Origin of the sequence: Panacibacter microcysteis, from assembly GCF_015831355.1 — a bacterium.
Taxonomy (GTDB): domain Bacteria; phylum Bacteroidota; class Bacteroidia; order Chitinophagales; family Chitinophagaceae; genus Panacibacter; species Panacibacter microcysteis.
The window spans coordinates 1672477-1772295 of sequence record NZ_JADWYR010000002.1 but is presented as its reverse complement, the minus strand read 5'-3'; the positions used below and the strand labels follow the sequence as shown (position 1 = coordinate 1772295).

Below are 99819 nucleotides of genomic sequence, written 5' to 3'. Positions count from 1 at the left end.
TGCAGGTACTTCTGTAAGAATATAATCTACCTGGTAGTACAAGACCATATCTTCATTGGCAATGTTTTCCATTGTTATCCTGCATTTTTTTCTGAAAGGCATTGGCCAGTAGCAGTTGAATGCGCTGCCCGGATTTACTGTAACGGCTAAGGAATTGAGGTGTGCATATTTGCCCCAGCCCATGCCGAAGAAATCACCAACCGGCACTTCAACAGATGGGGTGGTTTCATCATCCCAGTAAAAACGCAGAATAGAGTAGCGCCAGTTGCCGGTGGGCGTCATCCATATGTGCTGAACAGAACCAGGACCTTCTATTTCTGCAACGGTATAGGTGGTTTTTGATTTGATGACCACGCTTGGGCTTACCTTCCAGCCCTGGCCAAGGTCTCTTGAAGGCCCGCTACCGGTACCCGTGGTGGCCATACCACCTTTGCCTTTTTCGCCCTTAAAATTTTCCGGGCTTATACTTCTTGTTTTGGCATCAGATAACTGGTAAATGTTACTCATGTTTGAATTGATGCCGTTGAACTTTTGTTGAGACAAAGCAGGCAATACAATGCAAATGGCAAATACAATGGTTAGAAACTTTTGCATAAAGCGTATTTAGAATGGTGTAATAATGATCAACGGCAGGGCGGTGGATTTTTGTGCAATTGCTGATCCGGCAATCCCCGGTTTTTATCGACTGCTGATAGTATTGGTAAGTGTACCAATGTTGTCTATCGTTATGTTTACCACATCATGTTCCTGTAGTGTGAAACTGTTATCCGGCACAACACAGGTGCCTGTCATCAAAAAAGCCCCGTATTCAAAATCCATGGCTTTGTATAGCCAGGCGACCAGTTCTGTTAAAGAGCGTTTCATATTTTGCAGGGTGGTGCTGTCATCAAACATCTTCTTATCGCCCCTGTAAATGTTCATATGAATGACTGTGGTTAAAGCAACAGGTGCTGCAGGAATATACAGGCATGGCCCGATTGCTGCACTGCCTTCATACATTTTAGCCTGTGGCAGGTAGAGCGGGTTCTCACCCTCTATGCTGCGGCTGCTCATATCATTGCCAATTGTGTAAGCCTGTATATTTCCACTACTGTTGATGTACAGGGTAAGTTCAGGTTCAGGTACATCCCAGGTGGAGTCTGTACGAATGTTCACTGATTGGTTATGGCCCCTTACACGGTGTGGCAGTGATTTAAAGAACAGTTCAGGTCTTAATGCTTCATACACACGCTGGTAACAATCTGCGGCGCCGGAGTCTTCCGATTCTTCCATGCGTGCATCCCTGCTGCGGAGGTAGGTAACACCCGCGGCCCACACTTCCTGTGAACCGATGGGTGGCAACAGGTGATGTGTCAATGCCTCCTGCACATCTGAGTCACTCATCAACGCACTGCTGCCGGATGCATTTTTTAAATGATCGTGCAGGTTGTCTCTGTTGATGATCTCATCCCAGTCCTGTGCCAGTAAATAATAACGATTGTTGAATGAAACAATATTGCCGCGAGTGGTTTTGAAAAGATGCATGGTTATTTCTTTATATCGTCAAGGTTTACGCCAAGTAGTTGCCGGGCCATTGTTTTAAGGCTGTTGTAGTCACCCGTAAAGTGGCAGGTTACCTGCCTGTAGGTACCTGTTTCATTTTGTTTCAATGCCAGGGCAGGAGATGAAGATTCAATCTCAAAAAAAGGCCCCATCTGAGTGCCGTCCTGCAATGGGCCATCGTTGTATGAGTTGATAACGTCTCCTTTGTAAGGCTCTTTTTGTATTTCCCATTTGCTGTTTACATAAGGAGCATCGGGATGTACCTCTGGTATTACTACTGTCAATACATTTTTCTCAAAATCAAAACCGGCAGCTATTGGTTTGGCTATGGCAGGAGAGAGGCCGATTTTACTGCGGAATTTACCATCGCAGGTGAAATACAACACGCTGTCTTTTACCTGTAAGCGGTCTGCCGGGATTTCGCCAAAATAGTTGTCTGTTATAAACGTGCGTGCATTTGCCACGGGTTTGAATGGTATGATGACAACTGTTTTTGGAGAAGGTGTAAACATGCCCAGCAACCATATAGAGAGTAATCCTTTTTCTTTGGTCCAGTCTTCTTTGCCTGTATTGGTAAGTTTATTGATGGTTTCGTAACCAACAAGCTTTACGTTAGCGGGTATGTTTGTACTAATTGCGGTGGCAACATTGTCTTTTGACAGTAGGTTGATCGTTCTTTCGAGTGAGATGTCGAAGACAGTTCCGCTGTAATTGGTTAGCTGTGCTTTTCTTGTAAATGTTGCGGAGTTTTTTGAATACTGGTCGAGAGAGAAAGTGAAAGTATCTATCAGGAAAGGTACCTGCCAGTGATTGATGTTAAAGGAGTCGCCGCCTTTAAAATATAGCGAAAATTGTCCTCCTTCGGGGCCAAGCCATAAACGTTCTTCGCCACCAAAAGGATTGAATTGTTTTTTCTTTTCTGCACCCCCGATAAGGTTGTAATTCAGCCAGCCAAAACTGGTGCCATCGTTACCTTCTGCAGTACTGGTAATAACCCTGCCCTGGTAATCTGCTGAAAGTAAAACCCTGGCTGTACTGTCATCACTTACCAGCTCGAATGCACCTTCGTTGTGTTTCTTGAGAAAACTTTTATCATAACTGTAGCTGTGGGTTGCAGCAGTGGTGTCTGTTGTTGTATTTTTTTTACCGGGTTCATTGTTGCAGGAAAACATCAACACAAGTGAGGAGGAAGCAATGCAATACTTTATTACGCTATTCATAAGCTTTATCGTTCTAAATAATGTTCAGCTAATATTGAATGTAATCAAATATACGTTCAGACGCATTTAAACAGTGCTGGTTAAGCAAGATTGTGTATGAATTGTTTTCCACTTGCAGGCAGCCACAATAAAGTATTGCAGTAACGGGGTTGTGCACGTGCCGCACAGGGCTATGCAGTACAAGAGTGCGACGCAAGTAAAGCTGAATAGTAGTACTTTCGCCGGGCTACTAAAAACACTTTGCAATGTCTCAGAACAACATCAAAAAAAGCCCGGTTGACAAGCTTGGATACAACTTTATTAAGCCCGAATATTTGCCTGAAGGTGTGAATGAATATTACCTGCGTGACTTGCAGAACAGAAGCGGTATTGATTACCGTAATTTGAGTGCTTATGAAATAGAGGCACTGGTTAAAAACCGCAATGCAAGTGACGACTGGACGAAGATTTTGGTAAGTGATGATTTTGACCCGGAGCTGGTGAAGAACTGTAAATTTTTTGGTCTTGTACGCATAGGAAAGCTGGAACCGGTATACCTGGAATTTAGTGATATGAAATACACGGTAGGATTGTATAATTCTACCATCATCAGTTGCGATCTTGGTGACAATGTGGTGGTTGACAATGTGAATTATCTTTCTCACTATGTTATAGGTAATGAAGTGATCATTGTGAACGTTAATGAGGCTGCCACTACCGACCATGCAAAATTTGGTAATGGTATTTTGAAACAGGGCGAGCCTGAATCTATGCGTATATGGATGGAGATATGCAACGAAAACGGTGGAAGGAGTGTGATTCCTTTTAACGGCATGCTGCCTGCTGATGCGTGGCTGTGGAGCAAATACAGAAACGACAAAACGTTACTGGAGAAATTTAAAATATTCACCGAACAGCAGTTTAAAACAGAGCGTGGATACTACGGTAAAATTGGTGACCGCACTGTTATTAAAAATTGCGCCATCATCAAAGATGTCTGGATAGGCAGTGATGCCTATATAAAAGGCGCGAATAAGCTGAAAAATCTTACAATCAATTCCGGCCCCGAGGGTGCCTCGCAAATAGGTGAGGGTTGCGAACTGGTAAATGGTATTATTGGTTTTGGGTGCCGCGTCTTTTATGGCGTAAAGGCAGTGCGTTTTGTAATGGCCAGTAATTCTCAATTGAAATATGGTGCAAGACTGATCAACTCTTATCTTGGCAACAATGCTACAATTTCCTGCTGCGAGGTGCTTAATTCGCTCATCTTCCCGGCACACGAGCAGCACCACAATAACTCGTTTCTTTGCGCCGCACTGGTGATGGGGCAAAGTAATATTCCTGCCGGGGCTACCATAGGTTCTAACCATAACTCAAGGGCTGCAGACGGTGAGATTGTTGCAGGCCGTGGCTTTTGGCCGGGCTTGTGTGTAAGCCTGAAACACAATTCAAAGTTTGCGAGTTTTACCATTCTTGCAAAAGCTGACTACTCGTACGAACTCAATATCCCTGTACCATTTTCACTGGTAAGTATTGATACATCCAAAGACCGGCTGGTAATAATGCCGGCATACTGGTTTTTGTACAACATGTATGCATTGGCCAGGAACGCATGGAAGTATGGCGACCGCGATAAGCGCATACAACCCATACAAAAACTGGAGTACGACTACCTGGCACCTGATACGATCAATGAAATGTTTACAGCGTTGGGTCTTTTCGAACTGTACACAGGACGGGCTTATTACCAGCAACAGGAACAGCAGGATAGCTCAGATGAAGCGTGTGCAAAAAAAGGTAAGTTGCTGTTGCAGGCAAATGACCCGGTTATAGATACGCTTGAGATTGTTGCCGTTGATTTTGAAAACAACAGGCGCAAGACAGTTATTATAAAGGTACAACAGGCATACAATATTTTTATACAGATGATCCGTTACTATGGCGCATATCATCTGGCCGGTTTTGTGCAGGAGCATAAGATTGCTTCAGTTGATGGATTGAAGAAAACCTTGCCTAAAAACCCGCAACGCACAGAGTGGATGAATGCAGGCGGGCAACTGATGTTGCAAAAGGATATTGCTGCGTTACGCAACAATGTAAACAGCGGGAAGATTACTTCGTGGGATGAGGTGCACGAGTATTATACAACGCTGGCCGATGCATACAATACCAATAAAACCATACATGCTGTTGCTGCATTATTGGAAATTAACAACCTTAAGATTTCCAGGCTGAATGCGGCAATGCTTGCTGAAATTTTTGCTGATGTTATAAAGACCAGGGAATGGATGAATGAGAAAATTTTTGAATCCAGGGCAAAGGACTACAGTAACCCCTTCCGGTCGATGGTGTATGATTCAGCCGAAGAGATGAATGAAGTTCTTGGTACGCTGGAAGACAACAGCTTCATCAGGCAGCAGCGCGAGGAACTGGCATTGTTCAGGAAGACTGTTAAAAAAGTTGGTGCCAGGTTAAAACAATAATTGCAGATCCGGCGAGTGTTGCTTTAACCATTTGTAGTGCGTTGTGTCATGCAATGTGCTGCATTGCCTGCTCCAGGTCTTCTGCCAGGTCTTGTACATTTTCAATTCCAACAGACAATCGCAGCAAACTATCCTGTATACCGATTGCCAGCCGCTCGTCTTTTGAAAGATAACGGTGAGAAGTAAAAACAGGCGAGCAGATGAGGCTTTCCACCCCGCCTAAACTCAGTGCAGGCCTTATGATGCGTAAATTTTGCTGCAGTCTTTTTATGCCGTCGAGATCTGTTTTGGGCTCAAAAGATACCATACCACCAAAGCCGCTCATTTGCCTTGCTGCAATGCTATGTTGCGGGTGAGATGTAAGGCCGGGATAATAAACCCGTGCCACAGACAAATGTTTACTTAGCCACTCAGCTATGTACAACGCGTTGCTGTTTTGCCTGTTGATGCGTAACGCTAACGTCTTGATGCTACGCTCTGCAAGAGCGCATTCCTGCGGTGTAAGGGAACCACCATACATTTTGGCTGTATTATGAATAATCTCTTTATGCGCTGCGCTATTTGACACCAGTGCGCCATAAGGAAGGTCGTTGTGGCCACCCAGGTATTTGGTGCCGCTGTGTACAGCAATATCAATACCATGCAGCAGCGGTTGCTGGTTTACCGGCGATGCGAAAGTGTTGTCAATTATTGTAATAATATTGTTTGCTTTTGCTATAGCCGCCACTTCGGCCAGGTCTACTATATTCAGTAACGGGTTTGATGGTGTTTCGATATAAATCACCTTCGTATCGGGTCTTAGCAGGTCTGTAAAACTTTGGGCATTATTGGCCGCAAAGCTGCAATGGATGCCTCTTTTGGGCAACTCTTCATTGGCAAATTTCAGTGTGCCGCCATACAGGTCTTTTGAAAAAATAATGTGTTCGTTGCATTGAATAAAAGACAGGATAGCAGTACTGATTGCTGCCATGCCAGAACTGAATACCATACCCCAGTTACCCTGTTCAAGATTACAGATAATCTGCCCGAGGCGCTGTTGGTTATACGTAGAATAAAAGCCGGGATATTGCAGCGGCTGATCAATATAATCGTAGGCTACTGCGGTATAAACAGGTGTGGTAACTGCGCCACCTGGCTGCTTATCATCAACAGGGTGTACACAGGCTGTATCAAAGTTTTGCATGCGTAAAGGTAGCGGTATCAGTATAATTTTTTGTTGGTCAGCAGCAGTTCTTTGTGGCATCGCCTGTTGTGTCACTCACTTGTACGTCCGGGGCTTTGTGCAGCTACAGCGATGCGTTGTGCAGTACCTGCACAAATTGCAGGTCTTCGCACTGCCCAATAAAGCTTCACCAGTACAAGAGTGCGACGCAACGATGCTTCATGCATATTCTTTAGCCGGGCCCCAAAAAATTGCCACTTATCTAAAACAGTTTATATACAGTGATTGAAAATGTATCTTCAAACTACCATAAAAAAGACGAACGTTATGCGTACACTGTTATTAATTGTTGCAATTTGTTTGATTGCCGCGTGCAGCCGGCAACCTGCCAAACAATCGACCACAAATATTAATGCGCTTGCACAGCAATATGTGCGTCTTGGTCTTACCATCAGTTTGTACGATGCAGATTTTGTAGACGCTTATTATGGCCCCGGTTCTTTAAAGCCTGCCGCAAAGCCTGCTGCTGTGTTCCCCAAAGACAGTTTGTTGAATGCAGTGCATGAACTTACCGCAGCATTACAGGCCTTACACGATACCAGCGATACGGTAGCCCAACGTGCAGCATGGATAGCAGCGCAGCTGAAAGCCTTTGAAAGACGTATAAAAATTTATGCAGGTGATACTGCCGGCTTTGATGAAGAAGCTAAGGATCTTTATGGTGTTACGGCACCTGTATACGACTCATTGCATTACCGTGAAATAATCGCAAAGCTTGACCATTTACTGCCCGGCAGTGGCAGCATCAACGATCGTTTTCAAGAGCTTGCAAACAGGTTTATTATTCCCAAAGACAAGCTGGATACGGTTTTTAAAACAGCCATTGCTGCATGCCGCGAAAGAACCTTACAGCACTACGATCTACCCAAAGAAGAAAGTTTTATACTGGAGTATGTAACCAATAAACCATGGAGCGGCTATAACTGGTATAAAGGCAATTATAAAAGTGTGATACAGATAAACACAGACCTGCAGATATTCATAGACCGTGCAATAGATGTGGGCAGCCATGAAAGTTACCCGGGCCATCACGTGTACAATATGCTGCTGGAGAAAAACCTTTACCGCGAAAAAGGCTGGGTGGAAATCTCGCTGTATCCGCTGTTTAGCCCGCAATCATTAATAGCAGAAGGAAGTGCCAATTATGGTATTGATGTAGCTTTTCCCGGCCAGGAGAAAGTAGCGTTTGCCCGGCAAACGTTATTACCGCTTGCAGGTTTGGATACAACAGGCATCTCACGTTATTTTGCCGCATTGGAACTAAAAGGTGCATTAAACTATGCACGTAATGAAGTTGGCAGGGGTTTATTGGGCAACACCATGAGCGAGGCGCAGGCAATGCAATGGCTAAAAGATTATTGTTTGATGAATGACGAAACCGCACGCAAGTCTGTAGATTTTATTCGCCGCAACAGGAGTTATGTAATCAATTACAATTACGGTAAAGACCTGGTGGCGCAATACATTTCTGCGAAAGGCGGCGATGTTTCGCCAGATAAAAAATGGCAGGTATTTGGAGCACTGCTAAGCAATGAAATACTTACAACTGAGCTGTTGCAGTAGGCTATTGAAGCGGGTTGCCATTGTCATCCCGGAACGGAACAGGTACAGGCGCCTGTCCGTCTTTCAGCTTTTGCTCGGCAAATAGTTTGCTAACGTGCACCCACTTGCCGTTGCTCCATTTAAAACCTTCGTAATCACCATCAGGTATAAAATCATATTTATATTGCGTATTGCCCGTTTCACTTACCAGGTGGTCGAATACAATGGCATCCAGCGCAGCATCGTAGTTTAGTCTTGCTTTACCGTCTTTCTTAAATTCAAGACAAAATCTTGCAACAGGATTATCAGGTTTATTGGGTTCATTTTTATATACAAAAAAATCGCCACCAAATACCGGCTGGCCATTGTTGTCGAAGTGCAACACTTCAATCCACTTGCGGGTACTGGAAAAATCATTGTCATCCAGGCCAAGCAGCGTATAGTATCGTTTGCCATTGAATTCTTTCATCAGCACCTGGTAATAAATAGCGCCGATCCAGTTGCGGTTTGTCCGTACAGAATCTGTTGGTATTACAGCATAATCGCTCCCGTCAAAAAGCGGGAAGAGTTTGAGTGAACCATCTTTCGTCTGCATCTGCAATGCACCATACTGGCGAAAATAACTTTCATCTTTTTGTATTTCCCATGTGTAAATGCGGAAGGAGCTATCCGGCGCGTACAATTTTGAAACCGTCTTTATTGAATCGAACGGGTATGAGAACGAATTGGGCACTTTTAACGCCTGTACAAACTTTTTAATAAACACACTGTCAGCATAAAAGCGTGCAGAAGCATCCTGTGCTGTTACCATTTGTTTGGAATAGTAATTCAGCGTGTCTTCCATACCTGCCAGAACTTTCCTGTTATCCTGTGCCCGTGCATTAAAAGCGCAGGAAAAAAATAGTAGCAAAAGAAAAGTCTGATATGCTGTTTTTGCCGTCATGTTATTATCTACGTGGTTGTGCTTTATTTATTGTTGTGCCTGCTAACCTTAGGATATCGTTAAGGAACCCAATCGTTTAGAAAATTCAAATAAGCTTTCAAGTCTTTCATCGATCATTGCATGAGGAAATGGCGTCTGCGGATCAGTAGAGGGAATAAAGATCGTTTTAGCGCCAATATTCCTGCCAAATTCCATATCGCTCAGTTTATTACCAACCATTACGCTCCTGGCAAAATCGATCTGCGGAAAATCTGCTTTTGCCTGCAAAGCCATACCCGTTAATGGTTTGCGGTTAGGGCCATCATCGTGCAATTCCGGTGCAAAGTATACTTTGTCAATCCTGCCGCCAAGCGTTGACAAGCCTTCGCGCATATATGCATGTATGTCTTCGAGATCTTCAGTCGTCATTAAACCTTTGCCTATACCACGCTGGTTGGTTACAATAACAATAAGCCCAAATATATCTGAGAAAGTTTTGATGGCAGCTTCAGCACCGGGCATAAAAACAAATTCATGCCTGTTAAAAATATAACTTCCAACCTTGTCTTCATTTATCACACCATCCCTGTCTAAAAATAGCGTCCAGCTTTTATCAATGGTTTTGTAATCGATCATTTGTTAAATACTTTTTTGGGAAGCCGGCTGCATTGCTGCTATTATGCTTTTGTTGTGTCACTCACTTGTACTGCCGGCTATGCGTCAGCACGGGTTACAAACGGCATCTTACAATTCAGCCTGCGCCCTGTTGTAATCTTCCGGTATGCCAATATCTATAAAATATTCATCCTGTACTACACCAAATATTTTCTCTGTTGTATAAAAAACTTCGAGGTAGTCTTTTTCAAAAGAAAACTTCAGCGGCAGGTAAGCAGCTAAAAATGCTTTGGTATCCAGGGCATACAAACCTCCGTTTACCAGGCCGGCTGTATATGGTTGTTTCTCTTTGAATGATTTTACAGACAGATCATCATTCACTTCAACCACTCCATACCGGTCAATATCCTGCATGGGCTTAAGGCTTAGTGTGCAACTGGCATTATTCCCGAAGTGAGCCCCGGTAACCGCTTCTATGTTTACTTTAAAAAGTGTATCGCCATTTGCCAGCATCACATGTTCCGTAACTGTTTTCAGGCATGCGTAGCGGGTAGCGCCTCCGGTGCCCAGCGGTTCCTGCTCTACGGAAAACGCAACGTCCAGCCCCGCATAATTACTTTCAATAAACCGGCTGATGATGTCGTGCCTGTAACCCAAAGACAAAACAAACCTGTTTATGCCTTGCTGCAGTAAATGATCAATGACATAAGTGATAAAAGGTTTGCCATTTACTGGTGCCATGCATTTGGGTAATTCAGGAACAACACTTCTCAGGCGCGTGCCTAAACCACCTGCAAGAATAATGGCTTCAGTAATTTTCATCACGCTTTTTTTACCCGAAGAGTTTTGTTTCAACCAGTTCGCAGATAATGTGGCCAATCATAATATGGCTTTCCTGTATACGCGGTGTGTCTTTAGATGGCACGTTGAAAAGGTAATCACTTAGCTCCTTCATTTTTCCGCCGCTTTCACCGGTAAAACCAATGGTAATCATGTTCTTTGCTTTGGCGGCTTCAAACGCCTTTACAATATTGCCCGAATTGCCGGATGTACTAAGCCCCACCAGCACATCTCCCGCATTACCGGTACCTTCCACAATACGGGAATAGATCACATCGTAACTGTAATCATTTGCTACCGCAGTAAGATAAGATGTGTTGCAGTGGAGTGCTTCAGATGGTAATGCCGCACGGTCTTTATAAAACCTGCCCGAAAATTCAGCGGCCAGGTGTTGTGCATCTGCTGCGCTGCCGCCATTACCGCAAAACAATACTTTCTTACCATTCCTGAAAGCTGCTGTTACAGTATTTACTGCATCGCAAATATGTTGCAGCATGGCATCATCTGCCAGTATTTTTTGTTTTGTTTCAATCGATGCGCTGATGATCTCTTTTATACGTTTGCTCATAACTGTTTTATAAAAAAATATAAGATCCCGTTGTAAACCTTCAGTACACGGCACCACAGACTGCGCTACAAAGTGGTCCACGTACTCAGGCCTTCTTTCGTAAACCTGTAAGGCTTTACTTCGCCGCCAAATTTATTCAATGTTTCAATAACCTTGTACCTGCTGTTGCCGGGGCAGTAAAATATCATAAACCCGCCGCCACCTGCGCCACTTATTTTCCCCCCTGTTGCACCCGCTTTTTTTACTGCTTCATACAGTGCTTCTATGGCATCGTTCGAAATGTTTTTTGCCATGTTTCTTTTTTGCTGAAACCCGTAATCAAGAATCTCTCCAATTTCATGCAGCCTTCCTTTGAGCAATGCTTCTTTCATCATCTTCGCCTGTTCCTTCAACTGGTGCATGGCCCCGATAGACTTTTCATTTTTTTGCTGAACGTTCTTCTGCTGTTCCTTTATAATTGTAGCAGACTCGCGGCTCGTAGAGGTAAAGTACAATACCAGGTTATTTTCCAACTCTCTTAAATAATCCTGCTTTATTCGAAGTGGATTTACGATCACTTTATCGTTGTGATAAAATTCCATAAAGTTTACACCGCCAAACGTGGCTGCATACTGGTCCTGTTTACCACCTGCCAGTTGCAGGTCGTTACGTTCAATATCGTAGGCATAGTGTGCTATATCGTATTCACCCAATGGCAGCTTCAGCATTTCTGTAAAAGCCCCGGTTACTGCTACCGCCAGCGTTGATGATGTACCAAGGCCACTGCCAACCGGCGCATCAACAAATGTGCTTAAGCGAAAACTGGTAATAGGCAGGCCATAATCTTTTTGTATGCGGTTGTAAACGCCTTTCAGCAGGTCCAGCTTACCATCAACAGGCAATTGATTGTTCCATTCAAAGCGTTGCTCCTGTTTTTGATCGAGTGCCTGTATAATAATACCGTTGCCTTCTATGGGTTCAATATTTGCATGCGCGTAATGCGAGATGGTTGCATTCAGAATAGCGCCACCAAATTCATCGCTGTATGGGCTTACGTCTGTGCCGCCACCGGCAAGGCCGATTCTTAATGGTGCTCTGCTTCTGTAAATCATATAAAAAAGCTTTAAGTTATAAGCAAATGCTTACACTAATCGTTTTTATGTTACCTGCTCTTGTACGTTGTGGCATCGTCTGTTGTGTCACTCACTTATGCGTTCGGTTTTTATGGCGACTGCAGCGTTGCATTTTATCGAAATACATGTGTGTCACGGTTTGTATGCTATTGATTTATCAGCCTTCCTGCGTATGCATTTATGCAGCTAATCTCCGCCACATCCGCCACAACTGCTGCATGAACTGCCGCATGAGGAACCACAGGAAGAACCGCCGGTTGAATCTCCGCCGTTATATTTATTCTTTTCCAGGCTATTGATCAATACAAGTGTAGGAGCGGCCAATACAACATTGCCGGACAAAAAGTACAGCCACTGCCAGTTTGCATTCGTATCTATATTAGGCAATACAGTTGCCTTGTATAAATCGGGTATTGTTGTAGAGAATAGTTTATTGACTAAGCGGTGAAGGTAAAGCACTATAACAGCAATGAATACTGTAATAATCAAAATAATCAATGTAACAGGTTTGTCTCTTAATACACCTGTTACAAGCCTTGTAAACACAAGCATTAGTAAAAACAGAAGGCCCGTAAAGTTTGCAAGAAACAAGTGTGTAAATTTTTCTGACCGTATTACATACTTCCGGAATGCATCCATGCAAGAGGCAACGGTATAAAAAACAGGTTTTAATAATAGCCTTTTTAAAAGTGCAGGATAGGTTATAACACCGGCATCATTTACTTCGTTTGCAATTTGCAATTGTTCCAATGTATCTGCAGTACCAAACCCCGACATCTCAATACTTGCGTTTTCATTAACGCGCAGTGCGTTGTTGTTGATCAGCTCATTTACAGATGTATGAATAACGTTTGTAAGCTGCCTTGATTTTAAATAGATCAGCTCGGAAGGCTGAAGATCGAAAATGAAATTATTTCTATCGAAATATTGTACTATTTTTTTGAATTGCCTTTTATTAAATGCTTCCAAGCCTAGCAAGGTAAGTGTGGTTAACACAAGAAAACCAATCAAAAAATAAGGATTATCTATTTGTACATACAGTGGTTTTAGCAGGAAATAAAATGGTGTGGCAAGTGCTATAAAAGATAAAATACCTATAACAAGTATTGTCCTGATCTTCACACGGCCTTTTGCAAGATGCAAACCGTCATATATAGTTAACGCACTCCAAATTTCTTTTGGCTGGTCTCCAAAGCTGGCATTGTAGAGCTTTGTTGTTCTTTCCGCCGCAAGTTTAAATTTCTCAAATTCGGCTTTATTTTTTGTAGATGGAATGTGCTGTACGTTCTTGCCAAGAATAGCGCAAAACGCCTGGTATGATTGTGTAAAAATGAGGTGTTGGTGCCAGACTGTATCTACGATCTCTGATGGAGAAACCATTGCATCTGCCGTTGCGGCCAGGTACATGAATTTTTTATACTCGGTTATCGCTTTTTGGGTAAAATTTTTGTTCCAGTTGTTTTCGTTAGCAAGACGAACGGAGAATCCATACTCAGCTTGCGGAAAGTCTAAGTCGAATGCTAATATATTGTTCCAACGTTCTGTATTCATTGGTGGTTTTAGATGCTGATTTTGCCCGTTTACCTTCGCGTTTGCTCCGTAATGTTATTGCCGTACAAGAGTGCGACGCAACAGCCGCCTCATAGTAGTAATACAGCAGGGCCCATCATTTTTTCTATTCTGTTAACCTGTTTAATCTGTTGTCAGGTTTTTAATTGTATCTACCAATACAGACCAGCTATACTTCTTTTTTTCTGAACGAAGGTGCGGCAAAAAATGGTCTTCGCCTAATTCGTAGAGTTTAAGAATATGTGAAGCGATATCAGCAGGGTTGGGCTCTGCAATAAGACCTGCTTTTCCATCTGGCACAAGATCGGGCAGCCCGCCAACATTGGTTACCAGCATTGGTTTTTCGAAATGATAGGCAAGGGGTGTAACACCGCTTTGGGTTGCATTGCGGTAGGGTTGTATAACAAAATCTGCTGCGCTCAGGTAATATTTAACTTCACTGTCTGCAATAAAATCTGTACGAAGAATAAGTTGGCCTGCAAGATCATTCTGCTGAATAATATCATCGTATGTTTTTCGGTCTTCATAAAACTCTCCTGCTACCAGGAGCCTGATCTGTTTTGCCCTGGGATCGTTTTTTAGAATAGCCATTGCCTGCAGCAACATATCAAGGCCCTTATAACGGCGTATAAAGCCGAAAAACAGGATAATATTATCTGACTCATTGATATGGAGGTGTTGTCTTGCTGCGCTTTTGCTTACCTGGTTGCCAAAATTATCATACAGCGGATGTGGTACTAGCACCGCTTTTTTTTGTGTAAACAGGCGCAGGTCTTTCATTACTTTTTCGCTCATGGTAATAAATGCATCAACCGGTTTTATGAAGTAAGCGGTAAATTGTTTATCACCGGGTCTGCTTTCGTGCGGAATTACATTGTCTGCGATAGCGATGATCTTTGTATGCTTGTTTCTTTTTATCCTCCTGAGGATTGTTCCTAAAGATGGCCCCATGAACGGCAGCCAATACCGCACGATAACAATATCTGGCTGTAACGCTTTGATCTCGTTGCCTACACTTATCCAGTTTAGCGGGTTAACGGAATTGATACGAACTTTTATGTTCAAATCTGCCGGTGCAGGTTCTGACGAGTATTGCGATGTACCGGGAAAAAGAAAGCCGGGGTATTGTAATGAAAAGGTATAGATGGTAACACGATCACCTGCTTCCTGGTGGGCCCGGGCAAGACGCTCATTAAATGAAGACAGACCACCGCCACGTAAAGGATGCGCCGGCCCTATGATTATAACGTTTTGCATGCGCCTGATTCAATGATTAGCTGATACCCAGCTTGTCTTCGATAAGATAAGTATTCCGGTCTGCTGCATTCCTGGTTACCAGTTCTGCAATAAAGCCTGCAAGAAACAGTTGCATACCGATAATCATAACTGCGAGGGCGATAAAAAAGCCTGGTTTATTTGTGAGCGGGAAGTTGCTGTCGACAAGCTTTGAGATAATGAGGTACAGGCTGATGCCCAAACCAATTAAAAAGCAAAGTGTGCCATATAACCCAAAAAAGTGCATTGGTTTTTTACCAAACCTGCCGGTGAACGTAATGGTCATCAGGTCGAGAAAACCATTGACAAACCTGTTCCAGCCAAATTTTGTTACACCATATTTACGGGCCCTGTGTTCAACAACTTTTTCTCCTATTTTACGAAAGCCCGCATTCTTTGCCAGCACGGGAATGTAACGGTGCATTTCGCCATATACCTCCACGCTTTTAATAACTTTATTTTTATATGCTTTGAGGCCGCAATTAAGATCGTGCAGTTTAAGCCCGGACATTTTGCGTGCGGCAGCATTGTAAAACTTTGACGGAAGGTTTTTGGTAAGTGTGTTATCGTAGCGTTTCTTTTTCCAGCCACTAACCAGGTCGTAGCCATCTTCTACGATCATACGGCGTAGTTCAGGCACTTCATCAGGAGAGTCCTGCATATCTGCGTCCATCGTAATAACCACATCACCTTTTGCCGCATCAAAGCCTTCGTTCAATGCTGCTGCTTTGCCGTAATTACGCTGAAATTTTATGCCTTTGAAATGGGGGTTACGGTGAGCAATTTGCTGGATGATGTTCCAACTGTTATCGGTGCTTCCGTCATCTACAAATATTACCTCGTAAGTGAGATTGTTGTCTGTAACAACCCGTTCAATCCATTCTGATAATTCAGGCAAAGATTCTTCTTCGTTCAATAAAGGTATTACTATGGATATATCCATTCTCTCAGTTTATATTTGAGGTTGTGCAAAGGGATCCTTTGGCTGTTTCTTTGCTGCTGCTGCACCAATCAGCGAGCCTAAAGCTCCCAATAAAGCAAAGATGAAAATGATACCGCCAACAGCGAATGGTATAAAGAATTTTCTTCCGATTTCTATTCCCTGGTCAATCTGGTCTTCGCTCATTTTACCGTCTGACAACATTTCCTGCCTGGCTGCATCCATTGCTTTATCTATCATGTCAGGGAAAAGAAATTTTGTCGCTATTAATGTGTATACGGCAATTGCTGCGGCAACAAAAGCCGTGGTTTTAAACCCGTGAGCAAAAACATTACCAAACGTTACATTGCCATCCATCTGGTTTGCATACACAATGCAGGCCCAGATAATTCCACCAACAAGAATCAGGTATTGAACATAAGAAAGACCTTTGTTTGTAAACTGGTCAGTAAAATACAATGCCAGTCCATAAACAATAAGCACAAGTGTAATAATCAACCCTTTTTGTACAGGTGTAGAAACTTTCTTTTCCATATAGCGCGATTTTTGGTTAAGATTTTTGCAGGAACTTCCGGGATCAAGTTAATTTACTAACAGCTTACCCTTGTTAAATATGCCAATTACTCCACCCTTCAGTGTTTTACCAACAAATGGCGTATTAACAGATTTACTTTTGATACCGTTTTTTTCCAACACAGTTGAAATACCCGTATTAAAAATGGTGATCTCTGCACTGCTTCCTTCTTTTACGGCTGATTCGGGTAAGTTGAATATCTTCCTGGCATTAGTAGCAAAAAGCGAAGCAACATTACGAACATCCAGTTCAGGAACTGCAGACAAAACCGCCGCAAAGGCTGTTTGCAGACCAATCATGCCATTTTTTGCGTATTCAAATTCACAGGTCTTGCTATCCCAGTCGTGCGGCAAATGGTGAGAGGCAATGCAATCTACCAGTCCATTCTTTACCGCCACTCTTAAAGCAAGCATATCTGTCTTTGATCGTAGCGGAGGATTTGTTTTAAGGTTCGTATCATAATCTGTAAGATCCTCATCGCAAAAGAAAAGATGATACGGCGTTACAGAGCAGGTTACGGCGAGACCGGCATCTTTTGCACGTTGAATATATTCCAGCGATTTGGCAGTAGACACACCCGTAAAATGCAGCCTGGAATCTGCATACCGCGCCAGTTTTATATCCCTTGCAATCATCAGTTCCTCCGCCATTGCCGGTATGCCGGGCAGGCCAAGTTGTGTGGATACGATCCCTTCATGCATCAATCCAAACTGGCCGATACTTTTATCAACGGGCACCTGCACGATGACGCCGTTGAATGCTTTCACATACTGCAGCGCTTTAACCATTAAACCCGCAGATTGTACCGGGTTAACCCCATCACTGAAAGCGAGTGCGCCGCTGGCGAACATGTCATACATTTCTGCCAGTTCTTTGCCTTCAATGTTTTTGGTTACTGCACCCATCGGGTGTATATGTATAGGTGTATGAATGGCTTTTTGAACGATGTATTCAACCTGCGCCTTATTGTGTACCACCGGGCTTGTATTGGGTAAGGTAAAAACTCTTGTATACCCACCTGCTGCTGCTGCAGCAGCACCGGTCTCTATGGTTTCCCTGAATTCATAACCAGGATCGCAGAAATGGGCAAACACATCTACCCAGCCTGTGGAAACAGCGGCATTATCCCATTGAAAAACTTCATCTGCATCAGTTATATCGTCGTCTATGCGGGCAATGTTACCGTCAACAATTAAAATATCTTTTACTAAACCGTTATAGCTGGAATGATCGTCTGCGATTAGAACCTGCTTCAGTAAAATCTTCATGAGAAGGCGATAAAATTTGACGCAAGATAGGCGGATTTTTGTAAAAAGCCGTTACATTTGCCACCCATCTGAAAATGGGTCCGGCATGATGAATTGAGCAATCAATTTTATCAGCGGGAACGGGTGGTGGCGCAGCCCGGTAGCGTATCTGCATGGGGTGCAGGGGGTCGCTGGTTCGAATCCAGTCCACCCGACAAAAAGGTTATCTTAAACGATAGCCTTTTTTGTTGCCCCATTTTATCCTTTTGCTACCCAGGCAATCAATCTCAGCGGGCCACCACTGCCATTTTTTATTTTCATTGGCAGGGCTACAATATATGCGCCCCTTGCAGGCAACGCATCTATATTGGCCACATTCTCAAAGCCCGGTATGCCGGCACCCATTAATACCTGGTGTGTTTTAAAGTTTTTCGACTGTCCAACATCTATACTCGGCGTGTCTATGCCAACAGCTTTTATTTTATGATCAGCCAGCCATTGTGCCGCCGCACTGTCAATACCCGGGAAATGCAACTTTGGTATTGCTGCTGCACCGCGCTCTGCAGTGCCAAAATATTTTTCAGCATCAGGATAAAATTTACCATAACCCGTTTTAAAAAATACCATCATGCCAGCTTCAATTTTTCCATTCGTGTTTTCCCATTCACCAATATCATTTGTGGTTACAAGATAATCGCGGTTCTGCTGCGCTTTTGCTGAAACATCGATCACTACTGCTTCCCCGGTCAGTTGTTCCAGTGTAAGCTTATCTACACCAACGCCATTTTCGGCAAAGTGCGATGGTGCATCGAGATGGGTGCCGCCGTGTTCCGGTGCACTAAAAGCATACGTGGAATAGTAAAAGCCCGCAGGTGTTATGCCTGCTGCCGTTGTATCCAGTTTAAAACCTGTTGGGTTATTGGGCCAGTAAAGTGTCTGGTCAGACAAATCATAACCAAGGTCAATCCATTTGCCGGCAGCCAGTTGTTGTGCAAGGTTTGTTTGTTCCGGCTGTGTGGTGTTGCATGCAAGCAATACGCATGCAGCAGCGTTAACCATCACGTATTTCATGTGCAGTTATTTTATTACTGCTGAAGTTATTATTTTTTGGGGACAAGCTGCATTGCTGCTATGAAGCTGCTGTTGTGTCACTCACTTGTACGTACGGCTCATTACGCAGCATGGTGAAACCTGCAGAAATATCAGTAACATTAAACAGGCAGATCAAGTGAGCCCGTTTTATCTTCGCGTTTGCTCAGTTTACTTCCGGCAGTACAAGAGTGCGACGCAACAGGCGATGCCACTTTTGCCGCAGCCCGGCCCATAAAATTATTATTGTATCATTTTCTTGATCTCATTCAGCTTCATCAGCGCTTCTACAGGTGTCAGCCGGTTAATATCCAGGTTATCGAGTACAGTCCTGATGTCTGAGAACGTCTGGGAGTGTGCATCAAAAATAGAAAGCTGCAGTTTGGTGGTGCTTAGCCTTTTAATGTTGTCTTCTGTTTTTCTTACGGTACGGGTTTCGGTTGTTGCCGAATCATCCACATGCTTTTCTTCCAGTTGCGCAAGTATTTCATTGGCGCGTTCTATAAGTGCAGGCGGCATGCCGGCCATTTTAGCCACATGAATACCAAAGCTGTGCGTGCTGCCACCGGGTGCCAGTTTGCGAAGGAAGATAATTTTATTGCCCACCTCTTTATTCGTTACATGGTAGTTCTTTACGTTGGCCAGTTTGTTTTCCAGTTCATTCAGTTCGTGGTAGTGTGTGGCAAATAACGTTTTCGGTTTGCTGTTTGATGAATGTAAAAACTCCACGATGCTCCAGGCTATAGAGATACCGTCGTAAGTAGACGTGCCGCGGCCTATTTCATCGAGCAATACGAGGCTGCGTGCAGAAATGTTGTTGATAATACTGGCTGTTTCATTCATCTCCACCATAAATGTACTTTCACCGCCGCTAAGGTTATCGCTTGCCCCCACACGCGTAAAGATTTTATCGGTTACCGGTATATGCGCTGCTGCTGCAGCCACAAAGCTGCCCATATGCGCCATGAGTGTAGCGAGTGCTGTTTGCCGCAGTATGGCGCTTTTACCACTCATGTTTGGCCCGGTAAGGATAATAACCTGTTGCTCCTGTGGGTTCAGCACAATATCATTGGCAATATAATGTTCGCCCGCAGGCAGGTTTCGCTCAATTACCGGGTGCCGGCATTCCTTCAGCTCCAGCACGGCACCTTCGTGTAATACCGGTTTCTTGTAATTATAGTGCAGTGCATTTTCTGCAAAGCAGGTAAGACAATCGAGTGTTGCAAGAATATTGCCGTTAACCTGTATCGATGCAATATAATCCTGCAGGTCTGCCAGCAACTGGTCGTACAATGCGGCTTCAATGGCGGCAATTTTATCTTCTGCACCGGTTATCTTTTCCTCGTACTCTTTTAATTCAGGCGTTATGTAACGCTCAGCATTGGCAAGTGTTTGTTTACGTATCCAGTCTGCAGGTGCTTTTTGTTTATGGGAATTGGTTACTTCAAGATAGTAACCAAACACGTTGTTGAAGCCGATCTTCAACGTTGTTATGCCGGTACGCTCCGCTTCTTTTTGCTGTATATCCAGTAAATATGCTTTGCCGCCTGTTGCTATTTTGCGCAGGGTGTCAAGCTCTGCGTGTATGCCATCTTTAATCACGCTGCCTTTGTGCAATGCTACCGGCGGGTTATCGCATATTTCGTTGATGATCTTATTCGAAATATACGTGCACGGGTTCAATGCATCACCCAGCTTTTTGAGGTAATCGTTTGCGGCATGGCTGCACATGGCTTTCAGTTGCGCTGTTTGCTGCAGCCCTTTTGCAAGGTGCAGCACTTCCCGCGGGTTTATTTTCTTTACCGGTATTTTGCTCACCAGTCTTTCCACATCGCCGCACTGCTTAATCAGTTGCTGCATGGTTTTTCTGGTATCGGTTTCTTTGATGAGGAACTCAACAAGATCCAGCCGTTCATTGATCTTGTTGATGTCCAGCAAAGGCAGTACCATCCAGCGTTTCAATAAACGTGCGCCCATCGGGCTTACGGTATTGTCCAGTACTTTCAACAGGTTATTGCCCTGTTCTGCACCACTGCTCAGCAGCTCCAGGTTGCGTATGGTAAAACGATCCATCCACAAATGATCTTCACGTTCTATGCGTTGTATGGTGGTAATGTGCTGCAGGTTTGGGTGTTCTGTTTCTTTCAGGTAATGCAGCACCGCGCCTGCGGCCACTATGGCGCTGTTGAGTTTCTCTACACCAAAACCTTTTAATGAATGAGTCTGGAAATGTTTAAGCAAAAGCTCGGTCGCAAAAGCTTCATCGAATATCCAGCTTTCGAGTGTATAGGTATAAAACTTTACACCAAATGTTTCTTTAAAATATTTCTGGTTACTGCGCTGAAAAATAACTTCTGCAGGTTTTAGGCTTTGCAGTAATTTATCAATGTATTCAGTATCGCCCTCTGCTGCAAAGAATTCGCCGGTAGAAATGTCGAGCAGTGCAAGCCCGTGTTTATTGTCTGTAATGTGCAGGCCCGCAAGAAAGTTGTTGCTGTTGTGTTCAAGCAGTTTATCGTTGGTGGCCACACCGGGTGTTACCATTTCAGTTACACCACGTTTTACAATGCCTTTGGCCTGTTTCGGATCTTCAAGCTGGTCGCAGATGGCTACACGGTAACCTGCTTTTACAAGCTTGTGCAGGTATGTATCCAGTGCATGATGCGGAAAACCAGCCAGCTCGCTGGAAGATGCGGCGCCATTGTTTCTTTTGGTAAGCGTAATGCCCAAAACCTGCGATGCTTTGATGGCATCTTCCCCGAAGGTTTCATAAAAATCACCCACACGGAACAACAGAATAGCATCGGGGTATTTTTGTTTGATTGCCCGGTGCTGCTGCATTAAAGGTGTGTCTGTCGCTGCTTTTGCCATGGAGGGCAAATATAGAAATACGCTATCAACGGCTAAAGCATGCCACCGGAATGTGGATAAACAGCTTTTACAGGTGTATGTGTTACAAACAAATGCTTTAATGCGGGTGAATGTTGTACCTGGCTGCATTGCTACTATCATCGCCTGTTGTGTCACTCACTTGTACTGCAGGAAATGCTTCAGCATGGTGCAGCCGGCGTAAGTTTTTTTTACGACAACTTAAAATTGCTGCTGCGCTTAGTAGAATGACCTTAATAACGCGTCTTACACAATAGATCTTATTACCTGTTGCGGCTTGTATAACCGGAACGCTGCAGCTGCCACACCAACCGAACGATGAACCGGGCGTGGCAACAGGCGATGCCATGCAATACAAATGCTGATTAACAAAAAAACAAACATGGCATTGAACGGGTAAAAAATATTTAGTCATCATCTTATAACAATAACCAAAACGATTGCCGATGCAACATGACAACATGAGCCGTAAAAAATTCCTTGCACAAACAGGTATTTTATCTGCAGGATTCTTTTTTAACCCGCTTACAGGAAAAACGCAACCTGCCGGTAAAAAGATTAAAGTTGCTGTAATCGGCTGTGGCAGCGTATCTGGTGTATATCTGCCGCATTTAACAAAAGCGCAGTATGTGGAAGTGGTAAGCGTCTGCGATATTAAACCAGACCGTGCGGCCAACCGTGCAAAAGAATTTAATGTGCCAAACCAATACCCGCATATTGATCAGTTACTTGCCGGCGCCCCGTTTGACCTGCTGATCAACTTAACCAATATGCAGGAACATGAGCACCTCAACCGCGAGGCGCTGAATGCAGGCAAACATGTGTGGAGCGAAAAGCCCATGGCCAATTCTTATAAAGCAGGGAGGGCGCTGCTCGATCTTGCCAAAACAAAAGGCTTAAGGATGTGGGGTGCACCGGCAGTGGTAAATAGCCCGCAGTTTGCTTTTATGGCCAAAGCCATCAATGAAGGAAAACTTGGTACCCTTGCGGCTGCGCATGCCAACTATGGGCATACGGGTCCAACATGGAGCGCTTTTTTTTATGAGAAAGGTGGCGGTAGTTTGCCTGATCTTGGGGTGTACAACCTTGCCACGCTGAGCGGTTTGCTGGGGCCAGTAAAATCAGTAGTTGCCATGACGAGCATCGTTACCAAAACAAGAACGGTAGATGACAAAGGTACCATACCGGTGGAGGCAGAAGACAATGCCATGGTAATAATGGATCATGGAAATGGGGTGCTGTCGCATGTGCAATGCGGTTTCAATTATTTTGATCCTTATGGTCATGAGGGTAAAGGTCAAAGCCGGCCAACAATTACCATATGGGGCAGCAAAGGCAATATGGCACTGATTGGGTACGACTGGGCGCCTTTTGGCGTAGAGCTTGCCACAAGTGATGCGGAAGAACCGCAAAAATTTGTAACCGATCCCGGAACATATGTATGGCAGCAGGGCGCCTCTGTAATTTGCGAGGCACTTGCTACGGGCACGGAGCCGCGCATCAACGCTGAGCATGCATTACATGTGCTTGAAATTATACAGGCCGCGAGGCAATCGCAGGAAACAGGCAGGCGCATTAACCTGGAATCTACATTTCCCTGGCCCGTGGTGAAGTAGCATTTTATGCTTGCAATAGACAAAGCACCCGGCAACACCCGGGTGCTTTGTTCTTTATAACGGGTTTACTTCTGCAACAAGAAAAACACTTCCGCAAATGAGAATGAGGTCGTCTTTATGTGCATGTGTTAATGCTGCTTTTAAAGCCAGATTTACTTCCGTGTAAGTGCTACCCTGTAAGCCGGTTGCGGCGGCTTTTGCAGCAAGCTCGTCTTCGGCTAAAGCACGCGGTATTTGTGCTTTGGTAAAATAGTACTTTGCATAAGGAGGTAACAACGCCAGCACTTTTTCAATGGCTTTATCCTTCACCATGCCAATGATAATATGCAACTGGTTGTAAGTGGTAAGTTCAAGTTGTGCTGTGAGTTGTTGCATACCGTCTTCATTATGTGCCACGTCGAGTATTACAGTGGGTTGTTTGCTGATCATCTCCCAGCGGCCATGTAAACCGGTTAACTTTTTGGTTTGCTGCAAGCCCTCTTCAATATGCTGCGTTGTAATGGCCCAGCCCTGCGCCTGTAACTGGTGGATGGTTTCGAGTACTGTAAGAATATTTTTTGTTTGATAAATGCCGGTAAGATCTGTAGTGTAGGTATGACGGGCGTCATTGTGCTTATCAGCCACGGTTATCGAAAGCTGGTGGTGTTCATAATGCCAGCCTGTTACCATTCTTTTATCCTGTGCGAATACGAGCGGAGCTCTTTTTGCTGCGGCAATTGCTTCGAATACCGGTTTTGTTTCAGGCAGTATTTCGCCTATTACAACCGGCGTATTTTCTTTGATGATACCAGCTTTTTCATAAGCGATTTTTTCAAGGGTGTCACCCAGCAGGTTCATATGGTCCCACCCGATATTCGTAATGGCAGACACTTCCGGCATGATAATATTTGTACTGTCCAGTCGGCCGCCCAGGCCAACTTCTACAACAGCAATATCTGCCTGTTGCTGTGCAAAATATGCAAAAGCCATAGCCACGGTTATTTCGAAGAATGAAGGTTCGATTGCTTCGATCTGCGGCTTGATACGCTGCGCAAAGCTGGTCACAAACTGCTCTTCGCATAAATGCCCGTTTACTTTTATACGCTCCCTGAAATCTTTCAAATGCGGGGAGGTGTATAAACCGGTTTTATAGCCAGCCTTCTGCAAAACTGCCGCAAGCATATGACTGACAGAGCCTTTGCCATTGGTACCGGCGATGTGTATTGTTTTGAAGTTTTGCTGTGGATTATCCAGCGCATTGCATAAGGCAATTGTATTGGTAAGGTCTTTCTTGTAAGCGGCTGCACCAATGCGGCTAAACATGGGCAGGGTATTGTAGAGGTAATTAATTGTCTCTTTATAATTCATGCAGGAAAGGTAATGAAGAAAGCATTTTGCTTCGTCACAAACGTGTACCGTGGTAACCGCGCAAAAAAAAGCTGGTTACACCCTGATGTAACCAGCTTTTTTATATTCGCTGATGATTAACCTTTCGGGTTTTCGAATTTGATCTGTATGGTCCCGGTCTGTGTTTCGGTGCCTTTGGAAAATTTTATCTGTTTGGCCCTGCGTTGTGCGATAGCATTGATATCAGCAAACGGGCTGCCTTGTTTAATAGTGGCAGATAAAACATTGCCATTCTCATCTACTGTTACGTTTACGTAAACAATACCACCATATTTATAACTGTCTTCGAAACGTGTACCACCTATTGTTCTTCTGCCAGATAAGCCGCTGGTAATATTAACACCTCCATTGCCTCTTCCACCATTGCCCGTATAGCTGTCGGAGTTTGGATTGCCGTTGGGCTTACCCTGGTCGCCGGTGCCACCTGCAATACCCTGGTTTTTTGCGTTATTGTAAGAATCGGCATTATTACCCGTTCCGTTGCTGGTTTTACCGCCGGCATATACTGCTTTTGGTTTCACAACTTTTGGGGGTGTGTTAACCACCGGTTTGCTGGTGGTTGTTTTGGCCGTTGTGTTTTCTTCCTTCACGGGGTTTTTCTTTACTTCCGGTTTGGGAGAAGTGCGTACAGGCGGAGCATCCGGCTCATCATTATCGGCTACTTCCGGTTGTGTTTCCGCTTCTGCCTGTGTTGTTTGTGGTGCAGCTACTGTTGTTTGTTCTGCATCGCTCATTTCTCCCGGCACCTGCGGAGGTACATCACCAAGGCCGGTTTCTGAATTGCCCAGGTTTACTTCAATACCTTCATCAACAATGGGAACGGCAGGTTGTGGAATTGTCCAGCTAATAAGAAAGAGCAGGAAAATAGCTGCTGTTATAATAGTGGTATAACTAAGCGCTTTTATATTTTTTTGCCTTTCGAATTCGCTGTGTTGTTGCTGCATACTTGTCATTTCAAACATTTTTATGGTATCACCCGTACAAATTTAACTTTCAGTAATCACTTGTGCTGTTATAAAGATGCTAACACGTGTGTATTACACAAGTTATTATGCCGTAAGCAGGATTTTAACATGTATAGTACACCAAAAAGATTATTATCAATAGCGCCGAATAACGTGGCTGCTTATATTTTCTGTTGCAACGTCCATTTGTGACCAAATGGATCGAGTACATCTCCCTGGCGATAGCCATAATCGTAGTCCTGCATAGGATTCAGCAGTTTACCACCTGCGTCGAGGGCCTGCTGCATCATCATATCAGGATTGGCAGTAAACAAGCCCAGCGTGATAAAAGAGTGCGGCTGTTCGTTGAAGTGTGCGTCTTTACCCGTTATCTCATGCAGGTGGAACATTGCGTTGCCGATGGTCATTTCTGCTACATGGATGGTACCATCGCCGCCGCTCCAGCGCCGCAATTCCACAGCGTTAAAAGCTTTTTGATAATAAGCCAGCGCATCTGCCACAACCGGCATATACAGCACAGGGGCAAATGATGTTTCAGTATTGGCAGCAATCGTTTCCATCATTGAAATTTGTATTTAATTGTGGGCAAAATCAAGTGTGTAATCACCTTTGATGCGTTCAAGCGGGGGATTGTAGTAACCAAACTGCACTTTCGGAAATTCCTCTTTTATAAGATCCATCAGTTGTTTTACACCCAGCAGTTCGCCGGTTTCTGTAATGCCGAGCTTTCCCAAATACCAATCGGGATCTATGTTAAAGTTCCGCCACTGTATCATGGAAAGATCAGTTTCAATAATCAATTTACGCAGTGCTTCATATTCTTCTTCAGTATCCGTCATACCAGGGAAAACGAAATAGTTGATGCTTGCCCAGCCGCCATAACCGCGTACCACTTTAAGGCTTTCTACAATATCGCTGAACTGGTAATTGTTAGGGCGGTAATAAGGAGTGTAAATGCTTTCCCTTGCAGAATTGGTACTTACCCTTATACTGTTCAGGCCAGCCTCGCACAAAGCCCTTACAGCATTTGGCCGGGAGCCGTTCGTATTGATGTTGATGCTGCCGCGTTGTGTATGTTTTCTAATTTCAATGATGGCTTCCCTGATTGTTTCCCACATTAATAACGGTTCGCCTTCGCAACCCTGGCCAAAGCTTACAATAGGGTAGGGCGCTGATATAAGATGCGGCACAGTGAATTCTGCAATTTCTTCTGCTGTAGGTTTAAATGTTAGCCTGTCCTGCGTGGAGACTATTTCTTCTTCCTGTGGCTGAAAAGAGATGCAACCAATACAATTTGCATTACAGGCAGGTGATGATGGAACCGGGCACTCCCAGCGGTGCAATGAAAAGTTTCTTGCTGCAGGGCAATTATACGTCATGCAGCAATTTTCCATGAGGTGTTTTACCAGCCTGTTGTGCGGGTAGGCTTTCAAAAGATCTGCTGCACCAGCCTGAATCTTTTCATCATCGTACCCGCCACATTCCTGGCGGATATCCTGTTCTATTCGTATAGCCGGTACATAAAACTGGTCTTCGTACCAGCCTGCGGCTGTATAGCAAAACAGCGGCAGCGTGGGGGCGTTTGGTGCTGTTTCGTATGCGGCTATATAAAAACCGGTATGTGCAGGTGGTATAAATGCTGCTACTGCCCAGCCTTTATCGCACAAACGCATTTCGCCTGTTTGCGTATCTATGCCTATGCCTTTACGGCCGGGCAATTCGTACAGGTTGCCACCATCAGGCAGGAGTATCCATTCTTCTGCCGGTACAGGAAAAGCATCCCAGCCTTCGCGGCCAACGGCATACAGGGTCTGGTCTTCGAAAATATTTCCGTTGCCGTCTGAATACAAAAGATATGGTGAATGTTTGATCATAAAATGCTTATTGAAAGGTTGCAGCGCAAAAAGACTGTAATTACCGGAGTTGGTGGTTTTGTTGCTGCATAATGATATACAGTACAAGAGTGCGACGCAACTGCAGCTTAATGCTTATTCAACTGCCGGTTACCAAAACCTTATAACGTGTAATAACACTTATTGGTGGCTGCTGATCTGCAAACGGCAAAACTCGTTAAATTCTGCCTCATTGCCAATGTTTGAAGAAGTTGTATTTACAGGTGCCTGGAAAATTTTGTTGTTGCGGTAGTCGATGGTAAGCAGATCGTCTTTTATTACAACGTTTTGTAAACTCTTCCAGTCTATGATTTTTTCGGGTAATGAGGTAATGGTAAGCTGATTGCCGGCGGCAATTACGTGGAAGTGCTCTTTTACGGATAGCTGTAGTATGCAGATGGTAGTAACGAGCAGGGTGATCCACCAGGGAAACAGGAAAAACGAACCGGCAATGGCCCATATAAATGCTGACCGGTGAATGCGCAGGAAACGCATAAAGGCAAAGCGTGTTACAATTTTTTCATTCTGCGCAAATGCGATGCTGATGCACAACATCATGGGCCAGAACATATCCATCATATCGTTATTGTAATATGCAATGATGATGAAACCTGTACACAATATGGAAAGAAAAATGACGCGAAAAAGATCTACCGTCTGGTAACGGTCATTTTTTATAACGAGCCGGTATTCCTGCTGCATCAGTTCATGTTGCTTTTCATGAGGTAATTACACAGTTTCCAGAGTATGCGTGCACCCACATTGCTGTCCCAGCCGTTTTCGCCAATGCCTACTTCAACAAGGTCGAAACCAATGATGGTTCTGCCCGTTTCGATGATGCGGCGGATAAGATACATGGCCTCTTCGGTTTGCAGGCCGCCCAGGACAGGCGTGCCTGTAGATGGGCATAGCTTGGGATCGAGCCCGTCAATATCAAAACTTACGTGTACTTTTTGCGGAAGGTGGTTTACAATGGTATCTGCCAGGTGGTTCCAGTGCTGGCCGTCGTAGAGGCGCTGTTTGATCTGTTCATCAAAGTAAGTGATTACCCTGTAGTTGCTGTTGCAGATATATTCCCACTCTTCTTCGCACAGGTCTCTTACGCCAACCTGCACCAGGCTGTCTATCTCGGGCAATTCGTTTAACGCGTTGTACATGATAGAAGCATGCGAGTACTTAAAGCCTTCGTACGAAGTACGCAGGTCGCAGTGTGCATCAATCTGCAGAATGCCGAAATGGCCATGTTTTTCCGCCAGTGCTTTGTAAAAACCAAGTGGTGTGCTGTGGTCTCCGCCAACAATACCTACCAGTTTTTCCTGTGCCAGCAGGTCTTTGGTTTGTTCGTACACCCAGTTGTTCATCATTACGCTGCCTTCGTTGATCTCTTTCAGACTTTTGTACATGAATTTATTATCGGCCACCATGCAACCTTTCGAGATATAGTCGATGTACAGTTCAGCTTCTTTGCGCAGGTAGTCGCTTTTCATCAACAACTTTTTATCATGTTCGCGCATATAAAAACCTTTGCGCCAGCCCCCCGGCACATAAGCATCAAAGAGGTCAACCTGTTTGCTGGCTTTAAAAATGTGTTCAGCACTTCTTGCCGTACCGGCGCCATAACTCACCGTAACTTCCCACGGCACAGGTAGCAAGACCAATTTTGCTTCTTCTTCTGTAAAAGGTAGTCCGAAAATATTGTTGTTGGGATTTCCGGCTGCGTTCGGATCAAACTTTGTTAGATCTGCCATTGAGGATAATAGTTGGAAATAGCCGGCAAAGTTAGTGCGATATTTTATAAATCCATAGAGTTAACATTATTTAAAGATTCAGTAATAATTATGGGCCCGGCGGCAGGAGGTATATGCGGCTCCTGTTGCGTCGCACTCTTCGGCGGCAGGAACATTCATCGGCAATCCCCGGTTACCGTCTTCGTTTTTTATATTTATACCTACAAACCATTTTATGCAATACAGGCGCATGCCCATAGAAGTAGAGGCCCCCGAAGGTTTCGGTTATGAAAAGATCGATTGCAATCTTTCCGAGAGCTCTTTTGCCGATCAGCGGCTGGCAGATCTTGGTATAGACATCGGCAACCTGGTGTTGTTTTATGGCGATCATAAAGGCAAACCGGCATTGCGGGAACTAATTGCCGCAGAGGCCGGCCTGCATGCAGATGAAGTACTGATCACCGCAGGCGCGGCAGCCGCACTTTTTATTGTTGCCACCGCACTGCTGAATAAAGGAGATCATATGGTGGTGGCGAAAACAAACTATGCCACCAACATAGAAACACCGCGTGCCATAGGCGCTACAGTAGATTTTCTACCGTTGCATTTCGATGATGGATACGAGCTGGATGTGGACATGTTGGATAACCTGGTTACAGACCAAACGAAACTGGTAAGCCTTACTTACCCGCACAATCCCACCGGCGCCCACATCAGCATGGAAACATTGCAAAAGATCATCCGCATCACAGAGCGAAAGAAAACCTGGCTGTTGTTTGATGAAACGTACCGCGACATGAGTTTTGGTGAGCCTTTGCCGGTAGCAGCAGGTTTATCAGACCGGGTTATCAGTGTCAGCTCCATGTCAAAATCGTACGGCCTGCCCGGTATAAGAATTGGCTGGCTTAGCTGCACAAACAAGCAGTTGCTGGAAAACTTCCTGGCGGCCAAAGAACAGGTGTTCATCACCAATTCCGTGGTAGATGAAGAAATCGCATACCGGTACCTGTTACGAAAAGAAAGTCTTTTTCCACCGGTTAAAGAAAAGATCCTGGAAAATTTCCGGATCGTTCAACGGTTTATGCAACAGCAAAATGTGTTGGAGTGGGTGGAGCCAAAAGGTGGTTGTGTTTGTTTTCCGCGCATCAAAAGTGAAGTGGCGATAAAGACAAAAAAGTTTCACGAAATATTGCTGCATAAGTACCGTACATATGTTGGGCGTGGCCATTGGTTTGAAGAAGATGACCGCTACATGCGTATTGGTTATAGCTGGGATAAAACGGAGCGGCTACAAAAAGGACTAACCAATATTTTGATGGCCATTACGGAAAGTGTCTACGATGTTTAAGTTTACGCCGTTAATAACAAGCAATGATGGAACAGGTAACCATTCCCGCAGACAGGGAAATTTATGAAGGAGAGATCGCTACTTATTGGTTTGAAGATGGCATACTGGTGTCGTACTCCAAAAGCCTTTTAAGAACGGTAGAAAACATAGGCCGTAATGTGGCACTGGTAAAAAAGATCACCAATAGTACACCGGTACCGTTACTGATCTACCTCGCAAGCTCCCCAGTGCCGGACAAAGCAACAAGACAGTTTTCTGCACAACAGTTGCCTGTTATTTACAAAGCCATGGCCATGGTATCAAAACCAGGGCTGGCAAAATTTATCATGAATATTTTGTTCAGCCTGAAACAGCCACCCATACCTATGAAGACTTTCAGTAATGGGGCTGCCGCAAAAGAATGGCTGAAACAATTTGTATAAAAAAACGGTTGTTGCGCAGCAACAACCGTTTAACGTATAAATGATCTTAAAATCAATAATGCCATCTTACAAAGGCTTCCATGGCCGCATATTTTGTCAGGCCAAGCGATGCATACAGACCTGCCGTATTTGCATTGCGGTCTTCAGCGCGTTGCCAGAATTCCCTTGCGTCTGTACCCTGGAATGGCACAGAATCTTTTTGCGACTGGTGTATAAAAATACCAAAGCGTTTTTTCATCACCTGGTCAGGGCTCATGGGTATGGCCATTTCTATATCTGCAATATCCCATTCCTGCCATGCGCCTTTGTATAACCAAACCCAGCAGTCCTTCACCCAGTCGTCACCGGCAGCCTTTATACGACGCAGGCTTTCAAATACAATGTCGAGACATACCTTGTGGGTACCATGTGGGTCAGCAAGATCACCTGCACAATACACCTGGTGTGGCTTTATCTCGCGCAGCAGTTCCATGGTCTGCAGCACATCTTCTTCACCCATTGGTTTTTTCTCTATGGTACCGGTTTCGTAAAATGGCAGGTTTTGAAAATGCCACCTGCCTTCCGGCAAACCAACATATTTGCAGGTTGCTTTGGCTTCGCACCTTCTTATCAGGCCCTTAATGCTCCTGATTTCCGGCGTATCCATTTCATTTTTCTTTTTGCCCGCCAGGAATTTTGCGGCATCAGAAAGTATTTGCTCGCTTTTCTTTTTGTCCATGCCAAACATGTCTTCAAAGCCCACGGCAAAATCGAGAAAACGTGTTACAAACTCATCTGTAACAGCAATGTTACCGCTGGTCTGGTAGGCCACATGTACTTCGTGCCCCTGGTCGTGCAGGCGCATAAAAGTTCCACCCATGCTAATAATGTCGTCATCGGGGTGGGGAGAAAAGATGATGCAGCGTTTGGGGTATGGCTCACTTCTCTCGGGGTGCGTTGGCAGATCAAAATTTGGTTTGCCGCCCGGCCAGCCCGTAATGCTGTCTCTCAGCAGGTAAAATACCTGCAGGTTTATTTCGTAGGCGTCACCGTTTTCTACCAGCAGATCGCCAAGGCCGTTTTCGTTGTAGTCGTTGGCGGTTAAACTCAATACCGGTTTGTCCAGTTTAAGCGCCATGTTTACCACCGCACGTTTTATTGTTTTGGGTGTCCATTCTACCAATCCTGTGAGCCATGGAGATTTAAAGCGCGTAAGCTCGGCAGAAGTATTCTCATCCAGCACAAATGTGCAGTTGTTGTGTTGCTGCAATATGCTGGCCGGTACCTGCTCTGTTACATCGCCTTCTACCGATTTTGCAATAATAGCTGCTTTAAAACCCCATGCCATCAGTATGATCCTTTTAGATTTCATAATGGTGGAAATGCCCATGGTAATGGCAAGGCGTGGAACTTTTGCTATATTCTGAAACTCTCTTGCATTGGCTACACGTGTGCTGTTGTCAAGATTGATCAGGCGTGTTTTAGAGAAAAAGCTGGAGCCGGGTTCATTAAAACCAATATGACCGTTGTTGCCAATGCCAAGCACCTGCAGGTCTATTCCGCCGGCGTTGTCTATCAGTTGCTCATACTCCTGGCAGCGTGCTTTGATGGTTTCTTTCTGCCATTCCCCGTTTGGTATATGAATATTGGCAGGATCTATATCTATATGATTGAATAAATGCCGGTGCATAAAACTCCAGTAACTCTGGTAAGCATCTTTCTCCAGCGGGTAGTATTCATCAAGATTAAATGTGATCACGTTTTTAAAACTCAGCCCTTCTTCTTTATGCAGTCTTACCAGTTCTGCATACATGTTTATTGGTGTAGAACCTGTAGCAAGACCCAATACACATTTTTCTCCTTTAGCCTGTTTGTCTTTGATCAGTGTGGCAATTTCTTTAGCCACATACCTGGAGCCTTCTTTGGGGTTCGAAAAAATTTCACAGGGAATTTTCTCAAATGAATCAACCATGCTCATGTTGTTGTTGGTTTTATGTTGTTAAGTCGTCAAAATTATTGTTTGCTTTACAATTAATGCTGTGCAATCGTTTGTGATTTTTGGTAGCCGGCAATATATTTTCATGGCATCGCCTGTTGTGTCACTCACTTGTACGGCGGGAACAACTGGCAGCAACGAAGCTGCAATGCAACACCGCAAAGATTTTGTGCTTAGCTGCATGTATTGTTCATCACACATTGTTTTGTTTATTATGTAATGCTCTGCTCCGGTCTTCGCATTGCCCAATAGTATTGTTGCAGTTGAAGTGTGCGACGCAACAAAAGCCCAATGCTTCTACTGCTGCCGGGTATATAAAAGAACTGTTTTAAAACATTAACGGGTGATGACCTTTACAGTTATTCTCCGTTATTGATGCCTTTGGTATTGTACTTTACCTGCCAGAGATCGTAACGTTTATATTGTGTAAGCAGGCGCTGTTTAAAATCGGGCCAGTTCTTATTGTTTTTACTGCTCCAGCCTACTTCACTTAGCGCAGACATGCGTGGAAAAACCATGTACTCTACCTTGGAAGGATTGCTGATATACTCGGTCCACAGGTTTGCCTGTACGCCTTTTATAAAGGCCTGTTCCTGCGCTGAAAGCTGCGCCGGCAAAGGATCGTAGCTGTACACTGTTTCTACGGGCAGGTACCCACCAATAGTAAGACTGTCTTCTTTTTTAGACTGCGAGTAATCTACGTATACGTACGTGGTTGGCGTCATTATTACATCATGATGTTGCTTTGCTGCTTCTATACCGCCGGTTTCTCCGCGCCAGCTCATTACTGTGGCATTGGGTGCAAGACCACCTTCTAAAATTTCGTCCCATCCTATAATATTGCGGCCCTTGCTGTTGAGGTATTTTTCCATGGTGCTGATAAAATAACTCTGCAGGCCATGTTCATCTTTCAGGTTTTTTTCTTTGATCAGGTCCTGGCAAAACTGTGAGCGTTTCCAGTAATCTTTGGGGCACTCATCACCACCCACATGAATGTATTTTGATGGAAACAATTCCATGACTTCATCGAGCACACCCTTTAAAAATGTAAAAGTGTTTTCTGACGGCACAAACACATCAGGATATACGCCCCAGCTTTGCTGTACGTATTTGCCGGTAGTATCGCCACTCCATTGTACACCTTGTGCCACGGGTGTGTTTTCACCCGGAAAGCAGCTCAGCTCAGGATATGCGGCGATAGCAGCAGAAGCATGGCCGGGCATTTCAATTTCGGGAATGATGGTGATGTAGCGTTCGGCAGCATATTTCACAATGTCTTTTATTTGCTCCTGTGTATAGTAGCCACAATCTTTTTTATTGTCATTTGCCGTACCAGGATGGTGACCAATAATAGTACCGTTTCTGCAACTGCCTACTGCTGTAAGTTTTGGATATTTTTTTATTTCGATACGCCAGCCCTGGTCTTCTGTTAAATGCCAGTGCATGGTGTTCATTTTATGCAATGCAAGAAAATCAATATACTGTTTTACAAATGCGGCCGGCATAAAATGGCGGCCGCAGTCGAGCATCATACCACGGTATGCAAAACGCGGTGCGTCTGAAATTTCGCATTGTGCAACAGGCATGATTCCTTTCTTTTCTTTTTTTAAAGGCAGTAATTGTATCAGAGATTGTATGCCATAAAATATGCCTTCTTCATTGGCGCTTTCAATGTACACTTTGTTATTGTCTACCGATAAAGTATATGCACCTGTAATGCCGCTGGCTGATTTGTTGAGGTTCAACACGATCACATTTTGCCACTCAGGATCATCTTTTACTGCTTTTGCCTGTATTACAAAAGGAAGGCGTGTGTCGTAAAATTTGCCAAGATAATTGTTTAAAAAAGCAGCGCTGCGCTGCACATCTGTAGAGATCAGAACGATTTTGGTGGCAGGCGACAATGCAAATGTGCCTGCTTTTAATTCAGCTTTTTGTGGTGCAGGAATAATGTTAACAGACTGCTGTGTAAAACCACAAACGGACAAAAGAATACCAAAAGAAACGAAAAGTTTTTTCATGAGTGGATTATTTTAATACGGGTAAAACGATCCTGGATGCATACTGCGTATTGTGATAAATAGTGATATCACTTGTGATAAAATCTGCAGCTGTTGCTTTATAAATATTTATGAATTGCTGGGGGTTTCTGTCAACCAAAGGAAACCAGCTGCTTTGGATTTGTATCATTAAGCGGTGACCTTTTTTAAAAGTGTGTGCTATATCGGGCAATTCATATTTAACTTCTTCCACCTTACCCGGTGTAAAGGCTGCGGGTGTTTCGTAACTATTCCTGTAACGGCCACGAAATATTTCACCTCTAACCAGCATCTGGTAACCACCCATAGGGTAGGTCTTTGCAGGATCATTGTCTGCGTAAATGTCAACATTGTTGTATGAAAGATTGTCTGGAAAAACATCAATAATTTTTACTACAAAGTCTGCATCAGTGGTAGATATGCTTGTAAATAAATCTGCCAGTACCGGGCCTGTTACAGTGAGATCTTCTGAAAGGGTGTCTGTCTGGAATGTAAGTACATCAGGCCTTCTTGCCGCAAAACGCTGATCATCTGTCATATACTCTCTTGTCCTGTTAAAATGAACGTCTTCCGTATAAGGTACAGGGTGTGCGGGATCGCTTGTATATACCGTTGAACTTTTTGACGCAGTAGGTTTCGCCCAGCCAAGCTTGCCTGTTTGCTGCAGGTAGATAGTTTTATTTTCCGTTTTGGCAGGCGGCCATTGTTCGAAAGTTTTCCATTCATTGGCACCTGTGATAAAAATTGTTGCTTCAGCGATTGTCGAAACATCACCTTTACCTTTCAGGAAGTAATTGAAAAAAGGAATTTCAAGGTTTTGCTGGAAATACTCATTTGTCTTTGCATCGAAATGAACATTACCCAGGTGTGTACCATCGTTGCTTGCCCACTGACCATGGTACCACGGCCCTTCAACAATCTTGTTAAAAGCTTTACCGGGATTGTTTTTTTCGGCGGCTTTATACGCGTTCCATGCGCCCCAGCAATCTTCCGCATCAAATAAACCACCAACCCACAGCATGGCAGGTTGTAACTTTTTGGTTGCGTTCCGCGCATCCCTGGCTTTCCACCACGCATCATAATCGGGATGTGCATATAAGTCTTTCCAGAATGCTATGCTATCACCCATGTAGGCCGCAAGCCTGGGTAGAGAGCCTGCTTCAAGGTAAAATTTATAGTTATCATGGGTGTAATAATCAAATTCTTTCGGACCCTCCGTTGTTGGTTTTGGTCTTGGCTTGCCAAATGAAGAATAGAAAGCGAAACCATCCATTTGAAAAAATGCACCATTATGGTGAAAATCGTCACCGATGAACCAGTTGGTAACCGGCGCCTGCGGGCTTACTGCTTTTAGTGCCGGGTGGTTGCTTGCTGCAGCCATCGTAGAATAAAAGCCGGGATACGAGATACCAAAAACGCCTACGTTGCCATTGTTGCCGCCGGTGTTTTTTACCAACCAGTCGATTGCATCATATGTGTCGCTCGCTTCATCAGTTTCATTGCCTTTTTTGTTGGGATTGAATGGCCGTATGTTTACAAATTCGCCTTCGCTCATCCAGCGGCCGCGTACATCCTGCAATACAATTATGTAGTTTTCTTTGAAATAATTTTTTACATAGCTTTTCCAAAAAGGTCTCCATTTGTCTTCCCCGTAAGGAGCGCAGGAGTAAGGCGTTCTTGTCATTAACAGCGGGTGCTTTTCGCTGTTGTCTCTGGGTATGTAAAGGGTTGTAAAAAGCTTCACGCCATCTCTCATGGGAATATATAGCTCTTTTTTGGTGTAGTTGTTTACGATCCATGTTGAGTCAGCATCCTGGGCATTAGACCCGACAGACAATAATATGACTAACAAGCCAAACAGTATTTTCATAACAGAAGTTTATATAGCCATAAAATTATTGTCTTCGTGCAATTAATGCCGATTTTTTTGATCCTTTCAGCAGGCACAAAACCGCTGTTGCGGAAAACAATAACTGGTTGCAAACCTTTTCGAAACCGGGTTCACAGAAGGTGGATTTCCGGATTATCAATGATTTGACAGGTATGCAAAAGGTTCAGTTTTGATAACCCGTTTAAATCTAAACGTAAATAAGCTTCCGTTTTTTGATGCGGCAAGCTAAACTAATGGCAGCTTAGTTTCATACTGTTTATTGGTAAATAATTGCTCAATATTTACAGTATAATCAAAAAAAATCCCCCGCAAAGCGGGGGATTTTTTAATGGGCTTTTGTTATTTTCAAAACGTTCGTGGGAAGGTGCAGATCAACCGGCGTACTGCCTGTGTTGATGACGATGTCTCCTTTTTTAAGGAAGCCCCTTTCCTTCAGAATGTTGATCTGGTCAAAGATTATTTCATCCAGGCTATCTTCTTCATCGTAATAAAATGCCCTTACACCCCAGCTTAAACTTAACTGGTTTACAAGGCTGCGTGTTTTGGTAAAAACGTAGAGCGGAGATTTGGGCCTGTAGCTGCTTAGTATAAAACCTGTATAACCGCTTTGCGTCATACCTACCAACGCATCCGCATTTACGTCTCTTGCTATTTTGCACGCATTGTAGCAAATCGCATCACTCAGAAAGGAAGGTGATTTGGCCTGTGGCACCAGGTCTTCTTCGCGGTTGTAACGATATTCCGTCTTTTCAACTTCCATGATGATCTTGCGCATGGTTTCTACTACAAGCGGAGGATGTTTACCGGTGGCTGTTTCGCCGCTGAGCATTACTGCATCAGCACCTTCAAGCACTGCATTCGCAACATCGGTTATTTCACTACGGTTTGGTTTCACGCGGTCGATCATGCTTTCCATCATTTGAGTAGCAACGATTACCGGCTTTGCGCGGTGAATACACTTGCGTATAATGTCGCGTTGTGCCGCTGGTACTTTTTCCACCGGTAATTCAACACCAAGATCGCCACGGGCCACCATTATACCATCTGATTCTATAATGATGTTGCGAAGATCTTTTAGCGCAGAAGGCATTTCTATTTTAGACATCACCTTGCTGGAGCAATTGGCATCAGCCACTTTTTTCTTAAGGTTGATAATGTCTTCGGCTTTGCGTACAAACGATAATGCAATCCAGTCAACCTGCTGCGCAATAATGAATTCAAGATCCACGAGGTCTTTTTCTGTCATGGCCGGCAAAGAGATATCAGTATCAGGCAGGTTAACACCTTTCTTTGGAAGTAGTGTGCCACCGTAAGTAACTGCTACTTTTACATCACCTGCCTGGGTTATTTCAATAACAACCACTTCAAGTTTACCATCGTCGATCAATATTTTATCACCCACCTTTACATCGGCATGCAGATCAGGGTAGGAGACGTATATTTTTTCTTTAGTGCCAACCACTTTTTCTTTAGAAGTAAAAGTGAGGATATCACCTGTTTTAATTTCAAGGGAACCGCCTTCCAGGTCTCCTACGCGTAGCTTAGGGCCCTGCAGGTCTGCGAGGATGGCAATATTATAAGGTTCTTTTTGGTTAATCAGTTTGATATGCTCAATAATCCTGGCCTTGTCTTCATGTGTACCATGTGAAAAATTCAGGCGGAATACGTTTACCCCTGCTTTTACAAGCTCAAGCAGTTTATCATACGTATCACATGAAGGTCCCACCGTTGCAACGATCTTGGTTCGGTGAAATGCGTGCTGAATACCTGCTTCCTTATCCATCTCTTTGTGCAGGTACTTGGTAATGTTGTCTGACATACTTTAAAGCAATGTTTTATGTAAAGGAATAACCGGGACGATTAGCTGGCAAGTATTTTTACCATTTTCATCCAGTCGTCTCCCAATCTTTGTTTTTCTCTTATGGCAATTTCTATAGGCGTGTAATGCATGGCATTGTTCAGAATACCTACCATCACATTGTGCCTGCCTTCCAGCAGGCTTTCTACAGCATGGTAGCCCATACGGCTTGCTATCAAACGGTCCAGGCAGGTTGGTGATCCGCCTCTCTGAATGTGACCAAGAATGGTAACCCTTGTATCCAGATTGGGTAAATGTTGTTTCAGTATTTCCGCCACACCATTTGCACCGCCACTGCTATGACCTTCTGCCACCACCACTAGGTTCACCAGTTTTTTCCGTTTTTCTTTTTCCGAAAGAGAGGTGATTACTTCTTCAATGGTGGTCTCTTCTTCTGGAATAAGAATATTTTCTGCCCCGGTTGCAATGCCGCTATGCAGGGCTATATACCCTGCATGCCTGCCCATTACTTCCACGATGAACAGGCGGTCGTGTGCATCTGCAGTATCGCGTATTTTATCAATGCATTGTACCGCAGTGTTTACAGCGGTATCGAAACCGATGGTAAAATCGGTACCATACAGATCTTTATCTATAGTGCCGGGCAGTGCTACACAGGGTAATCCGAACTCCTGGCTAAGCTTGTAAGCGCCTGTAAAACTGCCGTTGCCCCCAATTACTACCAGGCCATCTATGCCGCGTTTAACAAGATTTGCATAAGCTTTTTTACGGCCTTCTTCGTTATAAAACTCTTTGCTCCTGGCTGTTTTAAGAATTGTTCCGCCCCTTTGAATAATATTGGCCACCGATCTTGAATCCATCTTCACAATTTCATCTTCGATCATACCATTATATCCGCGGTAAATTCCATACACTTCCAATCCGTAATAGAGGGCTGTTCTTACTGCTGCTCTTATGGCTGCATTCATTCCCGGAGAATCGCCTCCTGAGGTTAAAACCCCGATTTTAGTTACTGGTTTTGACATTGTATCAAAATAAAAATCATTCTGTTAAATAAATTCTACAGAGGCAGGCAATTCGTTAAATGAGTTTTACTCACCAACAGGGCACGAAAGTAAGGATTTGCTGATAAAATAAGAAAGGGAATAAAATTTCGGTTCATTTAAACGGAGCAGCAGTGTATAACGAATTAAAACTTTTTATGAAAACTTAATCCTGTTTCAGGTCTTTTATATCCAATAAAGACACATAATGTCTGATTCGGATATTTATTTGTTTCAAAAATATTTTGCATAACCGTTTATGATGCTAATTTTATGTCATACTTGAAATCCAAAGGTCCAATATCCGAAAGTTAATTTCCAATATCCAAAACCATCCTAAAAGTCAGTCATCGAATTTAAAGCTCCTTCACCGGAGCTTTATTCTTTTTAGCCTGTGCCGATACTGAACAGTAATAATTGTGTTGTGCAGCCTGGCCGCTGAGCGCTGCTGCATAGCGATATACCGCACAAGAGTGCGACGCAACAGGCGATGCTACAACGTGCATAAGCCGGGCAACTAACCAAAAATTTTATATAAAATAGCGGGTATAGCCAAAACAAGCGTGGTGGCAAAAATGCCTTTTGCTGTTTTGTCTTTCTTTGTATTGAGCGCGATAGTAAAGGCTGCTGCGTTGGCCAGCAAGGCGAAACTGATGGCAGCGGTAAGCAGCGTGGCTGTATGCAAGACAACATCCAGGAAATCTGCAAACCGGGCAGAGCGTGCCTTCCAGAGGTAAAAAAGGTAGATGCCGATAAACGGGGCCACAATGCCAATGACAATACCGGTGATAATACTATCTTTTTTCAAGCTATTTAGTAATTAAGGTTTTTTCTAATTTCTCTTTTAAAACGTAGTGTGTAAGATCGAACTGAACCGGTACAACGCTGATGTAATTGTTTTTCAGCGCCCATACATCTGTGTCTTTGCCCTTATCGAAATTGAGAAAATCGCCCGTTAGCCAGTAATATTTTTTACCGTGCGGATCATTTCTTTCATCAAATTCTTCCTGGTACTTTGCATATGCCTGGCGGCAGACCTTCAAGCCTTTCAGCAGGTTTTCGGGCACTGCAGGAATATTTACGTTTAGGCAAAGATGCTTATCGTATGTTTTTTTGAGCAGGTGCTCTACCAGCAGGCGGGCATATTTTTTTGCGCCTGTAAAATCGGCTTCAATACTATAATCGAGTAAGCTAAAACCCACGCTGGGAATGCTTTCTATAGATGCTTCGAGTGCAGCACTCATGGTGCCGGAATAAATAACATTAATACTATGGTTGGCGCCATGGTTTACACCACTTAAACACAAATCGGGTTTGCGGTGCAGTACTTTATCAACCGCCAGTTTAACGCAGTCTACAGGGGTGCCGGTACATTGGTATGCTTCCACACCATCAAACAACTGTACCGCGTGCATGCGCAGCGGGTGGCCAATCGTAATGGCGTGGCCCATGCCGCTCTGTGGTTTATCCGGTGCAACAACAACTATTCTTCCCAGCCCCTTTACACTTTCTACCAGTGCACGAATACCGGGTGAGGTAATGCCATCATCATTTGTAACCAATATAACAGGTTCTTCCTTTTGCTTTTTTGCTTTAGCCATATGTGTGCAAGGTAAAAATTATTGCAGCATCTGTACCAACTCGTTTTATGAAGGTGAAGATTTTGAGCCCGGCTATGGTAAGGTTACGGATCGTTCCTTGCGTCGCACTCTTGTGCTGCAGCAGCTATGGCATCAACGATCCAGCAGATCGGCCAGCCGCAATAGCTCTTTCTTCTTATACTCATGTTCAAAAGAGTCGAAACATTTGGAGAGCTCTTCCAGCAACAACTGCACGATACGCTTTTTACTCATTGGTTTAAAGTACGATGGTACAGGAGGAACAGCAATTCTTTTAAAGTACTGTTCTATTTCTTTGTGGGTAAAGTGGTGGCCGGTGGTGGCATCTACATAAAACAGGATTTTGCTTTGAGGGTTGTCATGAATATTCAGCGGGTCTGTATCGGTACCAAAATAAGCAAGCACAAACTGCCGCGGTATATTAATGGCTCTTACAGGAATATCAAGCAGGTCGGCAAGAATAATGTACAATATGCCGTTGGATATAGCATTGCCTTTTTTGCCCTGCAACACTTTGTGCAAAAAGAAATCATCTGCGTTTAGATAAGCTGTTTCAGTGCCTTTTAGTTTATAATAATTGTACAGGATATTGCTTACTACATGAGCCTGTTCAAGCGGTGTAAGAAAGCTGTTAAGCTCCAGCCATATATTCCGCCTGATGTTTTCTATTTCATGTATAACCGGTGCTGTTTGTAATTCAGGATATTGAAACTTGCCCACTATCAGTGCTCCAAACAGCAGATCATGGTATGCGCTGTCTCTCCATTCGGTAAGGTCATTGGTGAGGTCGGCAAATTGCAGTTTGTGTATCAGCATTTCAATACGGCCTTGTATGTCATTGCTTGGTGTATTTTCCCAAAGGTTTTCAAGGTTGGGGATAATGCCGGCGCCATAATGAACAATTCTTTCCGATACCGTAGAGAAGACTTCTTCATCGGGATCGTCTATCAGGGAAAAAAGTGCAGATATTTCTTTTGTTTCGTTCATAACAGATAACAACTCAAACTAAAGAATTTTTAGGCGCTTTTCAATAACATAGTTATTAAGCTATGTGAATTATGTAAACGCGTTTCTCTTTATTACCAGCCTGTTGTGTGCCGGAAAATAAAAATGCCCCGTTTTGTGCGGGGCATTTTACAAAATAGTATCGGGGCATTAAACAACCAGCATAGCATCTCCGTAACTAAAGAAGCGGTATTTGTCTTTGATGGCCTTTTTATAAGCTTCCATAGTAAGATCGTACCCTGCAAAAGCACAAACCATGATCAGCAAACTGGTTTTAGGCAAGTGCAGGTTTGTAACAAGGCTGTCTGCCACATTAAACTGGTAAGGCGGGTGAATAAAGATATTTGTCCAGCCCTCACTTGGTTTCAACAGCTTTTGTGCGGTAAAACTTGTTTCCATACCGCGCATGGTAGTTGTACCAATTGAGCAGATACGATGGCCAGTTTCCTTTGCTTTGTTTACAATGCGGCATGCTTCTTCGTCAATCTTGTAATATTCAGCATCCATTTTATGTTTGCTGAGATCTTCCACTTCTATCGGGCGGAAAGTACCCAGCCCTGTGTGCAAAGTAATTTCAGCAAAACGGATACCTTTTATTTCGCAACGTTTGATGAGCTCCTGGCTAAAATGTAAACCGGCGGTTGGCGCAGCCACGGCCCCTTCATGCTTCGCATAAACAGTCTGGTAGCGTTCACGGTCTTCATCATCCGGTTTGCGTTTGATGTATTTTGGTAAAGGCGTTTCTCCTAAAAATTCAAGCATTTTTTTAAAGCTCTCATCATCACCATCCCACAGAAAACGTATGGTACGGCCGCGGCTGGTAGTGTTGTCTATTACTTCTGCTACCAGTTCATCATTCTCCCCAAAATATAGTTTGTTACCAACGCGTATTTTACGGGCTGGATCAACGATCACATCCCACAGGCGGTTTGGTTTGTTCAGTTCTCTTAAAAGGAATACTTCAATACGTGCGCCGGTTTTTTCTTTTCTGCCATACATACGTGCAGGAAAAACCTTGGTATTATTTACAACAAAAACATCTTTATCATCAAAATAATCGAGAATGTCTTTAAAGTTTTTGTTTTCAATCTGGCCGGTTGCGCGGTGAATAACCATGAGGCGGCTATCTTCTCGGCGTTTGGTAGGATTTTGGGCGATAAGGTTTAGAGGAAGATCGAATCTAAACTGCGATAATTTCATGTGTCTACTGTTTTTTTAGATAGGCCACATTCAACTCGCCGCCGCCTTACGGGGCGGTTTGTGCAATGTAACTTAATGAGTCATAAAAAGTGGGCAAAAGTACAGTGAAATTTTGATTATATAATTTATTTTTCTCACTGATGTACGTTTGTTGTATAGTATGATAAGCGAAAGTTGTGCCCGGAAAATACAGGCAAATATTACCACACAGCAGCTCGCATTAATTTTGTGTATGGCATTACATGATTGTGTTGTTACACCCGGAAGAGCTGAATAATGTGTTGCAGTACAAGAGTGCGACGCAACAGGAGCTGACAAAAGTACGGTAGCCCGCTACACCCTTATTAACCCGGTATAACAGGATTGAAGAATGATAAAAGGCCGGAAAAATGTATGGTTTTCGGGTTTATGTTCTTTAATATTGTGTAGTTGACGTTCAACCAATTATTATGAGAAAAAGATTTGCCTTTGCGTTAATGGTATGGTGTGTGGCATTTTTATTAAACCCTTACTATGGTCTTTCACAAAAGAAACCGGCTGCATCTTCAAACACAGACAAACCGGTAAAGTTAAAAAAATACCCCAGTCTTTTATGGGAGATAACGGGCAATGGTCTAAAACAGCCGTCTTACCTTTTTGGCACTATGCACATAAGCAATAAAATGGTCTTTAACCTCAGTGATTCTTTTTACAAGGCCATTAAGAGTGTGGAAGTAGTGGCACTGGAACAAAACCCCGAGGTGTGGCAGGAAGTGTATTCAAGCCCGGGTTTTGATGACGGCTATGGTATGCAGGGCAATATGCTCAACCGTTTTGATCTTTCGAACGAACGGCTTACCGAGCAGACTTTCTCTATCTCTAACTATGAAGCCAGGATACAGGCCGGGCTTGTATCTGAGGCACGGCTGATCAATGGCATGCTTTACAGGAACAACGTGGGCCAGGAAGATTTTGAAGAAGAAACATACCTGGATATGTATATCTATCGCCTTGGCAGAAAGCTGAATAAAATTGTTACCGGCGTAGAGAATTACAAAGAGTCTGACAAGCTGGTAAAAGAGGCTTACAGGGATATGTATAAAGATAAAAAGGTGAGAAGGTCTTACAATTATGATGGCTACGACTATAAACGTAAGATGGAGGAAGCTTACAGGAAAGGCGATCTCGACCTTCTCGATTCGCTGAATGAAGTAACAACCATTTCGAAAGCCTTTAACGAAAAATTTTTGCTGAAGCGAAACGATATACAGGCTTACTCAATAGATACCATCTTAAAAAAACATTCTTTGTTTGTAGGGGTTGGTGCAGCACACCTGGCGGGCAACAGGGGCGTGATTGAAATATTGAGACAAAAAGGATACAGGCTTAGACCGGTGATGATTGGTCAGCGCGACAGCGATGAAAAAGATAATCTTGAAAAGATCAGGGTGCCGCTTGAATTTAAAAAACAATACGCGGAAGATAGTTTGTACAGTGTAACTATTCCCGGAGATAAGTTTTTTCGTTTTAATTCTTTTGCGCAGGCAAATATGGTGCAGTATGCTGATATGGCGAACGGCAGCTACTACATGGTCACCCGTATAAAGACAGAGGCCTCTCTGCTGGGGCAATCTGCTGCTGTTGTTTTGAAAAAGATTGACAGCCTTCTGTATGAAAATATACCGGGAAAGATTACTGCCAGGAAAGCAATCGTTCGCGATGGGTATAGCGGTTTCGATATCACCAATAAAACAAGGAAAGGTGATTACCAGCGTTACAACATTTTTGCGTTGCCCAACGAGGTGGTGATCTTTAAAGTGAGTGGTATTGCAGATTATATAACCGGGGGGAAAGAGGCAGACGTTTTCTTCTCTTCTGTACATTTCGAAACCCCGGGATCTTCCTTGCCCACCGTTTACAAGCCGCCATACGGGGGTTTCTCAGCACTATTCCCGTCCAGGCCGTTTTATATACCCGAACAACGAAACGACAGGGAGAGGAGTGAATGGCTAAGCAGTGATGCGAAAGGGAATGACTTTTTTATTTTTAAAACCAGCATCAATCAATTCGATTATATAGAGGAAGACACATTTGAACTGCGGTTAATGGAAGAAAGTTTTAAAAGCTCGGCAGTCGTAAGGGAATCGCCTGGCGGCAAAACTGCTTCATGGCGAAACTACCCGGTGTTGAATGGTAGCTATGCACATGTGGATGGATCGCGAATAAAAGTACGGTATATTTTACAGGGTGCTAATTATTACGTTGTTGGCGCCAGGTATAACAATGCTGAAGCAGCCGCAGACAGCTTTATCAACTCATTTACATTTACACCCGAATATTATGGGGATGTAAAAGAGTACAAAGATTCAGTGATCGGTTTTACAGTCAAGAGCCCGTTGTTTTATCCTACAAAAGACAGCAGTGATAACTTTTCGCTTGCCGACATTTACGCCACCACCGGCGCAGATAATGACGATGATATATCCGGATCTTTTATGGACGCGTTTAGAGACATGAATTTTCGTGTAATCGGTAATGATACAACGGGAGAGAAGATCAACCTGATTGCATTCCGGTTTCCGAAATATACATACCTGAAAGATTCTGCAGACTTCCTCAAAAACAAAATATTCATCTCCACAAATGATTCAGATTTCATCATTCGCCAGCATACATTGTTTACCTCACCTGCAGGCTGGCGTACGGAGGTCTACCGATTTTCAGATACAGGCAGCAGCAGGGTGCTTACAACCAAATCTTTTTACAAAGGCGGGGTAGTGTTTTACCTGTTAAACATGGCAGACACCATCACACCTTCAGGGGCATTTGTGCAAAACTTCTTTGAGACGTTTACACCGGCAGATACCTTTAAAACCGTCAATATATTTGAAAAGAAATCCGGCATATTCTTCCAGGATTATTTTGGCAAAGACAGTGTACTAAAGAAAAAAGCCGTAAGGGCTTTGTCACCTTCTCTGTTCGATGCTGCTGACCTTGACAATGTAAAAAAAGCCATAAGCGAGCTCAGCTGGAAAACAAAAAATTACCTGGCCTTAAAGAAAAAATGGATCAATGTTGTAAGCGTTTTCCGCGACGAAGCTTCTGTAACCTACCTCAAAGAATTATACAGCGTGGTAAAAGATACATCTGAGCTTCAGAATGCTGTTTTAGATGCTTTACTCAATGCCAGAACGCAAACCTCTTTCAGTGCATTCAAAGATATTATGCTCAGCGATCCGCCGGCACTTACAGATAACAGGAAGGGCAATAACGATTACGATAACATTGATATCAATGCCCTGGTTTCGTCTTTCAGTAAAGATGAAAACCTGTTGAATAAACCATACTTCTTTGGTTATAAGTGGGCACCATTGTACGATACCCTGGCAATCACCAAAAATATTCTTCCGCCGTTGCTTGATCTGCTTACGCTCGACGATTACAAAGATGATATTTTACGCCTGCTGTCCTATGCCGTAGACAGCGGTTATACAACAGCAAATGATTACAGTCAGTACATGAACAAGTTCCTGCTCGAAGCCAAACAACTTGTAAAAAAACAAGCCGCCAGGGAAAGTGAGAAAGAAATAAAAACCCTGCAGACAGAAGATGCTGATACTTATGCAGACCGTTACACATATGGCAGCAACAGTGTGAATGACGAGCTGAAGCACTACGCGGTTTTGCTGATGCCTTTCTGGAACAATTCGCCTGATGTAAAGGTATTTTTCGACAAAGTTTTACAACTGAAAAATAAAGATGCCAAACTGCAGGCAGCCATACTTTTATTGCGCAATAATAAACCTGTGCCTGATAGTATCATCAACATGCTGGCTGCAGACGACCATTATCGCGTACACTTTTACAACCTGTTATTACTAAACAATCTTACCGGTAAATTTCCTGCGGCATACAAAACGCAGCGTTCCATGGCGGCCGGTATTTTATACGACACATATTCTTACCAGAAAGTAGATTCACTTGTTTACATTGATAAGTTGCAGGTTGCAGATGCACGCAATAAAGGGTGGGTTTATTTTTTCAGGTACAGGATAAACAAAGATGATGAAGTGTGGCACATTGCCTGCTCAGGCCTGCAACCGCCCGATACCAGCAAGGTAAGCACAACGTCTGCCGCCTATAAAGAAGATTTTACCGGCTTTACAAACGAGGTGTATGACGAAGCCGGGATCAGTAAGCAAATGCAGCGCATGCTCAAAGAAAACCTATATGCGCAGAGAGAAAGTTCATCGCGGTTTTTCAGCCGCTACGACGATGAGGATGTAGATGCCGCGATCGTTGATGAAATAAAAGGTGGAAGGTTTGAATAAATTTTTTTGAAGGTGAGCATCAGTTTTCATGGCATCGCCTGTTGTGTCACTCACTTGTGCGTTCCGTTTTTATGGCATCTGCAGGCTGCGGTTGCCATACCCTGCACAAGTCTTATTATCTTGCAGGTGCAAAAAGTTGCACCATGACTCCTGAAAGAAAAGAGCGAATGTTAAAAGTGCTTGACAAGCGACAGCCCAACCTGACTGTTGTGCTGGAAAATGTGCAGGACCCGCACAACATTTCTGCTGTTATGCGCACCTGCGATGCAGTAGGTATACAGGACGTTTATATACTTAACACAAAAATACCCAGGCATAAGAAATTTGGCTTTAGAAGCAGTGGCAGTGCACAGAAATGGCTTACTGTGTACCAGTTTGATCAGGTGCGGGCATGCGTGGCCGCCGTGCGCAGTAAATACACACATTTGTACACTACACACCTGGCAACAAATGCCGTAAGTTTATACGATATTAACTTTACCAACAGTGTAGCTTTAATATTTGGCAATGAGCACATAGGTGTTTCAGAAGAGCTGCGCAGCCTGTGCGATGGAAATTTTATTATACCACAGGTTGGCATTATACAAAGCCTGAATATTTCTGTGGCCTGCGCTGTTAGTATTTATGAGGCATTCAGGCAAAAGAACAATGCCGGCCACTATAACGCACCCGCCTTGCCTGCAGAGAAAAAGAACGAACTGATGCAGTTGTGGAGCAATGGTGTGGAAGGCCCGAATGATGCCGGTTAATCAATTGGTTATAACCAGCGTTTGATGGCACAAACAGATCGCTTATGTTGCCATAACAACGGAACGTACAAGTGAGTGACACAACAGGCGATGCCACATGCACACACGCCGGACAAATAATTTTTATTACTATAAAAAATCGCATTATGAGTTATACACCCGCAAAAGACAGGTACGATGTTATGAAATACAACCGTTGTGGTAAAAGCGGTTTGTTATTGCCCGCTATTTCGCTGGGGCTTTGGCACAACTTCGGTTCTGTAGATGTTTTTGAAAATGGAAGGGCAATGGTACGCCGGGCATTTGACCGCGGCATTACGCATTTTGACCTGGCCAATAACTATGGGCCAAAACCTGGCTCGGCAGAAGAAAACTTTGGCAGAATATTGCGAAAGGATTTTGACGGCTACCTGAGGGATGAACTGATTATTTCTACCAAAGCCGGTTATCTTATGTGGCCTGGCCCTTATGGCGAATGGGGTTCCCGTAAGTATGTAATGGCAAGCTGTAACCAGAGCCTTAAAAGAATGGGTTTGGAGTATGTGGATATTTTTTACTCGCATCGTCCTGACCCGGCTACACCCCTTGAAGAAACAATGATGGCGCTGGATGCTATTGTACGCCAGGGTAAGGCATTGTATGTAGGCATATCAAGTTACAGCGCAGAAGAAACAAGACAGGCCGCTATTATATTGAAGAGTCTTGGTACACCCTGTGTTATTCATCAGCCAAAGTATTCGATGTTTGAAAGATGGGTTGAAAATGGTTTGCTGGATGTACTCGATGAATTTGGTATCGGCTGTATTCCTTTTTCGCCGCTGGCGCAGGGCTTGCTTACAGACCGTTATTTAAAAGGCATTCCCGAAGATTCAAGGGCAGGTAAATCGTGGGGCTTTTTAAAAAGTAACGAAATAACCGAAGAGAGAATGAGAACGATTGTTGCGTTAAACGAAATTGCGAAACAACGCAACCAGTCGCTGGCACAAATGGCATTGGCGTGGTTATTAAAAGACAGTCGCATAACTTCTGTATTGATAGGCGCAAGTTCTGTAAAGCAACTGGATGATAATATTGACATGTTGAATAACCTGAACTTTACGCCGGATGAATTAAATACGATAGAATCTGTATTGCAATAAGCGTTTGCTAACAACAAGAGCGGCACAACATTGCGCCGCTCTTGTTATTTAAAAAGTTTTATTAGTCTTCCTGCTCACCATGCAAAATGCCATCATACTTTGCGGCATTGGCTGTAAAAGTCTGCTTTTGCTGTTCGTTTAATGCACTCATCATTTGTTGAGTCATTTGTACTCTAGCCTGTTTAATCTGCTGCCTGTCGCCACCTGCATCTTTAATACTTTTTCTTTGTTGCCTGAAAGCTTGAAATGCTGTTTTCATTTGTGCAACCTGGCTTTGATCAAGATTCAGATCTGCAGTTAGTGTTTGCAGTAACTCCTGTAGTTTGCCGCCACCTTTGTTACCACCACCTAAAATTTTTTGGAAGAATCCCATGATGAAGATTTTTGATTAATAATTTTCAATAAGGTCTGCTTCCACTAAAGTAAACAAATGGCAATAACACGTAAAAATTATTTCAGTTCTGTTCCGGGTTCCTTGTAGTCTATCACCACTTTGGCATTTTTCTTTTCATCAGAAGAAATAAACATTTCATAGTGTTTGCCTTCCGTTGTAACGACCATTAATGCGGTGTTTGGCGGAATAGATCCAAGATTATTGGCCACCATTACTATTTCATGATGCGGGTTGCCTGCTGTAGCTGTTATGTGCAGCGTAATCGGCGTTTTGTTAAGCTTTTTCCGAAAAGCAACAACTTCATTGTTGTCATACACTGTTATTGTATCGCCGTCAATTTCGCCGTTGTCATAAAGCTCTATCAGTATATCTGTTGATGTTGTTGTTATCTTTTTCACCAATGGGTTGTCGCGTTCTTTTATTACATCCGGCACAGGAATATTTTTTGCGGGCACTTCCTGTTTAGGCTTTGTTATAGCCGGTGGGTTGGGTGGCACAACTTTTACAACAGTGTCAGCCCTGCTTGCCGGTGGTGCAGTTTTCTTAGTTGTATTACTATTTGATTTATTCGGGCTTGTTTTAGCCGGCGGGTTTGTTTTCTTTGTTAATGGCGGTGCAGGTTTTACGCTCTTTGGCGTAGTCTTCGGCTGGGCCTGCGGTGTTGCTTTGGGCGTTGTTTTAGCTGTTGTTTTCGGCGGCGTTTTTTGCTCTTTCTTTAGTAAAAAATCTTCTTTTTTAAAGTCAGATTCCTGCACCCTTTCCAGGTACACGTAGCCAGAGCCACAATCGCCTTTTGTATTTACGTTTATGCTTGTAAAAGTGCCCTCCAGTATTTCTGTATTGCCTTCCTTCCGGTAGTCCAGGTAGCAGGTCATCAAACATGGCTCTGTTCTCTCTGCTATTTTTAGCTCTACCAGCTTTAATTCTCTTATGGTAATCGTTTTAGATTTTGCATCGTAAATGCCCTGCAGTGTTGCTTTGCCATAAAATACAGTGGTGCGGTAAGAGTATGTAACACCCTGTATGGCTTTCTGCGCACTCTTGTTAAACAGCTCATCAAGTTGTACCTCGTATTTGTATTGCTGTTTAAATGCGCCATAGCCAGAAAAAAAATATCCACGCCAAATACCAAGCATACTCTGAGCCTGCACAAGCGTAGATAATAATAAAAGGGTAAGCAGCAAACGAAACTTCATGTTACAAATCTACCGTGCAATATAGCAATACCTGATAAAAAACAGTTAAGGTTCGCACGGTTTCTCTTTGTCTGCAGCGGTTATTTTATAAGAGGTCTATTTATGTTACAAGCTGCATTGCTACTATGAGGCTTTGGTTGTGTCACTCACTTGTACTGCAGTAACACTTTTGGGCAGGGCACAACCTGCCATTGCCTGTATGCACTTCATGCCGCGCCATGTGGCCGGCTATTTAAATCATATACCATTTGGCAATCATTTGCTACTTTTGCCACCCGGAAAAAGTTTAACGGGATTGTTGTCCGTTGCCGCCTGCTGATCTGCAGTACAAGTGAGTGACACAACAGGCGATGCCATAGAAAACTACAGCCGGGTTACCAAAATAAAAATTCCGGAATTAAAGAGCAATGATCAATATTACTTTACCAGATGGCGCAGTACGCCAATATGAAAGTGGCGTTTCTGCTTTGGATGTAGCAAAATCAATCAGCGAAGGGCTAGCACGTAAGGTGCTTGCTGCAAGTGTAAACGGCGAAGTGTGGGATGCAACAAGACCAATAACGAATGATGCTTCACTCAAACTGCTGACATGGGACGATAAAGATGGCCAGGCAACCTTCTGGCACTCTTCTGCGCACCTGATGGCCGAAGCGGTGGAAAGTATGTTTCCCGGCGTAAAATTCTGGGTGGGGCCCGCAACCGAAAACCCAAAAGGCTTTTATTATGATATGGATCTTGGCGACAGGAAACTTACCGAAGAAGATCTTGCCGCGCTGGAAGAGAAAATGAATGAACTGGCCAAACAGGGCAACGCCTACGTTAGAAAAGAAATGCCAAAAGCAGAAGCTGTGGATTACTTTGCCAAAAAAGGTGATGAATATAAACTCGACCTGTTGCAAAACCTGGAAGATGGCAACATTACTTTTTACTCGCAGGGTGGTTTTACAGATCTCTGCCGCGGGCCACACATACCCAACACCGGTTTTATTAAAGCCATAAAACTTACCAATATTGCCGGCGCTTACTGGAAGGGCGATGAAAAGAACAAGCAGCTTACCCGCTTATACGGTGTAACATTCCCCAGCCAGAAAGAACTGGATGCTTACCTGCAAATGCTGGAAGAAGCAAAGAAAAGAGACCACCGAAAACTCGGGAAAGAGCTTGGCATCTACACTATGGATGATGATGTTGGACAGGGCTTGATTATGTGGATGCCTAACGGCACCGTGATTATTGAAGAACTGGAGAAACTTGCCAAGGAAGCAGAGGAAGAGGCGGGCTACAAAAGGGTGGTTACGCCGCACATCGCTAAAGAGAGTATGTACCTTACCAGCGGTCACCTGCCTTATTATGCAGATAGTATGTATCCTCCTATGGAACTGGATGGAGAGAAATATTATCTCAAATCAATGAATTGCCCGCATCACCATAAAATATTTGCGGCCGAACCAAAAAGCTACCGAGACCTGCCATACCGCATTGCAGAATACGGAACAGTTTACCGGTATGAACAAAGTGGTGAATTGTTTGGTTTAATGCGTGTGCGTTGCCTTCATATGAACGACGCCCATATTTACTGCACCAAAGAACAGTTTGGGGCCGAGTTTAGAGCGGTAAATGAAATGTACCTGAAGTACTTTAAAATTTTTGGTGTTGAAAAATATGTGATGCGTTTGTCTTTGCATGCGCCGGAAAAACTTGGCGTGAAATATGTGAATGAACCGGAACTGTGGAAAGAGACCGAAGAAATGGTTCGCAACGTATTGATTGAATCAAAGATACCATACGTAGAGGTGCAGGATGAAGCAGCATTTTACGGTCCTAAAATAGATGTACAGATATACAGTGTAATTGGCCGCGAATTTACACTGGCAACAAACCAGGTAGATTTCTCCCAGGGCAGAAGCTTCAAGTTGCAGTACACAACCCAGGATAACGCGGCAGAAACACCATTGATCATTCATCGTGCGCCACTGGGTACGCATGAAAGATTTATAGGCTTTTTGCTTGAGCATTATGCAGGTAAACTGCCGGTTTGGCTTTCGCCGCTGCAGGTTAAAATACTGCCGATCAGCGATAAGTTTATGGACTACGCAAATGAGGTAAGACGCAAACTGAAAGCAGCAGGAGTAAGAGTGGAAGTAGATGACCGTAATGAAAAGATTGGCAAAAAGATAAGGGAAGCAGAATTAAGCCGCGTACCTTACATGCTGGTACTGGGCGAGAAAGAAGTGAATGAAGAAAAAGTAGCTATTCGCCGCCAGGGCAAAGGAGATGCCGGTACTCAGCATATTGATGAATTTATCAATACGATAACAGCAGAGATAAAAAATCGTATTGGAGAATAAAACAAACAATTAATATCTTTAACCAAAACAATTTTTAACAAAAAGACATTTAATGGCGTTACCTAACAGAGGAGGAGGTGGGGGCCGTTTCAACCCACGCTTTAACAGGCAACCAGAGCCTGAACATCGTATCAACGAAAGAATAAGAGTACCACAGGTTAGACTTGTAGGAGATAATGTGACCGTTGGTATTTACCCAACGGATGAGGCAAGAAAAATTGCCCGTGATTTAGAACTTGATCTTGTAGAAATATCGCCAAATGCAGACCCGCCGGTTTGTAAGGCCATCGATTATAAAAAGTTTCTTTACGAGAAAAAGCGTAAAGAAAAAGATATGAAAGCCAATGCCAAGCAGAGCGAGGTAAAAGAGATACGCTTTACGCCCGGTACTGACGACCACGATTTTGATTTTAAAGCAAAGCATGCTGAAAAGTTCCTGAAAGATGGTAATAAGGTGAAAGCGTATGTGCAGTTTAAGGGTCGTGCGATTATGTTTAAAGAGCGCGGAGAACTGGTGCTGCTGAAATTTGCTGAGCGCCTGGCAGAGGTAGGCCAGCCCGAAGCTTTACCTAAACTGGAAGGTAAAAGAATGTTGCTGATGCTTACACCTAAAACAGGTAAGAAGAAAAAAGAAGGCGCCGCCGCAGAATAATCTTTTTAAACGATATACAAATAAAAAAGCTAAGATGATCTCTTAGCTTTTTTATTTGGTGTTTGAACTAATTAAGGACAAAGTAATTCCATCTGATCCAGCAGCATTTGCGTTTGCTCCTTCTGGGCGTCTGGTATACACGAGCTGCCCAGGTAATCTATGTAAGCGTTTTTCAGGCGCTCACAATTTGCCGGGCTGTCGTCGTTAACATACGCCATCGATGCATCAGACACTTCTTTAGCCATAGCCGTACAATCCGGGCCTGCAGCATCTTTTTTACAACCTGTGGAAATGAATAATACAGTGAGGAACGCAAGGCACAAGCCTGAGATAGTTTTTTTCATGTTTAAGATTGATTGGGTTTATAATGGCTGCAAAATAAAGCAGCATCCTGGTTTTAAAAAAGCGGATGCGATAATTCGTAGCGGTTTAAGTGAGATTTAAGACCAGTAACACCGTGCTCAGGGGCAAATTTCTTTTAGTAAAGACAATTGTTTCTGTGCACCGCTGCGTTGTTCTGCCGGTATGCACGAACTGTTGATGTATGTTATATACGCAGTCTTTAACGCACTGCAGTTTTGTATAGTAGGGTTGGCATTATACGTTAAACCTGCGAGTGAAACCTGTGTTGCAAGCGTGGTACAATCTGGTTTGGGCGTTTTATCTTTTGTGCAACTATTAAAAACAAGTATTGTGATGGAGAAGGCAAATACCGCGGTCAATGTTTTTTTCATACAATAAAGAAGGTTTTTCATGATAGTAAAGTGATGCTAAATTATATTAGAACCACTTTTAATATCATTAGCATATAATTAAACCATCTTCTTTAAGTAAGAATTAATGTCAGAAGTTATAAAAATCCAAGCTCAAGTTTGGCTTCTTCTGTCATCATATCCCTGTTCCATGCCGGATCGAATGTAAGCATAACGTTTACGTCTTTAACACCGTCTATACTTCTCACCTTGCTATCTACATCCATAATAATTTCACCTGCAACAGGGCAGCCGGGTGCTGTTAACGTCATGGTGATGTTTACATAACCATCTTCTTTTATGTCAATGTTGTAAACCAGCCCAAGATCGTAGATATTCGCCGGCATTTCAGGGTCGAATACGGTTTGCAATGCTTCAATGATCTTTATTTCAAGTGTTATTTTATCAATCATGATTAACCGGCATTTTCTTTTGTTTTAATGGCAATAGCATACAGCTTCATTTGCTTTATCATCGATACCAACCCGTTTGACCTGGTAACTGAAAGATGTTCTTTTAAACCAATCTGGTCAACAAAATAAAGGTCTGCATGCATGATCTCATCCGGCGTATGGTTACTCAATACACGAACAACCATGCTTACCAAACCTTTTGTAATGATGGCATCGCTGTCTGCAGTAAAAATCACCCTGCCACCGCTATAGTCAGCATGCAGCCAGACCCGCGACTGGCAGCCTTTTATAAGATTGTCATCGGTTTTGTATTGGTCTTCAATCAGCGGCAACTCTTTGCCCATCTGGATGATGTTCTCATATTTCTCCATCCAGTCACCAAACAGTGAAAACTCTTCTATCAGTTCGTCCTGTGTTTCATTTATCGTCATAAAAACCTGGATATTTTTTTGTAGCAGGCTGTATTACTACTATTAAACTTTTGTTGTGTCACTCACTTGTACTGCTGTGCATCACTCAGCAAGATGCGACCTTGCAGACTGTTGTAATTGCCCCTTCAGCATCTTTGCTTCGCACTTGATCATTTCACAACAGAACGTACAAGAGTGCGACGCAACAGGCGATGCCATATTTACCTGCAGCCGGGCTACTGCACATCTAACTTAACATAGCAGCGGCTCTTTTTACTGCTGCCACCAGTATATCAATTTCCTCTTTTGTGTTGTAAAAAGCAAAAGATGCACGCACAGTGCCGGGTATAGCGAATATGTCCATCAAAGGTTGTGTACAATGGTGGCCCGTACGCACAGCAATACCAAGTTTATCAAGTATAACACCTACATCATACGGGTGAATGTTGCCTATAACAAATGAAACAACACTTGCCTTGTTGTCTGCAGTGCCAATGAAACGAATGCCTTCTACCTCAGCAAGTTTTTCTGTAGCGTATTGCAGCAATTCATGCTCGTATTGCCTGATGTTTTCCAGCCCTGTTTCATTGATATAATCGATAGCTGCACCAAGGCATACAGATGCTTCTATATTTGGCGTGCCGGCCTCAAATTTAAACGGCAGGTCGTTGTAAGTTGTTTTTTCGAACGACACGGTTTTGATCATTTCTCCGCCGCCCTGGTATGGGGGCATTGCATTCAGCCATTTTTCTTTACCGTATAGAATACCAATACCTGTGGGCCCGTACATCTTATGGCCTGAAAATGCGAGAAAATCTGCATCCAGCTCCTGCACATCAATCGGTATGTGTTGTACAGCCTGCGCTGCATCCAGCATAACGGGTATGTCAAATGCATGCGCTGCAGCAATTATTTCCTTTACCGGGTTTATCGTGCCCAGAGAATTAGAAATATAATTTACAGCAACAAGTTTTACTTTTTCATTTAGCATGGCATTGAAGGCGTCCATCAGCAATTCACCTTTTTCATTGATGGGTATTACTTTCAACGTTGCTTTCTTCTCTTCGCACAGCATTTGCCATGGAACAATGTTGGAATGATGTTCCAGGGAAGATATGATGATCTCATCTCCTTCGTGTACAAATTGTTTTCCGTATGAGTGCGCAACCAGGTTAATGCTTTCGGTAGTGCCGCGTGTATAAATTACCTCGTAGTCGTGTGCCGCGTTTATAAACGCAGCAATTTTCCTTCTTGATTCTTCGAAAGCACCAGTTGCTTGCTGGCTTAATGTATGCACACCACGGTGTACATTGCTGTTAAGGTGCGTGTAATAATGTTCTATTGCTTTTATAACCTTCCATGGCTTTTGAGAAGAAGCGGCATTGTCAAAATAAACAAGCGGCTTGCCATTTACTGTGGTCTGGAGAATGGGAAAATCTGCGCGGATCTTTTGTATATCTATTGCTTCGTTTAGTAATGTTGTTGCTGCTGTCATAAAACCTGTTTTGCTGCCAGTTACCGCGTTACGCTACCGGTAACTGGCAACCGGCAACAACACGTCAATATGTTTATTTCAATCCTTCTTCGAGCAGGTGATTGATATATTCCTGCACCTGTGGCAATGGAATTTTTTCTGTAACGTCAAAGGCAAATGCGTGTATAAGAAGAGCTTTGGCTTTTTCTTCGCCAATACCCCTGGCCTTCAGGTAAAACAATGCATCATCATTAAACTGGCCGATGGTAGAACCGTGGCTGCACTTTACGTCATCTGCATATATTTCAAGCTGTGGTTTTGAATCTACCACTGCTTTTTTGCTCAGCATAAGGTTGTTGTTCTTTTGAAAGGCATTGGTCTTTTGTGCATCTTCCCGCACAAATATCTTTCCGTTAAAAACGGCCAGCGCTTCATCTTTCATAACTCCCTTATACAATTCATTGCTCATGCAATGCGGTTTGCGGTGATCAACAACGGTATGGTTGTCCACTACCTGTTGTCCGCCGGCCAGGTAAATGCCGTATAAATGACTTTCAATATTTTCACCATTGAGGGCAATGTTGAAGTTGTTGCGCAATAAACCAGTGCCGGGAAATGATGCTTTATAATTGTTGTACACGCTTGTGGCCTCTTGTGCAACTTCTGTATGGTGTACGTACCTTGTTTGTTCTTTGCCTGTCTGTATATAGTAATGATGCACATTCGCCTGCCTGTCTACCGCTATTTCTGTAACAGTATTCACAAATACTTTTGCCTGGTTTGCACTTGCATATGTTTCAATGATGCTGACTTCTGCAAAAGCGCCTGCCACAAAAAGATTACGTGGCTGAATAAACAGGTTGTGCTCAGCAGAAACAATATGTATAATATGTACCGGTTTATCAACAACTGTTTTGTTCTTTACTTCAATATAAAGACCGTTGCTGAACAAAGCCGTGTTCAATGCTGCAAAATGAAACTTGCCTGTTTGTACATACCTGCCAAAATGAGCTTCAAACAGGGGCCTGTTCATAGCAGCGGATAAGGGCGCTATGTATAAGCCATCTGCATAGTTAACATCAGATAATTCCGGGCGAAACTGGCCATTGATGGTAATTATCTTATAGCAATCAAGACCTGGTATGGTGGCATTTTCAATAGTCTTTTCATCGGCTGATAAAACATCTTCTTCCGGTTCGGTAATAAATGATTCTTTAAGAACAGGAGAGAGGTTCACGTATTTCCAGTCTTCCACTTTTGTGTTTGGAAAAGCGAGTCTTTTAAAATGTGCAAAACCATCTTTTCTCAGCGCCTGCACATCCTGCGTTTCAGACGATGCAGACAAAATGGATCGTAATTCAAAGTCAGCAATAAGCTGATCGTATAATGATGTTGTAATTTGTTGGATCATCTTGTTGGTATGTAAATACTCAAATCATTGTAACAATGCCCTGTTAAAAGCGTACCTTATTTATGCCAGCTCAGTTGCCTTGGAAGTTTCTTTCAACCAGTCGTATCCTTTTTCTTCCAGTTCCAGCGCCAGCTCTTTACTACCTGTTTTTACAATCTGTCCATTATACAAAACATGCACAAAATCCGGCACTATATAATCCAGCAGGCGCTGGTAGTGCGTAATAATGAGGAAAGCATTTTTATCAGACCGCAATTTGTTTACGCCTTTTGAAACAATTCGTAAGGCATCAATATCCAAACCAGAATCAGTCTCATCCAGTATAGCCAACTTTGGCTCCAGCATGGCGAGCTGAAAAATTTCGTTTCGTTTTTTCTCACCGCCCGAAAAACCTTCATTTAAAGAGCGGTTGGCCAGCGCCGCATCAAATTCTACGAGTTTTTGTTTTTCCTTTACGGTTTTTAAAAACTCTTTGGCTTCCATTGGTGGTAAACCACGGTAAGCCCTTATCTCACTCATCGCCGTTCTAAGAAAATTGATGTTTGATACACCTGGTATTTCAACAGGGTATTGAAATGCCAGGAACACACCTTCTCTTGCACGATCTTCAGGAGAAAGGTCTAAAAGATTTTTACCATCAAACCAGGCTTCACCTCCGGTCACTTCATAGTTTTCATTGCCTGCAAGTACAGATGCCAATGTGCTCTTCCCGGAACCATTGGGCCCCATGATAGCATGCACTTCGCCTGCTTTTATTTCGAGGTTTAAACCTTTTAAGATCTCTTTTCCTTCTACAGATGCTCTCAGATTTTTAATACTTAACATGTGTTCCTGATTAAATGCTGGATTATTGTTGTTTTTTATGTTACAAGCTTTTACCTGTTTACTCATCGCCTGTTGTGTCACTCACTTGTGCGGCTGAATATACATGAGCATGGTGCGAAGCCGCTAAGTGAGAAAGACGATTACCAGTTGCAGACTGCTTTCTGACGTTTGGTGTTGCCGAGCCTTGTACCGGAAGTACAAGAGTGCGACGCAACAAAAGCCCAATGCTTATTCAACTGCCGGGTTCAACACCAATGTTCTTCTGCTAACCGACCCGTGATATTGCTTAGCCCACGCTGCCTTCCAAAGAGATTGCCAACAATTTTTGCGCTTCTACTGCAAACTCCATCGGCAACTGGTTCAACACTTCTTTTGCATAACCATTTACGATTAACGCTACTGCTTTTTCTGTTTCTATACCCCGTTGGTTAAGGTAAAAGATCTGGTCTTCGCCAATCTTGGATGTGGTAGCTTCGTGCTCTACTATTGCGGTGCTGTTTTTCGATTCAATGTATGGGAATGTATGTGCACCACAACGATCGCCGATCAGTAAAGAATCACATTGTGTAAAGTTGCGCGCATTTACAGCACCTGTACCTACCTGTACCAGACCGCGGTAACTGTTCTGACCATTACCGGCAGAAATACCTTTCGAAATAATACGGCTGCGGGTGTTTTTACCAATATGGTACATTTTCGTACCGGTATCTGCAATCTGCTTGTTCTTGGTAAGCGCCACGGAGTAAAATTCGCCCACAGAGTTATCGCCACGTAAAATACAGCTTGGGTATTTCCATGTAATAGCAGAGCCGGTTTCTACCTGTGTCCATGATATTTTCGAGTTTACACCTTTACAAATGCCACGCTTCGTTACAAAATTGTAAATACCTCCTTTGCCGTCTTTGTCGCCTGGATACCAGTTTTGCACAGTGGAATATTTAATCTCCGCATTATCCAGCGCAATCAATTCTACTACTGCTGCATGCAACTGGTTTTCGTCGCGCATTGGCGCTGTACAACCTTCCAGGTAGCTTACATAACTTCCTTCATCTGCAATAATCAGTGTTCTTTCGAACTGGCCGGTATTCTGCGCATTGATGCGGAAGTAAGTAGAAAGCTCCATGGGGCAGCGTACACCTTTTGGTATGTATACAAAAGAGCCATCTGAAACAACCGCTGCATTCAATGCAGAAAAGATATTATCAGTTATAGGCACCACGCTTCCCAGGTATTTTTTCACCAGGTCGGGGTGCTTTTGAACAGCCTCGCTGAATGAGCAGAAAATGATACCCATTTCTTCCAGCTTATCGCGGAAAGTGGTTTTAACAGAAACGCTGTCAAAGACCACATCAACCGCTACGCCGGCAAGGGCTTTTTGTTCGTTGATGGGAATGCCCAGTTTTTCAAAAGTTGCCAATAACTCAGGGTCAACTTCATCAAGACTGTTATAAGAAGGTTTTTTTGTAGGAGCCGCGTAGTAAGAAATATCCTGGAAATCTATGGACGGCATGTCAAAATTTTGCCATTGCGGCATTTCAGATTGCTGAAAATGTTTTAAACCCTTCATACGCCACTCCAGCAACCACTCAGGTTCATTCTTTTTGGCCGAGATAAAACGCACCGTGTCTTCATTCAGACCCTTGGGTGCTATTTCCATCTCAATGTCTGTTACAAACCCATACTCGTAGGGTTCGCTGGTCAACCGCTCTAATATATCGTTGTTGTTACTCATGTTCCTTTTTCAGGTTTCAAAATGCAAATTTACACTGCAAAACTTTCTCCGCAACCACAGGTTCTGGTAGCGTTGGGATTATTAAAGAATAAGCCTTTGCCATCAAGCCCACCTGTATAGTCGAGTTCTGTACCGTAGAGGTACAGCAGGCTTTTAAAATCTACTACAATCTTAATGCCTTTGTCTTCATACATTTCATCACCTTCTTTTGTCATGGTGTCAAAGTCAAGTTTGTATTCCAAACCAGAACAACCACCGGCCTTCACGCCCACGCGTACAAAAGTGCCCGGCTCTTTGTGTTGCTCGGCCAGCAGGTGATCGATGTAATTTTTTGCGTTGTCTGATACTGTTATCATTGTAGTTATCCGTTTAAATACAAACAACAAATACGTTGCCTGTATGTTCAAAACTGCCATTTTGTATTTGGTGCATTGATTTTGTGGACATAATGTACAGGGGCGGCAGTTTTAAGCTGCAAAATAACTCCATTAACGGCTTAAACGTTTACGTATAACAGAAAAAAATTAACGGGTGGCAGTGGAGATGCCGGAAGTATGCGCTGATGCTGATTTGCGAAAGACGTTCTTTTTAACCATAAAAAAGGGAAGAGCGCCTTTTTTCAGGAGCCTGTCGTGGAAGTCGCGTATGTTAAAAGATGATCCTTGTCTTGCCTGCAGTTCTTTTTTCCATTGTACAAAGAGCATACAGCCATAACTGCATGCCACAGCATGAGCGGGCAGGTGTTTTACTGCATAAATTTCCTGTTGCACGTTCCCAACGCCGGCTGGCATATATGCCTGCCAGGTGTTTATGGCTTTATCATCTGCCCAGCCATAAAAGTTGATCCCGATATCTAAAACGGAACGAACGCAACGCAACAGCGCACATTGCAACTGGCTAATTTCTTCGTAGAAACTGCTGTACACGTCCATTTCTTTGCCAAGGGTTTCTGCATATGCAGCCCAGGCATTGGTAAAGTTATCATACCGGAACAATGCCTGTACAGGGCTTTTGACCGCCCTGGCAGCCAACTGCTGCTGGTAATAAGCGCCGGGTAATAGCTTATATAGGTACATGCTGGTTACATGTGTATGATATTGCTCACCGGGGTGATTGCCAGGCAACAGCTTTTCATCTGCAAAGCCAACAGTAAATGCTGATGGCTGGTTAAACAACAAAGGCATTTTGCTGTGTATAAGCCGGGCAGCATTTGCAACCGCAGTTGACTTGCCGGTGTCAGTTTCAGGGGCAAACGCACGGTCCTGCATATGTATAATCAACTGCTGCAGAGAGAGACCATGGGCTGCTGCCAATGTATCAATTTGCCGGCCCAGGCGCGTTGCTTCTTCAGAATCATTGAGAAAAATTTCATCTGCATTAACATTCTCGCCTGTATATCTGTTTAATAAATATGTATACCATTCTTTACCATGAGGAATTTGGTAAATATTACCAGATGGAATAACAGACGGCTTTTCCTCAGCCCATTTTTTTTCGAGTGCCAGCCTTTGCAGGTTAAGATTGGTCTCAAATTTCATCATGTCCAGGTCAAGTAACTCTTCCTCACCAAGCCAGAGATTGGCAAAACCGGCTATCTTCTTTTCTGCGTCCCTGAAAAAAGCCAGTTGTTGCTGAATGTCTGGCAGGCGGGGTATATTTTGAAGATTGTCTGCATATGAAGGTGCCGCAGGACGTATTTCAAGTTTTTTATATGTTGTTACAAAGGCGTCGCGAAAAGCCGCAAAATCCCGGGAAGGTTGGCCATGCATGCAGCACGAAAGCACGCAGGCATAAACTACCATGCAAACTTTTTTCATAACAATGATTCAGTGAATGGATAACCTAATTTACTCTACCGATATTCATTAAACCTTAACTGTTTACCGAAGCATGAGTATCACGGCTTAAGACATTGATCTTTTGTTTTTATTATGAACCCGGCAGCAGTGCATACATGAGGCTGCTGTTGCGTCGCACCCTTGTACGGTTGCAACTTTATTCAGCTGAAGCGAAGATTAGTGCGAAGGGATGAAAACAATATCAATAAAAGAAAAATCTGATTTATATCACCTGCCTTTCAGCATTTCGTTTTCTTTTTTAATAGACCTGATCATTGTACCAAAATCAAGTTGCCTGGCGAGGGCATTCACTGCCTGGGCAATACGCTTTGTTTTTGTTTGTATCGTTTTTGCTTCATTTATCCAGTTAATAAAGTATAGCCGGTGAGATTTTGCCAGTCCAAAGAAAAAATCATACGCGCCGGGTTCATCTTTCAGACATTCTATAAAATCCTCAGGCGGTTGTATTTCTTTATTGTCTGCTTCAAGTGTGGCAGTAACCATAGCTCCCTGTTTTTTGCCAATGCCTTTCCTGGTGGCAGCATTTAAGGGCATAATAAAATCTCCGCCACCGGCAGGCATCAAAGCCAACCGTTCAATGGCAAACTCGTCCAGTCTGCCTTTTACGCGAAAACTTTTTTTATTGCCCGGCATCAGTTGTTGTGCAATATCAGCAGGAACTATAATATATGTCCAGCCTGTTTTTTCACCCTGTTGGTCAAACTTAAGGATCACAGTTGTAAATTGAACCATAAACTAAATTTACAAGCTTATATGCTTTTTAAAGGATTGTTTTGCGTGTCATTCGTACTACTTGTTTCAGCCGCACTTTTTGCACAAAAAGACAAAGCTGAAAAGATTTTGGGTGCAGATATTTCTTTTCTGCCTGAACTGGAAGATAAAGGCATACGTTTTTCGGTTGACGGTAAAGAAGACGACGCAGTAAACATATTGAAACAGTCCGGCTTCAATTACGTTCGGCTGCGTATTTTCAACGATCCGGGTGCAGACAGCGGCTACAGCCCGGGAAAAGATTATTGCGGGCTAGAGCAAACAAAAGTAATGGCCAAAAGAATAAAAGCCGCAGGGCTCAGATTCCTGCTTGACTTTCATTACAGCGATACATGGGCCGACCCCGGAAAACAGTTTAAGCCGGCAGCATGGGAAGATCTTACTTTTGACCAGTTGCTGGTGGCGGTGGAGGGTTATACGAAAGATGTACTGACAGAACTGAAAAAGCAGGGTACCCTGCCAGATATGGTGCAGGTGGGAAACGAAATCAATCATGGTTTTATATGGCCCGATGGCAAAACCGACGATATGGACAAAGTGGCTGCTTTATTTAAAGCAGGTACCAACGGCGTAAAGGCCGTGGATCGTGCAATACCTGTGATGCTGCACATTGCCTGTGGTGGCCAAAATGCAGCATCACGCTGGTTCATAGACAATATGCTACAGCGTAATGCAACCTTTGATGTTATTGGTCAGTCTTATTACCCTCAATGGCACGGAACATTAGATAGCCTTAAATATAATTTGGAAGACCTTTCAAAAAGATACAAACAGGATGTTGTGGTTGTGGAGTATACCTACAAGAAAACTGAGGTGAATGATATTGCGTTTTCCCTGCCGGCCAAAAACCTGAAAGGCACTTTTATCTGGGAGCCGTTAAACACATGGGAGTTTATCTTTGAGCAGGATGGCAAGGCAAATGATCTGCTCAAACTTTATCCTGCCATAGCAAACAAATACAACATCAGGCTGTTGAAATAGCAACAGCCTGTAACAAGGGAGCGGCGTGGCATATGTTGCAGCGCGTTATGGTGTACAAGAGTGCGACGCAACAAATGCCCAATAGTAGCAATGCAGGCTGGCTCATAAATTGTATTAACAACTTATACAATAACAGGTCTCATCAATAATAACATCTATGAACGTAAACATCACGAAAACATGCCTGCTTTTTTTGTTAACGATATGCATGTTGCCGGTAATGGCACAGCGTAAAGCTATAACGGGTTTAGTTACCGACAGTCTTTCTGCGGCACCGCTGGCAGGTGTGCAGGTAACGAACCTTACCACGAATAAAAAAGCGACTGCAAATACAAACGGTCAATTTACGATTGGGGCAGATGTGAATGATGTACTCTATTTTACAAAAGACGGCTACAGGTTTAAAACTTTTGCCTACAGTTTATTGATGGATGGCACGCTGGATGTAAAAATGTCTCCACTTGCAAATGTATTACCCGGCGTATCTGTGCGGGCAGACTATAACAAGTACCAAAGCGATAGCATAAAGCGACTGGACGATTTTAATAAAGACATGGTTAGCCCGAAATATAAGGCAGTGCAAAATAACTCCAACGGTGCAGGCGCGGTTATAAACCTTGACAGGCTCTCCAGCCGTGAAAAACAAAAGCGCCGTGCAGATAAATTATTTAAGCAGCATGAAGAAGAAGCATACATACGCTATCGTTTTTCTCCCGACCTCGTAAGTGAATATACCGGTTTAAAAGGCGACAGCCTTGAAAGATTTATCAATAATTACCGGCCTGGTTACGACTGGCTGCGCAAACACACTACTGAAGAAGACGTGTTTTATTACATCAATGACAAACTGAAAGACTACTATCGCAGAAAAGAGTAAAGATTATTATGGCATCCATTCTTTTTTTATAACGCCTTCGAGTTGGCTGTAAGGTATTGTGTAAGACATAATGCCAGATGCATAGGGTGCCACTTCATACTGGTTGTAGGTCATTAATAACCCTGTTTTGTCAAAGCCAAAAGCGGCAGGTAGTGGCAGGTGGGAACTGTCTATAAAAAACCCGGCCTGGTTCCACGATTGTGTTGCCGGAATCTCTTTGGCTTTTCTCAACGCTGCTTCACTTATTTTTACCAGGGTATCTTTTTTGCCGGCTTCAATCACTTCATTCCACGTAAGTTGTTTGCCTGTTTTATCGAAGTTATAGTAAACTGTTACCGCACTGCCATGTGCGCCACCGGTGTAAGAACCAATGTCAAAACGCACTACAAAGAGTTTGGGTGTATTTATCAATACATCAGCATGTGCATTGTAAAACCAACTGTTCATAGCAGGGTAATTGCCCATGTCTGTTGGCCTTACAACAAAGCTGTCTGCGAATGCTTCTGCAGTTGGTTTATTGTTGAATAATCCTGCACGAAGCGCTTTGTTTATACTGTCAGCTAATACGCCTGTAGTTGAAATTACCGGGTACGTAATGGTTGCATGATACAGGAAACCGGTATCTTTTATGGTAGCGTTTGTTTCTTTCCTGTTAACGGTGTTGTAACTGTATACCACGGTATCGGCCGTAATATTCTCAACGGCTGCAGTATCGTTTCCAGGGTTTTGTTTGTCATTTGCCGGTCCGCAGGCAAACAGCATAAGAGCAAAAAGAAAGGGAAATACATTTTTCATAGAAGCAACACTTATTATAAAAGTTTAATCTTGATGTTCCTGAAACAAACACCGGTATTTTCCACACCGCTATGAGAGGCCTGGAAAGCGATATGACCTGTTTTAGACGCACCATAACCAGGTGCATCTTTCCATTTGCCTTCGGCTTTTGCCTTTTTCCAGGCATCGCTGTAAAGGTCGTATTCCACCACTTTTTTACCATTCAGCCAATGCTCCACGTGGCCTTTGCTCACTTTTATAACCGTATGGTTCCATTCGCCGGGTGCCTTTACAGCGCTTACCATAGGAACGTTCATAGCATAATTGGCACCGGTTTTCTGCCAGTCCTGCAATTTCTCAGGAAAGCCGTCATCATCTATCAGTTGATATTCCGGGCCACTCAGCTCAGCCCCATCGTAGTCTTCGGTAACCATATACATAATACCACTATTGCCTTTGGGGGAAATCTTCCAGTCAATCTGCAACTCAAAATCGCCAAACATATCATTGGTAATAATATCAGGATTGCTATGGCCTTGCGGTTTGGTACTGCACAGCATTCCATCAACAACCTGCCACGAAGAGCCGGTCGCATTTTTAAATGTGCGCCATCCATCAAGGCTTTTACCATCAAACAAAAGTTTCCAGCCCTCTGCCATTTCTTTTTTACTTAGCTGGTTAAGGATTGCAGAGTCTTTTGGTGTGGCATTAACGGTCAATGTAACAAGGGCCATCACAAAAAGTAACAACAAATAATTTTTCATATGTATAAGTTAAGCAGGCTGAAGATAAGGAATAAATGTTTTTGAACTTAGCTGCATTGCTGCTATCGGCTTTGGTTGTGTCACTCACTTGTACCGCAGAGCTATATTCGGCAACGGGCTGCCCTGTTGTGTGTTTATCAGCCTGGTGCAGGTGTTGCTTGTCAATAGGGGAAGAAGATTCAGGCAAATATTGTACAACTTTTGGTGCGCGGTTGCGAAGATTTGAAATGGGCTACAGCGTAACTTTACCGTTACCCATCAAAAAAAAATCAAACATGAAACGGTTGACTGCCATTTTACTTTTATTCATTTTTGCGGCATGTAACAATAATCCATCACCGGCAGAAACAGAAGCCCGTCTGAAACAAACCATGCTTTCATACCTTTTCAAAGAGAATGCAAAAGGTGATACATCTGCCATAAAATTCAGGATAGACAAAGTCTATTACTTCGATAATAAGGTCAACTATAACTGCGAATTTTACGTACATATGGTTATACCCGGCAAGGTAGATACCACCGGTGTAATGAAAGCAATTGTAAGTAAAGATTATACAGATGTAAAAAGACTGTATTAGTGTTTCTGCCGCAACATTTGAAGCGCTTACCGCAAACGGATAATTTTAGTGATTGAACCTGTATAACTTCATAACAGTAACGAAACTGAATTTGGTGTTTTTCATAGGTTAACAATGGCCTGCTTTTTCCAAAGCGGGCCTTTTTATATGTTCATTTTTACATAAACCCTGTTAACTTTGCCGTTCTCAAAAAACACTTTGTTATGCCATCATTCGATATTGCCAGCAAGGTAGACCTGCAAACTTTAGATAACGCTGTTAATACGGTAAAAAAAGAAATCAGTAACCGTTTCGATTTTCGTGATTCACCCGTTTCCATAGAACTGAATAAGAAAGACTACGTGGTAAATGTGGAAGTGGAGAGCGACATGAAGATGAAACAGGTAATCGATGTGATCATCAGCAGGGCCATAAAGCAGGGAATAGACGGTAACGCTTTCAACTTTGAAAAAGATGCTTACCCGAGTGGTAAGGTGGTAAAGAAAGAAATACCTGTTACCAATGGTCTTAAACAGGATGATGCCAAAAAGATCGTAAAGCTTATCAAAGATTCGGGGCTAAAAGTGCAGGCACAAATAATGGATGAAATAGTACGTGTGACGGGTAAAAAGATCGATGACCTGCAGGACGTGATTGCAATGCTGCGTGGCAGCGACCTCAAAATTCCCCTGCAGTTTACCAATATGAAATCTTAGCGTGCGGTGTAACCGGAGCGCTGCAGATGCCATACAAGCGGAACGCTGAACGGAGCGACGCAACAGGTGATGCCATGAAAAGAACAGCCGGCAACATAAATTCGCCTTTTAAATTGAATTTGGATAAAAATGCGCAGGTGCTTATCTTTGCGCTCCAAAATTTTTAAATTGTACGGCAAAATCCGTGCAGCCTAAAATCATACAAATGAAAAAAGGTCTCCATCCAGAAAGTTACAAATTTGTTGTGTTTAAAGACATGAGTAATGGTCAGGCATTCCTTGGCCGTTCCACAGGTGGTTCCAAAGAAATGACGAAATGGGAAGATGGTAACGAATACCCGCTGATAAAGCTGGAAATTTCGAACACATCGCATCCATTCTATACCGGTAAGAATGTACTGGTAGATACTGCGGGACGTATCGACAAATTCAAGAAGCGTTACGAAAAGAAAAAATAACCTTCTTATAATGAAATCCCTCCGCAGTAACACGGGGGGATTTTGCTTTTAATAATCCTACAAGCAAGCAACAACAACGATGAGCCAACTAACAAGTTATCCAAAGGAGAAGATCAGGATTCTTTTCCTGGAAAACATCAGCGACAAAGCTGTGCAACATTTCAAGCAAAATGGTTATACCAATGTAAAAAAGATCGGCGGTGCACTTAGTGAGGAAGAACTGATCAAAGAAGTAAAGGATGTGCATTTGCTGGGCATTCGTTCCAAAACACAGATTACAGAAAAAGTACTGGAAGCTGCTACAAAACTACAGGCAATCGGCTGTTTTTGTATTGGTGTAAACCAGGTAAATCTAAAGGCTGCCACAAAAAAAGGTGTTGTAGTTTTTAATGCGCCTTACAGCAATACCAGGAGTGTTGCCGAACTTGTAATTGGGTTATCGATCATGCTTATCCGCCGGATTCCGGATAAAAACAAAGCGGCACATGAAGGCATCTGGAATAAAGAAGCAAAGGGTAGTTTTGAGCTGAGGGGTAAAACGCTGGGTATAATCGGTTATGGCAACATTGGTTCTCAGGTGAGTGTATTAGCCGAAGCACTTGGTATGAAAGTGTTATTTTACGATGTGGAAACGAAACTTCCGCTGGGCAACGCATCTTCCAGCAAAAGCCTGAAGGATTTGCTGAACAATGCAGACGTTGTATCTCTCCACGTTCCTGAAACGACACAGACCAAAAACCTTATCAATAAAAGCAACATCAAACATTTTAAGAAGGGCGCCATTTTAATTAATTACGCCCGTGGTGAAGTGGTGGAGCTAAACGTGCTTGCCAAAGCGTTAAAAGATGGCGATCTCAGCGGCGCAGCAATTGATGTGTTCCCGTGGGAGCCTGAAAAGAACGGCGATCGTTTCGAAACACCTTTGCAGGGGTTAAGCAACGTAATTCTTACGCCACATATTGGTGGCTCTACAGAAGAAGCACAACAAAACATTGGTGACGATGTAAGTGCCAAATTGTATAACTACCTGGAAAGAGGTATTACCTACGGGTCACATACCGTTCCGGCTATTAGCCTTCCGCCCGTGGAAGGTGCACACAGGATATTGCATATTCACAACAATGTGCCAGGTGTATTGAGTGCCATTAATACACAGCTTGCAAGCCACAACATCAACATTGTAGGGCAGTATCTTAAAACAAATGACGAAATAGGTTACGTTGTACTCGATGTAGATAAGAAGCTATCCAAACAGGCACTGGAGTTATTGAAGGACGTAAAAGAAACAATCAAAGTGAGAATATTGTATTAATAACAACCTTTATTATAAAAATGCCGCCCGAAACAGGCGGCATTTTTTATGTGGTGCATTTTACACATTTGTGTAAAAAAGCAACAGCTGCTATTCGTTTGTAACGGTGGTTACGGTTGTAATTCTGCCATCATTATCTCTGCGTACGGTAGTGGTTTTAGATGCACGGCTGCGGCCGCCGCTGGCCAGTAGCAGAATAAGCAATAATACCACCACACCTACCACCCATATCCAGTTTTGACCGATCCACGTGCCCACATCGGTATTGTTTACTTTTACTTCCGGTGCTTCCTGGGCGTATAGCGCCAGCTGTATGAGTGATAAAAAGAAGGTACTGAAAATGATGGCTGCGCTTTTCGTTAGCTGTTTCATATGAATACTTTTAGTTAAGAATGATTTGTTATACTCAAAAGTTTCAAGAACTGCGCCAATACACACATTGCTTTACTCTTGCGGCAAAAACTTACCTTTGCCGCCTTAAATTATGAAGTCGAAGAAATTATACAAAGACCGTGTGAACATCATCACGCTTGGTTGCAGTAAAAACCTGGTAGATAGTGAAGTACTGAGCGGCCAGCTAAAGGCCAATGAAATAGACGTGGTGCATGAAAATGCAAAGCTTGATCACAATATAGTGGTCGTAAATACCTGTGGTTTTATCGACAAAGCAAAAGAAGAAAGTGTAAATACTATCCTGGACCAGGTAGAACTCAAAAGAAAAGGCAAACTGGATAAAGTCTATGTTACCGGTTGTTTAAGCGAGCGGTACAGGAATGATCTTGAAAACGAAATTCCCGAAGTAGATGCATGGTTTGGTACACTGGAACTGCCACTGATACTAAAACAGTTTGATGCCGACTATAAAAGTGAACTGTTGGGTGAGCGCATGCTTAGTACACCGCAACATTATGCCTATCTCAAAATCAGTGAAGGCTGTAACCGCACTTGTGCTTTTTGCGCCATTCCGCTCATGCGAGGTGCCCACATAAGCAGGCCCATAGAAGACCTCGTTGCCGAGGCCGAAAGCCTTGCCAGGCGTGGTATAAAAGAGATCATGCTCATTGCACAGGAATTAACGTATTACGGGCTCGATCTCTATAAACAAAGAATGCTTGCAACTTTATTAAACAGGCTTGCAGATGTGCAGGGCATTGAGTGGATCAGGTTGCATTATGCATATCCAAATAAATTCCCGCTGGAGGTGCTTGATGTAATGCGCGAAAGAAGCAATGTCTGCAATTACCTCGATATGCCTTTGCAGCATGCCAGCAATAATATGCTCAAAGCCATGAAGCGCCAGAGCACCAGGCAGGAGATGGAAGAACTGATCGCTGCCATACGCGAAAAAAATCCGGGCATCTGTTTGCGTACAACGCTTATAGCTGGTTTCCCCGGCGAGACAAGGGCAGATGTGGAAGAGCTAAAAGATTTTCTTACCCGCATGCGGTTTGACCGGGTAGGCATTTTTACTTACAGCCACGAAGAGGGCACCAGCGGCTACCAATTGGCAGATGATGTACCGGCAGAAGAAAAACAGGCCAGGGCACAGGAAATTATGGAACTGCAACAGGAGATAAGCTATGAGAAAAACCTGGAAAAAATTGGAAAGGTCTTTAAAGTTATCATCGATAAAAAGGAAGCGGGCCGTTACCTCGGGCGCACGGAATTTGATAGTGTGGAAGTAGATAATGAAGTAGTGATCCAGTCATCCAGAAAGCTCAACATCGGCGATTTTTATAACGTAAAAATCACCAAAGCATACGACTACGACCTGGAAGGAGAAGTTATTTGGTAATACCGGCACCTGTGCAGGTGGCATCGCCTGTTGCGTCGCAATCCGTTCATCGGTTATATCAATATTGGGCAGTAGAAACAGCCAGAGAACCTTTCGGTTCTCTTTTTTTGTGCCTTTTTTGTAATTTCAGGTTATTACCAAACGCCAAATCCCAATGCTATGGCTTACGATGAAAAACTCGCCGGCAGAACCCGGGAACTAATCGCTGCTGTTCAAAGTAATATCGAAGAAAAGAAAATGTTTGGCGGACTTTGTTTCATGGTCAATAATAAAATGTGTATAGGTGTAGAAAAAGACAGGCTAATGGTGCGCCTCGACCCTTCCGTTTACGAAACCGCGCTGGAAAAAGATGGTTGCACACCAATGGACTTTACCGGCAGGGTGATGAAAGGTTATGTATTTGTAGATAAAACTATGCTGCAAACAAAAAAGCAATTGTCTTACTGGGTTGATCTCGCTCTGGATTACAACAGTTTTGCGAAACCTTCTAAAAAAAGGACCAAATAAAAATCATAGTCAAACATTTTTACTATGGCAGACTCCCCTCAGGTACAAACAATCAAATCAATCGCAGACTGGAGCAAATGGATAACCGGCATCAGTATGTTTTCCGTTTCAGGTTGTGTTGGCATATTGGTATCAAAAGGTGTGGGTACGGCCAACATTGCGAATATTAAACTGGCTATCGGTTTTTTTCTGCTTACCGTATTGTGCTCGTGGTTCGTGCAGTTTTTTGCAGCAGCGTTCAGGCAGTACCAGCATGGTACAGCCAACATGAATACAGAAGTCATTCTTTTTTCCAGAACATTTTCCAAACAGGGATTCGTGGTTTGTGTATTTGCAGAGGTCATTTGTTTTGTAGTGTCTTTGTGTTTTCTTTTTATATGGATCTGGCATGTACCTGCAAAGCCATGAGTGTATAATCTTCATTCAGTGGTACAAAACACGAGTCAACATCATATGGCTTTTTTCGATCATGCATTTAATGCAGTATCTTACAATCCTTAAGTTTTCTTATGTTAAAAGTATTAGCGTTTCAAATAGCCGATAGTATTGACATAAAACAGTTCAGGTCTGCATTTACAGCAGCATTATACCACGAAGATTCAGATGAATTGTTTTACCAGGTAGCGGAGCAAAAATTTATCTATGTCTTTAAATATGGCATCGTATGCTTCCTGGGTCATAACGAGGTAGAGATGACTGCCTTTATACAGGTGATACAGCCATTTTGTAAAACATTGCTTGCTGAAAGACTGAATGATGAATTTGATATTGAAGTGCATGCGCAGCGCGATAAACTGGGCTACAACAAAATTGAAATGGAAGGTGCAGATGCTGACTCATTCCGGTTGATCATGCTGAATGTTTCTCAGTCTGTGGCGCTGGACCATTTCAGCCAGTTAACAACAAAGCTGCTGGAAGAAACCAACTACCACACGCAGATACTGGAAAAAAAAGGTAAACTAGACCTGAAAGGTCTAAACCTCAAAAAATACATTGGCCGCACATTATACCTCAAAAACAGGATTGCAGAAAACCTGTATATTTTCGATTCCCCCGAAGAAACCTGGGAAGATGAACACCTGAATAAACTGGATGTGGGTTTGAAAAAAACATTTGATCTTCAGTCAAGGTTTCGTACCATACAAGAGGGTTTAGGGATTGTAAAGGAAAACCTTGAACTATTTAAAGATTTGCTGCAATACCGCAACAGTATTCAACTGGAATGGATTATAATCATCCTCATTTTTGTGGAGGTGATCAACCTTTTTATAGAAAAGATCTTTAGTTAACCCGCTTTCTTCTTTATTACGCTGCGTCTTCCCGGCACAAAAGAACCAAAACGGAAGGCAAGAAAAGATGCAAAGTGCTTTTCCTGCTTTCGCGCTGATTAAGTGTTCGTACTACTGTGACTTCAATAATAGCCGTTGCGTGGATAAGATGCGGGATAGCATTTAGGTTGATTGGATTGGAGATATTTCATGTGTCACATTTGATGCACGGTTCACATCCCGCATCTTTCAGCAGTTACGAACCTTGTACGCTGATCGCTGCAGCTGCATATTGTTATGCAGTACAAGAGTGCGACGCAACGAAAGCTTCATCCTTTTGCTGCAGCCTGGCTCATGATAAAACTTGTAATTAATTTAACGAGGGATCATTAAAGGTATCGCCCTGGCTGATATCGCCGGATGTAAAGCCGCGTTTGAACCATTCAATACGTTGCGCTGACGTGCCATGGGTAAAGGCATCGGGCACTACATAACCTTGTGACTGTTGCTGCAGGCGATCGTCGCCAATGGCATTTGCAGCGTTTAACGCTTCTTCTATATCGCCGGCCTGTATAACAGAACTATTGAGTTGCGGGTCTTTTAATTGCTGCTCGTAATGGGCCCATACACCGGCAAGGAAATCTGCCTGTAGCTCAAGCTTTACACTTAGCTTATTCATTTCCGTTTCACTGATTCTGCCGCGCTGTGCATCTACCTTGTCTGTTAGCCCTAACAAATGCTGCACATGATGACCCACTTCATGCGCAATTACATAAGCCTGTGCAAAATCTCCGGCAGCATTGAAGCGCTGTTTCATCTCATCGAAAAAAGTAAGATCAACATACACCTTACTGTCGGCGGGGCAATAAAAGGGGCCCGAAGCCTGGCTGGCAAAACCGCAACCGGACTGTGTAGCCTGCGAGAACAGCACAAGGGTAGGGGCGGAATAATTCCTGTTCATTTGTTTGAAAAGAGCTGACCAGATATCTTCTGTGTCTGCAAGCACCACTGCTGCAAACTGCCCTGCTGCATCGTCAGCCTTAGTGGGTGCGGTGGTTTCTTGTAACTGCTGATTTTGTGCATTGTTTATGACTGCTGATGGATCACCGCCGAGTAGGTAAACGATGGCTGCTATTACAAGTGTGCCTATGCCACCTCCCACAGCGAGACCTTTGCCACCCATTCCTCTGCGATCTTCAACATTGCTACTTTGTCTTCTTCCTTGCCAGAGCATATTAGTTAATTGATTGATGAATGATTTATACAATACGAAAAGAATATGCCAAAGCATTAAAAGCTAACCGGCATAAAGCGATGAATTTATAAAGATTTTTTTTAATTGATCATAGTTTTTGTTGACTGGAGTGCCCTTAAAAAATCTCGGTACTTTATAAAAGAGGAAATGCCTCAGCAGTATTTAACTGTGAGGCAAGAAGATGTTTTCTTAGGATAAATTTTATTTTAACCCCCATCAAAATAAAATCGTTTTATATAATTCAAATTGCGTGCCGCGATTGTTTAAATGACAATAATGGTTCGCACGGCCTAAAGTGTGTAAAGCTTTGCTTAGCAACGGCGTAAGTGTGGAATTGTTTCTTGATAGTGTTTGAAAAAGGCTGTCATTTGATGATTGTGTGGACAGGCTATTGCATGAGTCTTTTTACCAGCCTGGTAGTAGATCTTCTACACGGCGGCAGTAAAACAAGTACAAAACAATAATAGATGCTTCTATTTGTAGCGCAGGTGGGTTGGCGTTACTTTGTATCGTCATCAGCAAATAGAAAGTACTGGTGATGCCGTTCTAACTTTCAATATTCCTGTAGAAAAACCGTACTGTAAAAAAGAGGTATGTTGATCATACAATCTTTGCTGCAGATTTTAACCGATTACCCCCCATTTGTATAGTGCGATTGATTTAGTGACAAAGAGCCGCTTGCGGCTCTTTTTTTATCAGGCATGTTGTGCAGCACTCTGACATGACGCTATCCATTCACTCTTTCCATTTCAGCTTCGGCGCCGCCGCTGCGTTTGGTGGTTTTGAATGTTTTGCCAAACCTGTACGTAAATGCCACAGATATTACCCTTGAATCTCTCCGGATAATGAAATACTCATCAGCATTTTGAAAATCTGTATTGCCTTCCATTACCTGGGTATGAAAGATATCTCTGATATTGAACCGTAGCGTGCCTTTTTTCTTTAAAATGGTTTTAGATAAACCAATATTTAGCTGGCCTGTGGGCAAGAGCGCCTCCTGCAGATCGTTGCGTGAGCGGCCGGTATAAAAGCCTGAGAGTTCTGCCGTATAGCTGTCATTGATCCTGAACTGGTTGTTTGTGCTGATATTAAATTGCAATACGGAAGATGCAAAGTTATTCCATACATAGCCATCAAGCTTTTTGTAGTTTATTACTGCCTGTGTACTGGTGTTCCACCATTTGAATAAAGAAACCTGTGTTGCCAGCGATAAGCCTGCAATAAAAGCCTTGCCCACATTGCCCTGTGAGTAATACAAAATACCACTGCTATCTGTTAGAAACAGTTGCGAGAAATAATCTTTGATAACACTGTAGGAAACTGTTGTGGTCAGGTAATTTTTGTATTGGTGTGTTAGCTCCAGGTTCCAACTGTATTGTGGCCTGAAGTATGGATTGCCCGTTTCATATGTGTATTTGTTTATAATAAAGACAAATGGGTTGAGACGCTGGAAAGCCGGTCTGTCAATGCGCCTTCCGGCTGTTACGGTAAAGCTGTTTGACGAGTCTGCCTGCCAGGTAATATTGGCTGAGGGAAACAAGCCGTCATAGCGGCGCGTAAAAGCTGAATCTTTCCTGGTAGGGTTGTCAAATTGCTTTGCTTTGTATGCAGTGCTTTCATAACGTACACCTGCCTGTGCAGTAAATTTTCCTGCTTGTTGCTCTGCATTCGCATAAAACGCATGTATATTTTCCCTGTAAATAAAATGATTGCTTTTGTTATAGTCGGGCTGCCATGTAAATCCATCGTAATACTGGTAAGTAGCAAGATTATCGGTATTAATGTGCGAAGTCTTCCAGCCGGTTTCTATTTTACCCCTGGTAAGTTGCTTTGTATAGTCAACTTTGCCCGTGTATATTTTTAATGTTGCGGGCAGGTAACCGTCTGATGCATCTGTAGCACTACTGTTGGTAAAGTTGTTTACGAAAAATTGTTTGTTGCTGATGTTATAATGCAATGCATCCAGGTCAATACTGATTTCGTCTTTGTTATTAAAAGCATGTCGGGCATTCAGGTTAACACCACTATTGGTAAGCCTGTAATTGGTGGCGCTGGATGTGGTGAGACTTGAATCCGGTGTACCATTTTCATTAAGCCATTGCGCTGTAGCAAAAGAGCTGCCTGTTCTTTTTGTAAAAATACCCGTGAATGCAACACCTACTGTAGTTTTCGTGGAAACGTAAAAATCAATTCCGCTTTTTACACTGTGGTTATCACTTGCCGATTTAAAAAGTGTAGGCTGATCAAGGGTTGCAATTGCCTTCCCGTTTTCATCAGTATAGGTTCTCAGCGCATACAGGTCACTGTAAGATTTGTTGTAATTGTAACTGTAATTCAGGTAAGTGTTAATGGCAGACGTTCGGTAGTTTAATACCATACTATTATTGCTTTTAGGATACCTGCCCTGGCTATACGCAGTTGTAACATTTCCGTTGAAACCTTTTTGCCTGCTCTTTTTTGTTTTGATGTTAATAATACCCGCATTGCCGCTTGCATCATAACGTGCAGAAGGATTGGCAATGAGTTCCACCTGGTCAACCTGGCTGGCGCTCATGCTGCTTAGTAAATTATTGAGGTCTGCGCCCGATAGAAAAGTTTGTTTGCCATCAATCATAACAAGCACATTGGCCTTTGCTTTCAGACTGATACTCCCATTACGGTCTACCGTTACACCGGGCGATTTTTCGAGTACATCCAGTATGCTTGCGCCTGCATTAGAGGGAGATGCATCTACGTTGACAACTACTTTCCCCCTTTCAAATTGTATCAATTGCCTGGCAGCAGTTACGGTTACATTTTGTAAATTTTTCGACACAGGTTGCAGGTGAATCGTTAAAGCTTTGTCATCCGCAATAAGTGGTAGTGTTACAAAGAATGTATCGGCTGCATAGCCTGTGTATCCTATCACGCACCAATATCCTCCATTCGCCAGCATGATTGAAAATTCTCCCTGCGCATCCGTAAGGTCGGTCTTCAGTAAATTTTTGGTATTATCCAATACATTTACAACTGCCGATTCAACAGGCTGTTGGGTTTCATTCACCACTGTAAACTGCAATACACTGCTGTCTCGTTGCTGTATGGCAAAAGATTGCAGTGTTGTGCAAATAAACAATATCGACAAAAAGAAAGCAATGCAGCCGGTGTTCATGAGGCCAAATTAAAAAGCTGCCTATAAAAGATGGGAAGAAAAAGGTCTGGCGGTTTTACATGCTGATGAATTTCATTTTACGCCGCTGCAAATACCGGCCTCGTTTTTTATGGTACCGGCAATTGTATTTCATGGCATCGCCTGTTGCGTCGCAATCCTTTCATCAGCACAACATATGGCGGCAGGTTCGCGCTGTTTTAACCTCCTGCATTTGCATGAAAAAACAGGATCGTCGATCCTGTTTGTGTATAGTGGATTGATAACAAAACTTTGAAAACCCTGTTTGCTATGGTGTTTTTCTAAGGTAAATGTCCCCGCTTATGGTTTCCAGTTCTATTACTTCTCCACCACCATTATACTGCGTTAAGATGCTGTTCTTATGTTTGTCTGAAGCCTTGTTGATGGCAAGGTCTGTATAGATCGTTCCTGAGATCGTACTCATTTTAAAATCAGCTTTTCTTTGCGTGGCAAACGCAAGATCAATAAATCCGCTGATCGTGTGTACCTTCATCGACTGGGTTCTTCCTTCAATGATAATGTTACCGTTTATTGTTTCAACAGAAAATACCGATGCTTCAGGCACATAGACGTCCCAGTATATTTTACTGTTGTAATTGCAGCAGCACCTGCAGGTGTCGTTCTCTTTTGCTGCCTTTGTTTTGGCTTCATCAAAATGTGCCGTTACTATAATATTGTCGCCTGTTTCATCAAATGTTGTTACATATACATCGTTGTCTTTATTGTTGTTAATATCTACAGATGCTTTTGCATATACTTCGTTTTTATCCCATGTTATAATGCGTATTGAATCTGCTATCTGTATGTTGAGTTTTACAGACTGTGCTGCTTTATAGTTAATGTGTTTTTCAACAATTTTCTGTGCCTGTGTAAGGCAAGTCATCAGGCAAAAAAGTATGATGGCAATTGTATTTTTCATGTCGCTGTTTATTTGGTGTGTAGTATTTTATTTAGCCTTCCGCAGGTAGATGTTACCACTAACATTGGTAATCTTAACGCTTGCTCCACCGCCATTCAATGAACTTTTGATCATGTTGCCGCCTATGCGTTTGATCTTTTTGTCATCAGCCGGGAAGTCAAAGTCGGAGTAGATAGCACCCGATATGGTTTGTATTTCAATATTCATGGCAGCGGTGCCCGGGAGCGTAACATCGATCTCACCACTTATAGAGGCAATGGATATAGATCTTTCTTTGGGAAGACCAGAAAAGCTGATGTTTATGTCGCCGCTTATCGTAGATAAAACGAGCGGCCCGGAAACGTTTTTCACTTCTACTGCCTGGCAGTTTTTTACAGCCACTTCGCCTTTTATGTTGGCTACTTTTACATCACCGGCGTTGCCGCATTCATTGTTTATTTCCACATTAAAGTTGTCCGGCACTTTTATTTTATAGTTAGCAGACTTGGTTATTGGCAGCAGGCACTGCAGTGTTATATTATTCCCGTTTTTTTCAACCGATACTGCAAGGCCCGTATTGTCTGTGCCTCCCGCATAAACAGGCTGTAAACCTTTGGCCCTTGCAGGAGGTTCGCCACCCTTATCTGACACAATGATGATCTCGTTCCCGTTATAACCCTCTACCGGCAGGTCATGTGGAAAATCATTTAGTGTAATTTTCCCTTCTTTCGTATTCTGTACAGGAATTTTGTACTCCTGTGCATTTGTAAAAACACACAGGCCCAGGGCAATAATTAGTGTGAACAGGTAATTGATTTTTTTCATTTTGTATTTATTTAGGCACATGAAATGACTGTCGAAGCGTTTTGCCACAACAATGGTTATTAAAAAAGTTAATGTTTAAAGTAAGTGAAGTCCTTTTGCTGCTATTTCTTTTACAGGTTGTAATGTTCTTTTGTCCTGTAAGATTTCCTTGATTGGCCCAACCGCTTTGTTTTCCTTTTTTTCCGTAAGAATATTGATCAAAGCAATCTGCATCAGTGGTTCTGTTTGCCTTTTGAGGGAGGCTACAAGCGAGTCGCTTAGTTTAAATTGGTCGGCATACCGTGCTATAGAGTACAATGCTGCAAGGCGAACATTCACATTTTTATCCTCGTTCATTACACCCAGCAACGCATTTATTACTTTGCTGTCCGGGTTACTGATTTCGTCTGCATAGCTTACCGCCTGTATTCTGTCACTTGCTGATTCTTCATTCAGCATACTGAAAAGCAGTGCTTCCTTCATTTCTTTTATCTCCGTTCTCAGTTCCGTAATCTCAACAGCAGGTTGATCGTGTGTTTTTATTTGCATGCCTGCAACGGCACCCATTACAACGAGTATAACGCTGGCTGCAACGCTTAGCCATAATGGTCTTTGTTTAAGAGGCAACACCTTGGCCTTTGTTTCATCCTTCGCAATGTTTGCAGTGGTTGCAATGGCGAGTTCTGTCTTCAGCATGATGTCAAACTTTTCGCGCAAAGCAGGTCCGGGTTTTTCTTCCGCATGTTTTTCAATAGAGCCAAACAACCGGCGATATTCTTCCAGTACAATACTGCATGATTCGCAGCCCTGCAAGTGCTGCTCTACAGCTCTTTTTTCACTGGCGTTAAGCTGTTCATCTATGTAATCGATCAGTAAAGATTCGGTTTTGTAACAGTCCATCATCGATCATTTTCCTGGTTAAAATAAAAATGCCGTAGTTGTTTAAGTGCGCGGTGTATCTGCACTTTTACAGAACCTAAAGACATGTTTTTCATTTTTGCGATATCTGCATATTTCAATCCTTCATACCGGCTTAGTACAATCAGTTCGCGGTCTACAGATCCAAGTGCAGAGAGTGCGTTTTTAAGTTTTTTAAAATCACTTTCTTCAAATCCATGTTTAAGATCGGCTATGTCTTCAAAAGAATCTGTTTGCCGTTCAACTGCAGCCATGCGCTGTTTATTGCGACAGTGGTCTGCGTGCAGGTTTCTTGCCATCTGGTACATCCACGATTTAAATGTACCTGCTGTGGTGCTGAAAGACTGCCTGTAGCGGATAATCCGGTAAAAGAGATTCTGCGTAAGATCTTCACTGGTGCTTCTGTCCATTGTTAAACGAAGGAAAAAGTTATATACCGGCACATGATAACGATCGAACAATTCTGTCATTGCTGACAATTGCCCGTGCTGAACTTCGTACATAATTTTCTCGTCTGTTAGCTTATCCACGCGTTTATGAAACTCTTTAGTATGGTTACCTGAATAATGCAGAAAGGTTACAAAAGACTGCAGACTTTTTTATTTTTTCTCTGCATTTTTTATTGCCGGCGTTTTTACCATGATCCTTTTATGGAAATAGCTGGTGTTTGGCTCTTAGTTAAAAAGCTGTATGAACACACCGGTAAAGCACGATAAACGGGCAAAGCATCAAAAAAGCAAATCTCTTAGCAATAACGTGGCTACTCATCCATTTGTGCTGGCCGGCGTAATTGCGGCTATTACTATTACGGTATTTGCCCTGGTGTTTGGTGCTTTCAGATTGTTTAACTGAAATCATATACTTTCCTTGTATTAAATTTTTTCGCTTCAATCTTCGCACTTGCTGAATATATATACTACCGTACAAGTGTGCGACGCAACCAAAGCTCCATAGCAGCAATACAGCCTGGTACATAAATCCACTCTTCTTACCTGTCAGCTTGTTATGTTATACACAGTTACCTGCACAGAAGTAGCAATACAATGACAGCGGTAGTTATAATTCTACAAAAGCGTACTGGGCTATAGTACATTTTTTTAGCAGGTTGTTCTATTTTATGCCGGCTGTGGTTGATGTTACTTTGTATCATCAAACGTTGAATAGTTAGTAAACGTTTTGCGATCATCCAATATCAATGTTAAAACCGGGTAGTACTGTAGCGGCGTTTTTCAAAGCGTATTTACAGGTACTTTTTTGGCTCCGGTGTAAGGGTCTGACAACAGGTGTTTGGTAATAATGTGCGATTTGTTTGTAATGCAGAAAGGTTGCCGGCGAGCAACCTTTCTTAATTTTAACATTTGTGCGCTTTTGTTTGACATGTGTCATTCAGTATCAGCGGCTACGGTATTTTAAAGATGAATAAATATTGTATTTTTTTATAATTGAAGCCATCGTTTCTTTGCAGCCCGAATGAAAAACCTGGCCCGGTACAGCTTTGAAGCTGCGCCCGGCTGCAAACAAAATGCTGATCATGCCCGTAAACAATGAAAAAAAGCACTGTTGCATCTGTTACAACTTGCTAAGAAAAAGACCTGTGAAAAAAAATCATTCATCTCCGCTTGAAGAAGTGTACAAGCTTGGTAAAAGAAGGAATTTGCTGGTTTTTTCAATCTTATATGGAACAATAATAGGTAGTGTTCTTTGTGTACTGCTTCACATTTGAGCGCATTAAAAAAGAGCTTTAAAAAAAAGCTCTTTTACTGAATTAATGCATTCAAAAAAAGTGTACAGTTCATTTCATCGGCGAACGAATTGATTTTGTAAATGATGTTTAATAATTACCGAAAATGGCAAACAAAATGAGTGCGATAAATCCGGTAGTAAGTACAACCGCATACAGAATATTTCCTATGTCGCGGCCTTCGGTACGCTGCATGTCAGCAGCTTCATTTTTTGTTTCCATATTAAAATGGTTTTAGATGGATTTACGATATTTTAAATGTACCAATATTTTTTAATATTGAAATTAACCTTAAATGATTTTTAATTTCTCTTTAAGAGGCCGCGCTCTCTAACAGGCTATGCCAGTGCTTCTTGTACGTATGCACTGCAATTTTATAACATAAAAAAAGCGCAGTTTTAATGCTGCGCCTTTACAATGTGTAAGATTAATTTAATTTACGATAGTACACGTTCTTCAATTTTACCTGTTTGTTTATGTTTTAGCACCACTTTCCGGCTGCCATAATGGGTAATTTCATCTTTTATAAGGTAATGGTCTGCGTCGTAGTCTACAAGCGTACTTTCCTTTGTAAGCCCTTCTTTGCCACGCCATACTTCGAGTTGTACGGGCTCCCATTGTTTTGTTTTGGCACTTTTATAGGCCGCGTCAATAATGGCATTTACAACGTAGCCGTCGTAAAATGTTTCACGTGGCTCAGTACCATTTTCAATGCAATTGAACATTTCGGTAAACATGTGGTTGTAGCCAAGGTCGTTTACCTCATCGCCAACCGGGAAAAGCCATCCCGTATTGCTTTCCGCTTTTTCTGCCACGTAATCTGCGCCTTTACCGGTTGTAAACATATCCATGCCTGTGCGCAGGAAATTGTTGATCCAGATCGTTCCTTCTGTTCCCATTACTTCATCCCTAAGATCCATGCCACCACGAAAAGCCCAGCTTACCTCAAACTGTGCAATGGCGCCGTTTTCATATTTAATAAGTCCAATGGCGTGGTCTTCCGCATCAATCGGTTTTACCTGTGTATCTGCCCAGCACATTACTTCAAGCGGCTTTATGTCTTTTCCTATAAATGATCTTGTTATTTCTATACAATGGCAGCCAAGATCGAGTATGCAACCGCCGCCGGCAAGTTCTATGTTCCAAAACCAGTCGCTGTGCGGGCCAGGGTGTGTTTCTCTCGACTTTGCCCACAATATTCGGCCCAGTGCACCATTTTTTACGCTTTCGTATGCTTTCAAAAATTTGGGCGCATATACAAGATCTTCGAGGTAGCCATGAAAGATGCCTGCTTCTTCTACCGCTCTCAGCATTGTCAATGCCTCTGCTGCGGTACGGCCCAGGGGCTTGGTAGTAACAACTGCTTTTTTATGTTTGCAGCAAAGCATCACCGCGTCAGCATGTACATAGTTGGGTAGTGCAATGCATACCACATCTACATCAGGGTGTGCAATGGCTTCTTCCATATCCGTTGTCCAGTGCTGGCATTTGTAATCTGCTGCAAACTTTTTGGCGTTCTCTTCCTTGCGGGCATAAATACTTACAATTTTGTCTTTGCTTCGCTGGCCTTCAATAGAGTCGGCATAAAAGCGACCGATAAAACCAGAACCAAGCATGGCGATTTTTTTCATATAGTGGTTTATAGTTAGAGATGTATTTTTTGTTGGTCAGCATTGGCACGCGTGGCATCGCCTGTTGTGTCACTCACTTGTGCGTTCAGAACAATGATCAGCAGTGCGAAGGCTTGTTACAGCCGGTTATTGTTTCATCACACCGCGGCAGTACGCTTTTTATCTTTAAAGGCAACAATAAATAATAATAACACAACAACAGCTATTCCCGCCGGCACCATCCACACACTTGTCCAGTTGGTAACCGCTGTTTCACCGCTGCCAGTTGTGTACATATCTTTTACTTTACCAGATAGTACAGAACCGATATACATACCAAGACCGTAGGTTGCCAGGCTAATAAGCCCCTGCGCCTGTGATTTTATTTTTTCTCCGGCTTTTTCATCTGTATAGATCATGCCGCTCACAAAGAAAAAGTCGTAGCACAGCCCGTGAAGAATGATACCACCGTAAAGCATCCATTCGCTGCTGCCGGCATTGCCATAACCAAAGAACATAAACCTGATGATCCAGGCAATAAGACCAATGATCAAAATATTTTTTATACCAAAACGGCTGTAGGCAAAAGGTAGCAGCAGCATAAAAAACACCTCACTTGCCTGCCCGAGAGACATTTTATTTTCTACATAAAAGTTCGGAAAAACCTGGCCGGGATTAGCGGTGGCAAACGCTGTTTTATACGCATCTGTTATAGATGGATTTGCCATTGCGTAGTAAAAAGAAAGCGGAATACAAATAAGTACAGAAGCTATGAAGAATATAAAGAAAGACCGGTCCCTGAATAACACCAGTGCATCTTTACCTGCTATCTGCGCAGCACTTACAGGGCCTTTAATCGTTGGCGGCGTATCAGGTAACGTAAAGGAATACAGGCCTATTACTGCAGCAGTAATCATCGACACATGAAAGATGGTTACTTTATCGCCCCAGCCCATAAAACCAACCAGGTTGGTAACGGCAATCCACGCAACTGTTCCCAGTACACGTATCGGCGGAAATTCCTTTTCAGGATTGGTCATCTGCCGCATAGAAATTGATGCGGTAAGTGCAATGGTTGGTGCAAACGTCAGGCAGTACAACAACATTACCCAGTAAAACAGATCATAATCTGTAATGGTAGTAAGAAAATAAAGCAAAACCGCACCTGTAAGGTTTAGTACGCCCAACACTTTTTGGGCAGAAAAAAACCTGTCTGCCACCATACCAACCAGGAATGGCGAAATGATCATCGCAATCGAAAAAGTAGCATAGATGTTTCCAACCTGGGCACCGGTAAAATTAATTGCAAACAAATATTTGGATAACTGGCCATACCATGCGCCCCATACAACAAACTGCAGGAACATCATTACCGATAGCTGAACACGTGTTGATACTTTCATGGAAACGTTTAGTTGAATTTTGGGAAAGTTATGAGTTGGCTAACTTATACCTTTTTGCCGAAAATTGCGACATTGACCGTTGAAAGTTTGGCATAAAAAAAATCCCGTTACTTGCGTAACAGGATTTCTTTGTGTTAAGGTCGGGAACCGAAAATTATGCGGATTCAAATTTCTGCCTGATGATATTCAGTGCAGCACCTGCTTTAAACCATTCTATCTGTTGTTCGTTGTAGGTGTGGTTTACTGTAACGATGTCTGAACTTCCGTCTTTGTGATGGAATACAACAGCCAACGGTCTGCCTGGTGTGAAATCTGTAAGCCCGAGTATATCTACTGTATCATCTTCCTGTATTTTATCGTAATCGTCTTTGTTTGCAAAAGTCAATGCAAGCATCCCTTGTTTTTTCAGGTTGGTTTCATGAATACGCGCAAAAGACTTTACCAGTATGGCACGTACGCCCAGGTGGCGTGGTTCCATGGCTGCATGCTCTCTTGATGAGCCTTCGCCATAGTTTTCATCGCCAACAACAATTGAGCCTATACCCTGTGCTTTATAAGCCCTTTGTGTGGCCGGTACAGGGCCATACTGTCCTGTCAACTGGTTCTTGATATTGTCGGTTTTTTCGTTGTAGAAGTTTACTGCACCAATCAGCATATTATTGGAAATATTATCCAGGTGTCCGCGGAACTTTAACCACGGGCCGGCCATCGAGATATGGTCTGTTGTACATTTACCCTTTGCTTTAATCAGCAGTTTTAAACCTTTAAGGTCTGTGCCTTCCCATGCCGGGAACGGATCTAATAACTGCAGACGGTTGGATGTAGGAGATACTTCTACTGAAATGCCGCTTCCGTCTGCTGCGGGAGCCTGGAAACCGGGATCGTCCACTGCAAAACCCCTCGTCGGTAATTCGTCTCCGGATGGCGGATCAAGCTTTACTGCTTCTCCTTTTTCGTTGATCAGTGTGTCTGTGATAGGATTGAATGTAAGGTCACCGGCTATAGCAAGAGCAGTAACCAGTTCGGGAGAAGCAACAAATGCATACGTATTGGGGTTGCCGTCTGCACGTTTTGCAAAGTTCCTGTTGAAGGAATGTACAATGGTATTTTTCTCCTGTTTTTCAGCGCCCATCCTGTCCCACATACCAATACATGGTCCGCAGGCATTGGCAAATACTTTTGCACCTATCTGGTCGAAAGTATCAAGAAAGCCATCACGTTCTATCGTAAAACGTACCTGCTCAGAACCAGGGGTAATGGTAAACTCTGCTTTTGTTTTCAAACCTTTCTCGTTTACCTGTTTGGCTAGGCTTACGGCCCGGCTTATGTCTTCGTAAGATGAGTTGGTGCAACTTCCTATAAGACCTACCTCAACCTTTGTTGGCCAGCCATTGGCCGCTGCAGTTTCTTTCATCTTTGAGATAGGTGTGGCAAGATCCGGTGTGAAAGGCCCGTTGAGGTGTGGTTCCAGTTCACTCAGGTTTATTTCTATCAACTGGTCAAAGTACTTTTCAGGTTCTGCATATACTTCTGCATCTGCGGTCAGGTGCTCTTTAACAGCGTCTGCGGCGGCGGCTATTTCTTCTCGGCCGGTGGCTTTTAAGTAACGGCTCATGCTATCATCATAACCAAATGTAGAGGTGGTGGCACCTATTTCTGCGCCCATGTTACATATGGTTCCTTTGCCGGTACAGCTCATGTTGGTGGCACCTTCCCCAAAATATTCAACAATGGCGCCTGTGCCGCCTTTTACTGTTAAGATGCCTGCAACTTTTAGTATCACATCTTTTGGAGCAGCCCAGCCATTTAGTTTGCCGGTAAGTTTTACACCAATGAGTTTAGGCCATTTCAATTCCCATGGCAAGCCAGCCATTACGTCACACGCATCCGCACCACCAACGCCAATAGCAATCATGCCAAGCCCGCCTGCATTTACGGTGTGCGAATCAGTACCGATCATCATACCTCCGGGAAAAGCATAGTTTTCAAGCACCACCTGGTGAATAATACCTGCACCAGGTTTCCAGAAACCAATACCATATTTATTGGATACAGAGGCAAGAAAATCGTACACTTCACGGCTTTCATTTACTGCTTTTTCAAGATCCTGTTTTGCTTCGGTTTTGGCAACAATGAGGTGATCGCAGTGTACGGTTGATGGCACCGCAACTTTAGGGCGACCAGCCTGCATGAATTGTAACAGCGCCATTTGTGCCGTTGCATCCTGCATTGCAACACGGTCAGGCGCGAAGTTTACATAAGTCTTCGCTCTTTCGAAGTTTTCCAGTGACTGGTCTTCATGCAAATGGGCAAAAAGAATTTTTTCAGCAAGTGTAAGTGGTCTTCCTAATTTTTTGCGTGCTGCCTCAACCTTAGCGGGCATTGCGGCATACACTTTTTTGATCATGTCAACATCAAATGCCATGTCTTGAGATTTAAATTGTTATGCTAATTATTAAAGACGTTTTTGTAACCGGGCTGTTATTTTACTATTTTGCCTTGTTAAACCGCCTCCACAATGCTACTTTTCCTTTACAGCCAATGCCCGCCAGGTTATGCAACCGCCGGGCAAATCAACCTGGTGTTGCTCCTTTCGGTACTTGCCTTGTTGCTGAATACTGAACAGAAAGTACAAGAGTGCGACGCAACAGGGGCATCATTTTTGTACAGATGCCGGGTACATAAAAACGCTTGTTTCGAATTCGTGCGAATTTACAACAAAAGGAAGGTTTAAGAAAAGTGTTTATGTATTAAGATAACTATTTTATAAATTGCAGATATGTACAGGTTAAAGCATTTCATAGAGTGGCAGGCGTTTGGTGTTTGTTCTGCTCTTGGATACAAGCTTGGGATAGCCACATCCCGCATACGTCTGTGGTTTATTTATATATCCTTTTTAACCATGGGCTCTCCAGTGATTATCTACATGGTTATGGCTTTCTGGCTGAATATAAAAAATTATATTTTGTCGGCAAGACGTAACCCACTGAAGTACCTGTAAAACAGCATTGGAGAGGTGATTAAACTAGAGTATAATGTAACGAGTTACGAAGACTTATTCAGGTATATTGCCAAAACACTTCGGCTGAAACTTTCTGATAACGTTATTCATTTTACACCTGATAAAGGCAGCGGAACCATAAAGTTGTTTAATGCGCAGCCTGGCCTGCAGGTATTGTTGTTCGATTTTGTGTCGTTCGAAGCCATAGACTTTATCAGAAAAAAAGCGCAGAAGGAATTCTTTGTCATACGTATTGATGAAGCCAAAGAAGCCACTGGCAATACGAAAGCTTCGCTGTTTTTTGGTAAAACAAGCCAGGAATGGACCTATACACTTGCTCCCAATACACAGGTAAGGCAGATCAAGATCATCATGAGCAAAAAGTGGCTCGATGATTATTTTGAAAATGAATCTGCCGGCCAGATTCTCAATAACTACATTACGCTTAAATCTCCGCTGGTAGTGTATGAAATACTTGATGCAGAGTACAAACGGCTGATGAATGAAATGATGACGCTCGCAGCCGGAAAGAGTTTTGAACAGGTGATTCTGCAAAACAGGACGGCATTTATTATAGAGCGTTTTTTTACCAAGCTTTTTAAGAATATTGAAAACGAAAATTCAAACCTTCGTATTTCTTCTATAGAACTGAAGAGAGTAAAAGAAGTGGAAAACGAACTGCTGAAAGATTTTTCACAGCCACCACCGGCCATAGCCCAGTTGGCAAGAATTGCAGCCATGAGCCCTTCAAAACTTAAAGTGTTGTTCAAAGAGGTATTCAGATTTCCTATCAACCAATATTACCAACATCACCGCATGAACAAGGCAAGAGCCATGCTGCTGTCGAGGAAGTATACTGTAAGGGATACAGCAGCCGTGCTCGGGTTTTCAAGCGTCAGCAGCTTTAATAAAGCTTTCTTCAAAACGTTTGAGCAAATGCCTTCTGATTTGGTGGAGCCGGTAGTTAAATAATCAAAAAGTGATCGAGGTAAACTATAGCAATAACGATTATAAAGGGCTTTCACAAATGCTCATCCGCTCTTTCGGTTTGCAGCCGGAAGGCGATATTATACGCCTGCCGAAAAATATCGGCGAAGGTTTTGTAATGCCCTATAATCTTCCCGAAGGTATTTCTGTAATAGTGAGCGACACAGTGGTGCACGACAACCTGTATTTCCACCGCCAGGCTACCGCTACGCAGCACTATTTTATCATTCAGTTCAACGAAAGTTTTTCAAAAGGAGACGACCAGTCAGATCCTGAAACGAATGAGCAACACGTCTATAACATCCGCAAAAATGCTGTGTTGCTTACCAGTTCGCTTATGGAATCTAAATTCCTTTTGCCGAAAGGTGTCCGCATAAGATCTGTAAGAATTATTATTGGCAGCGACCTGCTCAATAATTTTATCGGTAGTGAAATAACAGACAAGTTTTTGAGCAATTATTTTTCAATGTTGCTTAAAAACAGGAACCCGGAAATAATCGGCACAGATTACCGCGTACTGATGGATGAGCTGATACGTGAAAAGATAGATCACCCGTTACGAATGAAATTCATTTATAACCGCGTAATGCTGATGATTGAAAAACTGGTTACAGGTTTTATTGCCAAGCTCGAAAACAATAACCAGTTTATAAAATTAAAGGATGATGAGATCAACCGGCTGATAAGGGTAGAATCGCTGCTGGTAAAGGATTATTCCGGCGCCCCGCCCACAATTGCTGCGCTTTCAAAAATTGCGGCCATGAGCCCCACAAAACTCAAACGTGATTTTAAAGCCATGTATGGGTTGCCTATCTACGAATACTATCAGAAAAACCGTATGATACGTGCACGGTCGTTGCTGCTCGAAGGAAAGTATGCCGTAAAAGAAGTAGGCATTATGGTTGGCTATTCAAACCTCGGGCATTTTGCCGGAAGCTTTCGAAAAGAGTTTGGTTTGCTGCCCAGCGAAATCGTCAATGAAGAGACCGGCAATTACGCCAGTGCAAAAGATATCCAGCCACACGACTGGAGCAAAAACTAAAAGTAAAATGCCGGTTTAACCCGGCATTTTTTATAACACTGCTTTTCTGAGTTTTACAAGTTGCTCAAGTAATCCTTCCAGTAAGTCCAGCCGCAACATGTTCGCGCCATCACTTTTAGCCACACCCGGGTTCGGGTGTGTTTCAATAAACAAGCCATCAGCGCCGGCGGCTATCGCAGCTTTCGCAACGGTGCCTATCATTTGTGGATTTCCACCTGTAACCCCGCTGGTTTGATTGGGTTGTTGCAGGCTGTGCGTGCAGTCCATTACTACCGGTGCACCATGTTCCTGCATCCACGGAATATTGCGGTAATCCACCACCAGGTCCTGGTAGCCAAAAGTGGTACCGCGCTCGGTAAGTATAATTTTTTCGTTGCCGGCTTTTAATATTTTATCTACTGCAAACTTCATGGAAGGACCGCTTAAAAACTGGCCTTTCTTCACATTTACCACTTTGCCGGTCTCTGCAGCAGCAATCAGCAGGTCTGTTTGCCTGCACAGGAATGCAGGTATCTGCAGTATGTCCACGTATTTTGCGGCAGGCGCGGCCTCATCGTGCGCATGAATATCAGAGGTAGTAGGCAATCCATAAGTTTCGCCCACTTTTTTTACCAGTTGCAATGCCGTTTCATCGCCAATGCCCGTAAAGGAATTAGCACTCGTTCTGTTTGCTTTACGATAGCTTGATTTAAAAACATACGGTATACCAAGCCTTTTACAAATACCGGAAACCTTATCCGCCACCTCCATGATCAGTTCTTCACTTTCCACCACGCATGGGCCCGCAACCAGGAAAAAATTCTTCTCGTCGTAAGACTGTTTGGCAAAAAGATCTGCAAGAAATTGTTTCATGCTGCAAATGTAGAAGCCTTTTTTAAAAAAGGAAGAAGATTATGAGCCGGGCTGCAGTGCTGGTATGTAGCTTTTGTTGCGTCGCACTCTTGTACGCCTGTACACCAGGCAACATCTCCGGGTACTGCCGGCGCACAGTTGTACGCCCCTGCGCACGATCATTTTTTAAACAAACCGCTTTGTACAATGTTTAGTATGATAAACGGGACGATTTGAAGCAAACTAACCTCTACTTTTGCTTCGACCGTAAAGAAACATAGCATAGCATTGACACAAAAAAAGCGTTTAGAATAATTGCATGAAGATTTTTATAACAGGAGCTACCGGCTACATAGGTAACAACCTTGCAAAGCGCCTGGCAAATGAAGGACACACCATACACGCATTGAACCGCTCCGAGAAAAATGCCGCGCTGTTAAGCCATGAAAATATCAGGGTTTTCCAGGGAGATATAACCGATCCTGCATCAATAAAAGCCGCAATCACAGGCTGCGATCAGGTGTACCACCTGGCTGCATACGCCAGGGTATGGGCAAAAGATCCGGCTGTTTACTACAAACTCAATGTTACAGGTACAGTAAATGTTCTCAATGCTGCAAAAGATGCAGGCATCAGGCATATTGTTTTTACATCTACTGCCGGGGTATTAGGCCCTTCTGACAATGCACCCGTAAAAGAAACTGATGCACGAATCGGTGCGGTCTTAAACGAGTATGAAGAAACAAAAACTGAATGCGAAGAAATCTGCAAAAAATATTGTAACGAATATGGTTTGCATATCGTTATAGTAAACCCACCCAGGATATACGGTCCCGGCGTGGAAACAGAAAGCAACGCGTTAACAAGATTGGCAGACCTGTACCGTAGAGGCAAATGGCGCATTCTGCCGGGCGATGGCAGCAAAACAGGTAGCTACGTGCATGTAGATGATGTGGTAAACGGCCACATCCTTGCAATGCAGAAAGGCAGGGCCGGTGAGCGCTATATCTTGTCCGGCGAGAACGCATCATATCAACAATTTTTCAATACACTTGGAAAAGTCACCGGTCGCCGGCGCCTGCTGGTTCCGCTGCCTATAAGTGTAATGCTGGTAGTCGGTTACACCATGCTGGGTTTTACAAAGCTTACGGGCAAACCACCGCTTATAACACCAAAATGGATCAGGAAATACCTGTATAACTGGGCATTGAATTGCGAAAAAGCTGAAAAGGAACTGGGCTACACGTACCGGTCACTCGAGCAGGGTTTAACAGAAACTATTCACTGGCTCAAAGCCAATAAGCAATAATATTCCCTTATATTGCCCTCCGGTGCTTGCTTTCAGCTCATTTTAAATTATAATCAGACGTGCCGGCATGCCGCCAGGCAGCACTGCAAAATGACAACTAAATAAAAGCGTTTCAATGTACACACTCATTACAGGGGCCAGTTCGGGTATAGGCAAAGCGTTTGCTTTTGAGTGTGCATCGCGTGGCATGAACTTGTTGCTCATAGCTTTACCGGGAGAAGAACTGTGTGGCTTATCGAGAGCAATCAGGGAAAAATTCAGCGTGGCATGTCATTGCCACGGTATAGACCTTTCGCAAAGTTGTGCCGCTGAAGAAGTGCATAACTGGGTTACCGCACACAGTTTCAAAGTAAATGTCCTGATCAACAATGTAGGCATAGGTTCCAAAGGCGCTTTTGAAAAGTTAACCCGTGAGTTTTACCAGAAACAGATAAACCTGAATGTAGTAACCACCTGCCTGCTTACGCGCTTGTTCGTGGAAGATATGAAGCAAAACAGACCTGCATACATTCTTAATATGGGCAGTATGGGCGGATTCTTTTCCCTTCCCGAAAAAACGGTGTACTCTGCTACCAAAGCATTCATTTATTCATTCAGCAAAGCATTAAGGCTGGAGCTGGAAGGTACAGGGGTTTCAGTAAGTGTTGTTTGCCCCGGCGGTATTGACAGTAACGCCAATACTATTGCAAGTAACAAAGAATTAAAAGGCCTGGCCAAAGCATCTATCCTTCAGCCATGCCAGGTTGCAAAAGAATCGATCGATAAAATGCTGAAAGGTTACGCAACAATTATTCCCGGCCGCTGTAACAGGTTTATTTATAACATCAGCAGGTTTACGCCCTCCTTTATACAGCAAATGCTGGTGCGTAAAGCTTTCAGCCGTTTGAAAAAGCAGGAATATTAAATTAATCTACCCCGTGTTCTTTAGTGAATAAAACGTTTTTCCAGGTCTTCCAGCGATGTGCCTTTTGTCTCCGGCATTTTGGTAAGCACCCACACCAGTTGCAGCACCATCATAAATGCAAGAAATATAAAAATAGGGTATGGGTTCTCTGCATAAATGCCATTTTTTTCATCCAGGAAAACGGGTGTTATCAAGGTAATAATGGCAGCAAATACCCAATGTACACTGGCTCCGAAAGACTGACCCAGCGCACGGATGTTATTGGGAAAAACTTCAGAAATAAAGACCCAGATCACGGCGCCCTGGCCAATTGCATGAGAAGCAATAAATACCATTAAAGAAATAAGCAATGGCACATTACCCGCTTCGCTGTAGAAGCACCAGGCTACGGCACTAAGGCTTACAATATAACCGAGCGAGCCAACTATCATCAGTTGCTTCCGGCCTATACGATCTATCAGGTATAACCCTACAAACGTAAATACCAGGTTGGTACCACCCAATGCAATAGAACTCGCCAGCGAATCTTTTGATGCAATACCTGCACGCTGCAGAATTTCCGGTGCATAGTATAAAATAAAATTAATGCCACTCCATTGGTTAAAAAAAGCAATGAAGAATGCAAGCCAAACCACCTTGCTGTACTGTTTGTTAAACAGCTGGCTGCTGCTTGCCGCAGTCTTGTTGGCACTTTGTATTTCAGCAATAGTTGTATCAGGATTTTCATTGCCGATCAATACAAGAATCTCTCTTGCTTTGGCTATTTGCTGTTTCACCGAAATAAGCCAGCGCGGACTTTCAGGTACGCTAAACACCATAATGGTATAAACGAGGGAAGGAATGGCCATTACGCCCAGCATCCAGCGCCAGTCATTATCGCCACCCACACCTTTTAATAAAAAGTTGGAAAAGTAAGCAATGAGAATACCAAAAACAATATTGAACTGGTACATGCCCACAAGCCTGCCACGTGTTTTGGCGGTAGAGATCTCAGATATATAGGTGGGTGCCGCTACAGACGAAACCCCGATACCCAGGCCACCAATAAACCTGAAAAAAGAAAACGTATACGGATCCTGCGCAACCGCTGAGCCAATGGCAGATACGCTGAATAAAATACCAATCCACAACAACACTTTTTTTCTGCCAAATTTCTCTGTTGGAATGCCGCCAAATATGGCCCCTATAACGGTGCCCCACAAAGCCATAGACATAATAAAAAAACCATGGAACCACGGGCTGGTATGCCACAAATCTTTAATAGGTTGATTCGCGCCGGAGATAACCACTGTATCAAAACCAAATATAAAACCGGCCAGTGCAGCAACAACAGACCAAAGCAGCAGTTTGTTTTTATTCATAGCAAGTATCGTTTTTGTTGTGTTGGTTTACGTGCAGTTAAAAAGCTTGCAGCGCATCGTCAATGTATTGCTTACCGGTTCAATAACCAGCCAAACGTTTTGCCTTGCTTACACCACCTGCTTCATAACTGATTAACGGCAATATAAGCATAAGTACAGTAAGAAATGATGTTGGGCCGGGCTTTTGTATTTTATGGCATCGCCTGTTGCGTCGCACTCTTGTACGCTATAACTTTATTGATCACGAAGCGGAGGCTGTGAATGGTGTTTTATCTACCGTGCATACGAGGTGTTTTTTTACAGTAAAAGTTTTGTACAAAACAGGCATTGTAAAAGGATCGCCGCAGTCGCCATAAAAACGGAACGATGAACCGAGCGTGGCAACAGCCGATGCCATATATTCCAATGCTGATAACCAAATAAAATTCAGACCTTCAAATTATAATTACGATTTATGAAACCTAAGTGCCTGTTGGTAATATTTATTTGCTGCTGCCTCGGCAGCTTTGCACAAAAATTAGACTCGGTAACATATGCAGAAAAACTGGGCTATCCCAAAGGAGCTAAAGTGGTAATACTGCATGTGGACGATGCAGGCATGAGTTTCGATTCTAATGAAGGCGCAGCAAATGCCATTACCAAAGGCGTTGCAAATTCTGTCAGCGTAATGATGCCTTGCCCGTGGGTGCCTGGTTTTGTACAGTTTTTACAACAACACCCAAAGGTTGATGCGGGGCTGCACCTTACCCTTACATCAGAATGGAAGCAATACCGCTGGGGGCCGTTGCTGGGTAAACCAAAAGTGCCCGGCCTGGTAGATCATGAAGGCGCCTTGTGGCATTCGGTAGCAGATGTGGTAAGCCATGCAAAACCAGAAGAGGTGTATGCTGAAATAAAAGCACAGCTTGAGCGTGCAAAAGAGATGGGCTTTACGCCAACACATATGGACAGCCATATGGGTACATTGTTTGCCAATCTTGGTTTTTTGCAGATGTACATAAGACTTGGCATTGAAAATAAGATACCCGTAATGATGCCCGGCGGACATAACGCTTTGATAGCTGTGCAGATGAAGATGCCACAGGAACAGCTATACCAGTTGCGCGGCGTGGGCACAGTATTGTGGAATGCCGGATTGCCCGTATTGGATGATTTGCACAACGAAACATACGATTGGAAAGTACCGGACGATGTAAAAAATGACGATAAGAAATTACAGGCGTGGAAAACACAGCGGTATGTGGAAGCTATCAAAACGTTTAAGCCCGGTATTACAATGATGATCATGCATTGCACTGCAACCACTGAAGTGTTTTCACATATTTCAGATTCCGGCCCGGTGCGCAGAGGTGATTTACTGGTAATGCAGGACCCTGTATTTAAAAAAGCGCTGGAAGACGAACATATTATTCTTACAACATGGAAAGAACTTATGGAACGCAGGAGTAAACAGCCCTAACATAACAATATTAAAGCAGGCAGATGATCAAAAAAGCAGTGGTTCTTTTAGTAACCCTATTCTACGCCGTTTTGTTGCAGGCTGAAGATGGGTACAGGTTGTGGTTACGGTACGACAGCATAACGGACGCCGCATTGCTGAAACATTACCGGCAAAACATTACAGCTATACATTTTGATGCAACATCGCAGGTGTTAAATGCAGCCGCAGCAGAGTTGCTGCAGGGGTTGCAGGGGCTAATGGGACAAGAGATTGTACAGACAAACGCCATTCAGGATGGGAGTGTGGTAGCCGGTACGGCTCAGAACAAGATTATATCCTCAATCATCAGCACGGAAGAAACAGATAAAACAGGTAAGGAGGGTTTTATCATAAAAACTGCTATGTACAAGGGTAGAAAGATCATTGTAGTTACGGCAACCCGGGATGTTGGTGTACTATATGGTTGTTTTGCCTTGCTGCGGTTATTACAAACAAACCAGCAGATCAATACACTTAACATTACGAGCGTACCAAAGGTTAAGCTGCGTATGCTCAATCATTGGGACAACCTCAATCGTACAGTAGAAAGAGGTTACGCCGGCATGTCGATATGGAACTGGCATAAGTTACCGGGTTACATAGATCAGCGCTATATTGATTACGCAAGGGCTAATGCGTCGGTTGGCATAAACGGTGTAGTATTAAATAATGTAAATGCAAATGCCGTCATTTTATCACCGGCGTATCTGGAAAAAGTTGCGGCGCTTGCAGCTGTCTTCAGGCCTTATGGTATAAAAGTTTATTTGTCAGCGAGGTTCAGTGCTCCAATAGAAATTGGTAACCTGGAAACAGCCGATCCCCTTAATGCAGGTGTACAGGCATTCTGGCAGCAGAAGGCAGATGAATTGTACAGTTATATACCAGACTTTGGCGGTTTTCTTGTGAAGGCAAATTCTGAAGGGCAGCCTGGCCCGCAGAACTACAACCGGTCTCATGCCGACGGTGCAAATATGCTGGCAGCGGCATTAAAGCCACATGGTGGGATAGTTATCTGGCGAGCATTTGTATATAATAATAATGACGATGACAGGTTTAAGCAGGCTTATAACGAGTTTCAGCCACTCGATGGAAAGTTTAGTGATAATGTGCTTGTGCAGGTAAAAAACGGCCCGGTTGATTTTCAGCCACGGGAGCCTTTTCATCCCTTGTTTGGGGCAATGCCCGCAACGCCATTGATGATGGAATTTCAGCTAACACAGGAATACCTAGGCTTTTCGACACACCTTGTATTTCTTGCGCCGTTATTCAAAGAATGCCTGGATGCGGATACCTATGCAAAGGGGAAAGGCTCGCAGGTAGCTAAGATCGTTGATGGTTCGCTGGAGCAGCATGTGCTCTCCGGCATGGCAGGTGTGTCGAATATCGGCAGTGACATCAACTGGACGGGTCATCCCTTTGCACAGGCTAACTGGTATGCGCTCGGGCGACTGGCCTGGGATTACACCTTATCAGCAAGTGAGATTGCTGATGAGTGGTTGCGGCAAACATTCACTAATGACAATATGTTTTTGAAGGCAGTCAAACCCATGATGCTTGATTCGAGGGAGATTTGTGTAAACTACATGACGCCGTTGGGATTGCATCACCTCATGGGCTACAGCCACCATTACGGACCTGCGCCATGGTACAATAAAGCAGAAAGAGCAGACTGGAACCCTGTTTACTTTCACAAGGCTGATAAGAACGGTGTTGGTTTTGACCGTACCCCAAAAGGTAGTAATGCTATTGCGCAATACAATACGGTAATTGCCGGGAAATTTGGTAATCTGAAAAGTTGTGATGAGCAATTTATGTTGTGGTTTCATCATGTTCCATGGACGCACATGATGCAATCAGGCAATAATCTGTGGGAAGCACTTTGCTACAGGTATTATAGCGGTGCAGACAGTGTGGCGTGGATGCAAAGGCAATGGGAAAGCGTGAAGAATATAGTGGATGAGGAACGTTTTAAGCAGGTAAAGATGCTGCTCGGTATTCAAAAAGAAGAGGCCATATGGTGGCGCAATGCCTGTGTGCTATATTTTCAAACCTTTTCAGGTATGCAAATTCCTGCGGCATTGGAGCGCCCCGGTAAAATACTTGATTATTACAAAAGCCTTAGCTTTCCTTACGCACCGGGTATTGGCGGAAATCAATAAATGATTATGTATTAAAAAAAATTGATATTCTGAGTGTAATTTTTTTGATTACCGATTTAGACTGATTATTGTTCGCAACCGCAGTATCGTTGTTGCATAGCGTTATGCAGCACAAGTGAGTGACACAACCGGGATGAGGAATATTCCTGCTGCCCGTTCCATCATTATCGCCGGCATATAAGCCGGTACAGATAATAAAATCTTTCTAACGTCATCTGCCTGCCGGCGTAAAAGGCGCAATTATTGTATAAGCAAAAAAAACGCCGGCAATGAACGATTTAGACGTACCCGAACAAGCAATCTTTACCGCACTGATAGACCGTACCAATCACATTTGTTTTGCTTTTGATATCGACAACAAAAAATTTGTTTACCTCAACAGGGCATTGCAATTTTTTTTTCGCCTAACCGATGAACATATAAAAAACAATGCAAATGTTTTGTTGGAATATCTTTATGAAGATGATGCGGCGTATGCAAAGGAGGGTTATCAAAAAGTGATGGAGCAGGGGCTTATACAAAATGTTGTGTTGCGCATAAAGCTGCCCGACAGTATTATACGCACACTGGAAGTGGAAGCATGGCAGATAAATATCAAAGGACATAATTACATTGCCGGCATTGCCAATGACATTACTGAAGAATCAAACCAGTTGTTTGTAGTGAACAGGTTTGCGGAAAAGAAAAACTCGATTTTAGAGATCTTATCGCACGATCTTGCAGCGCCGCTGGGAAATATTCAAATGTGTGCCGCATTGTTAAAATCAGACCGACAAAAATTAAACAACCAGGCAATAGCAGACATGTTGGATAAGATCATTGCCAACAGTGACAAAGGTTTGAAACTGATCAGGGAATTTTTGAAAAAAGAATTTTTGGAAACTTTTGAAGCGGCACTTGTAAAATTGAGGATAGACATCGTAGAAAAG

At 43.2% G+C, this 99819-nt stretch carries 88 protein-coding genes and 1 tRNA gene (1 of these 89 only partly in view); 30 read left to right on the top strand and 59 right to left on the bottom strand.

Going from position 1 to position 99819, the window contains the following annotated elements; all coding sequences use genetic code 11:
* The 3 genes from I5907_RS19330 to I5907_RS19320 all read right to left on the bottom strand — a co-directional run.
* Window positions 1–594, bottom strand: a 594-nt coding sequence (locus tag I5907_RS19330; RefSeq protein ID WP_196992430.1) for a DUF2961 domain-containing protein, incomplete at its 3' end; no start/stop codon positions are given.
* Between the two features lie 84 nt (window positions 595–678).
* Entirely contained in the window at window positions 679–1524 is an 846-nt protein-coding gene (locus tag I5907_RS19325; RefSeq protein ID WP_196992429.1) for a fumarylacetoacetate hydrolase family protein, read from the bottom strand.
* A 2-nt stretch (window positions 1525–1526) separates the two neighbouring features.
* Window positions 1527–2762 (bottom strand): DUF6786 family protein, encoded by a 1236-nt coding sequence (locus tag I5907_RS19320; protein WP_196992428.1) that lies wholly within the window; start codon window positions 2760–2762, stop codon window positions 1527–1529.
* A 245-nt stretch (window positions 2763–3007) separates the two neighbouring features.
* Between I5907_RS19320 and I5907_RS19315 the strand changes: the two genes are divergently transcribed.
* On the top strand, window positions 3008–5224 hold the full coding sequence (locus I5907_RS19315) for a DUF4954 family protein (RefSeq protein ID WP_196992427.1): 2217 nt from the start codon (window positions 3008–3010) through the stop codon (window positions 5222–5224).
* 46 nt (window positions 5225–5270) lie between these two features.
* On the opposite strand, the gene I5907_RS19310 is transcribed toward I5907_RS19315, so the two are convergent.
* Window positions 5271–6407: a trans-sulfuration enzyme family protein gene (locus I5907_RS19310; protein ID WP_196992426.1), complete on the bottom strand. Its 1137-nt coding sequence runs from the start codon at window positions 6405–6407 to the stop codon at window positions 5271–5273.
* Between the two features lie 306 nt (window positions 6408–6713).
* On the opposite strand from I5907_RS19310, the gene I5907_RS19305 reads away from it, so the two are divergent.
* A complete protein-coding gene (locus I5907_RS19305; protein WP_196992425.1) occupies window positions 6714–8009 on the top strand; it encodes a hypothetical protein in 1296 nt (431 codons plus the stop codon).
* A 1-nt stretch (window position 8010) separates the two neighbouring features.
* Here the strand turns inward: I5907_RS19305 and I5907_RS19300 are convergent, their stop codons facing one another.
* The 10 genes from I5907_RS19300 to I5907_RS19255 form a co-directional block, all read right to left on the bottom strand.
* A complete protein-coding gene (locus I5907_RS19300; RefSeq protein ID WP_196992424.1) occupies window positions 8011–8898 on the bottom strand; it encodes a hypothetical protein in 888 nt (295 codons plus the stop codon).
* Between the two features lie 81 nt (window positions 8899–8979).
* Complete coding sequence (locus tag I5907_RS19295; RefSeq protein WP_196992423.1) at window positions 8980–9546, bottom strand: D-glycero-alpha-D-manno-heptose-1,7-bisphosphate 7-phosphatase; 567 nt, start codon at window positions 9544–9546, stop codon at window positions 8980–8982.
* 108 nt (window positions 9547–9654) lie between these two features.
* The gene (locus I5907_RS19290; protein WP_196992422.1) at window positions 9655–10347 is read right to left on the bottom strand and encodes a nucleotidyltransferase family protein; all 693 of its coding nucleotides are present in this window, start codon (window positions 10345–10347) and stop codon (window positions 9655–9657) included.
* 10 nt (window positions 10348–10357) lie between these two features.
* Window positions 10358–10933 carry a D-sedoheptulose-7-phosphate isomerase gene (locus tag I5907_RS19285; protein WP_196992421.1) on the bottom strand — a complete coding sequence of 192 codons (576 nt, stop codon included), beginning with the start codon at window positions 10931–10933 and terminating at the stop codon, window positions 10358–10360.
* A 65-nt stretch (window positions 10934–10998) separates the two neighbouring features.
* On the bottom strand, window positions 10999–12024 hold the full coding sequence (locus tag I5907_RS19280; RefSeq protein WP_196992420.1) for a GHMP family kinase ATP-binding protein: 1026 nt from the start codon (window positions 12022–12024) through the stop codon (window positions 10999–11001).
* 207 nt (window positions 12025–12231) lie between these two features.
* On the bottom strand, window positions 12232–13596 hold the full coding sequence (locus tag I5907_RS19275; RefSeq protein WP_196992419.1) for a glycine-rich domain-containing protein: 1365 nt from the start codon (window positions 13594–13596) through the stop codon (window positions 12232–12234).
* Window positions 13597–13737: 141 nt separating this feature from the next.
* Window positions 13738–14871 carry a glycosyltransferase gene (locus tag I5907_RS19270; protein ID WP_196992418.1) on the bottom strand — a complete coding sequence of 378 codons (1134 nt, stop codon included), beginning with the start codon at window positions 14869–14871 and terminating at the stop codon, window positions 13738–13740.
* A gap of 16 nt (window positions 14872–14887) precedes the next feature.
* Window positions 14888–15832: a glycosyltransferase family 2 protein gene (locus I5907_RS19265; RefSeq protein ID WP_196992417.1), complete on the bottom strand. Its 945-nt coding sequence runs from the start codon at window positions 15830–15832 to the stop codon at window positions 14888–14890.
* A gap of 9 nt (window positions 15833–15841) precedes the next feature.
* Window positions 15842–16363 carry a DUF4199 domain-containing protein gene (locus tag I5907_RS19260; protein WP_196992416.1) on the bottom strand — a complete coding sequence of 174 codons (522 nt, stop codon included), beginning with the start codon at window positions 16361–16363 and terminating at the stop codon, window positions 15842–15844.
* 48 nt (window positions 16364–16411) lie between these two features.
* On the bottom strand, window positions 16412–17671 hold the full coding sequence (locus I5907_RS19255; protein ID WP_196992415.1) for a dihydroorotase: 1260 nt from the start codon (window positions 17669–17671) through the stop codon (window positions 16412–16414).
* A 120-nt stretch (window positions 17672–17791) separates the two neighbouring features.
* On the opposite strand from I5907_RS19255, the gene I5907_RS19250 reads away from it, so the two are divergent.
* Window positions 17792–17865: transfer RNA gene (locus tag I5907_RS19250), tRNA-Pro, on the top strand.
* A gap of 43 nt (window positions 17866–17908) precedes the next feature.
* Here the strand turns inward: I5907_RS19250 and I5907_RS19245 are convergent.
* On the bottom strand, window positions 17909–18721 hold the full coding sequence (locus I5907_RS19245) for a cyclase family protein (RefSeq protein WP_196992414.1): 813 nt from the start codon (window positions 18719–18721) through the stop codon (window positions 17909–17911).
* Between the two features lie 261 nt (window positions 18722–18982).
* On the bottom strand, window positions 18983–21610 hold the full coding sequence (mutS, locus tag I5907_RS19240) for a DNA mismatch repair protein MutS (RefSeq protein WP_196992413.1): 2628 nt from the start codon (window positions 21608–21610) through the stop codon (window positions 18983–18985).
* A gap of 479 nt (window positions 21611–22089) precedes the next feature.
* On the opposite strand from mutS, the gene I5907_RS19235 reads away from it, so the two are divergent.
* Entirely contained in the window at window positions 22090–23244 is a 1155-nt protein-coding gene (locus I5907_RS19235) for a Gfo/Idh/MocA family protein (RefSeq protein WP_196992412.1), read from the top strand.
* Window positions 23245–23298: 54 nt separating this feature from the next.
* Here the strand turns inward: I5907_RS19235 and I5907_RS19230 are convergent, their stop codons facing one another.
* From I5907_RS19230 to I5907_RS19205, 6 genes are all read right to left on the bottom strand, one after another.
* On the bottom strand, window positions 23299–24591 hold the full coding sequence (locus tag I5907_RS19230) for a bifunctional folylpolyglutamate synthase/dihydrofolate synthase (RefSeq protein ID WP_196992411.1): 1293 nt from the start codon (window positions 24589–24591) through the stop codon (window positions 23299–23301).
* Window positions 24592–24707: 116 nt separating this feature from the next.
* Window positions 24708–25583, bottom strand: a complete 876-nt coding sequence (locus I5907_RS19225; protein ID WP_196992410.1) for a TonB family protein — start codon at window positions 25581–25583, stop codon at window positions 24708–24710.
* A gap of 173 nt (window positions 25584–25756) precedes the next feature.
* Window positions 25757–26158, bottom strand: a complete 402-nt coding sequence (locus I5907_RS19220; RefSeq protein WP_231402173.1) for a VOC family protein — start codon at window positions 26156–26158, stop codon at window positions 25757–25759.
* Window positions 26159–26170: 12 nt separating this feature from the next.
* Entirely contained in the window at window positions 26171–27469 is a 1299-nt protein-coding gene (locus I5907_RS19215; RefSeq protein ID WP_196992409.1) for a radical SAM family protein, read from the bottom strand.
* 159 nt (window positions 27470–27628) lie between these two features.
* On the bottom strand, window positions 27629–28189 hold the full coding sequence (locus I5907_RS19210; RefSeq protein ID WP_196992408.1) for a hypothetical protein: 561 nt from the start codon (window positions 28187–28189) through the stop codon (window positions 27629–27631).
* Window positions 28189–29235, bottom strand: coding sequence for an agmatinase family protein (locus tag I5907_RS19205; RefSeq protein ID WP_196992407.1), 1047 nt, complete (start codon window positions 29233–29235; stop codon window positions 28189–28191). The genes I5907_RS19210 and I5907_RS19205 overlap by 1 nt, the downstream gene beginning before the upstream one ends.
* A 214-nt stretch (window positions 29236–29449) precedes the next feature.
* On the opposite strand from I5907_RS19205, the gene I5907_RS19200 reads away from it, so the two are divergent.
* Together I5907_RS19200 and I5907_RS19195 are read left to right on the top strand one after the other, a co-directional pair.
* Window positions 29450–30562: a pyridoxal phosphate-dependent aminotransferase gene (locus I5907_RS19200; protein ID WP_196992406.1), complete on the top strand. Its 1113-nt coding sequence runs from the start codon at window positions 29450–29452 to the stop codon at window positions 30560–30562.
* Window positions 30563–30585: 23 nt separating this feature from the next.
* Window positions 30586–30984 (top strand): DUF7793 family protein, encoded by a 399-nt coding sequence (locus tag I5907_RS19195; RefSeq protein ID WP_231402172.1) that lies wholly within the window; start codon window positions 30586–30588, stop codon window positions 30982–30984.
* Window positions 30985–31036: 52 nt separating this feature from the next.
* Here I5907_RS19195 and nagB read toward each other — a convergent pair whose 3' ends face one another.
* The 9 genes from nagB to queA form a co-directional block, all read right to left on the bottom strand.
* Window positions 31037–32941, bottom strand: a complete 1905-nt coding sequence (gene nagB, locus I5907_RS19190) for a glucosamine-6-phosphate deaminase (protein ID WP_196992405.1) — start codon at window positions 32939–32941, stop codon at window positions 31037–31039.
* Window positions 32942–33318: 377 nt separating this feature from the next.
* Complete coding sequence (locus tag I5907_RS19185; RefSeq protein WP_196992404.1) at window positions 33319–34980, bottom strand: beta-N-acetylhexosaminidase; 1662 nt, start codon at window positions 34978–34980, stop codon at window positions 33319–33321.
* 7 nt (window positions 34981–34987) lie between these two features.
* A complete protein-coding gene (locus I5907_RS19180) occupies window positions 34988–36868 on the bottom strand; it encodes a CocE/NonD family hydrolase (protein WP_196992403.1) in 1881 nt (626 codons plus the stop codon).
* A gap of 346 nt (window positions 36869–37214) precedes the next feature.
* A complete protein-coding gene (pyk, locus tag I5907_RS19175; RefSeq protein ID WP_196992402.1) occupies window positions 37215–38708 on the bottom strand; it encodes a pyruvate kinase in 1494 nt (497 codons plus the stop codon).
* A gap of 41 nt (window positions 38709–38749) precedes the next feature.
* Complete coding sequence (gene pfkA / locus I5907_RS19170) at window positions 38750–39733, bottom strand: 6-phosphofructokinase (RefSeq protein ID WP_196992401.1); 984 nt, start codon at window positions 39731–39733, stop codon at window positions 38750–38752.
* A gap of 535 nt (window positions 39734–40268) precedes the next feature.
* Complete coding sequence (locus I5907_RS19165) at window positions 40269–40559, bottom strand: hypothetical protein (RefSeq protein WP_196992400.1); 291 nt, start codon at window positions 40557–40559, stop codon at window positions 40269–40271.
* 1 nt (window position 40560) lies between these two features.
* On the bottom strand, window positions 40561–41352 hold the full coding sequence (gene surE, locus I5907_RS19160; RefSeq protein WP_196992399.1) for a 5'/3'-nucleotidase SurE: 792 nt from the start codon (window positions 41350–41352) through the stop codon (window positions 40561–40563).
* A 132-nt stretch (window positions 41353–41484) separates the two neighbouring features.
* Window positions 41485–42357, bottom strand: coding sequence for a transglutaminase family protein (locus tag I5907_RS19155; RefSeq protein ID WP_196992398.1), 873 nt, complete (start codon window positions 42355–42357; stop codon window positions 41485–41487).
* Between the two features lie 168 nt (window positions 42358–42525).
* Entirely contained in the window at window positions 42526–43575 is a 1050-nt protein-coding gene (gene queA, locus I5907_RS19150; protein WP_196992397.1) for a tRNA preQ1(34) S-adenosylmethionine ribosyltransferase-isomerase QueA, read from the bottom strand.
* 449 nt (window positions 43576–44024) lie between these two features.
* Between queA and I5907_RS19145 the strand changes: the two genes are divergently transcribed.
* From I5907_RS19145 to mgrA, 3 genes are all read left to right on the top strand, one after another.
* Window positions 44025–47885, top strand: coding sequence for a TraB/GumN family protein (locus I5907_RS19145; RefSeq protein ID WP_196992396.1), 3861 nt, complete (start codon window positions 44025–44027; stop codon window positions 47883–47885).
* A gap of 143 nt (window positions 47886–48028) precedes the next feature.
* Window positions 48029–48634: a TrmH family RNA methyltransferase gene (locus tag I5907_RS19140; protein WP_196992395.1), complete on the top strand. Its 606-nt coding sequence runs from the start codon at window positions 48029–48031 to the stop codon at window positions 48632–48634.
* A gap of 146 nt (window positions 48635–48780) precedes the next feature.
* Window positions 48781–49773 (top strand): L-glyceraldehyde 3-phosphate reductase, encoded by a 993-nt coding sequence (mgrA, locus tag I5907_RS19135; protein WP_196992394.1) that lies wholly within the window; start codon window positions 48781–48783, stop codon window positions 49771–49773.
* Between the two features lie 61 nt (window positions 49774–49834).
* Here mgrA and I5907_RS19130 read toward each other — a convergent pair whose 3' ends face one another.
* Together I5907_RS19130 and I5907_RS19125 are read right to left on the bottom strand one after the other, a co-directional pair.
* Entirely contained in the window at window positions 49835–50146 is a 312-nt protein-coding gene (locus I5907_RS19130) for a hypothetical protein (protein WP_196992393.1), read from the bottom strand.
* Between the two features lie 77 nt (window positions 50147–50223).
* Window positions 50224–51363 carry a hypothetical protein gene (locus tag I5907_RS19125; protein WP_196992392.1) on the bottom strand — a complete coding sequence of 380 codons (1140 nt, stop codon included), beginning with the start codon at window positions 51361–51363 and terminating at the stop codon, window positions 50224–50226.
* A gap of 407 nt (window positions 51364–51770) precedes the next feature.
* Here I5907_RS19125 and thrS point away from each other — a divergent pair, with 407 nt between their 5' ends.
* Together thrS and infC are read left to right on the top strand one after the other, a co-directional pair.
* Window positions 51771–53711 (top strand): threonine--tRNA ligase, encoded by a 1941-nt coding sequence (gene thrS, locus I5907_RS19120; RefSeq protein WP_196992391.1) that lies wholly within the window; start codon window positions 51771–51773, stop codon window positions 53709–53711.
* Window positions 53712–53763: 52 nt separating this feature from the next.
* Window positions 53764–54363: a translation initiation factor IF-3 gene (gene infC, locus I5907_RS19115; RefSeq protein WP_196992390.1), complete on the top strand. Its 600-nt coding sequence runs from the start codon at window positions 53764–53766 to the stop codon at window positions 54361–54363.
* A 71-nt stretch (window positions 54364–54434) separates the two neighbouring features.
* On the opposite strand, the gene I5907_RS19110 is transcribed toward infC, so the two are convergent.
* The 11 genes from I5907_RS19110 to I5907_RS19060 all read right to left on the bottom strand — a co-directional run bounded on the left by I5907_RS19110 (window position 54435) and on the right by I5907_RS19060 (window position 63971).
* Window positions 54435–54707: a hypothetical protein gene (locus I5907_RS19110; RefSeq protein WP_196992389.1), complete on the bottom strand. Its 273-nt coding sequence runs from the start codon at window positions 54705–54707 to the stop codon at window positions 54435–54437.
* Between the two features lie 117 nt (window positions 54708–54824).
* Complete coding sequence (locus tag I5907_RS19105; RefSeq protein ID WP_196992388.1) at window positions 54825–55097, bottom strand: hypothetical protein; 273 nt, start codon at window positions 55095–55097, stop codon at window positions 54825–54827.
* Window positions 55098–55213: 116 nt separating this feature from the next.
* On the bottom strand, window positions 55214–55528 hold the full coding sequence (locus I5907_RS19100; RefSeq protein ID WP_196992387.1) for an iron-sulfur cluster assembly protein: 315 nt from the start codon (window positions 55526–55528) through the stop codon (window positions 55214–55216).
* 2 nt (window positions 55529–55530) lie between these two features.
* Complete coding sequence (locus I5907_RS19095; RefSeq protein WP_196992386.1) at window positions 55531–55959, bottom strand: SufE family protein; 429 nt, start codon at window positions 55957–55959, stop codon at window positions 55531–55533.
* Window positions 55960–56185: 226 nt separating this feature from the next.
* A complete protein-coding gene (locus tag I5907_RS19090; protein ID WP_231402171.1) occupies window positions 56186–57433 on the bottom strand; it encodes a SufS family cysteine desulfurase in 1248 nt (415 codons plus the stop codon).
* A gap of 73 nt (window positions 57434–57506) precedes the next feature.
* Window positions 57507–58823 carry a Fe-S cluster assembly protein SufD gene (sufD, locus tag I5907_RS19085; RefSeq protein ID WP_196992385.1) on the bottom strand — a complete coding sequence of 439 codons (1317 nt, stop codon included), beginning with the start codon at window positions 58821–58823 and terminating at the stop codon, window positions 57507–57509.
* Between the two features lie 60 nt (window positions 58824–58883).
* Window positions 58884–59648 carry a Fe-S cluster assembly ATPase SufC gene (gene sufC / locus I5907_RS19080; RefSeq protein WP_196992384.1) on the bottom strand — a complete coding sequence of 255 codons (765 nt, stop codon included), beginning with the start codon at window positions 59646–59648 and terminating at the stop codon, window positions 58884–58886.
* 286 nt (window positions 59649–59934) lie between these two features.
* Window positions 59935–61380: a Fe-S cluster assembly protein SufB gene (sufB, locus tag I5907_RS19075; protein WP_196992383.1), complete on the bottom strand. Its 1446-nt coding sequence runs from the start codon at window positions 61378–61380 to the stop codon at window positions 59935–59937.
* A gap of 29 nt (window positions 61381–61409) precedes the next feature.
* Window positions 61410–61736: a HesB/IscA family protein gene (locus tag I5907_RS19070; RefSeq protein WP_196992382.1), complete on the bottom strand. Its 327-nt coding sequence runs from the start codon at window positions 61734–61736 to the stop codon at window positions 61410–61412.
* A 168-nt stretch (window positions 61737–61904) separates the two neighbouring features.
* Entirely contained in the window at window positions 61905–63182 is a 1278-nt protein-coding gene (locus tag I5907_RS19065) for a DUF885 family protein (protein ID WP_196992381.1), read from the bottom strand.
* 264 nt (window positions 63183–63446) lie between these two features.
* Window positions 63447–63971 (bottom strand): YdeI/OmpD-associated family protein, encoded by a 525-nt coding sequence (locus I5907_RS19060; protein ID WP_196992380.1) that lies wholly within the window; start codon window positions 63969–63971, stop codon window positions 63447–63449.
* Window positions 63972–64016: 45 nt separating this feature from the next.
* Here I5907_RS19060 and I5907_RS19055 point away from each other — a divergent pair, with 45 nt between their 5' ends.
* On the top strand, window positions 64017–64991 hold the full coding sequence (locus I5907_RS19055; RefSeq protein ID WP_196992379.1) for a glycosyl hydrolase 53 family protein: 975 nt from the start codon (window positions 64017–64019) through the stop codon (window positions 64989–64991).
* Window positions 64992–65148: 157 nt separating this feature from the next.
* Window positions 65149–65868 (top strand): carboxypeptidase-like regulatory domain-containing protein, encoded by a 720-nt coding sequence (locus tag I5907_RS19050; protein WP_196992378.1) that lies wholly within the window; start codon window positions 65149–65151, stop codon window positions 65866–65868.
* 6 nt (window positions 65869–65874) lie between these two features.
* On the opposite strand, the gene I5907_RS19045 is transcribed toward I5907_RS19050, so the two are convergent.
* Window positions 65875–66663 (bottom strand): DUF3298 and DUF4163 domain-containing protein, encoded by a 789-nt coding sequence (locus I5907_RS19045; protein WP_196992377.1) that lies wholly within the window; start codon window positions 66661–66663, stop codon window positions 65875–65877.
* 14 nt (window positions 66664–66677) lie between these two features.
* A complete protein-coding gene (locus I5907_RS19040) occupies window positions 66678–67406 on the bottom strand; it encodes a 3-keto-disaccharide hydrolase (RefSeq protein ID WP_196992376.1) in 729 nt (242 codons plus the stop codon).
* Between the two features lie 275 nt (window positions 67407–67681).
* Here I5907_RS19040 and I5907_RS19035 point away from each other — a divergent pair, with 275 nt between their 5' ends.
* The 4 genes from I5907_RS19035 (at window position 67682) to serA (ending at window position 70448) form a co-directional block, all read left to right on the top strand.
* A complete protein-coding gene (locus I5907_RS19035; protein WP_196992375.1) occupies window positions 67682–67984 on the top strand; it encodes a hypothetical protein in 303 nt (100 codons plus the stop codon).
* Window positions 67985–68187: 203 nt separating this feature from the next.
* A complete protein-coding gene (locus tag I5907_RS19030; protein WP_196992374.1) occupies window positions 68188–68679 on the top strand; it encodes a YajQ family cyclic di-GMP-binding protein in 492 nt (163 codons plus the stop codon).
* A gap of 205 nt (window positions 68680–68884) precedes the next feature.
* Window positions 68885–69136, top strand: coding sequence for a type B 50S ribosomal protein L31 (locus I5907_RS19025; protein ID WP_196992373.1), 252 nt, complete (start codon window positions 68885–68887; stop codon window positions 69134–69136).
* A gap of 79 nt (window positions 69137–69215) precedes the next feature.
* Window positions 69216–70448 (top strand): phosphoglycerate dehydrogenase, encoded by a 1233-nt coding sequence (gene serA / locus I5907_RS19020; RefSeq protein ID WP_196992372.1) that lies wholly within the window; start codon window positions 69216–69218, stop codon window positions 70446–70448.
* A gap of 90 nt (window positions 70449–70538) precedes the next feature.
* Here serA and I5907_RS19015 read toward each other — a convergent pair whose 3' ends face one another.
* A complete protein-coding gene (locus tag I5907_RS19015; RefSeq protein WP_196992371.1) occupies window positions 70539–70820 on the bottom strand; it encodes a hypothetical protein in 282 nt (93 codons plus the stop codon).
* Window positions 70821–70932: 112 nt separating this feature from the next.
* Between I5907_RS19015 and rimO the strand changes: the two genes are divergently transcribed.
* The 4 genes from rimO (at window position 70933) to I5907_RS18995 (ending at window position 74039) form a co-directional block, all read left to right on the top strand.
* The gene (gene rimO, locus I5907_RS19010) at window positions 70933–72243 is read left to right on the top strand and encodes a 30S ribosomal protein S12 methylthiotransferase RimO (RefSeq protein ID WP_196992370.1); all 1311 of its coding nucleotides are present in this window, start codon (window positions 70933–70935) and stop codon (window positions 72241–72243) included.
* 159 nt (window positions 72244–72402) lie between these two features.
* Window positions 72403–72750, top strand: coding sequence for a TfoX/Sxy family protein (locus I5907_RS19005; RefSeq protein WP_196992369.1), 348 nt, complete (start codon window positions 72403–72405; stop codon window positions 72748–72750).
* 24 nt (window positions 72751–72774) lie between these two features.
* On the top strand, window positions 72775–73158 hold the full coding sequence (locus I5907_RS19000) for a hypothetical protein (protein ID WP_196992368.1): 384 nt from the start codon (window positions 72775–72777) through the stop codon (window positions 73156–73158).
* 101 nt (window positions 73159–73259) lie between these two features.
* Window positions 73260–74039, top strand: coding sequence for an RMD1 family protein (locus I5907_RS18995; protein ID WP_196992367.1), 780 nt, complete (start codon window positions 73260–73262; stop codon window positions 74037–74039).
* A 349-nt stretch (window positions 74040–74388) separates the two neighbouring features.
* On the opposite strand, the gene ypfJ is transcribed toward I5907_RS18995, so the two are convergent.
* From ypfJ to I5907_RS18965, 6 genes are all read right to left on the bottom strand, one after another.
* Window positions 74389–75252, bottom strand: a complete 864-nt coding sequence (gene ypfJ, locus I5907_RS18990) for a KPN_02809 family neutral zinc metallopeptidase (protein ID WP_196992366.1) — start codon at window positions 75250–75252, stop codon at window positions 74389–74391.
* A gap of 748 nt (window positions 75253–76000) precedes the next feature.
* The gene (locus I5907_RS18985) at window positions 76001–78424 is read right to left on the bottom strand and encodes a TonB-dependent receptor domain-containing protein (RefSeq protein ID WP_196992365.1); all 2424 of its coding nucleotides are present in this window, start codon (window positions 78422–78424) and stop codon (window positions 76001–76003) included.
* A gap of 286 nt (window positions 78425–78710) precedes the next feature.
* Window positions 78711–79361 (bottom strand): DUF4097 family beta strand repeat-containing protein, encoded by a 651-nt coding sequence (locus tag I5907_RS18980; RefSeq protein ID WP_196992364.1) that lies wholly within the window; start codon window positions 79359–79361, stop codon window positions 78711–78713.
* Window positions 79362–79388: 27 nt separating this feature from the next.
* Window positions 79389–80165, bottom strand: coding sequence for a DUF4097 family beta strand repeat-containing protein (locus tag I5907_RS18975; protein WP_196992363.1), 777 nt, complete (start codon window positions 80163–80165; stop codon window positions 79389–79391).
* 75 nt (window positions 80166–80240) lie between these two features.
* Complete coding sequence (locus I5907_RS18970) at window positions 80241–81044, bottom strand: anti-sigma factor family protein (protein ID WP_196992362.1); 804 nt, start codon at window positions 81042–81044, stop codon at window positions 80241–80243.
* Window positions 81044–81592 (bottom strand): sigma-70 family RNA polymerase sigma factor, encoded by a 549-nt coding sequence (locus I5907_RS18965; protein ID WP_196992361.1) that lies wholly within the window; start codon window positions 81590–81592, stop codon window positions 81044–81046. Before I5907_RS18965 ends, I5907_RS18970 begins: the two co-directional genes overlap by 1 nt.
* Before the next feature lie 160 nt (window positions 81593–81752).
* Between I5907_RS18965 and I5907_RS18960 the strand changes: the two genes are divergently transcribed.
* Window positions 81753–81914, top strand: coding sequence for a hypothetical protein (locus I5907_RS18960; RefSeq protein WP_196992360.1), 162 nt, complete (start codon window positions 81753–81755; stop codon window positions 81912–81914).
* Window positions 81915–82893: 979 nt separating this feature from the next.
* Here I5907_RS18960 and I5907_RS21850 read toward each other — a convergent pair.
* The 4 genes from I5907_RS21850 to I5907_RS18945 all read right to left on the bottom strand — a co-directional run bounded on the left by I5907_RS21850 (window position 82894) and on the right by I5907_RS18945 (window position 88241).
* Window positions 82894–83025 (bottom strand): hypothetical protein, encoded by a 132-nt coding sequence (locus I5907_RS21850; RefSeq protein ID WP_283016292.1) that lies wholly within the window; start codon window positions 83023–83025, stop codon window positions 82894–82896.
* Between the two features lie 215 nt (window positions 83026–83240).
* Window positions 83241–84434: a Gfo/Idh/MocA family protein gene (locus I5907_RS18955; protein WP_196992359.1), complete on the bottom strand. Its 1194-nt coding sequence runs from the start codon at window positions 84432–84434 to the stop codon at window positions 83241–83243.
* 137 nt (window positions 84435–84571) lie between these two features.
* Window positions 84572–85816, bottom strand: a complete 1245-nt coding sequence (locus tag I5907_RS18950; protein ID WP_196992358.1) for a nucleoside permease — start codon at window positions 85814–85816, stop codon at window positions 84572–84574.
* A 154-nt stretch (window positions 85817–85970) separates the two neighbouring features.
* On the bottom strand, window positions 85971–88241 hold the full coding sequence (locus I5907_RS18945; protein ID WP_196992357.1) for an aconitate hydratase: 2271 nt from the start codon (window positions 88239–88241) through the stop codon (window positions 85971–85973).
* 354 nt (window positions 88242–88595) lie between these two features.
* On the opposite strand from I5907_RS18945, the gene I5907_RS22015 reads away from it, so the two are divergent.
* Genes I5907_RS22015 through I5907_RS21950 form a run of 3 tightly spaced genes read left to right on the top strand, consistent with a single transcriptional unit; the run spans window position 88596 to window position 90846 of the window.
* Window positions 88596–88817 carry a PspC domain-containing protein gene (locus I5907_RS22015; protein WP_428842562.1) on the top strand — a complete coding sequence of 74 codons (222 nt, stop codon included), beginning with the start codon at window positions 88596–88598 and terminating at the stop codon, window positions 88815–88817.
* Between the two features lie 15 nt (window positions 88818–88832).
* Window positions 88833–89789, top strand: a complete 957-nt coding sequence (locus I5907_RS21955) for a helix-turn-helix domain-containing protein (protein WP_196992356.1) — start codon at window positions 88833–88835, stop codon at window positions 89787–89789.
* A gap of 7 nt (window positions 89790–89796) precedes the next feature.
* Window positions 89797–90846, top strand: coding sequence for a helix-turn-helix domain-containing protein (locus tag I5907_RS21950; protein ID WP_196992355.1), 1050 nt, complete (start codon window positions 89797–89799; stop codon window positions 90844–90846).
* Window positions 90847–90876: 30 nt separating this feature from the next.
* Here I5907_RS21950 and kdsA read toward each other — a convergent pair whose 3' ends face one another.
* On the bottom strand, window positions 90877–91698 hold the full coding sequence (gene kdsA, locus I5907_RS18930; protein WP_196992354.1) for a 3-deoxy-8-phosphooctulonate synthase: 822 nt from the start codon (window positions 91696–91698) through the stop codon (window positions 90877–90879).
* A gap of 298 nt (window positions 91699–91996) precedes the next feature.
* Between kdsA and I5907_RS18925 the strand changes: the two genes are divergently transcribed.
* Both I5907_RS18925 and I5907_RS18920 read left to right on the top strand, forming a co-directional pair.
* Window positions 91997–92986 carry an SDR family oxidoreductase gene (locus I5907_RS18925; protein WP_196992353.1) on the top strand — a complete coding sequence of 330 codons (990 nt, stop codon included), beginning with the start codon at window positions 91997–91999 and terminating at the stop codon, window positions 92984–92986.
* A 115-nt stretch (window positions 92987–93101) separates the two neighbouring features.
* A complete protein-coding gene (locus tag I5907_RS18920) occupies window positions 93102–93890 on the top strand; it encodes an SDR family NAD(P)-dependent oxidoreductase (protein WP_196992352.1) in 789 nt (262 codons plus the stop codon).
* A 20-nt stretch (window positions 93891–93910) separates the two neighbouring features.
* Here the strand turns inward: I5907_RS18920 and I5907_RS18915 are convergent, their stop codons facing one another.
* Entirely contained in the window at window positions 93911–95251 is a 1341-nt protein-coding gene (locus I5907_RS18915; RefSeq protein WP_196992351.1) for a sugar porter family MFS transporter, read from the bottom strand.
* Window positions 95252–95705: 454 nt separating this feature from the next.
* On the opposite strand from I5907_RS18915, the gene I5907_RS18910 reads away from it, so the two are divergent.
* From I5907_RS18910 to I5907_RS18900, 3 genes are all read left to right on the top strand, one after another.
* On the top strand, window positions 95706–96710 hold the full coding sequence (locus I5907_RS18910; RefSeq protein ID WP_196992350.1) for a polysaccharide deacetylase family protein: 1005 nt from the start codon (window positions 95706–95708) through the stop codon (window positions 96708–96710).
* A gap of 23 nt (window positions 96711–96733) precedes the next feature.
* Window positions 96734–98890 (top strand): alpha-glucuronidase family glycosyl hydrolase, encoded by a 2157-nt coding sequence (locus I5907_RS18905; protein WP_196992349.1) that lies wholly within the window; start codon window positions 96734–96736, stop codon window positions 98888–98890.
* 269 nt (window positions 98891–99159) lie between these two features.
* On the top strand, window positions 99160–99819 hold the 5' portion of the coding sequence (locus tag I5907_RS18900; protein ID WP_196992348.1) for a PAS domain-containing sensor histidine kinase. Its footprint extends 444 nt past the window's final position; 660 of the gene's 1104 nt are visible here — the first part of the coding sequence; its start codon is at window positions 99160–99162; the stop codon falls past the right edge of the window.

Bases quoted from the DNA above. Each gene is read 5' to 3' on its own strand.
- I5907_RS18925 (WP_196992353.1), top strand. From the start codon at position 91,997: ATGAAGATTTTTATAACAGGAGCTACCGGCTACATAGGTAACAACCTT.
- I5907_RS19145 (WP_196992396.1), top strand. From the start codon at position 44,025: ATGAGAAAAAGATTTGCCTTTGCGTTAATGGTATGGTGTGTGGCATTT.
- I5907_RS19315 (WP_196992427.1), top strand. From the start codon at position 3,008: ATGTCTCAGAACAACATCAAAAAAAGCCCGGTTGACAAGCTTGGATAC.
- I5907_RS19140 (WP_196992395.1), top strand. From the start codon at position 48,029: ATGACTCCTGAAAGAAAAGAGCGAATGTTAAAAGTGCTTGACAAGCGA.
- rimO (WP_196992370.1), top strand. From the start codon at position 70,933: ATGAAGTCGAAGAAATTATACAAAGACCGTGTGAACATCATCACGCTT.
- I5907_RS19095 (WP_196992386.1), bottom strand. From the start codon at position 55,959: ATGACGATAAATGAAACACAGGACGAACTGATAGAAGAGTTTTCACTG.
- I5907_RS22015 (WP_428842562.1), top strand. From the start codon at position 88,596: ATGTACAGGTTAAAGCATTTCATAGAGTGGCAGGCGTTTGGTGTTTGT.
- infC (WP_196992390.1), top strand. From the start codon at position 53,764: ATGGCGTTACCTAACAGAGGAGGAGGTGGGGGCCGTTTCAACCCACGC.
- I5907_RS19065 (WP_196992381.1), bottom strand. From the start codon at position 63,182: ATGGTAGTTTATGCCTGCGTGCTTTCGTGCTGCATGCATGGCCAACCT.
- I5907_RS19070 (WP_196992382.1), bottom strand. From the start codon at position 61,736: ATGATAACAGTATCAGACAACGCAAAAAATTACATCGATCACCTGCTG.
- I5907_RS21850 (WP_283016292.1), bottom strand. From the start codon at position 83,025: ATGGAAACAAAAAATGAAGCTGCTGACATGCAGCGTACCGAAGGCCGC.
- I5907_RS18975 (WP_196992363.1), bottom strand. From the start codon at position 80,165: ATGAAAAAAATCAATTACCTGTTCACACTAATTATTGCCCTGGGCCTG.
- I5907_RS19005 (WP_196992369.1), top strand. From the start codon at position 72,403: ATGGCTTACGATGAAAAACTCGCCGGCAGAACCCGGGAACTAATCGCT.
- mutS (WP_196992413.1), bottom strand. From the start codon at position 21,610: ATGGCAAAAGCAGCGACAGACACACCTTTAATGCAGCAGCACCGGGCA.
- I5907_RS18985 (WP_196992365.1), bottom strand. From the start codon at position 78,424: ATGAACACCGGCTGCATTGCTTTCTTTTTGTCGATATTGTTTATTTGC.
- I5907_RS19245 (WP_196992414.1), bottom strand. From the start codon at position 18,721: ATGAAATACGTGATGGTTAACGCTGCTGCATGCGTATTGCTTGCATGC.
- I5907_RS19210 (WP_196992408.1), bottom strand. From the start codon at position 28,189: ATGCAGCAGGAATACCGGCTCGTTATAAAAAATGACCGTTACCAGACG.
- I5907_RS19225 (WP_196992410.1), bottom strand. From the start codon at position 25,583: ATGACAAGTATGCAGCAACAACACAGCGAATTCGAAAGGCAAAAAAAT.
- I5907_RS19110 (WP_196992389.1), bottom strand. From the start codon at position 54,707: ATGAAAAAAACTATCTCAGGCTTGTGCCTTGCGTTCCTCACTGTATTA.
- I5907_RS18950 (WP_196992358.1), bottom strand. From the start codon at position 85,816: ATGAAAGTATCAACACGTGTTCAGCTATCGGTAATGATGTTCCTGCAG.
- I5907_RS19205 (WP_196992407.1), bottom strand. From the start codon at position 29,235: ATGGCAGATCTAACAAAGTTTGATCCGAACGCAGCCGGAAATCCCAAC.
- I5907_RS19295 (WP_196992423.1), bottom strand. From the start codon at position 9,546: ATGATCGATTACAAAACCATTGATAAAAGCTGGACGCTATTTTTAGAC.
- I5907_RS18980 (WP_196992364.1), bottom strand. From the start codon at position 79,361: ATGAAAAATACAATTGCCATCATACTTTTTTGCCTGATGACTTGCCTT.
- serA (WP_196992372.1), top strand. From the start codon at position 69,216: ATGAGCCAACTAACAAGTTATCCAAAGGAGAAGATCAGGATTCTTTTC.
- I5907_RS19015 (WP_196992371.1), bottom strand. From the start codon at position 70,820: ATGAAACAGCTAACGAAAAGCGCAGCCATCATTTTCAGTACCTTCTTT.
- I5907_RS19040 (WP_196992376.1), bottom strand. From the start codon at position 67,406: ATGAAAAATTATTTGTTGTTACTTTTTGTGATGGCCCTTGTTACATTG.
- I5907_RS19000 (WP_196992368.1), top strand. From the start codon at position 72,775: ATGGCAGACTCCCCTCAGGTACAAACAATCAAATCAATCGCAGACTGG.
- I5907_RS19230 (WP_196992411.1), bottom strand. From the start codon at position 24,591: ATGAATTATAAAGAGACAATTAATTACCTCTACAATACCCTGCCCATG.
- I5907_RS19310 (WP_196992426.1), bottom strand. From the start codon at position 6,407: ATGCAAAACTTTGATACAGCCTGTGTACACCCTGTTGATGATAAGCAG.
- sufC (WP_196992384.1), bottom strand. From the start codon at position 59,648: ATGTTAAGTATTAAAAATCTGAGAGCATCTGTAGAAGGAAAAGAGATC.
- I5907_RS19025 (WP_196992373.1), top strand. From the start codon at position 68,885: ATGAAAAAAGGTCTCCATCCAGAAAGTTACAAATTTGTTGTGTTTAAA.
- I5907_RS19155 (WP_196992398.1), bottom strand. From the start codon at position 42,357: ATGAACGAAACAAAAGAAATATCTGCACTTTTTTCCCTGATAGACGAT.
- I5907_RS18905 (WP_196992349.1), top strand. From the start codon at position 96,734: ATGATCAAAAAAGCAGTGGTTCTTTTAGTAACCCTATTCTACGCCGTT.
- I5907_RS18995 (WP_196992367.1), top strand. From the start codon at position 73,260: ATGTTAAAAGTATTAGCGTTTCAAATAGCCGATAGTATTGACATAAAA.
- I5907_RS19235 (WP_196992412.1), top strand. From the start codon at position 22,090: ATGAGCCGTAAAAAATTCCTTGCACAAACAGGTATTTTATCTGCAGGA.
- I5907_RS19290 (WP_196992422.1), bottom strand. From the start codon at position 10,347: ATGAAAATTACTGAAGCCATTATTCTTGCAGGTGGTTTAGGCACGCGC.
- sufB (WP_196992383.1), bottom strand. From the start codon at position 61,380: ATGAGTAACAACAACGATATATTAGAGCGGTTGACCAGCGAACCCTAC.
- nagB (WP_196992405.1), bottom strand. From the start codon at position 32,941: ATGAGCATGGTTGATTCATTTGAGAAAATTCCCTGTGAAATTTTTTCG.
- I5907_RS19200 (WP_196992406.1), top strand. From the start codon at position 29,450: ATGCAATACAGGCGCATGCCCATAGAAGTAGAGGCCCCCGAAGGTTTC.
- I5907_RS19090 (WP_231402171.1), bottom strand. From the start codon at position 57,433: ATGACAGCAGCAACAACATTACTAAACGAAGCAATAGATATACAAAAG.
- queA (WP_196992397.1), bottom strand. From the start codon at position 43,575: ATGAAATTATCGCAGTTTAGATTCGATCTTCCTCTAAACCTTATCGCC.
- I5907_RS19030 (WP_196992374.1), top strand. From the start codon at position 68,188: ATGCCATCATTCGATATTGCCAGCAAGGTAGACCTGCAAACTTTAGAT.
- kdsA (WP_196992354.1), bottom strand. From the start codon at position 91,698: ATGAAACAATTTCTTGCAGATCTTTTTGCCAAACAGTCTTACGACGAG.
- thrS (WP_196992391.1), top strand. From the start codon at position 51,771: ATGATCAATATTACTTTACCAGATGGCGCAGTACGCCAATATGAAAGT.
- I5907_RS19180 (WP_196992403.1), bottom strand. From the start codon at position 36,868: ATGAAAATACTGTTTGGCTTGTTAGTCATATTATTGTCTGTCGGGTCT.
- I5907_RS19045 (WP_196992377.1), bottom strand. From the start codon at position 66,663: ATGAAAAATGTATTTCCCTTTCTTTTTGCTCTTATGCTGTTTGCCTGC.
- I5907_RS19060 (WP_196992380.1), bottom strand. From the start codon at position 63,971: ATGGTTCAATTTACAACTGTGATCCTTAAGTTTGACCAACAGGGTGAA.
- I5907_RS19270 (WP_196992418.1), bottom strand. From the start codon at position 14,871: ATGCAAAACGTTATAATCATAGGGCCGGCGCATCCTTTACGTGGCGGT.
- ypfJ (WP_196992366.1), bottom strand. From the start codon at position 75,252: ATGCTCTGGCAAGGAAGAAGACAAAGTAGCAATGTTGAAGATCGCAGA.
- I5907_RS19035 (WP_196992375.1), top strand. From the start codon at position 67,682: ATGAAACGGTTGACTGCCATTTTACTTTTATTCATTTTTGCGGCATGT.
- I5907_RS19260 (WP_196992416.1), bottom strand. From the start codon at position 16,363: ATGGAAAAGAAAGTTTCTACACCTGTACAAAAAGGGTTGATTATTACA.
- I5907_RS18955 (WP_196992359.1), bottom strand. From the start codon at position 84,434: ATGAAAAAAATCGCCATGCTTGGTTCTGGTTTTATCGGTCGCTTTTAT.
- surE (WP_196992399.1), bottom strand. From the start codon at position 41,352: ATGGCTAAAGCAAAAAAGCAAAAGGAAGAACCTGTTATATTGGTTACA.
- sufD (WP_196992385.1), bottom strand. From the start codon at position 58,823: ATGATCCAACAAATTACAACATCATTATACGATCAGCTTATTGCTGAC.
- I5907_RS19305 (WP_196992425.1), top strand. From the start codon at position 6,714: ATGCGTACACTGTTATTAATTGTTGCAATTTGTTTGATTGCCGCGTGC.
- I5907_RS18960 (WP_196992360.1), top strand. From the start codon at position 81,753: ATGAACACACCGGTAAAGCACGATAAACGGGCAAAGCATCAAAAAAGC.
- I5907_RS19215 (WP_196992409.1), bottom strand. From the start codon at position 27,469: ATGATCAAACATTCACCATATCTTTTGTATTCAGACGGCAACGGAAAT.
- I5907_RS18910 (WP_196992350.1), top strand. From the start codon at position 95,706: ATGAAACCTAAGTGCCTGTTGGTAATATTTATTTGCTGCTGCCTCGGC.
- pyk (WP_196992402.1), bottom strand. From the start codon at position 38,708: ATGTCAGACAACATTACCAAGTACCTGCACAAAGAGATGGATAAGGAA.
- I5907_RS19050 (WP_196992378.1), top strand. From the start codon at position 65,149: ATGAACGTAAACATCACGAAAACATGCCTGCTTTTTTTGTTAACGATA.
- pfkA (WP_196992401.1), bottom strand. From the start codon at position 39,733: ATGTCAAAACCAGTAACTAAAATCGGGGTTTTAACCTCAGGAGGCGAT.
- I5907_RS19255 (WP_196992415.1), bottom strand. From the start codon at position 17,671: ATGAAGATTTTACTGAAGCAGGTTCTAATCGCAGACGATCATTCCAGC.
- I5907_RS19320 (WP_196992428.1), bottom strand. From the start codon at position 2,762: ATGAATAGCGTAATAAAGTATTGCATTGCTTCCTCCTCACTTGTGTTG.
- I5907_RS18970 (WP_196992362.1), bottom strand. From the start codon at position 81,044: ATGGACTGTTACAAAACCGAATCTTTACTGATCGATTACATAGATGAA.
- I5907_RS18920 (WP_196992352.1), top strand. From the start codon at position 93,102: ATGTACACACTCATTACAGGGGCCAGTTCGGGTATAGGCAAAGCGTTT.
- I5907_RS18945 (WP_196992357.1), bottom strand. From the start codon at position 88,241: ATGGCATTTGATGTTGACATGATCAAAAAAGTGTATGCCGCAATGCCC.
- I5907_RS19275 (WP_196992419.1), bottom strand. From the start codon at position 13,596: ATGAATACAGAACGTTGGAACAATATATTAGCATTCGACTTAGACTTT.
- mgrA (WP_196992394.1), top strand. From the start codon at position 48,781: ATGAGTTATACACCCGCAAAAGACAGGTACGATGTTATGAAATACAAC.
- I5907_RS19285 (WP_196992421.1), bottom strand. From the start codon at position 10,933: ATGAGCAAACGTATAAAAGAGATCATCAGCGCATCGATTGAAACAAAA.
- I5907_RS19265 (WP_196992417.1), bottom strand. From the start codon at position 15,832: ATGGATATATCCATAGTAATACCTTTATTGAACGAAGAAGAATCTTTG.
- I5907_RS19105 (WP_196992388.1), bottom strand. From the start codon at position 55,097: ATGAAAAAAACATTGACCGCGGTATTTGCCTTCTCCATCACAATACTT.
- I5907_RS19280 (WP_196992420.1), bottom strand. From the start codon at position 12,024: ATGATTTACAGAAGCAGAGCACCATTAAGAATCGGCCTTGCCGGTGGC.
- I5907_RS19220 (WP_231402173.1), bottom strand. From the start codon at position 26,158: ATGATGGAAACGATTGCTGCCAATACTGAAACATCATTTGCCCCTGTG.
- I5907_RS19195 (WP_231402172.1), top strand. From the start codon at position 30,586: ATGATGGAACAGGTAACCATTCCCGCAGACAGGGAAATTTATGAAGGA.
- I5907_RS19125 (WP_196992392.1), bottom strand. From the start codon at position 51,363: ATGAAGTTTCGTTTGCTGCTTACCCTTTTATTATTATCTACGCTTGTG.
- I5907_RS19100 (WP_196992387.1), bottom strand. From the start codon at position 55,528: ATGATTGATAAAATAACACTTGAAATAAAGATCATTGAAGCATTGCAA.
- I5907_RS18915 (WP_196992351.1), bottom strand. From the start codon at position 95,251: ATGAATAAAAACAAACTGCTGCTTTGGTCTGTTGTTGCTGCACTGGCC.
- I5907_RS19130 (WP_196992393.1), bottom strand. From the start codon at position 50,146: ATGGGATTCTTCCAAAAAATTTTAGGTGGTGGTAACAAAGGTGGCGGC.
- I5907_RS19185 (WP_196992404.1), bottom strand. From the start codon at position 34,980: ATGAAAAAACTTTTCGTTTCTTTTGGTATTCTTTTGTCCGTTTGTGGT.
- I5907_RS19325 (WP_196992429.1), bottom strand. From the start codon at position 1,524: ATGCATCTTTTCAAAACCACTCGCGGCAATATTGTTTCATTCAACAAT.